The organism is Streptomyces sp. NBRC 110035 (genome assembly GCF_000829695.1).
Lineage (GTDB): Bacteria > Actinomycetota > Actinomycetes > Streptomycetales > Streptomycetaceae > Streptomyces.
On record NZ_BBNN01000027.1, the window covers coordinates 1 to 115,343 of the forward strand.

The window sequence follows — 115,343 nt, forward strand, 5'->3', positions numbered from 1 at the left end:
GACAGGACGCCTTCACCATCGACTGGGACCGCGAACGGGTGACCTGCCCGAACGGTGTCGTCAGTACGCAGTGGGCCGAGCGGCGTTCCCAGCAGAACCTGCCCGTCATCCGGGTCCGCTTCAGCCCGGCCGACTGCCGTCCCTGCCCTCACCTGCGTGACTGCGTCAACTCACCCTCGCCACGACGCCGCGAGCTCAACCTCCGGCAGAGCCGCGACGGACACGAAACCGTCCGCACGGCCCGGGCCGAGCAGCGAACCGATGCCCGGAAGGAGAGGTACAAGACCCGTGCCGGTGTCGAGGACACCATCCCACAGGCCGTCGGACACTGCGGCCTGCGCAGACCCCGCTACCAAGGCCTCGCGAAGACCAGCCTCCAGCACCAGCTCACCGGCGCCGCGACCAACCTCGCCCGCATCGACGCCCACCTCACCGACACACCCCGAGCCCGCACCCGCACCCGCACCAGCCACTTCGCAGCACTTCGCCCCGCCGATCAAACGATCGACGGGGCGAAGCAGGCAGGCCCCGGATCAACCAACAGCATCCCCCAGGGGTGCCGGGGCTCTCCCCCTTGTACCGGTGGCCGCCTATACCGGTGACCGCGCCCCTCACGCGTACCGGTAGATCCCGCCGACGTCCTCCAGCTGGTCGGGGGTCACGTCCCACGGCGGCAGCTTCTCGTGCCGTGCCACGACCCGGCCGTGCTGTTCGTCGCCCCGGCCCGGCGGCGCGGCGGGGAGGTAGCGGGCTCCGCCGTGCCGGCGCTGCCAGCGGTACCACTGCAGGTCGACGAAGGCGTGGTGCAGCCAGAAGGCGGGGTCGTTGACGGAGGCTGCACCGAGCATGGCACCGCCGACCCAGCGGTGCACCCGGTTGTGGTTGCGCCAGGAGGCACTGCCCCGGCCGGCGCTCCAGCCCTCCAGCCCGTTGCGGAATCCCCGCGTGACGGTCGAGTCCCAGGGCCGCACGTCGTAGACGGGGTCCTTCAGCGCCTGCTCCAGGTCGTTCGCGGTGGGCAGGGCGATCGGGTCGCGCCGGCGGCCGAGGTCCCGGGTCAGGAACTCCCCTTCGGTCACGCCCACCCGGATGGGCCAGTTGCCCTCCCCGTACGCGAACGGCCCTGTCATCACCTGCTGGTCCGAGCGGCGCCCGTTGCCGCCGAGGAGGTCCGCCGTCCACGGTGCGGACGTGGTCGCGCGGTCACGGGTCCAGTCCCAGTACGGAAGGGTCACCACCGGGTCCACCCGGCGCAGGGCGTCCTCCAGGTCGAGCAGGAATTGGCGGTGCCAGGGCAGGAACGAGGGCGCCATGTGCGCGGTGCGCAGTCCGCGCTCCCCGTCGGAGGAGTAGTACGCGAGGTGCATCCGCACGAACTCGTCGTACTCGCCCCGTCGCTTGACCTCCAGCAGCGCCTTGACGAACCGTCGCCGCTCGGCCGCCGTGAGCGTGCCGGCGTCCTTACGCACGTACACCATGGCGGCCCTCCCCGTGCGCGTGTCCCCCGGCCGTCGGTGCCGACGCCGCATCACGCAGCCGCTCACCGGGGCCGAGCGCGTCGACGGCGGCGCGGGCGGCCCCGAGCGGCGTCCGGTACGAGCAGTAGTGGTCGACCGAGCTCAGCCAGCCGTTGCCGGCGCGGCGCATCAGATGCAGGGGGCGGCCGTCGACCGTGACGTGCCACCGGCCGTCCTCGGCCGCGGTGCGCCCCGGCACCCACACACCCCGGATGCGGCGGCCGCGGTAGGTCCGCTCGAAGGCGGGGCGGGACGGCGCGTTCGCCGTCGCGGGTCCGGGGCGCGGGAACCGGAAGGCGGCCAGCACCGGAGCCAGGACGCCGGCGAGGGCACCGGCCCGCAGGCCGCGCGCCACCTCCCGCCGGGTTCTGCCCGCCGGTGCGGGCGGCACCGGGCCCGGTGCCGCGTCCTCGGCACCCACGGGTGCCCCGCCGGTGGCAACGACCATGATCCACTCCTTGTCCGTACGGTTGTCCGCTGCTCTAACCGCCGGACCCGCCGCGTGGTCACCGACGTGCGCCCCCTCGCCGCGCCGCGAGGGGGCGCACATACGGAAGTCGGCCCCCGGTCCGTACCGGGGGCCGACTTCGTGCGGCGTGCCTCAGGCGTGCAGCCCCAGATCACCGTGCACCGGCTTGACCTCGTTCACCACGGCCGCCGCCTCCTCCGCGGTGCCGAACACCGAGCTGCTCCGGCTCTCGGTGCCGCTCGACTCCTCGTGCAGCGGCATCAGCTCGAAGGGGACCGCGGTGCGCGTGTTCAGGCCGGTGTCGAGGCCGGTGGACGCCAGGTCGATCTCCTGCGCATGCGCGGGCGCGGCCATGCCGGCGGCGATCAGGGACCCGGCGATGACGGCAGCAGCCTTCAGGGACTTCATCATGTTCCTTTCTTCGGCAACGCGCGTCGCCGGAGGGGGCTTTGTGTCGTCGTGCCTAACGATCCCCGACCGGCGCGGAAACCGGGCGGCCACGGATTGACGAGTCGTCATATGAGATCAAGCGGCAGGCGGTGTCACCGGCGCCGGCGGAACGGTGGGCGCGGGCACCTGGGTTCCTGGCCCGCACGAGTGGCGGGGCGGGCCTTCGGTGCCACGCTCTCACCCGTGTGGCCCCGCCCTGTCCGACGAGGGGGCGGACGGGAACTGCCCGGGTACCGCCCGGTGAAGGACAGGCTTCACGATTCCAACACACTTGTCGTCGTTGGTTGAGTTTCGTCAAATTTGTCCGGCTGGTGGCTAGAGTTGCGCCGACGCACCCCCAGAGGCGGACGCATCGCACTCGCCGTGCTGCCTGCTCACCCCGGCGGTCCTGCTCGTCGTCGCCGTCCTCGGGCACGGCTCCGGCACCGGCGGTGCCGCCGACCGCGGACGTCGTCTTCACCCATCCGGTCACCGCCATCCGTTCCGAAAGGCTCCGACGGTCATGCGCCATTCCCTGAGCCAGTTGCTTCGCCCTGCCACGGTGGGTGTCCTCGCACTTGTCGCGATGTGGGCACCCTGCGCCTCCCCCGCCGCCTCACCGGCCGCGGCGCCCGCGCCGGAGGCGAGCAGTCTCCCCTTCGGCCAGCGGTATCACGCGCTCCAGCACGGCGGCATCGTGCGCGCGGCCAACTCCTCCGCCACCTGCCGCACGAACCGGCCGCCCGCGTGCGCGGGCGCGCAGGCGGGCGCCCAGGCGGTGAACGGCGACTTCGACATGTTCTACGTCGACGTCGACCGCGACCCGAACACCTACAACTCCTCCCGCGCGGAGGTCCGCCTGCCCTCCGGCTCCCGGGTGACCTACGCACGCCTGTACTGGGGCGGCAACCTCCGCGTGGGCGAACAGAAACCGGCACAGGACAACGAGCGGGTGCTGATCGCCGAACCCGGCGGGGAGTACAAGGAGCTCCTCGCGGACACCGTCGTCGGACACGACGTGGCGGACGGCGCGGACGCCTTCCAGGCCTCGGCGGACGTGACCGGGCTGGTGCGCGACAGCGGGCCGGGTCCGTACACCGTGGCACAGGTCAACGTGGCCGCCGGACGGTCGGCGGCCGGCGCCTGGGGCGGCTGGACCCTGGTGGTGGCGTACGAGAACCCGGCGGAGCCGCTGCGGCACCTCTCGCTCTGGGACGGCTTCGCGCCGCTGAAGTCCCGCACGGGTCCCGAGGTCCGGCTCGGCGGTCTGGACCTCCCCGGGGGCACGGAGGGCCTGGTGGGGCTGGTGGCGTACAACGGCGACCGCGGCACCACCGGCGACTCGCTCACCGTGACCAGCGGCTCGCCCGCCTCCACCGTGGCGCTCTCCGACTCCGCCAACCCGGCCGGGGACGTCCTGAACTCCACCATCAGCGGGCCCGCCGGGGCTGCCCCGGCGCGGGTGCCGGCGTATTCCAACACCCTCGGCTACGACTCCGACGTGTTCACCCTCGGGAGTGACCTGCTGCGCGCCGGCGACCAAGTGGGCTTCCGGCTCTCGTCCCGGGCGGACGCGGCCTGGGCCGGCGTCCTGTTCACCGCCGTCGACGCCCGGCGATGAACACGCCACCCCCCGTCCCGGACGTCGTCGCACGCGGGGAATCCGTGGGCGACGCCCTGTCCCCCTCCGGCCGCCGGCCACGGGTGCTGCACCTCACCCAGCCGGTGGACGGCGGGGTCGCACGCGTGCTGGCCGACCTGGTCCGTACGCAGGTGGCGGACGGCCTGGACGTCACCGCGGTCTGCCCCGACGGCCCACTCGCCCTCCACCTGCGGGCGCTCGGCGCGCAGGTACGGAACTGGCGGGCGACGCGGTCGCCCGGCCCGTCGCTCGTGCGGGAGGTGGCGCACCTCGCGCGGCTGATCGACGAGGTGCGCCCCGATCTGGTGCACGCGCACAGCGCGAAGGCCGGCCTCGCCGGGCGGCTCGCGGTGCGGGGACGGATTCCGACGGTCTTCCAGCCGCACGCCTGGTCGTTCGAGGCGGTGGGCGGGGTCACCGCGGCGCTCGCGCTCACGTGGGAGCGGTGGGGGGCACGCTGGGCCGCACGGGTGGTGTGCGTGAGCGAGGCGGAACGGACGACCGGCGTGCACGCCGGGATCACCGGACGGTGGACCGTCGTCCCCAACGGCATCGATCCCGAGCGCTTCTGCCCGTCCGGCACCGGCGCCGTGCGGGCCGGGCTCGCCCGGCTCGCCGCCCTCCACCCCGCGACGCCGCTCGTGGTCTGTGTGGGGCGACTCTGCCGGCAGAAGGGGCAGGACGTCCTGCTGGGGGCGTGGGACTCCGTCGTGCGGCGGGTGCCCGCCGCACGGCTCGTCCTGGTCGGAGACGGGCCGGACCACGACCGGCTGCGCGCACGGGCCCCGGAGTCCGTGCTGTTCGCGGGGGCCGTCCCCGACACCTCGCCCTGGTACCAGGCCGCCGATCTCGTCGTCCTGCCGTCCCGCTGGGAGGGCATGGCCCTCGCCCCACTGGAGGCGATGGCCTGCGGGCGTCCCGTGGTGGTCACGGACGTCGACGGCGCCCGCGAGAGCCTGCCGCCGTCCTTCGCCCCCCGTTGTCTGGTACCGCCGGAGAACCCGGAGGCACTGGCCGGGGCCCTGTCCGGACTGCTGCTCGACCCGCCACTGCGTGAGTCGCTCGGTGTCCTGGGCCGTCGGCACGTGCTGTCCGTCCACGACGTACGGCACACCGCCGCGCAGGTCGCCGACGTCTACCGCGACCTGCTCGGCACCTGGCCCTCCAGCAGGAGGGCAACAGGTCCGTCCCGGGCCGTCGAGCGCGGCCGGGCCCGCGGCGCCGAGCCCACCGAGTACAGGGAGTCCATCCGCTCGTGACCGCCGAACACACCGTGACCTCCCCCGGCGTACCTCCGCGGGAGCACGGCTCCCCGCCCGTTTCCGTCATGCCGCCGCGCGGCACCGCCGGCGGGCTGCGGTTGCCCGTCCCGCGGCCTGTGGCGCGGCCGGACTCGCCCGTTCCGCTGCTCCTCGCGGACGCCGCGGCCGCCCTGTCGGGCACGCTGGCGCTGTCCGGCGCCCAGTGGCACTCCCCGCTCCTCGTCCTCCTGATCACCGCGTCGCTGCTGCTGCGGCCTCGTGGCAGCCGGTGGCCGGGGCCGGGGCTGCTGGACGAACTGCCCGCCGTCTGCGGCCGGGGCGCGGTGGCCTGGCTGGCATCCGCGGCGCTCTGGGCGGCGTACCGGCCGGAACAGGCGGTGTCCGCCGGTACCGTGCTGACGGGTCTCGTCCTGCAGTCGGCGGCCTGCTGCGCGCTGCGCGCGGCCGTGCACGGGCGGCGGCGCGCGGTGCTGCGGCGCCACCCGCACGCGGCCCTCGTCGTCGGCCCGGCAGCGACCGCGCAGCACGTGGCCGCCGCTTTGCTGCGGCACCCGCGGTGCGGCGTGCGGCCGGTGGGGGTGGTCGCCGAGCAGCCGGACGGCACCGAGGGCCTGCCGGTGCTGCGCACCGGTGAGGAGGTCGAGCGGGCGGTCATCCAGAACGGGGTGCGGGCCGTGCTGGCCGTCCACCCCTCGGTACGCGCCGGGCAGGGCCCGCTGCTGCGTGCGCTGGCCGACTCGGGCTGCGTGGTCCGGGAGATCGACGCCGACTCCCCCGCGTACCCGGCACAGGAACGGCTGGCCGGGTTCCCGTGCCGTCGCCTGGACCTGTCACCGGCGCGCCGCGGCAGTGCGGGCAAGCGCGTGCTCGACATCCTCGTGTCGGGGACGCTGCTGCTGCTGACCGGTCCGCTGCTGGTGGTGTGCGCGCTGACGCTGCGACTCAGCGACGGGCCGGGCGTGGTGTTCCGGCAGGAACGCATCGGCAGGAACGGCGAGCCGTTCACGCTGCTGAAGTTCCGTACGCACCGGCCGGTCGACGAACACGAGTCGGCGACCCGGTGGAGCGTGGCCGACGAGAACGAGATGCGCCGGTTCTGCCGCATGCTGCGGCGCACCTCGCTCGACGAACTGCTCCAGCTGTGGAACGTGCTCCGCGGCGACATGAGCCTGGTCGGGCCGCGCCCCGAACGCCCTTACTTCGTCTCTCAGTTCAGCCAGACCTATCCGGGTTACGCGGCCCGCCACCGGATGCGGACCGGTATCACCGGCCTGGCCCAGGTCCACGGGCTGCGCGGCGACACCTCGATCGAGGACCGCTGCCGGTTCGACAACGCCTACATCGACGACTGGTCCCTGTGGCAGGACATCTGCATCCTGCTGCGCACCGCGGTCACGCTGGTCCGTCCGACGGGGAGCTGACCGACGTGAGTTCCGCCCCCGCAGCGCTCCCGCGCCGGGCCGCCGGGCCGGCGCCGGTGCTGCCCCTGGTGGCCCTGCCCGCCCTGCTGGCCCTGCCCCTGACCTACGACGGAGCGGGGCCCGCGGACGTGGTCTCCGCCCTGGTGGTGGTGTACTGCGTGATCCTCCTGCTGCGTGAACGGCGGCGCCCGCTGCCGCCCGCCGCGGCCGTGGTGCTGGGCCTGCCGGTCGTGGGGCTCGCGCTCGCCGCGATGGGGGCGTCCTCGCCGGAGGCCGGGTTCACCGGCCTGGGCCGCTATCTGCAGGTCTTCGTGCTCGTTCCGGCGGCCGTGCTGGTCCTGGTCCGTGACCGCACCGGCTTCCGGGTGCTGGCCTGGTCGTTCGTGGGTCTCGCGCTGTGGCAGGGGGCCGTCGGCGTGCACCAGTACGTCACCGGGACCGGCGCCTCCTACCAGGGCGAGGGCGTGCGGGCGGTCGGCACCTTCGGTGCCCACGACGTGATGGGCATGGCGACGGCGGTCTCCCTGGGCCTGGTGTGCGCGGTCGGGATCGCGCTGGGCCGGGCGGCCGTGTGGCAGCGGGTGACGGCCACCGGATGCGCGGTGGCCCTGCTGCTGCCGCTCGCCCTCTCCTTCAGCCGGGGTGCCTGGATCGCGACCGCCCTGACGTGCGCCGTACAGCTGGTCCTGGCCGGACCGCGGCGCGCACCGAAGGTGGCCCTGGCCGTGGCCGCCGCGGGCGTGGTCCTGACCGGCGGGTTCGGCATCGGCACGGACCGGTTGCAGGAGCGGATCGACAGCATCGCGCGGGTCGGCGACGCCCCCGACCAGTCCGTCGTGGACCGGTACGCCCTGTGGGCGGCCGCCGGCGGCATGTGGCGCGAGCAGCCGCTGACGGGCGTGGGCCTCAAGGGCTTCCCCGAGTACCGCGACGGGCACGCCGGCCTGGCGCTGTCCTCGGGCAGTGACATCGGGGGCGCGGGGACGGAGTACCGGAAGCAGGCGCTGCTCTCGCCGCACAGCATGTACCTGCTGGTGCTGAGCGAGCAGGGCCTGATCGGGCTGGTCGCACTCGCCGGCGGCTGGCTGGTCCTGCTGGTGTGCGGGCTGCGGAGACTGCTGCGCGTCCGCAGCCGCCTGCCGGGACCCGGCCGTGGTCCGGGACTCGACTGCGGGCTCGTCGCCTGCGGACTGCTGCTCTGGCTGCTGACCGACTTCGTGTACGGCGACATCGGCGGCCCCTCCACGATGCTGATCGCCCTGGGCCTCGGACTCGCGGCGTGGTGGGCACTGGCCGCCGGCGAGCGGGAGGACGTCGTACCGCCGGGCGCGGTGGCGGAGCGTGTCGAGGGGGCCGCGGCGCGATGACGGTGGTGCCCTCGCAGAGCCCCGTCCCCGGCCCGGACACGGATGCCGACACCGACACCGACGGGGCGGTGGCCGTGCCCGCGGCGCGGGCCGCCACGCCCGCCGGGCACGGCACCGGGCCGGGCTCGGCCCCGGCTTCCCGGAAGTTCCTGGCCCGGGCCGCGCTCGTCACGGCGGCGCTGTCGATCGCCGGCTCCCTGCTCGGCCTGGTGCGCGACCAGTCGCTGGCGCGGCTGTTCGGTGCCGGCAGCGACACGGACGCCTTCCTGGTCGCGTGGACCGTGCCGGAGATCGCCGCCACGCTGCTGATCGAGGACGGGCTGGCGATCGCGCTGATCCCGGCGTTCAGCATGGCGCTGGCCCGGCGCGCCCGGGGTGAACCGGGCGATCCGGTGCGCGCCCTGATCGCCGCCACGCTGCCCCGGCTGTGCCTGGCCTTCGCCGCGACGGCCGCCCTGGTCGCCGCCGCGGCCCCGTTCCTGGTCCAGGTCCTCGCGCCGGGCCTGCCCGACCCCCGGCTGGCCGTCGACTGCACCCGGCTCACCGCGATCAGCCTGCTGGCCTTCGGGATCGCCGGCTACTGCAGCGCCGCCCTGCGCGCGCACCGCCGCTTCGTCGCGCCCGGGGCCATCTACGTCGCCTACAACACCGGCATCATCGCCGCGATGTTCCTGCTCGGCCGCACGTGGGGCGTGCGCGCCGCGGCGGCCGGGGTCGCGGTGGGCGGCTGTCTGATGGTGCTGGTGCAACTGCCTCCGCTGTGCAGGCAGCTGGTGTCCCGCGCGCCGGCCGCCGTCGGGGGGGCGGCGGGCGACGCGCGGGAGCGGCCGGTACGGCTCGTCCTGATCGCCGCCGTCCTCCTCTTCGCGCTGTGCCGCCAGTCGCAGGTCCTCGTCGAACGCTTCCTCGCCTCCTCCCTGCCCTCCGGGGCCATCTCGCACCTGAACTACGCGCAGAAGGTCGCCCAGATCCCGATGACACTGTCGCTGATGGTGTGCACCGTCACCTTCCCCGTGGTGGCGCGGGCGCTGGCGGACGGGGACACCGAACGCGCCCGCGACCGTGTGGAACGGGACCTGGTGCTGTCCTCCTGTGTGGTGCTGACGGGCATGGCCGCGGTGATCGCCTGCGCCCCGCAGATGATCGAACTGCTCTTCCAGCGCGGCGCGTTCACCGCGGACGACACCGTGGCGACCTCGGACGTCATGCGTGTGTACGCCCTCGGGCTGCTGGGGCAGACCCTGGTGGGGACGCTGGTCCGCTCGTACTTCTCGGCGGGCCGGCCCAGCTGGTATCCCCTTGCGGTGATGGGCGCGGGCATCGCCGCCACGTCGGTGATCGGCGCCGTCGCCGTGCGTCCCTGGGGGGTCGCGGGGATCGCCGCCGCCAACGCGTTCGGCATCACCGTCACGGCAGCCCTGCTGCTGACCGGTCTGCGAACGTCCCGCCGCGACAGCCCCCGCGGTGTCCGCCTGCGGGTCCGGCCGGTCCTGGCCGAGCTGAGCAGGCCCGTGCTCGTCGCGGTCGTCGCCACCGGCGCCGGGGCGTTCGCCGCGAGCCGGTTCGCGTCCCCGGCGGCGGGGCTCGCGGCCGGCGTTCTGAGCGTGACCGGCGTCTTCGCCGTGCTCTGTCCGGCCCTGGGCGTCCAGGGCTCCGCATCCGCCGTGCGCTCCGTACGCACCGTCACACGAAGGCTCACCCATGGCCGCTCCCGTTGATTCCGTCGGTCCCGTGAACTCGGTCGACTCGGTCGATTCCGTCGATTCCTTCGACTCCGGCGGGCGTCCCGCCGCGCCGCCGGGCCCTGTCCCGTGGGTGGCGATGTACCACTCGGTGGGCGACTGCTCGGACGATCCGTACCGCATCACGGTCACGCCCGAGCGGCTCGAGGGGCAGCTGGCCTGGCTGCGCCGTCGGGGTCTGCGGGGCGTGTCCGTGGCCGACCTGCTCGCCGCCCGCGCCCGGGGCGCGGGGCGGCGCCTGGTCGGACTGACCTTCGACGACGGGTACGCCGACTTCGTCACCGACGCCCTGCCGCTGCTGCGCCGCTGGGACTGCGGTGCCACGCTCTTCGTCCTGCCCGGGCGGCTCGGCGGCGACAACGCCTGGGACCCGCTCGGCCCCCGCAAGCCGCTGCTGACCGCGGACGGCATCCGGTGCGCGGCGGCCGAGGGAGTGGAGATCGGCTCGCACGGGCTGACCCACGTCGATCTCACCCGGGCGGACGACCTCGCCCTCACGGCCGAGGTGGCGGAAAGCCGCGAGCGGCTGGCGGAGCTGACCGGCGCCCGGGCCGACGGCTTCTGCTACCCGTACGGCGCGGTCGACGTCCGCGCCGTACGGGCCGTGCGGGAGGCGGGCTACGCCTACGCCTGCGCCATCGACCCCGGCCCGCTGACCGGCCCGCACGCCCTGCCGCGCGTGCACATCGGCCAGAACGACACGGCCTGGCGCCTGCGTCTGAAGTACCGGCTGCACCGGCTGCGCCGGCGCCCGGTGGAGGGCCTGTGACATGAGGGCTCTGCACATCATCACCGGCCTCGGCGTCGGCGGGGCCGAGCAGCAGTTGCGCCTGCTGCTGCGTCACCTGCCCGTCGACTGCGACGTCGTGACGCTCACCAACCCCGGTGCGGTCGCCGAGGGCCTCGCCGCCGACGGTGTCCGCGTCACGCATCTCGGCATGGGCGGCAACCGTGACGTGACCGCGCTCCCGCGGCTGGTCCGGCTGATCCGCTCGGGCGGCTACGACCTGGTGCACACGCATCTGTACCGGGCCTGCGTCTACGGCCGGCTCGCCGCGCGCGTCGCCGGGGTCCGCGCGGTCGTCGCCACCGAACACTCCCTGGGCGAGTCCCAGATGGAGGGCCGCAGGCTGACGGCGGGGGTGCGCGCACTGTACGTCTCCAGCGAGCGGCTCGGCTCGGCGACGGTCGCCGTGTCCCCGGCGGTGGCCGACCGTCTGAAGCGCTGGGGCGTGCCCGCTCCCCGTATCGAGGTCGTCCCGAACGGCATCGACCTGGACCGCTTCCGCTTCGAGGCAGAGCGGCGCGCGCGCACCCGCCGCCGTCTCGGCCTGCCGGAGGGTGCCTTCGTCGTGGGCGGCGTCGGCCGGCTCACTGCCGGGAAGCGGTTCGACGTCCTCGTCCGCGCGCTCGCCCGGCTCCCGGAGGACCACTGGCTGCTGCTGGTGGGCGGCGGCCCCGAGGAGCACACCCTGCGCCGCACGGCCCGTGCGGCCGGCGTGGCCGACCGGGTCCTGTTCACCGGCGAACGCCCCTACGTCGCGGACGGCTCCCCGGGCCCCGACCTGCCGTCGCTCACCTCGGCGATGGACGTGCTGGCGTCCCCGTCGCTGGAGGAGGCCTTCGGCCTGGCGGTCGTGGAGGCGCTGGCGTCGGGCCTGCCCGTGGTCTATGCCTCCTGTCCGGCGATCGAGGATTTGCCGCCGCCCGCGGCCGGTGCCCGGCGTGTGCGGGGCGGCCCCGAGGCGTACGCGCGGGCGATCGCCGGGGTCCGGGCGGCGGGCCCGCTGCCGCGCACCGCCCCACAGGTCGCGCACCGCTACAGCATCACCGGCAGCGCGGACCGGCTCATGGACGTGTACGCGGCGGCTGTCGCCCGTTCGTCGTCCCCCTCCTCTTCCTCCTCCTCTCTGGGAGCAAGCTCCTCATGACCGATACTCCGACCCTCCGGCTCCGTCTGTTCCTGGCCCGTGCCAGGAGGCTGCCGGCCTGGTCCGTGATCGTGGCCGGCACCCTCGCCGGCTGCCTGTCCGGCGGCGCTTACGGCCTGTTCACCTCCACGACGTACACGGCCACCAGCTACGTCGTCGCCGTGCCGACCGCGCAGTCCACCCCGGAATCCGCCCGCGGGTTCGCGCAGGCGTACGGACGGGTGGCCACGCAACTGGCGGTGCTCGGGGACGCGCAGGTGTGGGCGGGCGTGCCGGTGCGGACCCTGCAGGACAGCGTGCGCACGGCGACCTCGCCGGACGCGCCGATGGTCGCCGTCTCGGCCACCTCCTCACGCCCCGACCTCGCCGTCGACATGGCCAACGCGGTCTCCCGCGCGCTGACCCGGCACGCGGACGCCGCCAGGAGCAGCACCCAGGTCCGGCTGGTGCAGTTCTCGCGTGCGGTGAAGCCGAGCAGGCCGACGTCCGCCTCGCCGGCGTTGACCGCTCTGGTGGGGGCGAGCGCGGGCGGTCTGCTGGGCGGGCTCGCCCTGCTGGCCCGGCCGCGGCGGACCGGCGGGGACGACGCCCCCGCCCCCGCCGCCTCGGTGCCCGGCCCCGCCCCGGCCGCCGATGCGCGCGGACAGCGGTGACGGCGGTGGGCCCGGCCGGGCCGGCGACGGCGGGGGCGGGGGCGTTCAGCGGCGCGTCGGCGGGTGCGCGGTCACCAGTCGAAGCGGAGGCAGAACTTCCCGCCGAGCCAGAACTCCACCCTGCTGCCCAGATCCAGCGGCGAGCAGTCCTCCTCGGGCGGCGGTGCGGCGGGGACGGGCGGCGGGGGTGGGACCGGCGGCACGGGAGCGAGCACCGGGGGCACCGCGGTGCCGCGGCCGAAGAGGAGGGACCGGTAGACGTGGGACGAGGCCGGGTTCCTGTCGCACCGCCACACACCGTGCGGACAGTAGTCGGACAGCGTGTTGTACAGCGGCTTGTGCTTGTCCATCCAGGCGAGCATGCGCCGCATGTACTCGGGATTGTCGCCGTTGCGGAAAAGCCCCCATTCGGCATAGGAGATGGGTTTGCCGTGGGCTTTCGCGAAATCCACGTGCGCCTGCAGTCCGTAGGGCTCCTCGACCTGTTCGTCGAAAGGCATTCCGGCCGGCTGGTCGTAGGAGTCCATGCCAATGATGTCGACCGTGTCGTCCCCCGGGTAGCACTGCGTCCAGGGAACGTCGTCCCGGCCGCGGCTCGGCGTGAAGTCGAACCTGAACTCCTGGCCCGGCACCGCGCGCATGGTGGTGACGATCCTGTTCCAGTACGTCTTCCAGGACTCCGGGTCCGGCCCGCAGCGGTGGGTGTACGTGATGCCGTTCATCTCCCAGCCGAGCACGAGGACCGTGTCCGGCACCTTCAGCCGGACCAGCCGTTCGGCCAGCGCGCGGAAGTGGTGGTCGAACTCCCCGGCCGCGCCCCGGCGCAACAGCTCCCGCACCTCGTGGTCCGGGACACCCGCCTCGTTGCGCTCCTGCAGGGGCACGTTGAGGACGAGCATCCGGTCGGCCTTCTCGTTGCGCCAGCGCGCCCACGACTCGAGGAAGCGGATGTCGCCCTCGATGTCGCTCCAGTCGTTGCCGGGCAGGTAGGTGTGGCCGACACGGATTTCGGCGCCGCCCAGCCAGCGGCTGAACTCCCGGATCCGGGCCACGCCCCGCTCGTCGGAGCCGAGGAAGGCGCCGAAGGGCGGGCCCTGTGCGCCCGGCACCTGGACGGCCGGGGGCATGACGACCGGGCCCGACGGGGCGGGGAGCGACGGCGCCGGGATCAACGGCGTGGGGACCGACGGCGTGGGGACGGGCCGCTGTGCGGGGTCCGGGAAAGCGGCCGCGGCCGCCGTCGGCCCCGGCGCCGGAACGCGGGCATCGCCGGCGCTCGCCGCCCCTGCCGCGGGACCGGACACCAGGGCGGCCGACACCGCTGCCGCCACCACGCCCACGACCAACCCGCGGACCCGGACACGTTCGTGCTGTGGGGCCATGCCTGCTCCTGTCTTCGCTCTCGTCTCCGGCCTTCCGGCCTCGGCCTTCTGTCCGTCCGTCCTTCCGACTTCCTTTCTCCGGAATCCTTATTGACGAACAGTCATCCGAAATTCAGTCACAGGAATTCCCCCGGCGCCACTGCCACTGCGGCTTTCGAGTGCCATGCTCGCCCGTGCGGGTGAGCGAATTCAAAAAGAAAGAGAGAGTTCGTGCCGCTGCTCGACACACGTGTCCCCGCCGTGCTTCTGCGGGTCGACCGGAATCCCTTCCACCACGGAACGCTCGGGGCCGTGCGCTCGCTGGGCAGGGCGGGAGTGGAGGTGCACGTCGTCGCCGACGAGTCCCGGAGCCCCGTGCGCAGCTCGCGCTACGTCCGCCGGCTGCATCCCCCGCCGCCGCCCGGAGCGTCCCCGGGCGACGTCCTCGCCGTGCTGCGCCGCGTCGCCGACCACATCGCGCGTCCCGCGGTCCTGGTCCCGATGGACGACGCGAGCGCGATCGCCGCGGGACGCCTGCGGGACGCCCTCACCCCCTCCTACCTCCTGCCGGACATGCCGGGCACGCTGCCCGAACGCGTCGCCGACAAGGCGGAGCTGGCGGCCGTGTGCGCGTCGGCGGGCCTTCCGCATCCCACGACGCTCGTCCCCGACAGCCCCCAGCGGGCCGCCGACGACGCGACGCGGCTCGGGCTGCCGGTGGTGGCGAAGTGGAGCCGGCCCTGGCTGCTGCCGGCCGGCGGCGGGCTGCGCAGCACGCTGCTGGTGCGCTCCGCGCAGCAGGCCCGGGAACTGTACCTGCGTACCCGGGAGGCGGGCAGCCCGCTCCTGCTGCAGGCGTATCTGCCGCCGGGCCCGGACCGGGACTGGTTCTTCCACGGCTACGTCGACCGGTCGGGTGCCGTGCACGCCGGCGGACCGGGCGTCAAGCGGCTGGCCTGGCCGCGTGGCGCGGGACTGACCGCGGTGGGCAGCTGGGCCCCCAACCCGCACCTGCGTGCCCTGACCGAGCGGCTCACCGGCGAGCTGGGCTACCGCGGCGTCTTCGACCTCGACTTCCGCCGCTGCCACGCGACGGGCCGTTACCACCTGCTCGACTTCAACCCGCGCCCCGGCGCCCAGTTCCGGCTCTTCGAGGACGGGGCAGGACTGGACGTCGTACGCGCCCTGCACCTGGACCTGACGGGCCGTCCGCTGCCGGACGGGGACCCGGTGGCCGGGAGGGCGTTCGTGGTGGAGAACTACGCGCCGCTCGCGGTGCTGCGTGCGGCGCCGGGCGGACGCGAACTGGCCTGGTACGCCGCGGACGACCGCGGTCCCGGACGGGCGATGTGGTCCCTGTGGGCCCGCCATGTGTCCGGCCGGCTGCGGGAGCGGCTGGGATCCGGCGCGGCGGCGCAGGCCCCGGCGGCCCCCGGGATTCCCCGGGCGGCCTCCCCCTCCCCGACCGACAACGAGAAAGCGAGCAGTTGATGATGTACGACCTTGTGGTGGTCGGCGCCGGCCCGTACGGTCTGTCGATCGCGTCCCACGCGGCCGCCGCCGGGCTGCGCCTGCGCGTGTTCGGCCGGCCCATGGCGTCCTGGCGGGACCACATGCCCGGGGGCATGTTCCTGAAGTCGGAGCCCTGGGCGTCCAACCTCTCCGATCCGGGCGGGTGCTGGGGCCTGGCCGCGTACTGCGAGGAGCAGGGGCTGACGGCCCGTCACGCCGAGCCGATTCCGGTGGCGGAGTTCGCTTCGTACGGTCTGTGGTTCGCGCGTCACGCCGTGCCGGACGTGGACGAGCGCATGGTGACCCGGGTGTCGTCGGGTCCCCACGGCTTCACGGTGGTGACCGCGGACGGGGAGGCCCTGCAGGCACGGACGGTGGCGCTGGCGGTCGGGGTGATGCCGTTCATCGAGGTCCCGTCCGCCCTGCGCGAACTGCACCCGTCGCTGGTGACGCACAGCAGCCACCACAGCGGCCTCGACCAGTTCCGCGGCAAGGACGTCACGGTGATCGGCGGTGGCCAGGCGGCGCTGGAGACGGCGGCGCTGCTCGCCGAACAGGGCACCCGCGTACGGGTGCTGGCGCGGGCGGAGCGGCTGGTGTGGAACGATGTTCCGCAGCCCTGGGAGCGCCCCTGGTGGCAGTCTGCCCGCTCCCCGCACAGCGGTCTCGGCCCCGGCTGGCGGAACTGGTTCTACTCGGAGCGTCCCGGCCTCTTCCGGCGGCTGCCGCAGCCGACCCGGGCCCGCATCGCGGCGACGGCGCTGGGGCCGGCGGGCGCGTGGTGGGTGCGGGAGCGGGTGGAGCGCGCGGTGGAGCTGCTGCCGGGCCACCGGGTCACCGCGGCCTGCGCGGTGCCGGGCGGTGTACGGCTGGACACGATGAACCGCGAGGGCACCGCGGGTGCCCTGGAGACCGAGCACGTGATCGCGGCCACGGGGTTCCGGGCGCAGCGCGACCGGCTCGGCATGCTCTCCGCCGAACTGCGCGGGGCGCTGGCGGTCCTGCCCGACGGCTCCCCGGCCACCGGGCGCGGCTTCGAGTCGTCCCACCCCGGCCTGTTCCTCGCGGGCCTGGTGACCGCCTCCGGGTTCGGGCCGGCCATGCGCTTCGTCCACGGCGCGACGTTCACGGCGCCCACCCTCGTCCAGGGCGTACGCCGTCGGCTCAGGGCGACTCCGCTGCGCGGGGCGACGCTCCCCGTCCCCGGAGGCAGCAGCAGGACCGAGTCCCCGGCGCCGGTGAGCGGCTGACGGAGCAGCCCCCGGGACCGGTCCGGGCCACCTCGAACGGTGGCCCGGACCGGTCCCGGGGGCATGCGGCCGGGCGGGTCGTCGGAGCCGGCCGGGGTGGGGTCCGGCTCCTGGAACCGCTAGCGGCGGGCGGCGCGCCCGCGGCGGTACAGCAGTGCCCCGCCCACGAGCAGGCTCGCACCGGCGGCCGAGGCGGCCAGCACGCTGTCGCTGCCGGTCTCGGCCAGGTGGGGCGGCTCCTCGCCGGGGGCCGGGGGCGGCGTGTGGGTCTCGTGCGCGGGCGGGGTGTGCGTACGGTCGGGCGGGGACAGCGGTGTCTCGGGCTCGTCGCCGGGCTCGTCCGGCGTGTGGCCGTTGCCGCAGTCGTTGCCGTAGGCGGAGTTGAGCAGCCCGATCACGTTGACGGAGTTGCCGCACGCGTTCACCGGCGCGTGGACGGGGAGCTGGATGAGGTTCCCGGACAGCACGCCGGGTGAGCCCTCGGCGACTCCCTCCGCGTACGCGCCGCCGTCGGAGCGGTCCTGCGAGGTGCCGGAGGCCCGGTGGTCGGACCTGTCGTCCTGGTGCGAACCGTTGACGCACGTGTTGTCGGAGGCCTCGTTGAGCGCCCCGACCACGTTGACGGAGTTGCCGCACGCGTTCACCGGGGCGTGGACGGGTGCCTGGACGTTGTTCCCGGACGCCACGCCGGGAGAGTCCTTGGCGACTCCCTCCGCGTACGCGCCACCGCCGCCGTCGGAGCGGTCCTGCGAGGTGCCGGAGGCCCGGTGGTCGGACCTGTCGTCCTGGTGCGAACCGTTGACGCACGTGTTGCCGGAGGCCGCGTTGAGCGCGGAGGCCGCACCGATGGTGTTGCCGCACGCGTTCACCGGCACCTCGATGGGTGCCTGGACGTTGTTCCCCGACAGCACGCCGGGAGAGTTCGTGGCGGCTCCCTCCGCGTGGGTGTCGGCGAGGGCGGGGGCGCCGTACAGCGAGAGAATGCCCGTGGCGGCGGCCGCCGCGAACGCTCCCCTGCTCAGGGTCTGTCGCAATGTCGTGGTCTTCCTGCTTGAAGAGGTGGAAAGCCGGCCCGGGCACGGAGATCGACGTCCGAAGCCGGCCTTGGCGGAGCCGGGAGGCCGGCGCGTCGGACGCCACAGCGTGCTATGCGTCGGGAAGAACACCCGGAGGCCCGACGGCGGCGGACCCGGCGTCGACAGCGGCTCCCGTGTCCGGCCCTCGACCCGCAGGCGGGAGTGCCTGCGGGACAAGCCCGTGCAACCGCGGACGGAGCAGCACAGCGCGTTCCTTTCTCGTGGCGTCGCGTGCCCTACTGCTTCATCAACCCGACGCACGCGAAACAGTTGCGCAGGTTCACCCGGTTGGCCCCTTAGGCGGACCGGTCCGCCCTTCGCCCGCCCCTCGGGCGTACAGCTTTTCGATCTCCTGTGCGTACGCCGCCTGCGCCGCCCGGCGTTTGACCTTGAGGGACGGGGTCAGCAGCCCGTTCTCCTCGGTGAACTCGCCCTCGACGAGGGTGAAGGCGCGGATCGATTCGGCGCGGGAGACGGCCTCGTTGGCGTGGCCGACGGCCCTCTGGACGTCGGCGCGCATCCGCGGGTCCTCGATCACCTCGGACAGGGGGTGCCGGCGGGCACGCCGCGTACTGCCAGCCAGTGCCCGACCGCTTCCGGGGCGAGGGTGACGAGTGCGGCGACGTAGGGGCGGTTGTCGCCGACGACCAGGCACTGACCGACAGGCGGGCGGCTGCGCAGGCGGTCCTCCAGGACTGCCGGGGAGACGTTCTTTCCGCCGGAGGTCACGAGGACGTCCTTCTTGCGGCCGGTGATGGTGAGATAGCCGTCCTCGTCGAGGGAGCCGAGGTCGCCGGTGGCGAACCAGCCGTCGTCGAGCACCTCGGCGGTGGCGGCCGGGTCGTTCCGGTAGGCCCCGAAGACGATGCCGCCCCGGACGAGGACCTCGCCGTCGTCGGCGATGCGGACGGCGGTGCCGGGGACCGGCAGGCCGACCGTGCCGGGGCGGGGGCCGAGCGGCGGGACGAGGGTGGCGGCGGCCGTGGTCTCGGTCAGGCCGTAGCCCTCGTAGACGAGGATGCCGGCCGCGTAGAAGAAGAGGTTGAGGTCGCGTTCCAGCGGGGAGCCGCCGCTGATGGCGTAGCGCACCCGGCCGCCGAGTTCCTTGCGCACGCGCCGGTAGACCAGCAGGTCGTACAGCGCCCAGGCGGCGTACAGGCCGGGGCCGGGGCCCTTGCCGCGGCCCAGGAAGCGGTCGAGGTGGGCCGCGCCGAAGCGGACGGCGGTGCGGTGTGCGCGTTCGAAGGAGGCGCCGCGGCCGAGTTCCTCGGCGGTGGCGCGGCCGGTGCCGTGGATCTTCTCGAAGAGGCAGGGGACGCCGACGAGGAAGGTCGGGCGGAACTGCTTGAGGGCGGGCCGCAGTTCGGCGGGGCTGATGCTCGGCCAGTGGCCGGTCTCGATGCGGCCGATCAGGCAGGCGATCTGCAGGGTGCGGCCGAGGATGTGGGCGAGCGGCAGGAAGAGCAGGGTCGAGGCGGTCTGGTCGGTGACCTCCTTGAACACGGGGTGGAGGAGTTCGACGGTGTTGGCGGCCTCGGCGAGCAGTTTGGCGTGGGTGAGGACGCAGCCCTTGGGGCGGCCGGTGGTGCCGGAGGTGTAGCAGATCGTCGCGGTGGTGCCGGGGGTGAGCGCGGTGCGGCGTTCGGTGATCTCCGCGCCGGGGACGTCCCGGCCGAGGGCGGTGAGGCGGGCGAGGGCGTCCGCGTCGAGTTCCCAGGTGCGCGGCGGTTCGGGCAGGGCGGCGGTGGCGGTGTTCTGCCCGGTCTCCGTGACGACGAACCGGGTGCCGGAGTCGCGGACGATCCATTCGACCTGGTCCGCGGAGGAGGTGGGGTAGACCGGGACGCTCTGGCCGCCGGCGGACCAGATCGCGAAGTCCAGGACCGCCCATTCGTAGCGGGTGCGGGACATCACCGCGACCCGGTCGCCGGGTACGAGGCCGGCCGCGACGAGGCCCTTGGCCACGGCGGTGACCTCCTGCGCGAAGGACGCCGCCGTGACGGCGTGCCAGGTGTCGTGCCGCTCGCGGCGCAGGACGACGTCGTCGGGGGCCTCGGCCGCGTTGGTGAAGGGGATGTCGGCGGTGCTGCCGGTGGCCGGCGGCGGGGCGAGGACCTCCGTACGGACCTCGCGCACGACGCCGTGCTCGTCCCGGGTGGTCCCGGCCCTGGTGCGGGCGGTCAGGTCGGTACGTCGTTTCGCCCGTTTCAGGTCCTTGCGTACACCCATGACGGCTCCCGGTCGCGGCTGATGCGGTCGTACTGGTGCCGCCCCGCTCACTTACTTCGAAGTAAACTTACTGGTGCGTAAGAACAAGTCAACGGGGTGGGCCCGCCCGGGCGGGCCGGGCGGGCCCTGCGGAGGTGTGGCCCCGTCAGTAGAGGCGGTCGGCGGTACGGATCGCCTCGGCCAGGTCGCGGAGGTCCTCGTCCTCGGTGCGGTCGGCCAGGCCGGCCGCGTGGCCGGCGAGTTCGTCCAGGCGCGGGGCGCCGGGCAGGGCTCGGTGGCGGCGGCCGTCCGTGCGCAGGGCGTCGGCGAAGTAGGCGGCGGTGGCGGTGACCGTGAGGCCGCGGGCGCCGGTCCAGACGGAGTCGCCGAGGTCGCCGGCCTCCAGGTCGCCGCTCTCCTCGTGCGGGGCGCGGGAGTCGGGGCCGAGCCAGCGGACGGTGGCCGTGGCGAGGTGGCCGTCGGAGGCGCCGGGCCGGATGCGGACCGCGTACAGGGCGGTGACGGTGTGGCCGGGGCCGACCTCGCCGCCGTCCACGTCGTCGTCGCGGAAGTCCTCGTCGGCGACCCGGCGGTTGTCGTAGCCGACGAGGCGGAACTCGGCGACCGTCCCGGGGTCGAAGGCGACCTGGGCCTTCGCGTCGCGGGCGGTCAGTTCGACGGTGCGCGGCAGCTGTTCGCTGAAGACCTCGCGGGCCTCCTCCGCGTCGGACACGTACACCGTGTGGCCGTCGCCCTTGCCGGCGAGGCGTTCCATGAGGGCGTCGCCGTAGTCGCTGCCGACGCCGACGAGGGTGATGCCGTGTTCGCGGCGGGACTCCCCAATGCGTTCGAGGATCGTGTCGGCGTCGGTGTCACCGGTGTTGGCGAGCGCGTCGGAGATCAGGACGACCCGGTTGGTGGCGCCCCTGCGCAGCCCTTCGACGGCGGTCTCGTAGCCGGTCTCGACGCCCGCACCGAGGTTGGTGGACAGGGCGGGCTCCAGGCGGTCGACGGCGTCGTGGATCTCGCCCCGGTTGCCGTCGAGGCGGGTCATCGGCAGGACGGTCTCGGCCTCGTCGCTGAAGGTGACGAGCGCGACCGAGTCCTCGTCGCGCAGCCGGTCCGTCATGGTGGCGAGGGATCCCCGGGCAAGGTCCAGGCGGCCCGGTTCGCCCATGGAGCCGGAGACGTCGACGACGAAGGTGAGGGCGGCGGGCGGGCGGTCCTCGCCCGGCCCGGCGGACCGGGTGGCGAGGCCGACGCGGACCAGGGACCAGTCGTCCTCGTCGGTGCGGGCGCCGTCGACGGTGACCGTGAAGCCGTCGCCGTCCGGGCGTTCGTAGTCCTGCCGGAAGCTGTTGACGAACTCCTCGGGCCGGACCGTCGACAGGTCGGGCAGCCTGCCCTCGGAGAGGGTGCGCCGGGCGTAGCCGTACGAGGCGGTGTCGACGTCGAGGGCGAAGGTGGACAGGTGGTCGGGGACGGGCGCGATGTCCCGGCGCCCGTCCTGCTCCCCCTCGCGCTGCCGGTCGGTGCCGCGGGTGCCGTCGGGCCCGGGGGAGGCATCGGCGGCCGCGTCACCGCCCCGGCCGCCGATGCCTCCCCCGGGCCCGCCTCCGCCCTCGTACGAGGAGTCGGACACCTTGCCGCCGTCCCCGTTCCCACCGCCGCACGCGGTGAGCAGCAGGCCGCTCGCCGCCGTGAGCGCGACCAGCGCGGCACGGAGGCGGCGGGTTCCCCGGGGGGTCCGGTGGCGGGTCCGGGCCTCGTCCTGTCGTGTCGCCCCTGTCCCGTTCGGTGTCCGGACCGTCGTGTGCTTCATCGTGCGTTCCCCCTCGTGCCGTTGGCGTCGACTTCTCGACTGTGACGCCGGGGCCGGGCGGAACGTGCACCACGGGGCGTTGCGGATGGGTCTCGGCGGGCACGGAACGCGCCCGCCGAGACCGGTGGGTGATCCTCCGCCGCCCTGGGCCCGACCTAGGAGACCACGTCCTTGCGGGCGAAGCCGCGGAAGGCCAGCGCGAACAGGACGAGCGCGTACGTCACCGAGACCGCGGTGCCCTGGATCATGCCGGACCACTGCGGGGTCGGCTGGACGGCGTCGGCCCAGGCGTACTGCCAGTGCGCGGGCAGGAAGTGGCGCCAGTCGCCGAGGGCGGTCACCTGGTCCAGGACGTTGCCGACGATGGTCAGGCCGACCGCGCCGCCGACCGCGCCCAGCGGGGCGTCGGTGCGCGTCGACAGCCAGAACGCGAGCCCGGCGGTGACCAGCTGGGACACGAAGACGTACGCCACGACCACCACGAGCCGCTGGGCCGCCGTGGCGGGGTCCAGCGAGCCGCCGGTGGGGATCTGCAGCGGGCCCCAGCCGTAGGCGGCCGTGCCGACGAGCAGTGCGACCACCGGCAGCAGCACCATCGCGGCGAGGCTGAGCCCGAGGCCGACGACGAGCTTGGACCACAGCAGCCGCATCCGCGGCACCGGGGCGGCGAGCAGATAACGCAGCGAGGACCAGCCGGCCTCCGAGGCGACCGTGTCCCCGCAGAACAGGGCGACGGGGACGACCAGCAGGAAGCCCGCGGAGACGAACAGGTTCACGGCGGCGAAGTTGGCGCCGGACGCGGTGGCCGTGTCCATCAGGGTCACCCGGCCCTCGCGGCCCTCCGGCTCGCCGCCGACGGCGAAGGCGACGGCCAGCACGAACGGCAGGGCGGCGAGGATCGCGCCCATGACGATCGTGCGGCGGCGCTTGAGCTGCCGGACGAGTTCGACGCGCAGCGGCAGCGTGCGGCCCGCGCGGTAGCCGTCGGCGACCTCCACCGGTTCCACCGGGCCGCCGGCCGGCTGCCCGGTTCCGGCGGGCCCGGTCCGTTCGTCGAGCGCGCTCATGCGGAACCTCCGATCATCGTGAGGAAGGCGTCTTCGAGGCGGCGGTTCGGTCCGACCGACGCCACCGGCACTTCCAGCCGCACCAGTTCGGCGACCAGACGCGGGGCGGTGCCGTCGGCGTCGAGGCGGACCAGCAGCCCGTCGTCGGTGAGGACCGCCGAGGCGACGCCCGGCAGGGCGGCCACCTTCCCGGCGAGCGGCTCGTCCACGGGGGACCCGGTGCCGACGAGCAGGGTGTCGCCGGAGCCGATGATCTCCTGCACCGGCCCGGCCTGGACCAGCCGGCCGCGGTCCATGACGACGAGGTGGGTACAGGACTGCTCGACCTCGGAGAGCAGGTGGCTGGAGACGATCACGGTGCGGCCTGCGGCCGCGTACCGGATCATCACCTCGCGCATCTCGCGGATCTGGGGCGGGTCGAGGCCGTTGGTCGGTTCGTCGAGGATGAGCAGGTCCGGCAGGCCGAGCATGGCCTGCGCGATGGCGAGTCGCTGGCGCATGCCCTGGGAGTAGGTGCGCACGGCGCGGGCGAGGGCGTCGCCGAGGCCCGCGATCTCCAGGGCCTCCTCGATGTGGGAGTCCTCCGCCGGGCGGCCGGTGGCCTGCCAGTACAGCTCCAGGTTCTCCCGGCCGGACAGGTGCGGGAGGAAGCCCGCGCCCTCGACGAAGGCGCCGACCCGGGAGAGCACCGGCGCGCCGGGCCGGATGGCGTGACCGAAGACGCGGATCTCGCCGCCGTCGGGCTTGATCAGCCCCATCAGCATGCGCAGGGTGGTGGTCTTGCCCGCGCCGTTCGGCCCGAGCAGGCCGAGGACCTGGCCCCTCTCCACCCGGAACGACAGGTCCCGTACGGCGTACCGGTCGGCGGAGCGGGCGTAGCGCTTGCCGAGGCCGGTGATCTGCAGCGGTACGCCGGCGAGTCCGGGATCGGGGGGCGTGGCCGCCGTACGGCGGCGGCCGCTCAGCACCAGGGCGAGGGCGACGACGGCCGAGGCGAGCGGGAGCCACCACACCCAGGAGGGCAGCGGGGCCGCCGCGGTGTCCACCTGGGGCGCGGTGGGCACGGTGAGGTCGCTCTTCAGGGAGACGGTGTACGTGGCCGGGGCGGCCGGGGAGGCGTAGCCCAGGTCGGTGGAGGCGAGGACCAGCCGCAGGCGGTGGCCCTGCTGGACCTCGTGGTCGACGGCCGGGAACGTGACGGTGACGTCCTTGCCCGCCTTGGCGTCCTCCACCCGGACCGGTGCGACCAGCTGGGAGGGCAGCACCTGCTGCCGGCCGTCCGGGCCGACGTCGTACACCTTGCCGAAGAGGACGGCGTCGTCGCTGGTCGACTTCACGTGCACGGTGGCGGTCGGCGAGCCGGTGATCCGCAGGTCGCCGGTGAGCGGGGCGGACTCGAAGCGGGCGTACTGGCCGGGGAAGTCCAGGGAGACACCGACGCCGAGGGACGACAGCTGGGAGAGGCCGCCGGCGCCGCCGAGGCCGGGCAGGGCGGAGACGGCGGGCGGACTGGCGCCGGCCGGGTTGACGAGGCTCTGCTCGCGTCCGGTGAGCGGGAAGGCCTTCCCGCCGCCGGTCAGGCCCGGGTAGCGGTCCGCGCTCGCGCCGCTCAGTACGGCCTGCCCGTCGGTGGAGTCGATGCCCCCGGTGCGGCTGACGCGGAAGGCGGGGCCGGTGTCGGTGCCCTCGTCGCCCTTCAGGTAGCGGTCGAACCAGGCCCGGGTCCGGGCGCGGAGGCGCTCCCCCTCCGGGTCGCCGCCGTCGTGCCCGCCGGCGATCCAGTCGACGTCGACCGGGGCGCCGTTCGCGCGGATCGCCTGCGCGGCGGCGTCGGCGTGGCCGAGCGGGAACAGGGAGTCGGACTGGCCCTGCATCAGCAGGGTCGGCACGTCGATGCGGTCGGCGACGGCGGACGGGGACCGCTCCTTCAGGAGCTCGACGGCCCGGGCGTCCGGGATGCCGGACTCGGCGACCCGCTCGTACATCCGGCACAGCTCGGGCTCGAACTTCTCGCATCCGCCGCCGGAGTTGACGAAGATGCCCGCCCACAGCCTCTTGAACACGCCGTCCGGGAACAGCGCTTCGGAGAGGTCGAAGTAGGTGATCGCGGGGGCGATGGCGTCCACCCGGTCGTCGTGCCCGGCGGTGAGCAGCGCGACGGCGCCGCCGTAGGAGCCGCCGGCCATGCCGAGGCGCGGGTCGCCGTCCCCGTCCAGCTCGACCTCGGGCCGCTCGGCGAGCCAGTCGATGAGCCGGGAGACGTCGGCGACCTCGCCGTCCGGGTCGTTCAGCCCGATCTTCCCGGTGGACTCGCCGAAGCTGCGCGCGGACCAGGTGAGCACCGCGTACCCCTCGCGCGCGAGCTCCTCGGCCTGCTGCCGCACGTCGTTCTTGCTGCCGCCGAAGCCGTGCCCGAGCAGGACGGCGGGACGGCGGCCGGCCGGGCCGGCGGTGAAGTACGAGGTGTCGATGCGCACCTCGTCGGCCACCGTCATGACGCGGTCGGCCCGGTCCACCGGGGGCACGTCGTCGGAGGCGACGGCGGTCCAGGTGCCGGCCCCGGCGAGCACGACGACGGCGGCCACGGCGGCGACGGTCCGTCGCGGACGCCATGACCTGGGCCATCGCGGTCCGGGCAGTCGAAGATCCATGCGTCAACGGTACGGGGTCGACCTGTGGGCCCGATGCCGACCGCAGACCGACCTCGCCACCTCCTCCAGGCGTACGCACCCGCTGTCCCGTACCGCGTCCGTGGTACGCGCCCACGCCGCGAACACCCCGGGAGCGCCCATATCGGTGGCGGACGGGAAACCTCCGGCGCGGGGCCGTAGCGGGCGGGGAGTCGTCGCCGCACTTCGCTCCTGCCAAAGCGAAGCGGCCGCCCGCGCCGGAGGTGATCGGTGCCGGGGCCGTCAGGGCGCCCCGGGGTACGGAGGCCGGCGGCGGCGTTCGTGGCTCGTCGTGGTCGTCCCCGCACGGCTCTCCCACGGTTTCTAGTCGTGGAGGCGAAGCCCTGTCAATGCTTTGTCCGGACATTCGGATGAGATCTTGACCGTACGTCCCCGGAACGGGCCCGCACGCACCCGGCGCCCGCGCACCCGGCACGGACGGGTGATGCCGACGGAGTCCGGTCGCGGGGCGGGTCAACCCGCCCCGCCGGGGGACCGGCACGCACCTTTGCATCACGTGTGTCACAAACATCCCGCTCGTGTCGCGCATGTCCCGCGTACGCGGTTTTTCCGTCACGCCCGGCGCACAACGGGGCTCCGCACCCGTAGGGCGTCGTTCACCGGGCAGAACGCCTGGTGATCGCCAGCGCAGCACCCGGCTCCCCCTGACGGCCGATCCCTGGCCGCCTCCGTGGTGCGCGCGGGGAGGTACGACGCATGACCGACCGACGTCTGTGGTCCTACAAGGACATCGCGGCGCACATCAAGGTGCAGCCGGACACCGTCCGCTCCTACCGCAAGCACGGCCTGCTGCCCCCGCCCGACCACGTGGAGAGCGGCAAGCCGTACTGGTACGCGGACACGGTGCGCCGCTGGGTGGCCTCCCGGCCGGGCAACCGGCCCCGCCGCTGAGCCCCGTCCCACCACCCGCGACCACGGCTGTGCCCCACCACGCAGGTGGGGCACAGCCGTTCAGTCGTTCAGTCGTTCCGGTCGCCCGGTGTGGTCATACGGTCGTGCGGGTCGGCTCGGTTTCGGACCGGGACCCGGGCTCGGACCCGGGCTCGGACCCGGCCCTTCCGGTCCCGGTCCCGCCGGCTCCCGGCGCGGACTCGCCCTCGCTGAGCCCGAACCGCTCGTGGAACCGGCGCAGCGGCCCCGGCGCCCACCAGGTCGCCCGGCCGGCGAGCCGCATGACCGAGGGGACCAGGAGGCTGCGGATGATCATCGCGTCCATCAGCACGGCCAGCGCGATGCCCAGGCCGAGCATCTTGGTGTTGGTCACCCGCGAGGTGCCGATCGCGACCATGACCACCGCCAGGATGACGGCCGCCGCGGTGATCAGCCCTCCCGTGCGCTGCAGACCGTGCCGGACGGCCTGCTCGTGGTCGCCGGTGAGGTCGTGCTCCTCCTTGATCCGGGAGAGCAGGAACACGCCGTAGTCCATGGAGAGGCCGAAGGCCACGCAGAACATGATGACCGGGAGGGTCGTCTCGATGGAGCCGGGGCTGGTGAAGCCGAGCAGGCCGGAGAGGTGGCCGTCCTGGAAGACCCAGACCATGGCGCCGAACATGGCGGTCAGACTCAGCGCGTTGAGCAGCACCGCCTGGACGGGTATCAGCACGCTGCCGGTGAGCAGGAACACCAGGAACAGGGTGACGACGACGATGAAGAGGGCCGCCATCGGCAGACGCTCGGCTATGGCGTCCTTGGAGTCGACGAGCACGGCCGCCGCACCCGTCACGCTGGTGTCGAACGGGGCGTCCACCGCACGCAGATCGCCCACCAGGCGCTGGGCGGGGTCGTCGACGGCCTCGCCCTTGGGCAGCACCGTGAAGTACGCGGCGTCGCCCTTCACCAGCGGCCCCTCGACCCGTACCACCTCGGGAAGTCCGGCGACGCCCTCCTTGTAGGCCGCGTACTGGGCCTCGGTGGCGCGGCCCTCGGCGAGCACTTCGAGGCCGCCGCCGGGGCTGCCCGGGAAGCCCTCGCGGATGTGGTCCTGGACCACGCGGGACTGGGCGGTGGACGGCAGCTGGCGGTCGTCGGCGGTGCCGAACTTCACGCCCAGGAAGGGCAGTCCGAGCAGGACCAGTACGGCCGTGGTGCCCAGGGCGAAGAACGGCGCCCGGCGCATCACCAGCGTCGCCATGCGCCCCCAGGCGGCGCCTTCCTCGCCGGGCGCCTTCGCGGGCCGCTTGCGGCGCAGCAGGCGGCGCAGGTCCAGGGCGTCGACGCGGTGGCCGAGGACCATCAGCGCGGCGGGGAGCAGAATAAGTGCCGCCGTCGCGGCCAGCAGCACCACGGCGATGCCGGCGTAGGCGAAGGACTGCAGGAAGTACTGCGGGAAGAGCAGCATCGCCGCCAGGGACACCGCGACCGTGAGGGCGGAGAAGAGCACCGTGCGCCCGGCCGTGCGCAGGGTGGTGCCGATGGCGGTGAGGGGTTCGGCGCCGGCGGACAGCTCCTCGCGGAAGCGGCGGACGATGAAGAGCGCGTAGTCGATGGCCAGGCCGAGGCCGAGCGCGGTGGTGAGGTTCATCGCGAACACCGACACCTCGGTGAACTCGGTGAGCCCGCGCAGGATCGCGTTGGCGCCGAGGATCGCGACGATGCCGATGCCGAGCGGCAGCAGGGCCGCGACGGCGCTGCCGAACACCATCACCAGCAGCACGAGCGTCACCGGCAGGGCGATCAGCTCGGCCCGCAGCAGGTCCTCCTGGATGATCGTCTGCATCTCGTGCCGCACGGCGACCGGGCCGCCGACGCCGACCTCCACCACGCCCTGTTCGCCACGGAACAGGGGGGCTATGCGGTCCAGGGTCTCGCCCATGGTCGTCTCGTCACCCGTGACGCGGGCGGCGATCAGCGCCTCGCGCCCGTCCTCGGCGCGCAGGGCGGGTGAGCGGGTCTGCCAGTAGGAGCCGACGCCGGTGATCCCCTCCTCGCCGGCCAGGCGCTCGGTGAGCCGCGCGGCCTCGGCGGCGACGGCCGGGTCGTCGACCGAGGCCTCGCCCGCGTCGACGAGCAGCAGGAGGTTGGGCCGGGAGTCGGGGAACTCCCGCTCGATGGCCTGGGTCGCGTAGGTGGACTCCGCGGCCGGGTCCTCCCAGCCGCCACTGCTCATGCGGTCGGCGACGCCGCTGCCGGCCAGCACGGCCAGCACGGTGAGCACCAGCGCCGCCAGCAGGGCGAGCCGCGGCCGGGCGGTCACGAACCGGGTCCAGCCTCCGACGCGTGGTGGCTCGTTGACTTCGGTCATCCTGCGGTGTCCCCCTTTTACCGTGGAACCGTGCGCCGGCCCTGCCCCGGCGACTGCTCCGTGCGTCCCGCTCGTGCACCTTGCTGGTCCGGGGCCTCGCAGTCCGCGAAGACGTGGATGCGCGGGCAGGCGGCATGGCTGTGCCGTTGCCATAAACTGGCAAACACGAGAGGTCGCTCGTGTTTCACCAGAATGCGAGCACCCGCTCGCGTTTGTCAATCGCTGTGGAAAGCGCGCACGGAAACACCTGCGGAAGTCTTCGCGCGGCGAGGAAACGGGGGGACACGTGCCAGAGAGGACCGACATGGAGCAGGCAGCCGACGAGCGGCCCCGCCGCAGGCAGGCCCGCGGCGAGCGGCGCATCGCCCAGTTGCTCGAGGCGGCCGCCTCCGTCTTCTGCACCACCGGGTACACGGCGGCCAGCACCAACGCCATCGCCCGCGAGGCCGGCGTCTCCCCCGGCACCCTGTACCAGTTCTTCCCGAACAAGGAAGCGATCGCGGTCGAGCTGAGCGACCGGCTGATGCACGAGATGCGGGAGACCTACGGGACGGCTCTGCGACCGATCGCCCCCGAGACCCCCCTGGAGGAGGCCGTCGCGGCGGCCGTCGACCGCTTCGTCGACTTCAACTGCCGCCACCCGGTCTTCTTCACCCTGATGCACGGCCCCGACGTCCCCGGCGCCATGGCGCAGGAGCACGACGCCCTGCACGCCGCCCTGGTCGACCGGGTCGAGGCGCTGCTCACCCCGTTCCTGCCCGACGCCCGCACCGGGGAGATCACCCGTACGTCCCGGATGTGCGTGGCCCTCTACAAGGGCGGCCTGGAGCTGATCCTCGCCCACGAGGGCGCCGAACGTGAGGCCTATGTCCAGGAACTGAAGGACGTCCTGTTCCGCTACCTCGACCCGCTGGTCGTGGATTAATACCCCCTAGGGGTATAGTCTGAAACGTGGAGGCCCCGGCCCCGCGGGCCCCCTCGACCCCATACGCCTCGACGAGGAGCAACGACATGACCGCCCAGACCGACACCCAGGGCTCCGTCACCGCCGTCTACAAGGTGAGCGGCATGAGCTGCGGCCACTGCGAAGGCGCCGTCTCCGGCGAGATCTCCGGGATCCCCGGGGTCGACTCGGTGAAGGCCGTCGCCGCCACCGGCGAGGTCACCGTCGTCTCCGACACCCCGCTCGACGAGGAGGCCGTCCGCGCCGCCGTCGACGAGGCCGGCTTCGAGCTCGTCGGCCCCGCCTGACGCCGGCGCACCCCCCGCCTCCGCCTCCGCCTCCGCCTCCGCCGCTGCCGCTGCCGCTGCCGCTGCCGCTGCCGCCCACAGCCTGCGGCCACGCTCGTTTCATTGAGGTCTCAACCGACCTCAACCCCTGGAGTCCGGTACGACATTTCACATAAGCTCTTCACAAGGCTCGCGCATCATCCTTACGCTTGGGGCGCGTCGGTAATTCAGGCACCTTGTGCACCTACCGGACACATGCAAGAGACGCAGATCACAGTGACGTGAACGTAACCATCGAAGGGGTCCGAAGGTCTAAGTTGGCGATGTCGGGAAGCGTCTTGGGGGGCGCGACCTGGCATCCGGGAATGTCTTGGGGGACTTTCCCGGAGCTGCGTTGCCGGGGCACGTACATCGGAGAGCTTTGAGCGGCCCTCCCGACGGTGCGCGTCCCGGCAGACCGCACGAGTGCCGTGGGCTCCGCTCACCGTGCTCACCAGACAGCGATTCAGGCGCTGATCTTCACAGACGCCCGGCCGGATCCCGTGGGGGGAATCCGCACCGGGACATGGGAAGGCGCCCTGACGTCGGCCCGTGGGGGGACCGGCGCAGGGCGCCTTCTGCTTTCCGACGGAACACGCGTCGGCACACCGGCCCGACCGTCCCCGCCCCGACCCGGCCGGCCGAGGACGGATGGCACGTCGTCCCTCGAGGTGAGGTGGACGTGTGCCATCCGTCCTTGTGCCCGTGTCGCGGCTCGCGCGTTCGGTCAGCGCTCCTCGACCGGGATGAAGTCGCGCTCCACCACGCCCGTGTAGATCTGGCGCGGGCGGCCGATGCGGGAGCCCGGCTCCTTGATCATCTCGTGCCACTGGGCGATCCAGCCCGGCAGGCGGCCGAGGGCGAACAGGACCGTGAACATCTCGGTCGGGAAGCCCATGGCCCGGTAGATCAGACCGGTGTAGAAGTCCACGTTCGGGTAGAGGCTGCGCGAGACGAAGTAGTCGTCGGAGAGCGCGTGCTCCTCCAGCTTGAGCGCGATGTCCAGCAGCTCGTCGGACTTGCCGAGGGCGGACAGCACGTCGTGCGCGGCGGCCTTGATGATCTTGGCGCGCGGGTCGAAGTTCTTGTAGACCCGGTGGCCGAAGCCCATCAGACGGACGCCGTCCTCCTTGTTCTTCACCTTGCGGATGAAGGAGTCGACGTCGCCGCCGTCGGCCTGGATGCCCTCGAGCATCTCCAGCACCGACTGGTTGGCGCCACCGTGCAGCGGGCCCCACAGGGCGGAGATGCCGGCGGAGATCGAGGCGAACATGTTCGCCTGCGAGGAGCCCACCAGGCGCACCGTGGAGGTCGAACAGTTCTGCTCGTGGTCCGCGTGCAGGATGAGCAACTTGTCCAGGGCGGAGACCACGACCGGGTCGAGCTCGTAGTCCTGGGCCGGGACCGAGAAGGTCATGCGCAGGAAGTTCTCGACGTAGCCGAGGTCGTTGCGCGGGTAGACGAACGGGTGACCGATCGACTTCTTGTAGGCGTAGGCCGCGATCGTCGGAAGCTTGGCGAGCAGCCGGATCGTGGAGAGGTTGCGCTGACGCTCGTCGAACGGGTTGTGGCTGTCCTGGTAGAACGTCGACAGCGCCGAGACCACCGACGACAGCATGGCCATCGGATGGGCGTCGCGCGGGAAGCCCCGGTAGAAGTTCTTGACGTCCTCGTGCAGCAGGGTGTGCTGCGTGATCTCGTTCTGGAACGCGGTGAGCTCGTCGACGGTCGGCAGCTCGCCGTTGATCAGCAGGTAGGCGACCTCCAGGAAGGAGGAGCGCTCGGCCAGCTGCTCGATGGGGTACCCGCGGTAACGGAGGATGCCTCCCTCGCCGTCCAGGTACGTGATCGCGGATTTGTATGCGGCGGTGTTGCCGTAGCCGCTGTCCAGCGTCACCAGGCCGGTCTGGGCTCGGAGCTTCCCGATGTCGAAGCCCTTGTCACCGACCGTACTGTCGATCACCGGGTAGGTGTACTCGCCGTCGCCGTACCGCAGTACTACAGAGTTGTCGCTCACGTCTTCCCTCACCGACGTAGTGCCTCATCTTCGAGGTGCCCTGACTGTCTCTACCATCCCCCACTTGGCTCAGGAGAGTGCACTCGGGGTCGACCATCGGGCCTATTGGCGGCACTGAGTGCCGCCAACTTGCCCATCCTGCCTCTTGCGTTCCGCTTCCGGAAGGCCTCTGTGACGTTCCTGACTCATTTGATCGATCATTTTTCTTCCGGGGTGGGGCGACGGGCGGCAACAACGACGGTTCAGGCGCCCGCGAGCCGGAAGTCGAGCGCCGTACAGCGCCTGCCGGCCGAGACCGTGCGTACCGCCTGTCCGATCGCCCTGCGGGAGCCGACGAGGACGACCAGCCGCTTGGCGCGGGTCACCGCCGTGTAGAGCAGGTTGCGCTGCAGCATCATCCAGGCTCCCGTGGTCACCGGGATGACGACGGCCGGGTACTCGCTGCCCTGGGAGCGGTGGATGGTCACCGCGTAGGCGTGGGCCAGCTCGTCCAGTTCGTCGAACTCGTACGGCACCTCCTCGTCCTCGTCCGTCAGCACCGTCAGCCGCTGGTCGACCGGGTCGAGTGAGGTGACCACGCCGACGGTGCCGTTGAAGACCCCGTTCGCGCCCTTCTCGTAATTGTTGCGGATCTGGGTGACCTTGTCCCCGACGCGGAAGACCCGGCCGCCGAACCGCTTCTCGGGCAGGTCGGGGCGGCCCGGGGTGACGGCCTGCTGGAGCAGGCCGTTCAGCGTGCCCGCGCCGGCCGGGCCGCGATGCATGGGGGCCAGGACCTGGACGTCCCGGCGCGGGTCGAGCCCGAACTTCGCCGGGATGCGCCGGGCCGCCACGTCCACGGTGAGCCGGCCCGCCTCCTCCGTGTCGTCCTCGACGAAGAGGAAGAAGTCCTTCATGCCGTCGGTGAGCGGGTGCTGTCCGGCGTTGATCCGGTGCGCGTTGGTCACCACGCCCGACTGCTGGGCCTGACGGAAGACGCGGGTGAGGCGGACGGCGGGGACGGGGCTGCCGTCGGCCAGCAGGTCCCGGAGCACTTCGCCCGCGCCGACGCTGGGGAGCTGGTCGACGTCGCCCACGAAGAGGAGGTGGGCGCCGGGGGCCACGGCCTTGACCAGCTTGTTGGCCAGGAGCAGGTCCAGCATGGACGCCTCGTCGACCACCACCAGGTCGGCGTCCAGCGGACGGTCCCGGTCGTAGGCCGCGTCACCGCCGGGCTTGAGCTCCAGCAGGCGGTGGACGGTGGAGGCCTCGGCGCCGGTCAGCTCGGCCAGGCGCTTGGCGGCGCGGCCGGTCGGGGCCGCGAGCACCACCTTGGCCTTCCTGGCGCGGGCCAGCTCCACGATCGAGCGGACGGTGAAGGACTTGCCGCAGCCGGGGCCGCCGGTGAGGACCGCGACCTTCTCGGTGAGCGCCAGCTTCACGGCGGCCTCCTGCTCGGGGGCGAGGTCGGCCCCGGTACGCCCCTTCAGCCAGGTCAGCGCCTTGTCCCAGGCCACGTCCCGGAAGCCCGGCATCCGGTCCTCCCCGGTGCGCAGGAGGCGCAGCAGCTGGGCGGAGAGGGCCAGTTCGGCACGGTGGAAGGGGACGAGATAGACGGCGGTGACCGGGTCGCCGCCCTCCGGATCGGGGACCTTCTCCCGTACGACTCCGGGGTCCTCGCCCTCCTCCGGCTCGGCGGCCAGCTCGGCGAGGCACTCGATGACGAGCCCGGTGTCCACCTGGAGCAGCTTCACCGCGTCGGCGATCAGCTTCTCCTCGGGCAGATAGCAGTGGCCCTGGTCGGTGGCCTGCGAGAGGGCGTACTGCAGGCCCGCCTTGACCCTGTCGGGGCTGTCGTGCGGGATGCCGACGGACTGGGCGATCTTGTCGGCGGTGAGGAAGCCGATGCCCCAGACGTCGGACGCCAGCCGGTACGGCTGGTTTTTCACCACGGAGATCGAGGCGTCCCCGTACTTCTTGTAGATGCGCACGGCGATGGAGGTGGACACCTCGACGGTCTGGAGGAAGAGCATGACCTCCTTGATCGCCTTCTGTTCCTCCCAGGCGTCGGCGATCTTCCTGGTCCGCTTGGGCCCGAGGCCGGGGACCTCGATGAGCCGCTTGGGCTCCTCCTCGATGACGGTCAGGGTGTCCAGGCCGAAGTGCTGCGTGATGCGGTCGGCGAAGACCGGCCCGATGCCCTTGACCAGCCCGGAACCGAGGTAGCGCCGGATGCCCTGGACGGTGGCCGGGAGCAGTGTCGTGTAGTTCTCGACGTGGAACTGCTTCCCGTACTGCGGGTGCGACCCCCAGCGGCCCTCCATCCGCAGTGACTCCCCGACCTGCGCACCGAGCAGCGCCCCGACGACCGTGAGCAGGTCGCCGGCGCCTCTGCCGGTGTCGACGCGGGCGACCGTGTAGCCGTTCTCCTCGTTGGAGTACGTGATGCGCTCCAGCACGCCTTCGAGCGTGGCGAGACGCCGATCCCCGGGGGCCGCTGCGGACTGGTTGGACATGGTCCGACGGTACCGGTGGGGTGTGACAGGGCGCCGGGGCGTTCGGTTTCAGCGCCGGGAAGTCGGTCCGGGTCGTCGGCTTCGACCGCACGCCGGACGGGCTCAAGACGGTCGAGGAGGGCACGCTGTAAGCGTCCGTCGCGCAGCAGCCGCGCGAACTGGGCAGGATCGCGGTGGACAACGCGCTGCGCGCCGCCGAGGGCAGGAAGATCGACGAGACGGTGACGGTTCCGGTGAAGGTGGTCACGAAGGAGAACGTGGCCGGGTTCAGCGGCCGACGCCGACGAGGGATCAGAACCGGGGGCGGTCGGTTGTCACGACCGGCCGCCCCCGGCGACCGTACGACTGCGCGACCGCGCGACCGCGCGGCGACTGTATGACTGTGCGGCTGTGCGGCTGTGCGGCTGTGCGGCTGTGCGGCTGTGCGGCTGTGCGGCTGTGCGGCTGTGCGGCTGTGCGGCTGTGCGGCTGTGCGGCTGTGCGGCGACTGTATGACGACATGACGACCACGTGGGGAGCCCTTCCATGTACGACTACGACCTGCTGGTCGTGGGGTCGGCCAACGCCGACCTGGTGATCGGCGTCGAACGCCGGCCGGACGCCGGGGAGACGGTGCTCGGCTCCGACCTGGTCGTCCACCCGGGCGGCAAGGGCGCCAACCAGGCGGTCGCCGCCGCCCGGCTCGGCGCCCGGACGGCCCTGCTGGCCCGGGTCGGCGACGACGCCCACGGGCGGCTCCTGCTGGACTCGCAGCGGGAGGCCGGGGTCGACACGGTCGGCGTGGTGGCGGGCGGGGCGCCCACCGGCGTCGCGCTGATCACGGTGGACCCGTCCGGGGACAACAGCATCGTCGTCTCGCCGGGCGCCAACGGCCGGCTGACGCCTGACGACGTACGCGCCGCCGGGAGCCTCTTCCACGCCGCCAAGGTGGTCTCCACCCAGTTGGAGATCCCGCTGGGGACGGTGGTGGAGGTGGCGCGTTCGCTGGCGCCGGACAGCAGGCTGGTACTGAACCCGTCACCGCCGCGGCCCCTGCCGGGCGAGGTGCTGGCGGCCTGCGACCCGCTGATCGTCAACGAGCACGAGGCGAAGGTGATCCTCGGCGAGGCGGCCCGTGCCGGTGAGGAGCCCGAGGACTGGGCGCGGCTGCTGCTCGCGAAGGGCCCCCGCTCGGTGGTGGTGACGCTGGGCGGCGAGGGCGCGCTGGTGGCCTCGTCCGACGGGGTCTCCCGCATCCCCTCCGTGAAGGTCCGGGCCGTGGACACCACGGGTGCGGGCGACTCCTTCACCGCCGCGCTGGCCTGGCGGCTGGGCCTGGGCGAGTCCCTGGCCCAGGCGGCGGCCTACGCGGCCCGGGTGGGGGCGGTGACGGTCACCCGGGAGGGCGCGCAGGCGTCCTTCCCGACGGCCGAGGAGGTCGCGGCGCTGTGAGGAAGGGCGGAATCCTGAACCGGCACCTGTGCGGCGCGCTGGCCGGACTGGGCCACACGGACCGGGTGCTGGTGTGCGACGCGGGCATGTCGGTCCCGGACGGGCCGCGCGTGGTGGACCTGGCGTTCCGGGCCGGGGCGCCGTCCTTCGCGGAGGTCCTGGAGGGGCTGCTGGCCGAGCTGGTGATCGAGGGCGCGACGGCCGCCACCGAGATCCGCCGGGCCAACCCCGAGGCCGCGGACCTGCTGGCGGGCCACTTCCCCGCCCTGGACCTGGTCCCACACGAACGCCTCAAGGAACTGACCGCCGGCGCCCGGCTCGTCGTCCGCACCGGCGAGGCACGGCCGTACGCGAACGTGCTGCTGCGGTGCGGGGTGTTCTTCTGAGGGACGGCCCGCAAGGATCCGTCGGCACTTCCGTGACGCTCGCGCCCTGTCATCGCCCTCGATGGTGATGACGGGCGTCGCCTCTGGATCGGTCATCCGGTGATGGAGAGGAAGAGGGTGTCCTGGGTGTACCAGTCGATGTTCTGCGTCGCGTACTCCCGTTCGTTGTGCTCGGTCTCGAGCTTCTCGACGAGTTCTTGGACGTCGTACCGGAATCCCTCTTCCATGCGGTCCAGTACGGCACGGTAGGCGTCGGCGGCGGCCTTGGCCTTGGCCTTGGCCTTGGCCTTGGCCTTGGCCAACGGAAGTATGCCGATGTGCGGGCCGTCCACGGGGTGGGGGATGGGGAAGGGGATCTCCTTCGGTGGCCCCGAGAACAGGTGCTCGTGCAGCAGCAGATCAGCGCTCACGCCCAGGCGGCGCAGTTCTTCGTCGACGAGGCCGAAGAAGGTGGACGGCTTGGAGTACACGCCCTGCTCGAAGGGATCGGACGCGTTGCAGTCGATGATGTGCTGGAGAGCACGGTGGTAGGCGCCGGCCGCGTACTCCGCGTTCGAACTCGCGTGACCGGCCAGGAGGTGTTCGAGGGCGTCAGGGACCGACAGACCCCAGTCGATGCCCTGGCGGTCGAGTTCCAGCCGGCTTCTCCGCGCCCTGTCGCGCACCCCGCCGAGGATGCGCTGCCGGTCGGACGTGAGGTTTCCGGCGGCTCCGGGGAAGCCCAGGACATCGGCCTTGTCGGCTGTGCTGTACGAGATGATCCGGTTCATGATCCATGCTGCCAGCCGCCACTGACATCCGACTCGGCGGGCAGAGCCGTTCTCAGGAATCCTCCTCGACGCGGAGAAACTTCGAGGGGCCCGGCACATGGCCGGGCCCCCTCGTTCCCTCCCCCGTCAGAACATCTCGGATCCTCCCGGGTCTCCCCGCAGAAGTCCCGACAGCAAGTACGACCCGCGAGGTGCGGGGAAGGTTGTACGGTCCTCGCGAAAAACTTTCCCGGCCCTCGGCCGGGGCGAGCGCGGGCCACCGGCTCGTCCAGACCGCGCTGGCCGGAACCGGCGAGGAGGGAGCCTCGTGACCAAGAACGTCATCACCCTCACCCGACGATGCCGGACGCCTGGGCCCTGCTGGCCGGCCTGTACGCGGCCGGGCCCGAGGCAGGCGCGACGCTCCCCGCGCACGAGGACACCGTGCTGGGCGAGGCGCTCGAGACGGCCTGGCGCGCGCTCACCGGCTCGGCCCCGGCCGGCTGGGGCACCGCGGAACCCGTCAACCTGCCCTGGTCGCCGCACCGGCTGACCGATCTGGCCCGTGACCGGGCCCTCGAGCCCACCCACCTGCTCGTGACGGGGCACCCCGGCCGGCCCGCGCTGGCGTGGATCCGGGTGACGCGCACGACCGCCGGGATCGAGCAGGACGTGACACTCACCCTCGGGTACGGGCAGGGCGAGGAACCGCCCCTGGAGGCGATCGGGCCCCTCGCCGAGACCCTCGTCGTGGAACACGGCCTGACGACGATGCTCGCCTCGGTGCGACGCGCCTCCCGCGACCTCACGACGGCGCCCGTGCTCCATGCCCCTCCCGTACCGGTCGCCTTCACCCTGGGCGCGCGCGACGTGCGGGCATCGGCCTCCCCCATGCCCGCCGCCCGCCCGTCGAGGTACGGCCCGTCGCCCTGGGGCCCGCCTCCGAGCCGGCCCTGCACTACCCGCTGGGGGACGGGTCGGAGGCCCTGCGACCCCTCGACGGTTCCGCCCGATTCACACCCCTCCATCACTCTTTACATCCCTCACTTCCCGGAAGTGCGCCTATCCGAGGGGTTGGCTGCCTTGTCCGAGGCGGCGGAGCGTTCGCATAGTTGCTGCCAGAGGTTTCAAAGGCAGATTTCCGGCCTGCCGAGCGTCCTTGCCCAACCTTCCACGAATGACAGCGACATCAGATCTTTCCACTGGGGGAAACCGATGGCTCTCCAGGAGTCCGGCCGCAGTCTGCGCGGTATCGCCGCAGCGGCCGATGCTGTCACGCTGAGGGCTTCGGCACGTGGTGCGGAAGCGTGTTCCGTCTGCGCGGACGTGATCCAGAACCTCGTCCCCGGCCCTCTGCGGTAGGTCCGGTTCCAGCACAGGCCGGTGGCTTCGGCCCGTGCGAGGGGCGGCCGGTCGCTTCCCGGGCACCGGCCCGCTCCGTCGGGCACGACGCCGTCGACCGCCCGCCTCCATGGTCGGGCCGGAGTGTGCGCCGGCGTGCCGGCGGTGTCCCGAAGGCGCATCCCGTACCCGGTGCCTTTGTGAGCCGCGGCCCGCAGAGGCGTTTCGGCGAAGGCCGCGACATCGCGGCCGCGCTCCCCCACCCCCCTCTCGGCCTTCCCCTCCCGGTCCGCCGATGCCCTGGCGTTCCCTCGACCTGACCTGCTGATCAGCGGCGTCAGGGCGCGGTCGCCCACGTGCGGCGCCGACCGCTCCGTGCCCGGTGGCCGCACGGCCGTCCCACCGGACCGGTTCCGATCATCCCCTCTCCCCCTCCATCGTCGAGCGGAGAACACTCGTGAAGAGCAGTACCTCAGCCATAGCCCTCGTCGGGGCCGGCCCCCGCGGACTCTCGGTCCTCGAACGCCTGATCGCCCAGGAGCGGAAGTCCCCGTCCACGAGCCACATCACGGTCCACGTCGTCGACCCGTACCCACCGGGACCCGGCCGCGTGTGGCGCACCGACCAGTCCCGAGAACTACTGATGAACACGGTGACCTCCCAGGTCACCGTGTTCGCCGACTCCAGCGTGAACCTGGTGGGACCGGTCGAGGACGGGCCCAGCCTCTATGAATGGGCCCGGGACGTGGCGGCCGGCGCGATCCCCGTTCCCGGAGACGGGGGCGAGGACGCCCTCGGGGAGGCCCGCCGCCTCGGCCCGGACACCTACCCCAGCCGCGCCTTCCACGGGCACTATCTGGGCTGGGTGTTCCGGACGCTGGTCGCGGAGGCGCCGGCGCACCTGGAGGTCCGGGTCCACCAGGAGCTCGCGGTCGCGCTGGACTACGAGTCCGGCGGGCACGACGGACGCCAGAGACTGCTGCTGGCCGACGGCACCCGGTTGTCCGGCCTGGACGCGGTGGTGCTGGCCCAGGGCCATGTACCGGTTCGGGCCACTGCCGAGGAGCGGCGGTTCGGCGCTTTCGCGGCCGAGCACGGCCTGGTGTACCTCGGTCCCGCCAACCCGGCCGACACGGATCACTCCGGGATCGGCCCGGGTGAGAGCGTCGTGCTGCGCGGCCTCGGTCTCAACTTCTTCGACCACATGGCCCTGCTGACCGTCGGGAGGGGCGGCTCGTTCGAGCGGGTGGACGAGCGGCTGGTCTACCACCCCTCCGGGCAGGAGCCACGCGTCCTCGCCGGATCCCGGCGCGGCGTTCCGTACCACGCCCGCGGCGAGAACGAGAAGGGCGCCTACGGCCGGTACCAGCCGAGGCTGCTGACGGCGGAGAAGGCGGACGAGCTGCGTGCGCTGGCCGACGAGGGGGAGTGGATCCGGTTCGGCACCCACCTGTGGCCCCTGATCACCGCGGAGGTGGAGCGCGTGTACTACGCCGCCCTGCTGGCCGACCGGATCGAAGCGGCCGAACTGGCGGCCTTCACCGACCGCTTCCTGCACACCGGCGACTCGGCGGAGGACAAGGTCCGTCTGCTCGACGCGGTGGGGGTCTCCCCCGCCGAGCGCTGGGACTGGGACCGCATCACCGAGCCGTACGGGGACCAGGAGTTCGCCACGGCGGAGGACTTCCGCACCTGGCTGCTGGCCTACCTGCGCCAGGACGTCGTCGAGGCCAGGGCGGGCAACGTCAGCGGTCCGCTCAAGGCGGCCCTCGACGTGCTACGCGACCTGCGCAACGAAATCCGCCTGGCGGTCGACCACAGTGGGCTGGAGGCGAACTCCCACAGGGACGAGCTGGAGCACTGGTACACCCCGCTCAACGCCTTCCTGTCGATCGGCCCGCCCGTCTCCAGGATCGAGGAGCTCCTCGCCCTCGTCGAGGCCGGAACGGTCGAGATCGTCGGCCCCGGCATGACCGTCGAAGCGGTCACGGACGGCAGGGCCGCTTTCGAAGTGCGTTCCCGTCGGATACCGGACCTTCGGCGTCGGGCCGGCGCACTGGTCGAGGCCCGGCTGCCCGAACCGGACCTGCGCCGTACCGACGACCGGCTGATGCGCCACCTGCTGACGACCGGCCAGTACGCGCCCTACCGGATCCCCGGTGAATGCGGCAGGGAGTACGAGACCGGCGCCGTCGCGGTCTCCGGCCGGCCGCACCACCCGCTCGACGCCGAGGGCCGCCCCCATCTGCGCCGGTTCGTGCACGGTGTGCCGACCGAATCGGTGCACTGGGTCACCGCGGCCGGCATCCGGCCGGGCGTCGGCTCGGTCACCGTCGAGGACTCCGACACGATCGCCGCCGCCGTACTGACCCTGCTGGCCGACGACGCTCACACGGGTACCAGGGAGGCAGGGGTATGAACGGCTGCGACGCCGACACGGGACTGCTCTCCCCGGTGCGGGCCGGCACACCGGTGGAGGCGGCCACCGGGGACCGGGCGTGGCTCCAGGCGATGCTCGACGCCGAAGCGGCCCTGGCCAGGGCCCAGGCCAGGCTGGGGACGCTGCCCGCGACGGCCGCCACGGCGATCAGCTCCGCCGCGCGCGCCGAACGGCTGGACGCCCGGGCACTGGCTCTGGCCTCCCGGGAGACCGCCAACCCGGTGGTCGGCCTGGTCCAGGCGTTGACCGCCGTCGTCGCCGCCGACGACCCGGCCGCCGCCGAGTACGTCCACCGCGGGTCCACCAGCCAGGACATCCTCGACACCGGGACCATGCTGGTGGTCGCCCGGGTTCTGCCGGTCCTCCTCGCCGACCTGCACCGTACGGCCGACGCCCTGGCCGGCCTCGCCCTGGAGCACCGCGACACTCCGATGGCCGGCCGCACCCTCACCCTGCACGCCGTGCCCACGACCTTCGGTCTCAAGGCGGCGGGCTGGCGCCAGCTGGTGCTGGAGTCCGCCGAACGGCTGCGGCGGATCCTGGCCCACGGACTGCCGGTGGCGCTCGGCGGCGCCGCCGGCACGCTGGCCGGATACCTGGAGTACGCGAAGGTCGACGGCGGCGTCCCCGACCATGGGCTCGGTGACTACCTCGACCGGCTCACCGCGGCCTACGCGGAGGAGACCGGGCTGGCCCGGCCCGTCCTTCCGTGGCACGCGCTGCGTACCCCGATCGCCGACCTGGCCGCCGCGCTGTCCCACACCGCGGCGGCCCTCGGGAAACTCGCCGTGGATGTCCAGGTCCTGGCCCGCACCGAGGTCGGGGAGGCCTCCGAACCCGCCCCGGCCGGCCGTGGGGTCTCGTCCGCCATGCCGCACAAGCGCAATCCCGTGCTGGCGACGCTGATCCGCTCTGCCGCGCTGCAGGTGCCGGTGCTGGCGGCCGGCCTGACCCAGTGCCTGACCACCGAGGACGAGCGGTCCGGGGGTGCATGGCACGCCGAGTGGCTGTTGCTGCGCGAGTGCCTCCGGTTGGCGGGTGGCGCCGCCCACACCGCGGTGGAGCTGGCCGAGGGCCTGACCGTCCGACCGGAACGGATGCGCGCCAACCTTGACCTGACCGGCAGTCAGATCTTCACGGAGCGGATTGCCGCCGTCCTCGCTCCCCGGATCGGCAGGACGACCGCCCGCCAGTGCCTCACCCGGGCTTCCGTCCTGGCCGATCGCGAGGGCCGCCCGCTGGCCGAGATCCTCACCGGGCTGCCCGAGCTGAAGGGTGTGTTCGCCGACGGTGAACTTGTCGGCCTGCTGGACCCCAACGGCTGCACCGGGGCCGCGGGGCTGCTCGTCGACCGTGCCCTCGCCCGGCGGCCGGACGGCGCCGACAGTACAGGTACAGGACCGGCAGCACAGGGCTGACCGCCCCGACGGCCCCGCACCGCCCCACCGAGAAAGGCACGAACCCTGTGACCGAACGTCAGCACGGCCCTCGTCTGCGGCCGAACCTGGATGCCCTTTCCGCCCACCGCCCCGGAAAGCCGGACCACGCCGTCCCCTTCGTCCTGTCCGCCAATGAGAACCCCTACCCGCCGCTGCCCGGCGTCCTGGAGACCGTGGTGGCCGCGGCGGGCGGCCTCAACCGCTACCCCGACATGGCCGTCGGTGCGCTCACCACCGAACTCGCGCAGCACTTCGGCGTTCCCGCCGAGCACATCGCCACCGGCCCCGGCTCGGTCGGTGTCGCCCAGTCCCTGGTGCTCTCCACGGCCGGCGAGGGCGACGAGGTCCTGTTCGCCTGGCGCTCGTTCGAGGCGTACCCCGTCATTACCCGGATCTCCGGCGCCACCCCCGTCTTCGTCCCGCTCACCGCCGACGGGTCCCACGACCTCGACGCGATGCTCGCCGCGATCACCGACCGCACCCGGCTGATCTTCGTCTGCAGCCCCAACAACCCGACCGGTGCCGCCCTGCGCCGCGACGAGCTGGCCCGCTTCCTGGACGCCGTCCCCACGCGCGTCCTGATCGTCCTGGACGAGGCGTACCGCGAGTTCGTCCGCGACACGGACGTGCCCGACGGCATCGCGCTGTACCGCGATCGCCCCAACGTCTGTGTACTGCGCACCTTCTCCAAGGCATACGGCCTGGCCGGCCTGCGGGTCGGCTTCGCGATCGCGCCCGAGCCGGTGGCCGCGGCACTGCGCAAGACGGCGGTGCCGTTCGGTGTCAGCCAGCTCGCGCAGGACGCCGCAATCGCCTCGCTGCGCGCCGAGGACGCGCTGCTGGAGCGGGTGGAGACGCTGGTCGGCGAGCGCGCCCGGGTCACCGCCGCGCTGCGCGCCCAGGACTGGACGGTCGCCGACTCCGAGGCCAACTTCGTCTGGCTGCGGCTCGACGGGCACACCCTTGACTTCGCCGCCGCCTGCGCCGAGGCCGGCGTAGTGGTCCGCCCGTTCGCGGGCGAGGGCGTACGCGTCTCGATCGGTGAGGCGCGGGGCAACGACCTCTTCCTGGCGACCGCCGAGGCGTTCCGCAAGGGGATCTGAGCACGGCCACGGGCAGGGGGCGGGCAGCGTGGCCGCCCCCTGCCCGTGAAGGCAACGCCCCGGTGGGAAACGCCCTGCGCGGGCCGGGACGCCCCGGCGGCGCGGGGCGTCCCGGCTCGCGCTTCAGTAGTTCGGCAGCTTGTGGAGCAGTTCGCGCCGCTCCATCACCTCCGGGCGGTAGACGCGCTCGTTCCACTCGGACGGGTCGACGGGCTCCAGGGCGATCGACACGGCGTCCTCGGTACAGCCGAGGTTCTCCGTCAGCGCCGCGGTGATCGCGGCGACCAGGCGGGCCGACTGCTCCTCCCCGACCGGGGTGGGGAAGTGCTTGATGTTGACGTGCGGCATGAGGGTCTCCCTGTGCAGGTGTGAGGCGGTCCCTATGTGGCTGACACGGGCCTGTTGTTCGCGGCCGGTCAGCCCGTGGTGCCGAGGCCGGGGGCGACCAGGCGGGCCAGTTCGTCCACTCCGGGCTCGCGCAGGATGCCGTAGTGGTCGGCGGAGAGTTCATGGATCTGCGGCTCGGCTGCCGACCAGCCGGTGCTGCCGTCGAGGAACGAGGGGCCGTCGCCGGCCGCCTTCACGACGGTCACCGGTGCCTTGATCCGCCGGGACCGCAGCTCGGCGGAGGTGTGGGTGAACTCGTAGGTCTGCCGGACCACGGCGGTGATCCGGCAGACCAGCTCCCGGTCCAGGCCGTCGAGGTGCTCGACCATGTGGGAGACGAAGCTCTCTTCGTCCGTGGTGGCCCGCAGGCACGCCTCCAGGGCGGGCCCGGTGACAGCCCCCGCGAAGACCGAGTACAGGATGGTCAGATAGGCCGGGTCGGTGTACGAGGCGCGGCCTCCGCCCACCGTGCGGGGCTTCGGCGAGCCAGGGGCGATCAGCAGCAGCCGGTCGACCCGGCGGCCGTCCCGCTCCAGCAGGTGGGCGGCCTCGAAGGCCACCCGCGCGCCGAAGGAGTAGCCGAACAGCGTGTACGGGCCGTCCGGCTGGGCCTCGGTGACGGCCCGCACGTCCCGCGCCGCCATCTCCGTGATGGTGGCGTACGGCTGCTCCCCGGTGTTGACACCGTGGGCCTGGATGCCGAGGAACGGACGGTCGGTGTCGAGCCGACGGGCCAGTGTCCGCAGGTTCATCGGGTAGCCGCCGAGGCCCGGCCAGCAGTAGACCGGCCGGCCGGAGCGGGCGGCGCCCAGCGGCACCAGTCGGGAGGAGGAGGTGCCCCGCTGCCCGTCGACCCGCCGGGCCAGTTCCTCGATGGTCGGGGACTCGAACAGCACCTGCAACGGCAGCGCGCAGCCGAACCGCCGGTTGATCCGGTGCACCAGCCCGACCGCGATCAGCGAGTTGCCGCCGCACTCGAAGAAGTCGTCCCCCACGGAGGCGGCCCGCTGCCCCGTCCCGGCCTGCCACAGGTCGCGGACGATCCGCTCGGTGGTGGTCCGCGGCGCGACGAAAGGCCGCTCCGAGGCCGCGAGTTCCGTCTCCGGCGACGCCTCCAGCGCCCGGAGGTCGACCTTCCCGTTGGCGGTCAGCGGAAGCCGGTCCATGACCACCAGACGGTTGGGCACCATGTAGTCGGGCAGGAGCTCCACCAGGTCGGCCCTGATCATCTCGGTCGGTCCCCGCATGTGCACGCTGTCCTCGCGCATGCCCTGGTGGGCGAGCTGCTCGGCGCTGACCCGGCCGCCGACGAAGAAGTACGAGGGGCCCGTGGGCCGCCCACCGGCCCGCAGCACGGCTTCCATCCGCTTGGCGGCGGGCAGGTCGTGGCCGGTCCTGGAGCTGTACCCGGAGGACATGAACCCGAAGCCGGCGCCGTTCATCTGCAGTTGCTGGAGTCTGCGTCCCAGGTCCAGGTAGGAGCGCGGGTTCTCCGGGCCCGGACTGACCACCGTGATGCCGAACGCGGCGCGCTCGTACACCTGCTGGTTGATGGCGATCACGTGGCGCTTGAGCACCAGTTCGTCCGCGATCCGCTCCAGTGCGCCGCCGGTGTACCGGTACTGGCCGGCCGTCATGCCGGGTACCCGGCCGGGGTGGACCTGCAGGTACACGTCCACCGGGACGTCCGGGCGGTCGGCGTGGAACGGGACCAGGTCGAAGGCCCCCAGGTAGTGGTCCTCCTCGGCGCAGTGCAGGCGGTGCATCGCCTCGGGCGTGTACGGGGCCGCGGCGACGTCCAGACCGTACGCGGGGAGCACCTCCTCCAGCAGGCCGACCATGTGTCCGGCCTCGATCTCCAGGACCTCCTGGACGTTGTTGCGGTACACCGGCTCGATCGCCCGCCGCCGGCCCGCGAAGTGGAAGCGGATCCCGGGCCCGCTCCCCCGCCCGTCCCCGGCCTCGATCAGGTACAGCCGGTGCTCCACCGGGTGGTAGTACCAGTGGCCGGGTGCCAGACCGGCGCAGCCGTCCGGGCCGGCGATCTCCAGGTACAGCTGGGTGGCGTACAGCGAGCCGGGCGAGGCGTAGCCGTACTTGGGCAGCAATCGCTCGTCACTGGTGTACTGGCCGAAATAGCGTAGAACGGAGCCGAGTTCAGCCACCTTCAGATGTTCGGGCCGTCGCGGGGCGGCGCCGGCGGTACGGGCGGCCAGCAGGGCGAGCAGATCCTCGGGGCGGGTGTCGTCGCCCTCGTAGAAGCGGTAGGTCTTGCGGGCGAACACCCGGCGGCGCTGCTCGGCGGTGGGGGTGCGGCCGGGCAGGTCGACGCAGCGGCGGCCGGCCAGGTCGGTGGTGTCACGACAGCCGCCGCCGGAGAGCTGGGCGCGCACCTGCAACCGGCCGGCCTTGGAGACGTGGTGCCGGTCGTGGTCGCCCTGGTCCATCAGGACGGCCTCGCGCGGGCTGAGTTCGATGCAGGCCACCAGATTCTGATGTCCGGTCGCGGGGTCGTCCTTGACCAGCACGGCGGCGTTCCTGACCCAGTCGTGGGCCTCGACGGCGAGCCGGATCTCGTCCGGTTCGACCCGGTAGCCGCGCAGCTTCACCTGCCGGTCCACGCGGCCGCCGAACCGGTAGTCGCCGTGCTTCCGGTGGACCAGGTCGCCGGTGCGGTACAGCACGGCGTGCGCGGGGTCGGTGGAGAACGGGTTGTCCAGAAAGCGTTCGGCGGTCAGGTCGGGGCGGTGCAGGTAGCCGCGGGCGACCTGCACGCCGCTGATGTACAGTTCGCCGGCCGCACCGGGGGGGACCGGCTCCATCCGCTCGTCCAGCACGTGGAAGGCCAGACCGTCCACGGGGGTGCCGATCGGGATGCCGGACGGGCCGTCGGCGACCGACGACGGATCCACGGTGCGGGCGGAGGCGTTGATGGCGCACTCGGTGGGCCCGTAGAGGTTGACCAGTTCGCACTTGTGCAGGGTCTCCACGAAGCGCTGCGCGAGCCGCCGGGACAGTGTCTCCCCACCGCAGAAGACCTGGGTCAGCGAGTCGCACTCGGGCAGCCGGTCGGTGTCCAGCAGCGCCTGGAGCAGGGTCGGCACACACTGCAGGGCGCTCACGTCGTGCCGGACGACGGTGTCGACCAGGGCTTCGGGGTCGCGGTACGCGCCAGGCCCGGCGAGCACGATCCGGCTGCCGAGGCACGGTGCCAGGACCTCCCACTGAGCGGCGTCGAAGCTCATCGGTGTCTTCTGCAGCACGGTGGTGGACGGGCCCAGCCCGTAGGTCCGGCCCAGCCAGCGCATCTGGTGCGCGATGCTGCAGTGCTCGACCATCACGCCCTTGGGCCGGCCGGTGCTGCCCGAGGTGTAGATGACGTAGGCGAGGGCGCCCGGCGCCGGGGAACCGGCCGGGCCGTCCCCGGCGGCGCGGGGGCCGGTGGCCGCGTCGGCCGGGGTGAGGATGACGGTGCCGGGTGGCGCGAGGGCGGCGAGCCGGTCCCGGAGCGGCTCCTCGGTGAGCAGCACCGGGGCTCGGGAGTCCTCGGCCATCGCGCGGATCCGCTCGTCCGGGTAGTCGGGCGACAGGGGGAGGTAGGCGGCGCCGGCGAACAGGACACCCCAGACGGCGACCGGCAGGGCGGTGGAGGGTCCGAGGAAGATGCCGACGCGGTCGTCCCGGCGCAGTCCCAGGTCTTCCAGTGCGGTCGCCAGCTGCGTGGCCCGCCCGACGAGTTCCGCGAAAGTGAGGGTCTCGTTCCGGTACTCCACCGCTATGTCGTCGGGGCGAATCCGGGCCTGCGCCGAAATCAGGTCGACGAGGCTCGGCGCTCCGCCCGTTCCTCGCTCCGGAACCTCCGGCACGCCCTCGGTCAGGATTTCCACAGAACCCCCCGTTCAAATGAATCCTCATGCGCAGAGCAAATCGAACTATGAGTTCCTCTCGAGCTTTTTGGCAAGCAGCCGCGAGACGGGTGTCCGATCGCCCACCCAGACATGTCGGCACACATTTCCGCAAACAGTGCGCGAAGCAGCCGGGGGCACTGGCCGTCGACAGCGATTCCCGGCCTGTCCGACGTACGGATTCACCCCGCCGCACCCTCCCGGCCACCCGAAGCAAGGGCGATTTGTGTTTTTTTTGCGGGTATGAACCCTGGAATTTCACGCACTGCGTCAATCCGAACCATGGCGACCGTGGCATCGGCGAAGGGCGGACGGCAGAGTCATGGCCGTCAGCGGGGCGCCAGCTGAGGTCTTTTCCGGCGCTTCCAGAAGAGGCTCCAAACAAGGGGGAAGCCCGTGCTGGATAATCCGGCGGACGATGGAATCGAAACCCTCCGGGCGAAGCTCGACAGCATTGACCTGCGTTTCCTCGAGGAACTGCGCGCCCGCATCGAGACCTGTGTGGAAATCGCGCACTACAAGCGCGAGAGCGATGTCCGGATGATGCAGCCGCACCGGATCAAGCTCGTCCAGGAGCGCGCCGCCCGGTTCGGCGAGGAGCACGGGATCAGCCAGGACTTCCTGCGCCGCCTCTACGACCTGATCATCGAGGAGACCTGCCGGGTGGAGGACGTGGTCATCGGGGTCGCACCGTGAGAACCCTGCTGATCGACAACTACGACTCCTTCACCTACAACCTGTACCAGCTGCTCGGCGAGACCAACGGCCGCCCGCCGGTGGTGGTGAAGAACGGCACCGCCTTCTCCGACCTGCGTTTCGAGGACTTCGACGCGGTCGTGGTCTCCCCCGGGCCGGGCCGCCCCGACCGGGAGCGGGACTTCGGCATCAGCCGGCGCGCGATCCTGGAGAGCGGCCTGCCGGTGCTCGGCGTCTGCCTCGGCCACCAGGGCATCTGCCACCTGTTCGGCGGCGAGGTCGTCCACGCGCCGGAGCCGATGCACGGACGGGTCTGCCCGGTGCTCCACAGCGGCACGGACATCTTCGCCGGCCTGCCCAGCCCCTACGACGTGGTCCGCTACCACTCGCTCGCGGCCGGCCGGCTCCCCGACGAACTGGAAGCCCTCGCCTGGACCGAGGACGGTGTGCTGATGGGCGTGCGTCACCGGACGCGGCCGATCTGGGGTGTCCAGTTCCACCCGGAATCCATCAGCAGCCAGTACGGCCGCGAGCTGCTCGCCAACTTCCGCGACCTGGCGATGGCGCATCACGCCGTGCAGCGGTGCGAGCCCCGCTACACGGTGCACGTGCGCAGGCTGGACGTCGAACCGGAGGCCGAGTCGGCCTACCGCGAGCTGTTCACCGACCACGACACCGCGTTCTGGCTGGACAGCAGCAGTGTCATCGACGGGCTGTCCCGGTTCAGCTTCCTCGGCGACGGCTCCGGCCCGCTGGCCGAGTACGTGACCTACCGGGTCCAGGACGGCACCGTCCGGATCACCCGACCCGGCCGCTCCGACGACGGCGACGAACTCGTCCAGCAGGGCTTCTTCGACTACCTGGACGGCCAGCTGCGGGTCCGCGCGGTCCCCCGGCCCGAGGGGCTGCCGTTCGACTTCAATCTCGGCTACGTCGGTTACCTCGGCTACGAGTTGAAGGCCGAGGCGGGCGCCCGGGCGGCACACAAGGCGGAGACCCCGGACGCCGCCGTGCTGTTCGCCGACCGGATGCTCGTGCTCGACCACGCCGAGGGCGCCGCCTACCTGCTGGCCCTGTCCGAGGGCGAGGAGCACACCGCGGCCGTCGCCTGGCTCGACCGCACCGAGGCCGCCGTGTCGGCGCTGCCCAGGGCCGGTGGCGGGCCGCGCGGCGAGGCGGCCGGCTTCCTCGGCGTGGGCATGACCGACCCGCAGGCCGAACCGATCGTCGGGCTGCGGCACGACAATCAGGCCTACCTGGACCGGATCGCCGAGAGCCTGGAGGAGATCCGCAACGGCGAGACCTACGAGGTGTGCCTGACCAACGCGGTCACGCTCAAGGCCACGATCGATCCGCTGCGCACCTACGCGCACCTGCGGAAGATCTCGCCCGTACCGTACGGCGCGCTGCTCGACTTCCCCGGGGTGGCGGTACTGAGCGCCTCGCCGGAAAGGTTCCTGACCATCGGTACCGACCGGGTCGCCGAGTCCAAACCGATCAAGGGCACGCGCCCGCGCGGGGCCACCCCGGCCGAGGACGCGGCGCTGCGCGAGGACCTGCTCTCCCAGGAGAAGGACCGCGCCGAGAACCTGATGATCGTTGATCTGATCCGCAACGACCTGAACGTGGTCTGCGAGGTCGGCTCGGTGCACGTGCCGGCCCTGTTCCACGTCGAGACCTACGCGCCGGTGCACCAACTGGTCTCCACCATCCGCGGCACCCTGCGGCCCGGGGAATCGGCGGTGTCCTGCGTGCGGGCGGCGTTCCCGGGCGGGTCGATGACGGGTGCCCCCAAGCTGCGCACGATGGAGATCATCGACCGGCTGGAGGACGGCGCCCGCGGCGTCTACTCCGGCTCGATCGGCTGGTTCGCGCTGAGCGGCGCGGCCGACCTGAGCATCGTGATCCGCACCCTGGTGGCGACCGAGGACCGGCTGGGCTTCGGCGTCGGCGGGGCGGTCATCGCCCTGTCGGACCCGGAGGAGGAGTACACGGAGACGGCCGTGAAGTCGCGTGCCATGGTCTCCGCCGTCCTCGCCACCGCGCTGGAGTCCGCCGGGGGCCACCCGTGATCCGGCGCTGTGTGGTGGTCGGCGGCGCCGGCGCGGTGGGCCGGCTGTTCGCCGAACGGCTGCTGGCCGGTGGCGCCCGGGTGGCGGTGGTCGACACCGTCGAACCGGGCACGGAACCCCCGGACACCCACTACGTGCGCGGGGACGTCACCGCCCTCGGCCCGCGGTTGGAGGCCGACCTCGGCCACGCCGACCTGGTGGTGCTCGCGGTGCCGGACTCCGTCGCGCTGGCGGCCGTCCCCGGTCTGGCGGGGGTGCTGCGGCCGGACGCGCTGCTGGTGGACACCCTGTCGGTCAAGCAGCCGATCACCGCGGCCGTCCGGGCCCATGCCCCGGCCGTGCAGGCGGTCGGCCTGAATCCGATGTTCGCCCCGGCCCTCGGCTTCGAGAGCCGCCCGGTGGCCGCCGTCGTGGTCAACGACGGGCCTCGGGTCGGCCACCTGCTGGAGCTGGTCGGCAGCTGGGGCGCCCGGGTGGTGCCGATGGACGCGGCCGAGCACGACCGGCTGGCCGCCGTGTCGCAGGCACTCACCCACGCCACCGTACTCGGCTTCGGGCTGGCCCTGACCCGGCTCGGCCCCGACCTGGGGAGGATCCGCGAGATCGCCCCGCCTCCGCACAACGCGCTGCTCGCCCTACTGGCCCGGATCAGCTCGGGCGCGCCCGCCGTGTACTGGGACGTCCAGGCCGCCCACCCGCAGGCCGCGGCGGTACGCAAGGAACTCGCCGAGGGAGTGCGCAGGCTCGCCGACCTGGTGGAGCACGGCTCCGAATCGGAGTTCGCCACCGTCCTCGGACAACTCCAGGACCAACTGGGCGAGCACCTCCCCCACTACCGCGACCTGTGCGCGCGGATGTTCACGTCACTCTGACAAGGAAGATGCATCCCATGGCAACGTTCGCCGCGACCGTCCTGACCCCGAAGCAGCGTGAGCAGCTGGCCGCCGACTCCACGGTGGGCGGTGGCAACCTCCTGCGGTCGGCCATCGCCGCCAACCCGCACCCCGAGCTGCCGTTCGTCCACTCCTACCGGGCGATCACCACCACCTCGGGCGAGCAGACCCACGACCTCAGCCTGAACGACATCGACGCACTGGCGCAGAGCTGGTCGGTGTACTACCTGACGCAGGGAGTGCGCCGGGGCGACCGGGTCGCGGTCTGGTTCGAGGACTCCTTCGCGTACTCGGTGCACTACTACGCGATCGCGCAGATCGGCGCCGTCGCCGTGCTGATCAACAGCAACGCCACCGGGTCGATCGCCCAGTCGCTGCTGGAGCAGACCGCCCCCGTGGGTCTGTACGCGGACCGGGAGCGGCTCGCGATGCTCGACACCGCACAGCTGCCGAGCATCGCCTGGACCGGCACCGCCGAGGAACTGCCCGCGCCGCCGGCCGCGCGGCTCGCCGAGAGCGACCGCTGGAACCATCACGCGGACGACCCGGTGGTAATCCTGCACTCCTCCGGCACCACCGGCCGCCCCAAGCCGACCATCCACACCCACAGCACCATCGTGGCCGGCCCCAAGTTCCGCCTGGTGGACCACACCGAGACGCCAGGCGCGCTGATGATGACCGCGCTGCCGCAGTCCCACCTGGGGTGTGTCGCCTACACCACGTACGCGGTGCTCGGCGGCACGCCGGTCGTGGCTCTGAGCGACCGCAAGGGCGCCGAGCTGGCCGCCGCGGTGGAGGAGTACCGGCCGACCTCGGTGATGTCCTTCGCGCATGGCTACGCCGAGCTGGCATCCGCCGACCTGAAGCCGGGTCAGCTCGACTCCGTGCAGGTGTGGGTGTCGATCGGTGACGCGGTGCATCGCGCGCACATCGACAAGGTGCTGTCGAACCGCAGCGCCGACCTGCCTCCGTCGGCGTTCTTCGACCGCCTGGGCACCACCGAGCTCGGCTGGGGCTGCCTGCTCCAGGTGCACACGCTGGACAACAAGCCGCACAACCGGTGCGCCGGCAAGCCGGTCGGCGTCGCCGAGGTGGCGGTCCTGCGCCACGACGGCTCGATCGCCGACACCGGCGAGGTCGGCCACCTGGCCGCCCGGGGCCCGGCGGTGACGCCCGGATACTGGGGCGACTCGGCCACCACGTACTCCTTCAAGCTGGCCGGCTACTGGATGCCCGGCGACATGGCGTACCGTGACGAGAACGGCGACTTCTACCTGGTGGACCGAGCGGCGGACGCCATCCACACCGCCCACGGGACCGGTTACTCGGTCTTCATGGAGGAGGTCGTGCTGCTCCAGGTGCCCGACGTCGAGGACGTCGCGGTGGTGGCCGGCCGGGACGGCGGCACCGTCGTGCCGGTCGCCGTGGTCACCGCCGCCGAGTCAGCGGAGCCGGCGAAGCTGCTGCTCCTCGCCAACGAGGCGCTGCGCGCCGCCGGCCACCCGGAACTGGGCTTCCTGGAGATCGCCGCTTCCGAGGCGGACTTCCCGGTGGGAGTTACCGGAAAGGTGCTGAAGCGTCAGCTCCGTGAGAAGTACGCTGTCTTGTCCGAGTACCGTCATTCAGCGCAGGGCAAGTCCTTCGCCGCAGCCCCCACCGGAGACGCCGCGTGACCAGCAGCACCACCCAGACCACGAAAGTCGACTTCTACTTCGACCCCGCCTGCCCCTTCGCCTGGATCACCTCCCGGTGGATGCTGGAGGTCGAGCGTCAGCGCGACGTCGAACTGCGTTTCCACGTGATGAGCCTCTACTTCCACAACGAGGGCAACGAACTCCCGGACTGGTACCGCACGCTCGTCGACAAGTCGATCGGCCCGGTCCGTGTGGCCGCGGCGGCTGCCGCGCAGCACGGCCCGGAGGTGCTGCGGGACCTGTACACCGCGTACGGAACCCGGATCCACGAGAAGAAGATGACAGACCTCGACGAGGTCGTCGCCGAATCCCTCGCCGAGCTGGACCTGCCCGCCGAGCTGGCCGCCGCGGCCCACGACCCCGCGCACGACGAGGCCGTGCGGGTCAGCCACGACGCCGGCAAGGACCCCGAGGCGGGCGGTTACGTCGGCACGCCGACGATCCACGTGGACGGCACGGTCTGGTTCGGTCCGGTGCTCCGCGCGATCCCGCGCGGCGAGAAGGCGGCCGAGCTCTTCGACAGCTTCCGGGTGCTCGCCGGCCACCCCGACCTGTTCGAGCTGAAGCGCACCCGCACCGGCGGCCTCGACTACAGCTGACCCGCTCCCGCGCGAACCCCTCGTGCGAACCGTTCCTGTCCGGGGAGCGGTTCGCGCCCATGCGAATGGACGGAAACAGACTGATGGACACTCAGACGGCTCCCGGGGAGCGGCCGGACGCCTTTGTACTCACCGGATCGTTCCTGGTGGTCTGCCGGGCGCCGCTCTACCTGGCGGAACTGGCCCGCCGCGGCCTGAAGATCCTGCTGATCACCCCCTCCTCCTGGCGCGAGGACGCACTGGGCGCCGCCAAGGACCCCGACCACCCGGCGTACGTGATCGACGAGGTCGCCTTCGTCGACGGCGACGTGGGCCGCGAGAACTCGTACCTGCCCGGAGTCGTCTCGGCCGCCCGGCGCTGGCGCGACGCCTACCGCATCGTCGGCGCCTACGCGGTCGGCGAGACCCAGGTCGAACCGACCGGTCTGCTCGCCGACGCGCTGGGGCTGCGCACTCCGGGCCTGCGGGCCACCCGGGCGTGCCGCAGCAAGTACCTGCAGCGCTGGTACCTCCCGGAGTTCAGCCCGGTGTCGCTGACCGTGCCGCCCGACGGCCGCGGGGCCTTCGACCCGGCCTCCGTCCGTTACCCGGCGGTGGTCAAACCCACCGGCCGGCACTCGAGCTCGGGCGTGGAGACGGTGACCGGTCCAAACGCCCTGCCGACGCTGCTGCGCTCGTACCCCGAGCACGAGACCGTCCTCGTCGAGGAGAAGGTCGAGGGCCAGGAGTACTCCGTGGAGAGCCTGGTGCAGGACGGCCGGACCGTCTTCTCCTCAGCCACCCGCAAGGCCACCACCGACTCCCACGCCCACACCTTCGTCGAGCTCTCGCACACCGTGCCCAGCGACCAGCCGGAGGCCGACCCGGTGCTGCTGGACGCCAACCGGCGGATGCTGGAGACACTCGGCTTCCAGGACGGCGTCGCCCACTCCGAGTGGCGGATCGGCGCCGACGGCCGGGCGTACCTGATGGAGGTCGCCGCCCGCACCCCCGGCGACGGGCTGTGCATCCTGTACGAGCTCGCCACCGGTGCGCCGCTGGAGCCGGAGATCGTGCGGATCGCGCTCGGCGAGCAGGCCTCGTACCCGAAGCCGACCCGGGCCGCCCGGCAGGTCTACCTGGAGCACGTGCCCGGCGTGCTGGCCGACGTCCGGGTGCGGGGCTTCGACGTGGAGCCGGTGTGGGTCGGAGAGGGCGGCCTGTGGCCCGCCGTCGGACCGGCCTCGCCCGCCGACCCCCCGACCCTGCGCGCGGTCCTGGTGCACCACGACCGCGGGACCGGGCTCGGCCCGCTGCGCAGCTCCGAGGACCGGGCCGTCTCCTTCTTCATCGACGCGCCCACCGTCGCCGAGCTGGACCTGCTGGAGAGCCGGGTACGGCGCGCCGTCACCGTCCACACCGTCCCGGCGGTCCCGGACACCGTGACCCACGTCCTGGTCGGCTACAGCCCCGTCATGCTGGCCAAGCTGGACGAACAGCTGCCGGCCGACTCGGTGCTGGTCCTGGAGGAGCCGGCCGTCATCGAGGCCCGCGGCATCACCGCGCTCGCCGAACGGCACCCTTGTGTCGCGGCCCTGTTCCCGGCGCCCAGCCAGGACGAGGCCGACCCTCACCGCGTGGTCGGGGCCGTGCCCCGCCCGGTGGGCGTCCGTGCCGTGGTCCCCGTGGTGGAGTACGGCGTGGTGGTCGCCGCCGCGCTCGCCGAGGCCTGGGGCCTGCCCGGTGCGGGCCTGGAGGCGGCCCGCGTGCTGCGCGACAAGGGCCTGCTGCGCGCCGCCGTGGCCGGCAGCGGCATCGCCCAGCCCGACTGGGCCGTGGTCGAACACGCCGGGCAGGTCGCCGACTTCCGCGCCGCGCACGGCGGGCAGTGCGTGCTCAAGCCGGCCGGCCGCCAGGCCAGCCTGGGCGTGCGGCTGCTCGGCCCCGCGGACGACGTCGCCGAGGCCTGGGCCCGGACCACCGCCGCCGACGAGCCGGCGCTGCGGGCCCAGTACGAGGACACCTCCCGGTTCCTGGTGGAGCAGCGGCTGTCCGGGCCCGAGGTGAGCGTCGAGGCCGTGGTCCACGAAGGCGAGGTCGGCTTCACCAACATCACCGCCAAGCTGGTGCAGGACAACGGCCACCCGGTGGAGACCGGTCACACCGTGCCCGCCGACCTGCCGCCCTCCCTCGCGGACGCGCTGCGCGAGGCGGTGGTCCGTCTGGCGGGCGCGGTCGGCTTCCGCTCCGGGGTGCTGCACTGCGAGTGGATCCTGGTCGACGGCACCCCGTACCTGGTCGAATGCGCCGGCCGACTGCCGGGCGGCGGCATCACCGTGCTGATCGACCTCGCCTACGACACCGACATCCTGCGCAACCTGTTGCAGGTGCTCACCGGCGCCGGGCCGGTCGGCCCCCTGCCCCGTCGGCGCGCCGCCGCCGTACGGTTCCTGATCGCCCGTCCGGGCCTGGTGGAGTCCGTGACCGGCGCCGCCGAGGCGAAGGCCGCACCGGGCGTCGCCGAGCTGCATCTCTCGGTCGCCCCCGGCGCCACCGTCCACAGCGCCACCAGTTCCTGGGAGCGGGCCGGACTGGTCATCACCACCGGCGCGGACGTCGCCGAGGCGGGCCGCCGGGCCGAGCACGCTCTGTCCCTGGTCGGCGTACGAACCGTTGGAGGCACGCGATGAGGCTGCCCTCTCCGAGGGAATACGTACCGGCCACTCCGGCCGGGCGTTCCTTCGCCGTCACCTCGCTGATCAACGCCATCGGCACCGGCCTGTACCTGGCCGGCTCCGCGGTCTTCTTCGTCCGCTCGGTCGGCCTGACGAGCGCGCAGGTGGGCCTCGGCCTGGCGTTGTCGGGGGCGGTCGGCTTCCTCACCACGGTGCCCATCGGAGCACTCGCCGACCGGCTCGGCGCCAAGCCGACCCTGGTGGCGCTCCAGTTGTGGCGGGCCGGCGGGTTCGTCGCGCTGGCCTTCGCCCAGGGCATGGTGAGCTTCACGGTGATCTCCTGCTGCCTGGCGGCGGCGGAGGCCGCCACACAGCCGATGACCCAGGCGGTCGCCTCGGCCACCACCGAGGGCACCGACCGCACCCGTACGATGGCGATCATCCGCACCGTACGCAACGTCGGCTTCTCGCTGGGCGCCCTGCTGGCCGCACCGCTGTTGGCCGCCGACCATGTCTGGACGTACCGGGGTATCGTGCTCGGCACCGCCGCGGCGTTCGTGGTGTCCGCCGCGATGCTGTCCCGGGTGCGCGCCGCCACCGCGGCCACCGTCCAGAAGAAGGTGAACCCCCTCGCCGCGCTGCGCGACTTCCGCGACTGGCGGTACCTGCTGCTGACCGCCCTCAACGGGGTGCTCAACCTGCACACCACCATCCTGTCGGTCGGCATCTCGCTGTGGACGATCCAGGCCACCGACGTGCCGGCCGGGTTCCTGCCGGTGCTGATCCTGATCAACACCGTGATGTCGATCGTGCTCCAGGTGCCGGTCTCCCGGCTGGTGGACCGCGAGGGCGGGGCCGAGCGGGCGCTGCGCAGGGGCGGGTTCGCGCTGACGGCGTGCTGCCTGGCGCTCGCCCTGACCACGGCCCCGTCCTCGGTGCTGGTGGCCGGCGCGGTGCTGCTGGCGGCCTGCGTGCTGCTCACCTTCGGCGAGATGTGGCAGGCCGTCGGCGGCTGGGAGCTGAGCTACGATTTCGCGCCCGAGGACCGCAAGGGCGTCTATCTGTCGGTGTTCAGCCTCGGCAACGCCGGCCAACGGATCGTGGGTCCGGCGCTGATCGCGTCCGTGGTGATCGCGGCCGGCCCGGCCGGCTGGATCGCCCTGGCGGTGCTCTTCGCCGCCGCCGGGCTGCTGGTCGCCCCTGTCACCCGCATGCTGCGGACGGTCGCGCCGCATCCCGTGGAGAAGGAGGTGGCGTCGTGAGCGCCCCCAAGGACCTGTTGGTGGTCGGCGTCGGCACGATGGGCCGGCCCTACCTGGAGGCGGCGGCCCGGCTCGGCCTGCGGGTACGTGCCGTGGAGGCGGCGGCCGGCTGGGACGGCCGGCCGGTCGACCTCGCCGAGCGCTTCTACCGGGTCGAGGGCCATGAGGAGGAGGACTGGACGGCGGTGGTCGCCCGGGCCGTCGCCGACCGCGTACCGGACGGTGTGGTCTCCTTCGCCGAACCGCACGTGCTGGCCGGCGCGCTGGCGCAGGAGCGGCTCGGTCTGCCCGGGCCGTCGCTGCACGCCGCGGTGGTCTCCCGCAACAAGGCGCTGCAGCGCGCCGTCTTCGCTTCCCGCGGCGTCCGGCAGCCCGAGCACCTGCTGGTGCCGGACGTGACCGAGGCCCGGACCTGGATGCTGGAGCGGCTGCCCGTGGTGGTCAAGCCGCTCACCGGGGCCGGCAGCGAGGGCGTCGAACTGGTCCGCACCGCCGAGGAGGCGGCCGAGGTCCGCACCCGCCGCTCGGGCGAGGGCAAGGTGCTGGTCGAGGAGGCCATCGAGGGGCCGGAGTTCAGCTGGGAGGCGCTGGTCCGCGACGGCGAGGTGCTGTTCGAGAACGTCACGGCCAAGGAGACCACCCCGCCGCCGTACTTCGTCGAGCTCACCCACCGCTGCGCCCATCACTTCGAGGACGACGAACTGGGCTCTCAGGTACACACGTTGACCCGGGGCGTGCTGAGCGCCGTCGGCATGCGGACCGGGCTGGCGCACCTGGAGTTCAAGGTCGACCGGCGCGGCCCGGCGCTGATGGAGATCGCGGTGCGCACCCCGGGCGACTACCTGCCCGACGCGGTCGGCCTCGCCTACGGCTTCGACCTGTACGAGGCCGTGATCCGGCTGGCGCTCGGGCTGCCCGTCGACGAGCTGGTCCACACCTCTCCGGTCTCCTGGCCGGCCACCCACTTCCCGGCCGCGGCTCCCGGGACGATCACCGCGATCACGGGGGTCGAGGAGACCACGGCCCACCCGTCGGTGGTCCGGGTCCGGCTGCGCAAGCGGCCCGGCGACACCGTAATGCCTCTGACGTCCTCCTCCCGGCGGATGGGGCACGTGCTCGTCGACGCGCCCTCCCCGACCGAGCGTGAGGACGCGCTGAAGCACGTGCGAGAAACCCTGAACATCATCACCGAGCAGCGCTGAGCCCCGAGGTATCCGATGACCAACCCACTGGCCGTGGGGGTGACCGCCTCGTTCGAGGACCTGGTCGGCAACACCCCTCTGTTACGCCTTCGCATGGACGGCGTCCCGCAGGACGTGACCATTCTGGCCAAGCTGGAGGCTGCGAACCCGCTGTCCAGCGTCAAGGACCGCCCCGCCCGGCACATGTTCCGGGCCGCGGAGGCCTCCGGTGAGCTGGTGCCCGGAGCCACCGTCATCGAGTCCACCTCCGGCAACACCGGCATCGCGCTGGCCGCCCTGGCCGCCGCCCGCCGCCACCCCTGTCTGATCGTGCTTCCTGAGAACGCCTCCGGGGAAAGGATCCTGACGCTGCGGATGCTCGGCGCCGAGGTCGAGTTCACCGACCCGGCGCTGGGCTTCGCCGGCTGCGTCGAGCGCGCCGAGAAGCTGCACGCCGAGATCCCCGGCTCCTGGTACGCCCGGCAGCACGAGAACCCGGCCAACGTCCGGGCCCACTACGAGACCACCGGGCCGGAGATCTGGCGCGACACCGGCGGGCGGGTGGATGTCCTGGTCTGCGGGGTCGGTACCGGCGGCACCCTCACCGGGATCGCCCACTGCCTGCGCGAGCGCAACCCCGCGCTGCGCGTCGTCGCGGTCGAGCCGGAGGGCTCCCCGCTGCTGTCCGGCGGCGCCCCCGGCCCTCACCGCATACCCGGCCTGAACGGCGGCTTCACCAGCCCTGTCACCGACGTCGACTGCATCGACGAGGTGATCGTGGTCTCCGACGCGGACGCCGCCGCCACCACGCGGGCGCTGGCCGTCGGCAGCGGCCTGCTGGTGGGCGTCTCCTCCGGCGCCGCCGCGCACGCCTGCCGCGAACTGACGCGCCGCCACGATCTGTCCGGGGCGACCGTCGTCACCGTTTTCCCCGACAGCGGAGAGCGCTACCTGAGCTGGTGGCCGTCGGAGGAAGGGCCGTGAAGTTCAGCGAACTCCACCGCAACCTCAAGCTGCGGATCGGCGTCGGCTTCTTCCAGCGGTTCTTCGACATCATGCTGGTCCCGCTGATGGTCATCCACTTCTCGCACCTGTACGGTGCGGCCACCGCCGGCCTGATGACCCTGGTCGTCGCGGTGGCGACGGTGGGATGCACCCTGGTCGGCGGGCACCTGTCCGACGTGTACGGCCGCCGCAGGGTCCTGATGGCCGGCGAGATCGGCGTCTTCCTCTCGTACATCGGCCTCGCCCTGGTCAACTCGCCGATGCTGCAATCCGGTCCGGCGACCTACGTGCTGTATCTGGGCGCCGCCTGCATGGCGGGCATCGCGCTGCCCGCCAACGAGGCGATGATCGTGGACGTCTCCACCCCGGAGAGCCGCACCGCCGTCTACACGATCAACTACTGGGTGATCAACGTCGCCTTCATGCTCGGCTCGCTGGTCGGCGGCTTCTTCTACGGCGGGTACTTCTTCCAGCTGCTGACCGCGGCCGCGATCGCCACCGGGGGGATCTTCCTGGCGACCTTCCTGGCGCTGTCCGAGACCGCGCCGCCCGAGGCAGCGCAGAATCCCCGCGGGGTGCGACCGGCCCTGCGCGGCTACCTGGCGGTGGCCCGCGACCGGGTGTTCCTGCGGCTCGTCCTGGCGGCCCTGCTGGTCTGGTCCGTGGAGGTCCAGATCTCCTCCTACCTCGCGGTCCGGCTCGGCTCCGACTTCCCCGAGCAGCAGCTGCTGTCGCTGGGCTCCTGGCAGGTGACCGTCGACGGCGTCAACGTGCTGGGCATCCTGCGGGCCACCAACACCCTGCTCGTCGTGGTCTGCGGCCTGTGGATGGGCAAGCTGCTCGGACGCCTCGACGAGCGGCTGCGCCTGGTGACCGGAGTGGTGGTCTTCACCGCCGGCTACATGGCCTGGGCGATCGGCGACGACGTCTGGCTGATGATCGCGGCGGCCGTCGTGGTCACGCTGGGGGAGCTGATGAACCAGCCCGTCAACCAGACCCTGCTGGCCTCCCTGGTGCCCGCCGAATCCCGCACCAAGTACATGGCTGCCTACGGACTGCACGTGCGGCTCGGCTACATGGTCGGCTCGCTGTCGGTGATCCTCGGTTCGGTCGTCGACTCCTGGGTGATGGCCCTGCTGTACGCGGCCTTCGGAGCGGCCGCGATCCTGCTGTACCGGAACCTGTTCAAGATCCAGGACGCCCGCGCCACCACCGAGGAGCCGAAGGCCGAGGCCGGCGCATGACCCCCGTACCCGCCGTGAAAGGGATGGCCCGCCGTGGCTGAGCACACAGCGCCCGCGAACAACCGGTTGCTGATGGTGCAGCCGTACACCCAGTTCGTCGAGAAGGCGGTCGGCCTCGGCTTCGAGGTCTGGTCGATCTGGGACCCGACGCTCCAGCCGGCCTCCTACCTGCAGGGGGTCGAGAAGGTCTCCAAGGAGATGCTGTGGGTGGACTTCTCCGACGAGGCAGCGCTGCGCCGCCTGGTCCGGGAGAGCGCCCTCGCCCACGACGTCGGCTGTCTCCTGCACCTGGGCGAGGAGGCGACCATGGTGGCCGTCGCCGAGGAGGCCCAGACCCTCGGGCTGGCCCTCAACCCGCCGGAGGCGCTCCGTCGGCTCAACGACAAGGCGGTGCTGCGCGAGCTGCTCGCCGAGCACGGCCTGTCCCCCGTGCGCACCGCTGTCGCCGACACTCCCGACGAGGTGGCCTCTGTCCTGGCCGGCTTCGAGCTGCCTGTGGTGGTGAAGCCGACCCGTCTGCAGGGCAGCGCCGCGGTGCGCCTGGTGACCGGCCCCGACGGCCTCGACGCCTGGCGGCAGGAGCTGACCGGACACGCGTACCGGGGTCCGGTGCTGGTCGAGGAGTACCTGCGGGGACCTGAGTTCAGTGTCGAGACGCTCACCCACGAGGGCCGTCACCTGGTGGTCGGCATCACCGCGAAACGCAAGACGCCCGCCCCGGCGTTCGTGGAGACCGGTCACGTCTTCCCCGCCCCGCTGGCGGACGCCGACGCCGGGGCGATCGGCGAGCTGGTCACCGCGCTGCTGGACGCCGCCGGGTACCGGTTCGGCCCGGCGCACACCGAGGTCATCCTCACCGCCGACGGCCCGCGCGTGGTGGAGTCGCAGGCCCGGCTCGGCGGCGACCGGATCCCCGCGCTCATCCGGCTCGCCACCGGCTTCGACATCGAGGGCGCGATCCTCGATCTGCTGGTCGGCGGCGTTGCCGCGCCCGCACCGGCCGGGCGGACGGCCGCGATCTCGTTCTTCTCCTTCCCGCCGGGCAGGATCACCCGGCTGGAGGGCCTGGCGGAGATCGATGCGCTCCCCCACGTGCACGGCGTCCGGTTCCCGTTCGCCGAGGGCGATGTGCTGCCGCTGACCCGGCACTCCGGCTCGCGGCACGGCCACGTGATCGTGGCGGGCGGCACCGCCGAGGAGGCCGAACGGCTGGCCGCCGGGACGAAGGCGCTGCTGCGGGTGGAGACCGGATCCGCCGTCCTGAACGCCGTGCACGCGGCGCCCGCCGCGCCGATGCGGCCCGAGCGCACCCTGCTCCTGATCGGGCACCTCACCGAACCGGTGCGGACCGCCAAGGAGCTGGGGTTGAACGTGATCCTGATCCAGCACAAGGAGAAGTTCCAGCCGGAGCAGGCCGAGCTGGCCGATGTCACCCTGATCGCGGACTACACCGACTGGTCGGTGCTGGAGCCGCTCGCCCGGGCCGCCCACACCATCTGGAACTTCTCCGCGGCGCTGTCGCTCACCGAGCCCGGCCTCGAGCCCGCCGGCCGGGTGAACGACCTGTTCGGCCTCGGCGGTACCGGCTTCGAACCGGCCCGGCTGCTCCGCGACAAGCTCGCCATGCGCCGTCACCTCGCCTCGGTCGGCGCCCCCACGGTGGCCGCCGAGCCGCTCACCGACCGGGACAGCCTGGCCGCGTTCGGCGCCGCCCACGACTACCCGTTCGTGGTCAAGCCGGTGGACCTGACCGCCGGCTTCGCCCTGTTCAGGGTCACTGGTCCGCAGGACGTGGACGGGGTGTGGGAGCGGATCGGCGCGGCCCGCCGCACCGGCATGGACCGCGGCTCCACCATGTACGCGGTGGCCGGGTTCCTGATGGAGCAGTACATCGACGGACCCGAGTTCAGCGTCGAGGGCTTCAGCTTCCACGGGCGCCACACCGTGGTCGCGATCACCGAGAAGCTGACCGACGGCGGGCACTTCGTGGAGCTCGGGCACGCCCAGCCGGCCCGGCTGGACCCGGCGGACGAGGAGCGCATCGTCGCAGCCGTCGCCGAGTTCCTCGACGCGATCGGCATCACCGACGGGCCCAGCCACACCGAGCTGCGGCTCGGTTCGCGCGGCCCGCTGATCATCGAGGGCCACAACCGGCTCGGCGGCGACCACATCCCGGATCTGGTCCAGGCCGCCTACGGCGTCGATCTGACCCGCTATGCGCTCGCCTGGCCGTTCGGCCTGGTGGAGCCGATGACGGAACGTCCGAAGCCGGTCTCGGCGGGCTGTGTGCGCGGCATCGTCGGCCGACCCGGTCGGGTCACCGCGATCACCGGCGAGGACGAGTTGCGCGCCCACCCGTCGGTGCTCGCCCTCGATCTGGCTGCCCGGCCCGGCACGGTGGTCCGACCGATACAGGACAACTGGGACCGGCTCGGCCTGCTGGCCGTCACCGCTCCCGACACCGACGCGGCGGTCGCGCTCTGCGAGGAGCTGCTCGACACCGTGCTGACGGTGTCGATCGAGGACGACGTCCGATGACCCTGGTCGTCCTGGACCCGGACGGCCGGTATGCGGCCGACTGCCCCGGCTGGCTCGCCGGCGCCGGCCGGAGGCTGCATCTGGTCACCGGCCGGGCCGGCGTCCACCCGGGCTTCGCGCGGGTCACGGTGGTGGAGCGGTACGACCGCAGCACCACGGCCGAGCTGGCCGTACTGGATGCCGCCACCCGCACACCGGTACGAGCGGTGATCGCGCTCGCACCGGTGGACCAGGTGCGGGCGGCCGGCCTGCGCGAGCGGCTCGGCCTGCCCGGCCAGTCCCGGGAGGCCGCGCTGGCTCTCGCCGACTCGGTGGCGGCGCACGCGCTGCTGACCCGGGCCGGCATCGCCGCGTTCCCCCGGGCCGAGGTGCGGCGGGTCGCCGACCTGTACTGGTGGGCGCACCGGTGGGGCTACCCCCTGGTGATCCGGCCGCGCCGGGGCGCGCGTCGGCCGGTGATCGCCCGGCTGGCCGACGAGGCCGCACTGCGTGCCGCGGTGGCGAGCGGGCTGCTGCCCGCCGACCCGGCGGTGGTACCGAGCCTGACCGTCGAACCGACCGTCACCGGTGGGGTACGGCGCGACGCGGACCTGCCGCTCGCCGGCGTGCTGCCCGCCGACCCGGGTCACCCGTACGCGGTGGAGACCGTCCGCGGCCCGGACGGGGGCCGACTGGTGCACGCGGTGCGCTACGCCCCGGAGACCCGCCCGGCCCGCGAACTGGTGCGGGCCCAGGCCGGGACCGGCCCGCAGTCCTCGGAGGTGGTCTGAGATGACCGTGCTGGTCCTGCACCACCGGGGTTCGCTGACGGGCACCCCGTACGACGAATGGCTGGCGGACCACAAGGGCGATCTGCTGCTGATCGCCTCCCGCGAGCATCTGGCGCTGGTGTCGGAGGAGTTGCCGCCCGAGGGCGGCGCCTACCGGCGGACCGCCGCCGTCGACTGCTACGAGACCGGGGGTGATCTGGAGGCGCTCGCCCTGGCGTGGGCGCGCGAGCACGGGGTCACGCACATCGTCGCCTGCCAGGAGCGCGACCTGGAGCGGGCCGCCGAGCTGCGCGACGTACTCGGTCTGCCCGGGCAGCGGCTGGACACCGTGCTCCCCTATCGTGACAAGGCGCTGATGAAGCGCCTGGTCGCGGCCGCGGGTCTGGCGGTGGCCCCGTACCTGGCGGTGGAGAGCGCCACCGAGCTGATCGGCTTCGCCGAGCGGCACGGCTTCCCGCTGGTGCTCAAGCCGATGGACAGCGCCGGTTCGGTCGGACTGCGCATCCTGGAGTCCCGCGAGGAGTTGGACGCACACCTGGCCGACGGCCTCGACCTGTACGGGCCGCACCTGCCGAACCTGCTGGCCGAGGCGTTCGTGCCGGGCCGGATGTGCCACGTGGACGGGTTGGTCGTGGACGGCCGGATGGTGTTCGCCTGGCCCTCGCAGTATCAGTACGCGCTGGCCTCGTACCGCACCGACACCGGTGGCAGGCTGGACCTGACCCTGGACGCGGACGATCCGCTGACCCACCGGCTGCTGGAGTTCACCGAGCAGACCTTGGCGGCGCTCGGCGGGCCGGAGGACTTCGCCTTCCACGCGGAGGTCTTCCACACCCCCGGGGACGAGCTGGTGTTGTGCGAGATCGCCTGCCGCACCGGCGGCGCCGCGATCCGCGACATCGTCCGCCTCATGTTCGGGGTGGATCCGAGCGAGGCCTGGGTACGGGCGCAGCTGGGTCTGCCGCTGCCCGCGTGGCTCGGCGCGGAAAAGCGCACACCGCTGCGGATGGTGGGGCAGCTGGTGCTGATGAAGCGTCCCGGCCGGGTGGTACGGACTCCGGAGGGTCCGCCGGACTTCCCCTGGGTCGAGAAGTACCAGATGTTCGTCGCACCGGGACAGACCCTGCGGGAGGCCGCGTTCTCCGCCGACTTCCTGCTGACCGCGTTGGTCTCAGGGACGGACCGGGTCGAGTGCGAGGCCCGGTTGCGGGTCCTGGAGGACTGGTTCCTGGGCGAGCTGGTACTGGAGCCGGTCGACGGGGCTGCCTGAGCCGCCGCCCGGTCGCCCGGGGTGCGGCCCGGCCGGCACTGGATGCCGGCCGGGCCACGTGCGTCCTCCTGCCGGGTCAGGAGGGGCTGCGGCCGTTCTCCCGGGTGATCCCGGCACCTTCTTGAAGGCCCATCAGGTAGCCGAGTTGGAGCCGGTGCTCGGCACCGTGCTCCTCCTTGAGCCGGGCAACATGGGCCTGCAGGGAGCGAAGGCTGAGGCCGAGCCTTCGGGCGATCTCCTTGTCGGACCTGCCCTCGATGAGCAGTTTCTGAATCGATCCGCGGATCGCCGGAATGACCTCGGGCGCCGCGTCCGCCGCCCGTACCGGCAAGAAGGGATACGATTCGGCCCGGTCCCAGGCGCGCTCGAAGATGTCGGAGAGAAAGTGCACCACAGTCGGGTGGGTGATCAGCACTGCCGAGGTGCGCGCCGCATTCGCGGGAATCAACACAGTCCGCCGGTCGATGATGATCATCCGGTCGAAGAACTCCGCCAGAGTACGCACCTGAGCACCGTACGAGGTGACCGCCCGGACATACTCCTTCGTGGGTTCGTCGAATCGCGTGCTGTGCTGATAGAGCGTTCGCATCGAGACGCCGCCCGCGATCCGGTCCCGCACCGCGCCCAGGGCCTCGCCCAGCACCGCACTCGGGCGCGGCCCGTCGGGCTGGGCGGTGAGTATCTCGGACGTGACCCCGTCGATCAGGTCCTGGATCGCTTCGTTGATCTCGGGCAGCCCGTCGATGACCTCGAAGCCGACGCCCCGGGCGGGAGCGGCCTCGGATGCCTGGACGGCCGCGGCCGAGGCACTGCCGACCCTGTTGGAGACCATCCGGGAGAGGTCTCCCAGGGCTTCGCCGACCCTGACCAGCGCCTCACGGCAGGACGGGTCGTCGGGTGGCAGGGTGATTGCCAGAGTGTCGCCCTCGACGGCCGGCGGCGCAACTAAATTCACAATGTCCCTTTTGTTGGAGTAAAACCTCATTTACATCCCTCGCTTTACCGAAGTGCACCTATCCGAAGTATCGGCGACCTTGTCCGTCCAGTCGAGCGGATCGCATACTCGCTCGCGAGGGGCACCGAGGGCAGTCGGCCCGTGTTAATCACCCTTAAACAACCCACACGCCGTATCGACTGCCGCAAAAAGTGTCACCACTGAATCGCGGTGAATCCACCAGGGGGAAATTCAATGATGCTCAGTGAAATGCGTCGCGCCGCATGCAGACCTTCCGCTCCGACCGGACCCGAGCAGGCCGGCGTCGGGGACTCCGCCTCCGAGGACGTGGGCTGGAACGCCGTCCCCGGTCCTCACCGGATGGCCTGATCCACTTCCGAGCCGCCCCCGGACCCGCCCTCGTCCGCTCCGCGCGGCCGGCCCTCGCCCTCACCACAGCTTCCCGAACTGAACGAAGAGTTCGGCACCGAGGCATCCTTCGGCTCCGGAACTCCGTCGGCCGCCCGGAGCCGGACGGACCCGCCGAGGCAGCGCGAGAGCCACTGCCCGCTCCCTCGGCGGACGGAGGGACGGTACCCCATGAACCCGAACCACACCGCTGCCGCGACCGGCCCGTTCGCGGCGCAGCAACCCGACTGGCCCGACCCCGACGCACTACGCTCGGTCGCGGGCGAACTGGCCACCCTCCCCGCGCTGGTCGCGGCCGAGGAGTGCGACCGGCTGCGCGAGCGGCTGGCCGCGGTGGCCCGCGGCGAGGCGCTGCTGCTCCAGGGCGGCGACTGCGCCGAAAGCCTCGCCGAAGTCGGCCCGGACACCACCACGGCCAAGTACCGCACTCTGACCCTGATGGCCGCGGTCATCTCCGAGGCCGCCGAACTCCCGGTGGTCCGGCTGGGCCGCATCGCCGGCCAGTTCGCCAAACCGCGGTCGAACCCGACCGAGCTGCACGAGGGCATCGAACTCCCCTCCTACCGGGGGGACATGGTCAACTCGCCGGCCTTCACCGCCGCGGCCCGCACCCCGGACCCGAACCGGTTGCGGCGCGTCTACGACGCCTCCGCGGAGACCCTCGGTCACCTGAGCGAACTCACCGCCGCCGACGGCGGCGAGTTCTGGACCAGCCACGAGGCCCTGGTACTGGAATACGAGCGCGCACTCTGCCGCACCACCGCGGCGGGCCGCTACGCCTCCTCCGGCCACCTGCTGTGGATCGGCGAGCGCACCCGTCAGCCGGATTGCGCACACGTCGACTTCGCCGCCCGGGTGCGCAATCCGATCGCCGTCAAGCTCGGCCCGTCCAGCACCCCGGACGACACGCTGCGCCTGATCGACCGGCTCGACCCGGACCGCGAACCCGGCCGGCTGACCTTCATCAGCCGGATGGGCGCCGGTACGGTGCGCGACACGCTGCCGGACCTGGTGGCGAAGGTGGCGGCATCCGGTGCCGAGGTGGCCTGGATCTGCGATCCGGTGCACGGCAACACCGTGTCCTCGCCGACGGGCCACAAGACCCGCAGACTGGACGACGTGCTGAACGAGATCAAGGGCTTCCTCGAGGTCCACCGATCCCTGGGCACCCATCCCGGCGGTTTCCACCTGGAACTGACGGGAGATCATGTCACCGAATGCGTGGGCGGGACCTACGAGGTCCGCTTCGAGGATCTGCCGAACCGTTACGAGACCGTCTGCGACCCCAGGCTGAACCTCGGCCAGTCACTGGACGTCGCTTTCGAACTCGCGGCCATGTACACCGCTTCCCCGGTCGCGGACCGCGGGACCACCTGGGCGGCGGCGTGACCCACGCCACTCCGCCCCCGTCGACGACGAAGAGGAGACCTGCTGATGGCGGCCACCCGTGCTGGGGAGTTCCTGGCACTTCACGACCGGACCGATCCCGGCGACCCGCTGGTCATCCCCAATGTCTGGGACGCGGTCAGCGCGCGGGCGTTCGCAGAGGCCGGCTTCCCCGCGCTGGCGACCTCCAGCGCGGCGGTCGCCGCCGTACTCGGCCATGATGACGGCGAGGACACCCCGGCAGACGAGATGTTCGCCGCGATCAAGCGGATCGTCCGCTCCGTCGACGTGCCGGTGACGGCGGACATCGAGGGCGGCTACGGCCTCGCCCCGGGCGAGATCGTCGAGCGGCTGCTCGACGCGGGGGCGATCGGCTGCAACCTGGAGGACTCCGCGGGCCGGCAGCTCAAGGACGCCGAGCAGCAAGCGGAATGGCTCTCCGAGGTCAGCGTGGCCGCCGGTGAGCGGCTGGTGCTGAACGCCCGGATCGACACCTTCCTGTACGGCGACCGTTCGGTGGAGTCCGCGGTCAAGCGCGCCTGCCTGTACATCGGCGCCGGCGCGGACGTGGTCTACCCGATCCTGGCCCCCGAGGAACTGCTCCCCGGCCTGGCCAACGACGTCAGCAAGCCGCTGAACGCCCTGCACCGCCCCGGCAACGCCTCCCCCAGCCGGCTCGGCTGTCTCGGCGCGGCCCGGGTCACCTTCGGTGACGGCCTGCACCAGCAGGCCGTCACCGACGTCACCGACCTGGCCCGGAGGACCGGGCGGGCGTACGGCGCCCAGTAGGGCCCCGTACGCCCGCGGCGGGCGGTGACCGGCCCCGAGGACCTGGCGGCCGCTACCTGGTGGCCATCAGCAGGTATTCGTGCGACCGATTGGTCAGCATCGGGTCGTCACCGCCCGCCGGCCGGTCGTACAGGTGGATGCGCTCGTCACCCAGGGTGAGGTGGCGTCCCAGCACCCGCGCCGCGTCCCAGGCCAGTGGAACGAACCGGTCGGCGATCCGCCGGTTCTGGACCGCGATCACGGCCCGGGCACCGGGCCGCATGGTCTGCGCGATCGCGCCGAACGCCTCGTCCAGCGCGTTGAGGTAGTCGTCGTAGTCGCGCAGCGCATAGAACTGCGCGCCGTCGGTGGCGCCGGTGTCCAGGTTGGTGCCGAAGTACGGCAGATCGCACAGCACCAGGTCGACCGAGCCTGCCTCCAGCGGAGGCTTCCGGGCATCGCCGCAGATCATCTCCTGTCCCGGACAGGTCGCCAGCCGCTTGCGTGCGTCCTCGGCACGCTCCTCGTTCACCTCGATGCCGAACCCGCGCCGTCCTTCCGCCGAGGCGGCCACCAGCGTCGTCCCCCACCCCGCGAACGGGTCGAAGACCAGTTCCCCGGGTGCGCTGAGCTCCCGGATCAACGGCCGCAACTGGCTGACCAGACCGGCCTGTCCCGCCGCCTCGGGAAGCGCGTACTCCGGGTCCTCACCCCCGAGCACGAGCCAACTGGTAACCCCCACCGGACATCACTCATCCTCTCGCTTCCCCGGCTGTGGTCAGGTCACCGCACGGCGCCGGGAGCGCCATGCTACTCAGCGGGAACACCCGTGCGGGTGATCTTCTGAACTGAAGTCCCCCTCGATCAGGAGGAGTTGACACGGGGACATACGGGTCCCGGAGAAAGCGGTCCAGGTGGTGAGCGAGGAGCGCAGGCCGAGCAGGCGGTGCACGGCCGGATTCGAGAAGGACGCCGTCGGGCTCGTCCGTCGTCCTGGCCGACCGGCCCGTCGCTGCAGCTCTGGCGGTACCTCCGCGGGCCGGTGTGCCGAGGGCGGGGACGGAGACGGAGGCCTGACTTCGTCGTCCGTGTCGGCGGCGCCTCGGGCGGGACCCGGGTCACGGGGCACAGGACCCGAGGCGCCGCCCACCTCCCCCCTCCCACCTCCCATCTCCCATGGCTCACGGCTCACGGCTCACGGCCGGACGTTCTCCGTGAACCTCCGTGCCGTCTCCGCCAGGACCTCGCGGCCGTCGCGGGCCCACAGCGCGTCGTTGAACAGCTCGACCTCGATGGGACCGGTGTAGCCGGCCGCCTCCACGTACCCCTGCCACTCCTGCATGTCGATACTCCCGTCGCCGATCTGGCCGCGGCCGTTGAGGACGCCCTCGGGCAGCGGGGTGGTCCAGTCGGCGAGCTGGAAGGTGTGGATGCGGTCCTGGACGCCGGCGCGGGCGATCTGCGCGGGCGCCGTGTCGTCCCACCAGACGTGGTACGTGTCGACGGTGACGCCGACCTGCCGGGCCGGGAACCGTTCGGCGAGGTCCAGGGCCTGGGCGAGGGTGGAGACCACGCAGCGGTCCGAGGCGTACATGGGGTGCAGCGGCTCGATGGCCAGACGCACCCCGTGCTCCTCGGCGTACGGGCCCAGCTCCGCCAGGGCGTCCGCGATGCGTTCGCGGGCGCCGCGCAGGTCCCTGGAGCCGGCCGGGAGGCCGCCGGAGACCAGGACCAGGGTGTCGGTGCCCAGGGTGGCCGCCTCGTCGACGGCGCGGCGGTTGTCGGCCAGGGCCGTGGCCCGCTCGGCGGGATCGATCGCGGTGAGGAAACCGCCCCGGCACAGGGTCGTCACCGTCAGGCCGGCGTCGCGGACCAGTTTCGCCGCCGCCTCCACGCCGTAGGCCCGGACGGGTTCGCGCCACAGGCCGACGCCGGGGACGCCCAGGTCGCGGCAGCCGTCGACGAGTTCCGGCAGGGACAGCTGCCTGACCGTCATCTGGTTGATGCTGAAACGCGCGAGAGCGTCGGCGGAGCCGGTCACGAGGTCACTCCGTACAGGTGCAGCAGGGTCCGCATGCGGTCCTCGGCGAGCTTCGGGTCGGGGAACAGGCCGAGGCCGTCGGCGAGTTCGTAGGCGCGGGCGAGGTGCGGCAGCGAGCGGGCCGACTGCAGGCCGCCGACCATGGCGAAGTGGTCCTGGTGGCCGGCCAGCCAGGCCAGGAACACCACGCCCGTCTTGTAGAAGCGGGTGGGTGCCTGGAAGAGGTGCCGGCTCAGCTCCACCGTCGGGTCGAGCAGTCCGCGGAAGCCCGCCGTGTCCCCGGTGTCCAGGGCGCGGACGGCCTGGGCCGCCAGCGGGCCGAGCGGGTCGAAGATGCCGAGCAGGGCGTGGCTGAAGCCCTGCTCGTCGCCCGCGATCAGCTCGGGGTAGTGGAAGTCGTCGCCGGTGTAGCAGCGCACGCCCTGCGGCAGGCGGCGGCGCAGGTCGACCTCGCGCTGCGCGTCGAGCAGCGAGACCTTGATGCCGTCGACCTTGTCGGGGTGGGCGGCGATGACCTCCAGGAAGGTCCCGGTGGCCGCGTCCAGGTCGGACGAGCCCCAGTAGCCCTCGAGCGCCGGGTCGAACATCGGGCCGAGCCAGTGCAGGATCACCGGTTCGGCGGACTGGCGCAGCAGGTACCCGTACATCTCGAGGTAGTCCTCGGGGGAGCGGGCCGCGGCGGCCAGGGCGCGGGACGCCATCAGGATGGCCTGCGCGCCCGACTCCTCGACGAGCAGGAGCTGTTCCTCGTAGGCCGCCCGCACCTCCTCGAGCGTGCCCGCGGCGAGCTGGTCGGTGCCGACGCCGCAGGCGATGCGGCCGCCGACGGCCTTCGCCTCGGCGGCGGACCGGCGGATCAGCTCGGCCGCGCCCGCCCAGTCCAGGCCCATGCCGCGCTGGGCGGTGTCCATGGCCTCGGCGACGCCCAGGCCGTGCGACCACAGGTGGTGGCGGAAGGCGAGGGTGGCGTCCCAGTCGACGGCGGCGGGCGAGTCGGGGGTCGTGTCGGCGTACGGGTCGGCGACGACGTGGGCCGCGGAGAAGACCGTACGGGAGGTGAAGGGGGCTCCGGCGGTGACCGCGAGGGGCTCGGTGCGGGGCTCGTAGGTCCGCAGCAGGCCCTGTGCGTCGGGCAGTTCGATGCTCACAGGGCGATCTCCGGTACGTCGAGGCGGCGGCCCTCGGCCGACGACCTCAGGCCCAGCTCGGCGAGCTGGACGCCGCGGGCTCCGGCCAGCAGGTCCCAGTGGTAGGGGGCGTCGGCGTAGACGTGCCTGAGGAACAGCTCCCACTGGGCCTTGAAGCCGTTGTCGAACTCGCCGTTGTCCGGGACCTCCTGCCACTGGTCGCGGAAGACCTCGGTGGCGGGGATGTCCGGGTTCCAGACGGGCTTGGGGGTGGCGGAGCGGTGCTGGACGCGGCAGGTGCGCAACCCGGCCACGGCGGAGCCCTCGGTGCCGTCGACCTGGAACTCGACGAGTTCGTCGCGGTGGACGCGGACCGCCCAGGAGGAGTTGATCTGGGCGACGGCGCCGCCCTCGAGTTCGAAGACGCCGTAGGCGGCGTCGTCGGCGGTGGCGTCGTAGGGCTTGCCGTTCTCGTCCCAGCGCTGCGGGACGTGGGTGGCGGTCAGGGCCTGGACGGAGCGCACCCGGCCGAACAACTCGTGCAGCACGTACTCCCAGTGCGGGAACATGTCGACGACGATGCCGCCGCCGTCCTCGGCGCGGTAGTTCCAGGACGGGCGCTGCGCGTCCTGCCAGTCGCCCTCGAACACCCAGTAGCCGAACTCGCCGCGCACCGACAGGATCCGGCCGAAGAAGCCGCCGTCGATGAGTCGCTTCAGCTTGAGCAGGCCCGGCAGGAACAGCTTGTCCTGCACCACGCCGTGCTTGATCCCGGCGGCGTTCGCCAGCCGGGCCAGTTCCAGGGCGCCGTCGAGGCCGGTGGCGGTCGGCTTCTCGGTGTAGAGGTGCTTGCCGGCCGCGATCGCCTTGGTGAGGGCCTCCTCGCGGGCGGAGGTGACCTGGGCGTCGAAGTAGATGTCGATGCTCTCGTCGGCGAGCACCGCGTCCAGGTCGGTGGAGACGTGCTCCAGGCCGTGCCGCTCGGCCAGCGCGCGCAGCGCGTGCTCCCGGCGGCCGACCAGGACCGGCTCCGGCCACAGCACGGTGCCGTCACCGAGGTCGAGGCCGCCCTGCTCGCGCAGGGCCAGGATGGAGCGGACGAGGTGTTGCCGGTACCCCATCCGCCCCGTCACACCGTTCATGGCGATACGCACCGTCTTGCGTGTCACGTCGATCCCTTCGTACGCGGTCCCCGCGCGCCGCGCACGCCCCACCCGGCACGCGTCGGCCGGCGCGTGCCGGGCGACGCGTGACGGGTACTGGTGAACGTCACAGCAAGCGCTTTCTATGCCTCTAGAAGCTAGCCTCTGGACGGCGGTCCGGACAAGACCACGGCGAACCGGACTTGTTCGAGGGGGCGAACAAGTGGGCGCGGGGCCATAGGGTCTGGTCGGGGGCGGGACATCGGGTTCCGTGCCCGGACATGCCCGGACGCGCCCGGACACCGCGGCCGGCGCCGATACGACGAGATGCGCGACCGGAGGACGAGAGATGACGGTGACCCTGGCGGACGTGGCGGCCCGCGCGCAGGTCTCCCCCGCGACGGTGTCGCGCGTGCTGAACGGGAACTACCCCGTGGCGGCTTCCACCCGCGAGCGGGTGCTGAAGGCCGTGGACGAACTCGACTACGTGCTCAACGGCCCCGCGAGCGCCCTGGCCGCCGCCACCTCCGACCTGGTGGGCATCCTGGTGAACGACATCGCCGACCCCTTCTTCGGGATCATGGCGAGCGCGATCCAGGGCGAGATCGGAGGGCCGGGCGGACGGGCCGGCGGGGAGAGACTCGCGGTCGTGTGCAACACGGGCGGCTCCCCGGAACGCGAACTGACGTATCTGACGCTGCTCCAGCGGCAGCAGGCCGCGGCGGTGGTGCTGACCGGCGGCGCCATCGAGGACGCCCCGCACCGGGCGGCGATGGACGCGAAGCTGCGCAAGCTGGCGAAGGCCGGGACCCGGGTGGTGCTGTGCGGCCGGCCGCCGGCGCCGGACACCGGGGCGATCGCGCTGACCTTCGACAACCGCGGCGGCGGCCGGGAACTCACCGAGCATCTGATCGGGCTCGGCCACCGCCGCCTCGGCTACGTCGCGGGCCCGCAGGAGCGCACCACCACCCGCCACCGCCTCGAAGGGCACCGGGCCGCGCTCGCCGCGCACGGCATCGAGGAGGACCCCCGCTGGACCGTCCACGGCCGCTACGACCGCCGCTCCGGCTACGAGGCCGCCCTCGAACTCCTGCGCAGGGACCCCGAGCTGACGGCGGTGGTCGCCGCGAACGACTCCGTCGCGCTGGGCGCGTGCGCGGCACTGCGGGGCTCCGGACGGAAGATCCCCGACGACGTGTCGGTCGCCGGTTTCGACGACCTCCCGTTCAGCATCGACGCGGTGCCCGCCCTGACGACGGTGCGGCTGCCGCTCACCGAGGCGGGGGCCCGGGCCGGCCGCATCGCGATGGGCCGCGAGGAGCCGCCGCCCGGGGGGATCGCCTCCGTGCGGGGCGAGTTGATGGTGCGGGGGTCCTCGGGGGCACCCCGGGCGTGAGGGGTCCTTCCCGTGGGCCCGCCCGGGCCGCGCGGCCCGGGCGGGCCCACGGGAAGGACCCCTGAAGACCGCGGGCCGGTGTCCGCGCCGGTACCTGTCCCGCGCGGCCGAAGTGCGCGGTCGCCGGCGGCGATGAGTTCCGCCGCTACCGTCGGTCTGTACTTCCGTCATCGCCTCGGCGGACAGGCGGACAGGCGGACAACAGGAGCGGCAGCCATGCGGATCGTGATCACCGAGTTCATCAGCCTCGACGGTGTCGTGCAGGCCCCCGGCGGACCCCGGGAGGACACCGACGGCGGTTTCGCCCACGGCGGCTGGTCGCACGCCTACTTCGACCCGGAGGTCGTCGGCGGCGCCTTCGACGCGGCGCTGGAGAAGGCCGACGGGCTCCTGTACGGGCGCCGCACCTGGCAGACCATGGCCGAGGCGTGGCCCCGGCAGGCCGGGGACCCCTTCGCCGACCGGATCAACGGCCTGCCGAAGTACGTCGTCTCCGGCACCCTCGGCGAGTCCGACCTGACCTGGAACAACAGCCGGCTCGTTCCCGCCGGGGAGGCCGTCGCCCGCATCCGGGAGCTGCGCGCGGCCGAGGGCGGCGACCTCGTGGTGATGGGCAGCCCCACGCTCGCCCGCACCCTGCTGGGCGAGGACCTGGTGGACGAGCTCCGGCTCCTCGTCATGCCGGTGGTCCTGGGCGGCGGCAAGTCGGTCTTCCCCGTGGACGGCGCGAAGCGCCCGTTCGAGCTGGTCTCGGCGACCGCCGCGAAGTCCGGTGCCCAGGTGTGCGTCTACCGCCGCGCGACGGAGGCGCACACCGGGGCCTGAGGCCCCGGACGGGGCGCCGCCGCCCGCGCGACCGGACCGACGCCCCGCCCCCGCCCCCGCCCCGAACCCTCGCGCGGCACCGGAGTGGCGCGGAGCGGCGAGGGGGGAGTGACCGCGCGGGTCCCGGGTAGGGTCCGTTTTCATGAAGCTGGCGTTCTCCACCCTCGGTGTCCCCGGCCTTCCGATGGCCGACGTACTGCGTCTCGCGACCGCGCACGGCTATCACGGCGTCGAGCTGCGCGCGCACCCCGAGGAACCGGTCCATCCCGGTCTCTCCCCCGCCGAACGGGCGGATGTCGCCGCCGAGTTCAAGGCGGCCGGCATCGAGGTCCTGAGCGTCGCGGGCTACACCAGGGTCGCCGCGCCGGGCGACGACGAGGCCGTCGTCGCGGAGCTCCAGGCCCTCCTCGGTCTCGCCCGCGACCTCGGCGCCCCCTACATCCGGGTCTTCCCGGGCGGCTCCTCCGAGCAGACCCCGAAGGAGGCCGACGCGACGGCCGCCCGGCGGCTGGGCACGGCTGCCGAGTACGCGGCCGACCTCGGCGTGCGCATCCTGCTGGAGACCCACGACTCGCACCGCACCGGCGCCGACGCGATGCGGATCCTCGGCCTCGTGGGCCACCGCCAGGTGGGCGCCCTCTGGGACGTGATGCACACCTGGCTGGGCGGCGAGCAGCCCGCGGAGAGCCACGCGGCCCTCTCCCCCCACCTCGGCTACGTCCAGGTCAAGGACATCGCCTCCGCCGAGGACACCACCCCGCTCCCCCTCGGTGAGGGCATCCTCCCGCTGGCCGAATGCGTGGAGATCCTCTCCCGCCACGGCTGGGACGGCTGGCTCTGCTGGGAGTACGAGAAGCGCTGGTACGAGAAGGCCGCCCCGCTCCCCGGCCTCCTCGGCCCCGGCCGGGCCCACCTCTCCCGCCTCCTCAACGACTCGGCGTAACCGGATCCCGTCGCCCGGCCATCCGGCGTCCGGCCGGCCCGGCGGGGCCCCGGGCCGCCGGGCGCGTCCACCTCGCGGCCGGACCGGTGCACCCCTCACCCCCTCGCCGATCCCATCCACCCCACCCGCGGGCCCTCTCCCGGCCCACCCGCCGGCCCCGCCCCTCAACGACCCGGCGCGACCGGCTCCCGCCCACCCGCCGGCCCGTCCCCGCCGGCCTCCGGACCCGTCCCCCCTCAACCGCACACCCGGTCACCTCACAGCCGGACCGGTCCGCCCCGCCGCAAAACCCGCACGCCCCACCCCCGGCCCCCCTCTCCCCGCCCACCCGCCGGCCCCGCACCCCGACCCGCCGGCACGGCCCCCCGGCCGCCGGGCCCGTCCGCCTCTCCGCCGGGCCCGTCCGGCCCGGCCGCGGGCTCTCCCGTCCGGCCCACCCGCCGCTCCCGTCCCCCGAACGACGCGAGGGCCACACCACCCACCAGCAGGGCCGCCGCCCACCACCGCAGCGGGCTCACCGGCTCGCCCAGGAACAGGGCCGCCGACGACATCCCGAAGACCGGTACCAGCAGGGAGAACGGCGCCACCGTCGACGCGGGGTGACGGCGCAGCAGCCATCCCCAGGCCCCGAAGCCGAACACGGTGGCGCCCCAGGCCACGAACAGCAGGGCGCCCGCCCCCGGCAGGTCCAGCACGCCCAGCGCCTCCAGGTCCCGCGAGGGGCCCTCCAGGAGCAGCGAGAGCGCCAGCAGCGGCAGGACCGGCACCGTGCTCACCCAGATCATGAAGTTCAGGGCGTCGTCGGGCGCCGCCCTGCGGGTCAGCACGTTCGACACGCCCCAGCAGGCCGCGGCGGCGATGATCAGGGCGAACGCTCCCAGAGGACCCGAGGTGCCCTCGTCGACGGCGGCGACGCCGATTCCGGCCAGGGCCACCGCCATGCCCACCAGCCGGATGCGCGCGGGCCGTTCGCCGAGGAGCAGGAACGCGAACAGGGCCGTGAAGACCGCCTGGATCTGGAGCACCAGGGAGGTCAGCCCGGCCGGCATGCCCGCGTCCATGCCGACGAACACCAGCCCGAACTTGGCCACCCCGAGGGCGAGGCCCACCCCCACGATCCACTTCCACGCCACCCTGGGGCGTCCCACCAGGAAGACCGCGGGGACCGCCGCCGTGAGGAAGCGCAGCGCGGAGAACAGCAGCGGCGGGAAGCGGTCGAGGCCGATCTCGATGACGACGAAGTTCACGCCCCAGACAGCGGCGACGAGAACGGCGAGCAGGGCGTGGGAAGGTCGCATACGTCGAGGATCACCGCCCGCGACCCTTCAGCACCAGCGAAGATTCCTGCATGGTGGGTTGAAGCACCGCTTACCGATCGGGGAGCCGTCATGCTCGACCTCCAGCGCCTGCGCGCCCTGCACGCCGTGTCCGTGCACGGGACCGTCGGAGCCGCCGCCGCGGCGCTCGGCTACACCTCCTCCGCCGTCTCCCAGCAGATCGCCAAGCTGGAGCGGGAGACCAGGACCGTGCTGCTGGAGCGGGAGGGCCGGGGCGTGCGGCTGACCGACGCGGCGCACCACCTCGTCGCCACCGCGCAGGAGCTGCTGGCGATCGTGGAGCGCGCCGAGACCGAGCTGGAGGAGCGGCGCGGGGTGCCGTCCGGGCGGCTGACGATCGCCGCGTTCGCGTCGGCGGCCCGCGGGCTGATGCCGCCCGTACTGGCCGACCTGGCCGGGCGGCACCCCGCGCTCGACACCCGGCTGACCGAGGTCGACCCGCACCTGTCCGTGGACCTGGTCGCCAAGGGTGCGGTCGATCTCGTCGTCGCGCACGACTGGGACATCGCGCCGCTGCCCGCCCCGGCGGGCGTGGAGCAGGCGGTCGTCGGGGACGACCTGTGCGACCTGCTGGTGCCGCGCGGGCATCCGTTCGCGGAGCGCGGCACGGCGGTACGGCGCGAGGAGCTGGGCGGCGAGCGGTGGATCTGCCAGCCGCCGGGGCGGGTCTGCCACGCGTGGCTGGTGCGCACCCTGCGTACCGCCGGGCACGAGCCGGACATCGTGCACCAGGCGGACGAGAACCCGACCCTGGTCGCCCTGGTGGCGGCCGGGCTCGGCATCGCGCTGATCCCCCGGCTCGGGCGCGGCCCGCTGCCCGACGGGGTGGTGGAGGTCCCGCTCGACCCGATGCCCGTGCGGCACGTGTACGCGCTGTGGCGGGCCGGCGCGGCCCGCCGTCCGGCGATCGCGGAGACCGTCCGCACCCTGCGCGTCCACTGGCCCGCCGTCTCGGCGCACCGGCCGCCCGCGCACCGGGCGTCCCGGACACCCCTGGCGTCCCGGGCCCCGGCGTCCGCCCCGGACTGAGACGTCCGTCCGCGCCCGGGAGCCCCCGCCCGCCCCCTTCCGCGCCCTCCCTCGCCCTACGCGGGCTGCCGGAGGAGTCCGCGCGGCGCGGTGCCGGCCCCTCGCCCCTGGCTGCGACGCCGGCCCACCCCCCTCCGCCGTACCGCGGCCGGCGGCCCCGCCCGCACCTTCCGGCCGACCACGCCCGCCGACCGCGCCCACCCCCGCACACCCTTGACTGGCAGAAACTTCCCGGATATTGGTGACCCTTCGGCAGTTTCCTTCAGCGGATCCCCCACGGATCACCTCCCAAAGGAGCGCACGTGCCCGACAGCAGCACGGGAAGCACAGGAAACACGGAGGGCACGGAGGGCACGGAGGGGAGCGCTGCCGCGTGTCCGTCCAGACGGGCCGTCCTCGCCGCGACGACGGCGGTCACCACCGCCCTCGCCGCCGGGACCGCCGCGCACGCGGCCGGCGCCTCCAAAGCCCCCGCGGGCCCCGCGGGCCCGGACGACCGCAGGCTCCGCGCCCTCCTCTCCCGGATGACCCTGGAGGAGAAGGTCGGCCAGCTGTTCGTGATGCGGGTCTACGGCCACTCCGCCACCGAACCCGACCAGGCCGACATCGACGCCAACCTCGAGGAGATCGGCGTGCGCACGGCCGCCGAACTGCTGGAGAAGTACCGGGTCGGCGGCATCATCTACTTCACCTGGGCGCACAACACCCGCGATCCGCACCAGATCGCGAGCCTCTCCAACGGCATCCAGAAGGCGTCCCTCGGTCTGCCGCGCGGTCTGCCGGTGCTCATCTCCACCGACCAGGAGCACGGCGTCGTGGCCCGCGTCGGCGCGCCGGCGACCCTGTTCCCCGGCGCGATGGCCGTCGGGGCGGGCGGCTCCCGCTCCGACGCGCGCACCCTCGGCCGGATCGCGGGGCGTGAGCTGCGCGCCCTGGGCATCCGTCAGGACTACGCCCCGGTGGCCGACGTGAACGTCAACCCGGCCAACCCGGTCATCGGCGTACGGTCCTTCGGGGCCGAGCCCCGGGCGGTGGCGCGGCTGGTGGCCGCCGAGGCCGCCGGGTTCCGGCAGTCGGGGGTCACGGCGACCGCCAAGCACTTCCCCGGGCACGGCGACACCGCCGTCGACAGCCACACCGGCCTCCCGGTGATCACCCACAGCCGTGAGCAGTGGGAGCGGTTGGACGCGCCGCCGTTCCGGGCGGCGATCGCCGCGGGCATCGACTCGATCATGACGGCCCATCTGATGGTCCCGGCGCTCGACGCCTCCGAGGACCCGGCGACCCTCTCGCGCCCGATCCTCACCGGCATCCTCCGCGAGGAGCTGGGCTACGACGGGGTCGTGGTCACCGACTCCCTCGGCATGGAGGGGGTGCGGACGAAGTACGGCGACGACCGGGTGCCGGTGCTGGCCCTGAAGGCGGGTGTGGACCAGCTGCTCAACCCGCCGTCCCTGGACGTGGCGTGGAACGCCGTCCTGAGGGCCGTCCGGGACGGCGAACTGACCGAGGCCCGGCTCGACGAATCGATCCTGCGCGTGCTGCGCCTGAAGGCGGGACTGGGCCTGTTCGAGGACCCGTACGCCTCCCCGGGCGGTGTGGACCGCACGGTCGGCACCCGGGCGCACCGGGCGGCGGCCGACCGGATCGCCGAACGGAGCACCACCCTGCTGGTCAACGAGGGCCGTGTGCTGCCCCTGTCGCGGCGCAGGCAGCCGAGGCTGCTGGTCGTCGGCGCCGACCCGGCCTCCCCGTCCGGTACGACGGGACCGCCGACCGGTGTGCTGGCGGGCGCGCTGGGCGAGCTGGGGTTCACCGCCACCGCCCTGTCCACCGGTACCGCGCCGTCCGCGGCGACGATCGACCGGGCCGTGGCCGCCGCCGGGGAGGCGGACGCCGTGGTCGTCGGGACGTACGACGTGACGGCGGCGAGCAGCCAGCGGACGCTGGTCGAGCGGCTCCTGGCGACCGGCAGGCCGGTGGTCGCGGTGGCGATCCGCAACCCGTACGACGTGGCCCATCTGCCCGCCGTGCCGGCGTACCTGGCGACGTACTCGTGGACCGACGTGGAACTGCGGGCCGCGGCCCGGGTGATCGCGGGCCGGGTGGAGCCGCGCGGGACGCTGCCGGTGCCGGTGCAGCGGGCGGACGACCCGGCGGCGGTGCTCTACCCGGTCGGGCACGGGCTGACGTACTGACCACGGCGACCGGCCACGGCACCCGGGTTCCGCCCTCCCCGGGTGGCCCCCTGACGTAGCGCCCGTACGTCACACACCCGACACGCCCTCACCGACGTGCGCACAACATGCCGTATGTCCGGTGTGGCCCGCTGTGGCGGGTCACACTGGACGGAGGTGTCCGGGGGAGGGTGACGCACGTGAGAAGTTCCCTGGGTGCGGTGTGCGCGCTCTCCGTGCTGGCCGCGGCCCTGTCGGCCGGCTGCCAGAGCGCGCCGGGCGGCGCCGGGGAGGACGGCCGCCCGGACGGACGGCGGACGGCGACGGTGTCACCGGCGCCGACCCGGCCCTTCGGGTACGGGGCGGTGTTCCTCGGGATCGACGAGTGCAGTTCGTTCGGCCGGACCAGTTTCACCGAGGTGCCGTGCACGAGCGAGCGGGCGGCGGCCCGGGTCGTCGCCCGCCACGACGGAACCGTCCGGGACGGGCCGCGCTGCCCCGCCACCACGGACTTCGTCCTGCACATCGGCGAGCAGCGCCCCGTGTCCGACGAGGACGGCGACGGGGCGGTGCCGCGCGGCTACGCCTGCATGCGCAACCTCCAGCCCCCTCACCCGGGTGATCCCGGCGGCGGGGGCGGGCCGCGCACCATCGTCGGCGACTGCGTCCACGGCCTGGACGGCGGGCAGGTCCGCGAGACGGCCTGCGACGGTACGGGGGAACACGCGCCGGAGTACGAGGTGACGAAGGCCGTGGACGCCAGGCACGCGTGCCCGGCGTCCACGACCCTCTACGTGCGGCTCGGCGGCGGTTCACCGGTGGGCTGCGCCCGCCCGGTGTGAGCCGTCGCCGCCCACGCCCTAGCGGTGCAGCGCGGGTTCCCGCTCGATGTCCCGCACGTCCAGCCTGCGGTCGAACTTCGCCAGCGGCTTCGCCCCGGCCGGGTCTTTCTTGACCGCGTCCGGCGCGACGCCCGCCCAGTCGAGGATGCGGGCCGTGGCGAGCGCCCTCTCCTCGTCGACCAGACCGGCCACGTCGGCACCGTGGTTCATGCCGGGGGCGGTCATGACGTACGAGTCGCGCGCGCCCCTGCCGATCCGGAAGGGTTCGGCGCCCCACGGGTCGTTCTCGCCGTAGACGAAGAGCATCCGCCGGGCGTTGTGCCGCACCCAGGTGTCGACGTCCCGCATGGCCCGGCGGTCGAACGTCATCGGGATCGAGCGGGGCACGAAGTGGCGCGGCGGCTGGTAGCCGTAGCGGACGTACTTCTTCTCGATGTGCGGGAAGCGGATCGTCGGCGCGCCGAGCTGCGTACCGGCCTGGTAGTAGTACGGCGTGTACGGGGACAGGCCCTGGTCCGTGTAGAACGAGAAGCCGGAGATCGTGTCGACCGAGGTCCAGATCTCGTCGTCGGTGGCGTTCTCGGCGTCCGCCGGGATCTGCGCGCAGTCCGCCACGCTGCCGTACTGCCAGAAGCCCCACACGTAGTCGAGGACGACCGCCTCGTACGCCCTGTCCAGGCTGCCGACGGTGTCGAAGGTGTAGCCGTTCCCGGCGGCGAGGGCCTCGTACTTCCGGCTCAGCGCCTCGCGGCGCACCAGTGCCTCGCGCTGCACGCCGTTCAGGCGGGTGCGGCACTCCTCGGTGCCGACCTCCCGGAAGAAGCGGTCGTAGGCGGAGTCCTCGTGGTTGACCACGTCGTTGGGGGCGACGTAGGCGACGACGCCGTCCATGTCCCGCGGGTAGAAGCGCTCGTAATACGTGGCGGTCATGCCGCCCTTGGAGCCGCCGGTGGAGATCCACTTCTTCGGGTAGATCCCCTCCAGCGCCCGGTGGATGCGGTGCTGGTCGCTGGCGGCCTGCCAGATGTCCAGCGTGGACCAGTCGGCCGGGTCCGGGCGGGAGGGGGTGAAGAAGCGGTACTCCATGGAGACCTGGTTGCCGTCCACGATCTGGGTCGGCTCGCTGCGGCGGGGCGTCGTCGAGACGTTGTAGCCGCCGGTGAAGAAGACGGTCGGCCGCGCCACGTCCTTGTGCAGCACGGTGATCCGCTGCTGGAAGGTGCCCCGGGAGGGCCTGCGGTGGTCGACCGGCTGGGTGTACTCGAGGACGAAGAAGCGGTACCCGGTGTACGGCTTCTCCTCGAGAAGGCTCATGCCCGGGACGGAGAGCAGTCTCTCCTTGATGTCGGTGCCGGCGGTGACGTCGGTCTCGGCGGCGGTGGCCGCACTCGCCGCGCTCACCGTGCCGATCAGCATCGTGAGCGTCAGCAGCCATCTGAGCGCCTTGCGCATGCACACTCCCCTGTCGAACAGATGTGGCCGGAAGCTAACCGACCAACTCGCCCGAGCACCAGGGGACATGGGGATAACCCTCTGCGCAGAAGAGGGCAAAGGCCTTACGCCGGACAGAAATCGCGGCTCGGGTCCGGGCGCGCGCTCAGCACAGGATCCAGCCGGAGCTGACCGATCCGCCGGCCACCCTGCCTTCCACCCAGATGCAGCGGCGTCCGGCGTGCACGGTGACCGGGCCGGCGTGCCGCTTGTAGCGGCCCTCGTCGACCACCGGACGGCCGCCGCGCGCCCGGATGCTCACCGACATCTTCCGCTTGGTGCCGGGCTTCCGGGCGAGGGTCACGGCGCAGAGGTAGCCGCCGCGCTTGTGGACGACGACCGAGCCGGTGGAGAACGGCAGGGTGCGCATCTTGCGTCCGGGGCAGTGCGCCGCGGCCTGTGCGTCGGCCGGCGCGGCGACCACCAGCAGCCCCGCCGCGGTCAGCACCGCCAGGCAGAGCGCGAGCCGCCGGTGTATCGCTCCACTTCCCACTGTCGTTCCTCCCCGTACCGCACCGCATGTGCCGCGACCGACGACGTACGGGTGTACGGACGCACGGCGTACCACGGATGGTTGCCCGCCCGCCTCCCCTGCCCCGCGCCCGCCCCCCGCGGGCTCACCGTCCCGCGCCGACCGGCTCCTCCGGTTCGGCCTGCCCGACGAAGGTCCGCCACAGCGCGGCGTACTTCCCGTCGCGGGCCAGCAGCTCGTCGTGCGTGCCGTCCTCGGCGACCCGGCCGTGGTCCATGACGACGACCCGGTCGGCGCGGGCCGCGGTGGTCAGCCGGTGCGCGACCACCAGCGTGGTGCGCCGTCCCGCCAGCCGGTCCGTCGCCCGGTTCACCTGGGCCTCGGTGGCCAGGTCGAGCGCGGCCGTGGCCTCGTCGAGCAGCAGGACGTCCGGGTCGACGAGTTCGGCGCGGGCCAGCGCGATCAGCTGGCGCTGGCCGGCGGAGAGGTTGCGGCCGCGCTCGGCGACCTCGTGCAGGTAGCCGTCCTCCAGCGTGGCGATCATCTCGTGCGCCCCGACCGCGCGGGCCGCCGCCTCGACCTCGGCGTCGGTGGCGTCGGGGCGGCCGTAGGCGATGGCGTCGCGGATCGTGCCCGGGAAGAGGTAGGCCTCCTGCGGGACCACGCCGAGCCGGTGCCGGTACGCGGTGATGTCGAGGTCCCTGAGGTCGGTGCCGTCGACGGTGACCCTGCCCCCGGTCGGGTCGTAGAACCGGGCCACCAGCTTGACCAGGGTGGACTTCCCCGCCCCGGTCTCGCCGACGAACGCCACGGTCTGCCCGGCGGGGATGTCCAGGTCGATGCCGCCGAGCGCCTCCTCCTCGTCCCCGTAGGCGAAGCGCACGTCCTCGAAGACGACCCGGCCGCGCAGCGAGGGCACGCCGAGGGGCTTCGCGGCGTCCCGGGTGGACGTCGGCTCCCGCAGCAGTTCCTGGATGCGGCCCAGGGAGACGGACGCCTGCTGGTAGCCGTCGAAGACCTGGGAGAGCTGCTGCACCGGGGCGAAGAACAGGTCGATGTAGAGCAGGTACGCGACCAGCGCGCCCGTCGTCAGCGTCCCGTCGTCGACCCTGATCCCGCCCACGACGAGGACCGCCACCGCTGCCGACGACGCCAGGAACTGCACGAACGGGAAGTACACCGAGATCAGCCACTGGCCCCGGATACGGGCGGCCCGGTAGCCGTCGCTGCGCTCGGCGAAGCGACGGTTGCCCTCCCGCTCGCGCCCGAAGGCCTGCACGATCCGCAGCCCGGACACCGACTCCTGGAGGTCGGCGTTGACCACCGACACCCGCTCCCGGGCCAGCTCGTACGCCTTCACGCTGGCCCGGCGGAAGAAGTACGTGGCGATGACCAGCGGGGGCAGCGTGGCGAAGACGACCAGGGCGAGCTGGACGTCGATCACGAGCAGGGCGGCCATGATGCCGAAGAAGGTGACCACCGAGACGAAGGCGGTGACCAGGCCCGTCTGCAGGAACGTCGACAGCGCGTCGACGTCGGTGGTCATCCGGGTCATGATCCGGCCGGTCAGCTCGCGCTCGTAGTAGTCGAGGCCGAGCCGCTGGAGCTGGGCGAAGATCTTCAGCCGCAGTGAGTACAGCACGCGTTCGCCGGTGCGTCCGGTCATCCGGATCTCGCCGGTCTGCGCCGCCCACTGGACGACCACCGCGAGCAGGCCGAGCAGGGCCGCCGCCCAGACCGCGCCGAGGGCGGCCCGGGTGACGCCGTCGTCGATGCCGTTCCGGATCAGCACCGGCAGCAGCAGGCCCGCGCCGGCGTCCACCGCGACGAGGCCGAGGCTGACGAGCAGGGGCGTGCGGAAGCCGCGCAGGAGGCGGCGCAGGCCGTAGGACTCCTCCGGCTGCACGGCCCGGCGCTCGTCGACGTCGGGGAGGTCGTCGGCCGGGGGCAGCGCCGCGACCTGGGCGAGCAGTTCCGGGGTGGCCGGGCTGCCGGCCAGGGCGGTGTCCTTGGGCTCGCGGTCGCCGGTCCACAGGTGGGGGGTGACCCCGCGTTCGGCGTCGAACTCGGCGTCCAGCTCCGCGCGGACCGTGGTGCCGGCGGTGTCGTCCTCGCGGAGGACGACGGCCGGGTGGTGGCCCGGGGAGACGCCGCCCAGCTCGTCGGGGTCGGTGAGCAGCCGGCGGTAGAGGGCGGAGCGCCGCTGCAGCTCGTCGTGGGTGCCTATGTCGGCGAGCCGGCCGCCGTCGAGGACGGCGATGCGGTCGGCGAGGTTCAGGGTGGAGCGGCGGTGCGCGATCAGCAGGGTGGTGCGGCCGCGCATGACCTCGGCCAGCGCCTCGTGGATCTCGTGCTCGACGCGGGCGTCCACGGCGGAGGTGGCGTCGTCGAGCACCAGCAGGCGCGGGTCGGTGAGGAGGGCGCGGGCGAGCGCGACGCGCTGGCGCTGGCCGCCGGAGAGGGTCAGTCCGTGCTCGCCGACGGTGGTGTCGTAGCCGTCGGGCAGCTCCGTGATGAACCGGTCGGCCTGGGCGGCGCGGGCGGCGGCCACGATCTGTTCCCCGGTCGCGTCCGGGCGGCCGTACGCGATGTTGGCCCGCACGGTGTCGGAGAAGAGGAAGGAGTCCTCCGGGACCAGCCCGATCGCGGCCCGCAGCGACTCGGCGGTCAGTTCGCGCACGTCGTGCCCGCCGACGAGGACGGCGCCGCCGGTGACGTCGTAGAAGCGCGGCAGGAGCAGGGAGACGGTGGACTTCCCGGAGCCGGAGGCGCCGACGACGGCGAGGGTCTCGCCGGGCCGGATCTCGAAGGACAGACCGTTCAGGACGGGGCGGGCGGGGTCGTAGCCGAAGGAGACGTCGTCGAACTCGACGGTCGCGGGGGCGTCGGCGGGGAGCTCCTTGGTGCCGTCGGCGAGGGCCGGCTCGGTGTCGATCAGTTCCAGGACGCGCTCGGTGGCGGCCCGCGCCTGCTGCCCGACGGTCAGCACGACGGCGAGCATCCTGACCGGGCCGACCAGCTGGGCGAGGTAGGTGGAGAAGGCGACGAACGTGCCCAGTGTGATGTGGCCGCGCACGGCGAGCCAGCCGCCGAGCGCGAGCATCGCCACCTGGCCGAGGGCGGGGACGGCCTGGAGGGCCGGGGTGTACCGGGAGTTCAGCTTGACGGTGCGCAGTCGGCCCGCGAACAGCCGGCGACCGACCTCGCGGAGCTTGCCCGTCTCCTGCTCCTCCTGCCCGAAGCCCTTCACCACGCGGACGCCGCTGACCGCGCCGTCGACCACGCCGGCGACGGCGGCCGCCTGGGCCTGCGCGTACCAGGTGGACGGGTGCAGCCGGGTGCGGCTGCGCCTGGCGATCCACCACAGGGCGGGGGCGACGGCGACGGCGACGGCCGTGAGCGGCAGCGACAGCGACGCCATGATCCCGAGCGAGATCAGGAACAGCAGGATGTTGCCGATGGTCATCGGCAGCATGAAGAGCAGGCCCTGGATCAGCTGGAGGTCGCTGGTGGCCCGCCCGACGACCTGCCCGGTGGACAACTCGTCCTGACGGCGGCCGTCGAGTCGGGTGATCGTCCCGTACATGTCGGTCCGCAGGTCGTGCTGGACGTGCAGGGCGAGCCGCCCGCCGTAGTAGCGGCGGACGTACGTGAGGACGTAGACGACGACCGCGGCACCGATCAGCGCGCCCGCCCAGGGGGCCATGGCGCGGGTGTGGTCGCCGATCACGTCGTCGATGATCACCTTGGTGAACAGCGGGACCAGCGCCATCACGGCCATGCCGCCGAGGGACGAGCCCAGGGCCAGCACGACGTCCCCCGGATGACGCCACGCGTACGTGCCCAGTCGTCGTGCCCATCCCTGCTGCGGTGCCACGCGGGTGCCCTCCGGTCGTCCTGATCGGACCGTCCTGATCTGCCGGAAGACACCAACGCCCACCGAGCCGGATTTCATCCCTCCGCCCCCTTCGGGACGGCCGCCCCCGGCGGGGTGACGGGCGGGGCGGACCGCCGGCCCCGGCGCACCCGGGCGTCCCGGGCCCGTGGCCACGGAGCGGGGCGCTCCTCCAGAAGGACGTCACGCAATCGACACGTCATGTACATTCCCATGACCTCATGTCCATGTCACGATGCGAGCACCCTGACTCAACCCGCGTAGATCGGACGCCCCCACATGCTCGCGATACGCATGCGCACCCGGCGCCACAAGGCGCCGGCGTTCGCCACGGCCGCCGCGCTCACCGCCCTGGCCGTCCCCGCCCTCACCGCGACCCCCGCCACGGCCACGCCCACGGCCCCCGCCACCGCCACCGCCACGACCTACGATTCGACGTACTACAAGAACGCGGTCGGCAAGACGGGGACCGCTCTGAAGTCCTCGCTGCACACGATCATCAGCAACCAGACGAAGCTGTCCTACTCGGGCGTCTGGAACGCGCTGAAGGCCACCGACCAGGACCCCCGCAACAGCAACAACGTGGTCCTGCTGTACTCGGGCCTCTCCCGCAGCAAGTCCCTCAACGGCGGCGACACCGGCGACTGGAACCGCGAGCACGTGTGGGCCCAGTCCCACGGCGGCTTCGGCACCTCCACCGGCCCCGGCACCGACATCCACCACCTGCGCCCGACGGACGTCCGGGTCAACAGCATCCGCGGCAACAAGGACTTCGACAACGGCGGCAGCGCCGTCTCGGGCGGCGGCGGCAGCCTCACCGACTCCGACTCCTTCGAGCCCCGCGACGCCGTCAAGGGCGACGTGGCCCGCATGATCTTCTACATGGCGGTCCGCTACGAGGGCGGCGACGGCTGGGCCGACCTGGAGGTCAACGGCAACGTCAACAACGGCAGCGCCCCCTACATGGGCAGGCTCTCCGTACTGAAGGCCTGGAACGAGCAGGACCCGCCGGACGCCTTCGAGGAGCGCCGCAACCAGGTCATCTACGACTCCTACCAGCACAACCGCAACCCGTTCATCGACCACCCGGAGTGGGTCGAGGCGATCTGGTAGGGCCCCGCGACGCCCGTGGTGCCCGGCGACGGTCCCCGAGCACCACGGCACCACCCCGGCAGCCCCGCCCGCCCGGACGAAGCCCTACCCGTCGGCCTCGCACCGTCCGACCTCGAGGAAGTACCGCAGGGCGTCCGGGGTGCGTTCGTCCGGAGCCGCTTCCGCCGCTGCGCGCAGTGGCTCTGCTCAGGGCAACAGCAAGGGACTACGAACATCATGGCTGACCGAGCGATACCGAACGCAGGGGCGCTGAAGGGCCGGCGGAAGTCCTCTCGCAGCAACTACCAGGACGGCAGCTGCCTGGAGGTCCTGGACAACTGCCCCACGGGCGTCCCCGTCCGCGACTCCAAGGCCCCCGAGGGGCCCGCACTGGTCTTCCCCTCGGCCGGGTGGGCGTCGTTCGTTGCAGGGGTCAAGAACGGACACCTTTTCATCTGACTACTCACCGCGCCGATTCGTCCGGCCCGCCTTGTGGCGCGGGCCGGACGTCCCCCACTCAGGCCGCCGCGACAGGTACCGCAACCTGCCCAGACAGCAAGTCGTCCACAAGCCCTTGCTTGAGTTGACGCAGCTTCGCAAGCTCGGCGAGGCCGAGAGGGGTCAGTACGTGTCGATGTGCAGCGCCTTCTGATCCAGCGCGTCGCGGACGTACTTGTAGTTGTCGTGGTCGAAGAGGCACCAGACCTGAGGCAGGTACTCAGCCTCCAGCTTGGCCCGCTTCGCCTTGCGGTCCTCTTCGCGCTTCAGCCTGATCGCCTGCTCGACGAGGTCGAGCGGCTTGCGCCCGCTGTCCGCCCTGCGGTTGGCGATGTGTATCTCCACCGGCACCTCGTCGGCGAGTGGGACGCCCTGGTCCTTGAGGATGTCGAGATACGAGGGCTCGGTCACCTTGCCCTCGGTGAAAACGAAGACCTGACGCCTGCGCTGCCCGCCCCGTCGAGCCGGACGCTCCCACGAGTCCCTGCCCTTCTGCGCCCGCCCCATCAGTCGCGCCCCGCCCTGTCCGCTCGCTCGCCCGTCCCGTCGTACGCGCCGGCCTCACGCGCCACCAGCAGCCTCCGCGCGATCTGCCCCTCCAGGAGAGCCGGAACCCCGCCGAAGACCCCGGCGAGATAGGACTGCGTGAGGTCCTCGTCCTCGCCCGGCTCCGCATCGGTGAGCGGGTACAGCCCGGTCGCCCCGTCCTTGTCTTTCTCCGTCAGCCACACCTGCGCCGGGGCGAGGAGCCGCTCGAGGCGATCCGGTGGCGGACGGTCCCCCGATACGGACGGCGACGGGCACCGGCCGTCCGCTCCGCGCAGGTGCGTCGCGGAGCGGGTGAGCCCGTCCCGGCCCGCCCGGCATCCGCCCGGAACGTCTCAGGCCTTCGGCTGGGTGAAGCGGATGCGGTTGCCGAAGGGGTCGCGCAGGCCGCAGTCGATTCCGTACGGGCGCTCGGTGGGTTCCTCGGTGAACTCCACGCCCTTCTCCAGCAGCCTCTCGTAGGTCTTGCGGCAGTCGTCCGTGGTGAGGACGAGCCAACCGCCCATGGCGCCCTTGGTCACCAGCTCGCGTACCTGCTCCGCCGTCTCCTCCGACATCGCCGGAGCGCCCGGCTTCTCCAGGAGGATCTGCCGCTCGGGGTGGCCGGGGACGCTGACGGTCAGCCAGCGCATGAAGCCCATGTCGATGTCCGCGGCGACCTCCAGACCGAGCGTGCCGGCGTAGAAGTCGAGGGCCTGGTCCTGGTCGAGGACGTATATCTGTGACTGCGTGATGGCGTTGAACATGACGCTCACGCTATCGAGTCGGCCGGACGGAAACTTATCCGGAACTGCTCGGTTGCCGGCCGCCGGACACCTGCCGGAAGGTCAGGTACTCGGTCGGGTCCACGCCATCGTGAAGCACGTCGGCACGCCCACGGCCCTCGCCTCCTTGCGGTACGTGCGTGGTGACCGGCCGACGATGTCGCGGAACGTACGGCTGAAGGTTCCCGGGCTGCCGAAGCCGACCTCGAAGCCGATGTCCGTCACGCTGCGGCCGGTCTCCCGCAGCAGGAACATCGCCCGTTCCACCCGGCGGCGCTGGAGGTAGCGGTGCGGTGTCTCACCGAACGTGGCCCGGAAGGTCCGCGTGAAGTGCGCCGGTGACACGTGCGCGATGCGCGCCAGGGCGGGGACGTCCATCGGCTGCGCGTAGTCACGGTCCATCGCGTCCCGCGCACGGAGCATGCGGCGGTTGGTCTCTTCGGCGGCGCGGCTCACGCTGCCATCCCATCACGGTCCACCCGCCGCCCACCACGCGCGGACCGGCTCTACTCGATCGGCTTCTCGCCCCGGGGCGGCCGGGCGCGGGCCACGAAGGGCCGGGAGAGGACGGTGACGGCGACGGAGAGGGCGGCCAGGGCGGTGATCGTGGTGCCGGGGGTGAGGTACAGGGCGACGGCGCCGGCGAGTGCGGCTCCGATGCCCTGCCAGGTCATCCGGCCGGCGGACTCGACGCCCTGGACCTGGCCGCGGACCGGGTCCGGGGTCAGCGCGAGCAGCTGCTCCTGGAGCGGCAGGGTGGCGGCGAACCCGGCGCCGGCCACGAACGCCGCGACCGCCGCCGCCCACGGGGGCGGGCCGGCGGCGAACAGCAGGTAGGGCACGGCGAGCAGCAGCCGCAGGGCGAAGGCGCAGCGGCGTCGCCGGCCGGCGGTGAGCAGTCGCCCGACCGCCAGGTCCCCGAGCAGCATGCCGGCCGAGCCGGCGGCCAGGAGGACGCCGGCGTGCTCGGGGTCGTAGGAGATGAACAGGGCCTCGCAGCCGACGATCAGACCGTTGGGGACCCACAGGTTCAGCAGCAGCGCGCGCCTGCCGGGGTGGGAGAGGAGTTCGACGTCGGCCGCCCAGGTCCGGCGCAGTCCGGGACGACGGGCCGGATCGGCCGTACGGGCCGTGCGGGCCGAGTGCTCCCGGACGGTGGTCGCCACGGTGACGAGCCCGAGTGCGGTCAGGGCGGCGGCGACGGCGAAGACCTCGTGCGGGCTCAGGTGGCGGAGCAGGACCGCGCCGGCGGCGAAGCCGAGGACGGCCGTGCCGCCCGAGGTGATGTTCATCAGCGACCGCGCCACCGCGTACGTGGAGGCGGGGACGACTTCGGCGAGCAGCCCCAACCGCGTTCCGGTGCCGAGGGACTGGAAGAACCCCAGCACCAGGAGCAGGCCGAACCGGGCGGCCAGGGGCAGCCCCGGGACCGCCTGCGCGGCGACGCCCGCCAGGGAGAGGCACTGGAGCGTGACGAGGGTCCGGCGCGGGCGGTGCCCGTCCGCGACCGACATCAGGGTCAGCGCGCCGAGCACCGTGGCGAACGTGGCGCCGTACATGCTCACGGCGGTCAGGAACGGGGACCCGGTCCTGTCGTCGACCAGCGTGCCGAGCGCGAAGCCCGACAGGGTGCTCGCGGCGACCGTCAGCGTGAAACTGACGTGCAGGCCGGCGAACTCACGGTTGCGGAGCAGGGCGCGGTAGCCGGCGGGAGGAGCCCCGGTGGGGGCGGGAGCGCGTGCGGAAGGGGGCGCGGAGGCGTCGTCGGAGGGCATGAAAAAAGCCTCCGTATGCGCCCGCTGGGCGCCGGAGGCCAACTCGCACAGTCTAGCAGGGAGTTCGGCCGGCAGGCGCCCGGTCCAGGTGGGTGGGTGCGAACATCCGCAGGACCGTGGGGAGGACGACCACCGACGGGCCCGGCGTGTTCAGGGCCCGGGACAGGTCGTGCTCCAGGGTGCCGGGGGTGGTCTGCACGCCCGGGACGCCGAAGGACTGTGCCAGGGCCACGAAGTCCGGGCGGGTCAGGTCGGTCGCCGTGGCCTCGCCGTAGGCGTCGGTCATGTACGCGCGCAGGATGCCGTAGCCGCCGTCGTCGACGATCAGCCAGGTGACGTCGAGGTCGTACTGGCGGGCGGTGGCCAGTTCGGCGACGGAGTACAGGGCGCCGCCGTCCCCGGAGACCGCGAGGACCGGGCGGGTGGGGTCGGCGACCGCCGCGCCGAGGGCGGCCGGGAGGCCGTAGCCGAGGCCGCCGGCGCCCTGGGCGGAGTGCAGGTGGTTGGGTCCCTTGGCGTCGAAGGCGGACCAGGCCCAGTAGGCCAGGATCGTCATGTCCCAGAAGGAGGGCGAGTCTGCGGGCAGGGCGCGGCGGACCGACGCCAGCACCTCCTGTTCCAGGGTCAGTCCCTGGGAGGCGATGCGTTCGGCGACCTTCGACACCAGTGTGCGCACGCGCTCCGGCGCCGCCTCGTCCTCGCGCGGCTCCACCGTCTCCAGCAGGGCCTGGAGGGCGAGGCGGGCGTCCGCGTGGATACCGAGCGCGGGGTGGTTGGACTCCAGCTTGCCGAGGTCGGCCTCGATCTGGACGATCCGGCCGCGCGGCGTGAACGTGTGGTGGTTCGAGGAGAGTTCGCCCAGTCCCGAGCCCACGACCAGGAGCACGTCGGCGTCCTGGAGGAAGTCCGTCGTGTGGCGGTCCTCCAGCCAGGACTGCAACGACAGAGGGTGCGTCCAGGGGAAGGCGCCCTTGCCGCCGGGGGTGGTGACGACCGGCGCCCGGAGGCGTTCGGCGAGCTTGCGGAGCTTGCCCGAGGCGTCGGAGCGGATCACTCCCCCGCCCGCGATGATCGCGGGGCGTTCCGCGTGCGTCAGCCAGTGGGCGGCCACCGCCGTCAGCTCGGGGCGCGGGGGCAGTTCGTCGGGGGTGGCGTCCATGGCCGTCACGACCGGGAGGGACGTCGGGGCCGCCAGCACGTCCTGCGGGATCTCCACCCACACGGGGCCGTGCGGCACCGTCAGCGCCGACTTCCAGGCCCCGGTGACCGCCGACGGGATCTGGGACGCGGTGCGCGCGGTGTGGACGGACTTGACCACGCCCCGGAACGAGGCGGCCTGGTCGGGCAGTTCGTGCAGGTAGCCGTGGCGGCCGCCGCCCAGTCCGGCGGTCGGCACCTGGCTGCCGATCGCCAGTACGGGGGCGGAGGCGGCGGCGGCCTCCTGGAGCGCGGGCAGCGCGGTCAGCGCGCCCGGTCCGGTCGACAGCAGCAGCGGGGCCGCCTCGCCGGTGAGGCGGCCGTACGCGTCCGCCGCGAAGGCGGCGTTGTTCTCCACCCGCAGGCCGACGTACCGGAGGTCCGAGCGGCGCAGGGCGTCGAAGACGCCGAGCGCGTGCCGGCCGGGCAGGCCGAAGACGGTCGTCGCGCCGAGGCCGGCCAGGGTCTCCACGACCAGGTCGCCGCCGGTGCGGCCGCCGGGAGGGTTCAGCGCGGCCTCCGTCTGTGCGGCGGTCGGGCGGAGCACCAGGTCGTGGTCGTGGGTCACTTGCTCTCGTTCTCCTCGCGGGCCCCGGCGATCTGGCGGGCCATGATCGTGGTCAGCTCGTACGCCGTGTGGGAGGCGGCGACCGAGGTGATCTCCGCGTGATCGTACGCGGGGGCCACCTCGACGAGGTCGGCCGAGACCAGGCGGCAGGAGGACAGCCCGCGCAGGATCTCGAGCAGCTCGCGGGAGGTCAGGCCGCCGGCCTCGGGGGTTCCGGTGCCGGGGGCGTGCGCCGGGTCCAGGCAGTCGATGTCGATGGAGATGTACAGCGGGCGGTCGCCGATGCGCTGCCGCAGCTGGTCGGCGACCTCGTCGGCGCCCCGGCGGTAGACGTCCGCCGAGGTGACGATGCCGAAGCCCATCTTCTCGTCGTCGGTGAGGTCCTGCCGGCCGTAGAGCGGGCCGCGGATGCCGACGTGGGAGAGGGCCTCGGTGTCGAGGACGCCCTCCTCCACGGCCCGGCGGAACGGGGTGCCGTGCGTGTACTCGGCGCCGAAGTAGGTGTCCCAGGTGTCCAGGTGGGCGTCGAAGTGGAGCAGGGCGACCGGGCCGTGCCTCTTCGCGACCGAGCGCAGCAGCGGCAGCGCGATGGTGTGGTCGCCGCCGAGGGTCATCAGGCGGGCTCCGGTGCCGAGCAGGTCGTCGGCGGCGGCCTCGACGGTCTCGACGGCCTCGTTGATGTCGAACGGGTTGACGGCGATGTCGCCGCCGTCCGCGACCTGGGCGAGGGCGAAGGGGGAGGCGTCCTGCGCGGGGTTGTAGGGGCGCAGCAGCCGGGACGCCTCCCGGATGGCGTTGCCGCCGAACCGGGCGCCCGGCCGGTAGGAGACGCCCGAGTCGAACGGCACGCCCACCACGGCGATGTCGGTGCGGCCGACCTCGTCGAGCCGGGGCAGCCGGGCGAAGGTCGCGGGGCCCGCGTACCGGGGGACGCGGGACGAGTCGACGGGCCCGCGGGGCGTCTCGTTGCTGCTCATGGGTACGGCCTTCTTTCCTGCGCTTCGTCGCGTGGACACTGCCTGCTCGCATGACTCCACTGACGCCGGGGCCCTGGCCCGGCGTCACTGTCAGCGACGTTAGGCGGCCGGAAAGCGGGCTGCAAAGTATACGTTTCATCCACTTCGGACGGCGGACATGGAGGAAACGTCCACCCCGCCGGCCCCCGGGGCCGTCCCTGCGGGAACACGGCCACGGTGAGTACGCGTACGGAGGCCGTCCGAGTACGTGACGCACGTCCCAGGGGGTAGTACGCCGGGTACGCCCGGCCCCGGCTGCTCCACAATGGGAGGCATGCCGATATCCGGGACGCCCAGCCGCGCCGAACTCCTCGTCCACCTCGCTGCCACCCGTATCGCGGGCGACGTCGCCACCCCGCGCGAGAACAACCTCTCCCACTACCGCAAGCTGGCGAACGGCGACCGCCACTACTGGCTCGGCCTGGAGCTCGGCGACCGCTGGAGCGACGAGCAGGACGTGCTCGCGGTGATGGCGGAGCGGGTCGGCGTCAGCGACGACGCCGAGCACCGGTACGGCCAGGACACCATCGATCCCGAGCTGACCGTGGCCGGCCTGGAGCGGATGGCGGGGCGGCTGCGCAAGGCGGCGGACGGGCGGCAGCGGGTGCTGCTGGCCACCGGTCACCCCGGCGGGCTGCTCGACGTGCACCGGGCCACGGCCGCCGCGCTGCGCGCCGCCGGCTGCGAGATCGTGGTGATCCCGGACGGGCTGGCCACGGACGAGGGCTATGTGATGCAGTTCGCGGACGTGGCGGTGCTGGAGCACGGTGCCACGCTGTGGCACACGCACTCCGGCGAGCCGATGAAGGCCATTCTCACCGCCCTGGAGCGCGAGGGCCGCCCGCTGCCGGACCTGGTGGTCGCCGACCACGGCTGGGCGGGCTGCGCGGGGCAGCACGGAGTCGACTCCGTCGGCTACGCGGACTGCAACGACCCGGCGCTGTTCCTGGCCGAGGCGGAGGGCACCGTCCAGGTGACGGTGCCCCTCGACGACCACGTGGTCAGCCCCCGCCACTACGACCCGATGACGGCGTACCTGCTGGCGGAGGCGGGGCTGGAGCAGGGCGCCCGCTAGGGCGCCGGTGCAGGCTCCTCGCGGGGGACGCGGACCAGGCCCTCCTGGATGACCGAGACCGCGAGGCGTCCGTCCTGGGTGTAGATGCGGGCCTGGCCGAGGCCCCGGCCGCCGTGCGCGGACGGGGACTGCTGGTCGTACAGCAGCCATTCGTCCGCGCGGAACGGGCGGTGGAACCACATCGCGTGGTCGAGGGAGGCCCCGACCACGTCCCCCACCGCCCAGCCGCCGCGGCCGTGGGCGAGCAGGACCGAGTCCAGCAGCGTCATGTCGGAGACGTAGGTGGCGAGGACGACGTGCAGCAGGGGTTCGTCGACCTCACCGCCCAGCTTGCCGTTGGTGCGGAACCACACCTGGGAGTGGGGGGCGCGGGGCTCGCCGAAGCGGCCGTAGGGCGGCTCGTCGACGTAGCGCAGGTCCACGGCCCCGCGGGCCTCCAGGAAGCGCTCGACGACGTCGGGGGCGAGATGCCCGTAGTCGCGCAGCCGTGCCTCGGAGGTGGGGAGGGTGGCCGGGTCGGGCGCGGACGGCATCGGCTCCTGGTGTTCCAGGCCTTCCTCGTGCGTCTGGAAGGACGCCGAGAGGTGGAAGACCGGCTTGCCGTGCTGGACCGCGACGACGCGGCGGGTGGTGAAGGAGCGGCCGTCGCGGATCCGGTCGACGGTGTAGACGATCGGCGCGCCGGCGTCGCCGGGGCGCAGGAAGTACGCGTGCAGGGAGTGGGCGGGCCGGTCCGCGGGGACGGTCCGCCCGGCGGCGACCAGCGCCTGCGCGGCGACCTGCCCGCCGAAGACGCGGGGGACGACGGCGAAGCGGGACTGGCCGCGGAAGATGTTCTCCTCGATCTGCTCGAGGTCGAGCAGATCGAGGAGTTCCCGTAGTGCCTGGCTCATGGGGTCAGTTGTACCGGTACGTGTAGAGGCCAGGGATGTCGGTGGCCTTACAGGCCCATGTCCTTGGCGATGATCGTCTTCATGATCTCGCTGGTGCCGCCGTAGATGCGGTTGACGCGGTTGTCCGCGTACAGGCGGGCTATCGGGTACTCGTTCATGTAGCCGTAACCGCCGTGCAGCTGGAGGCAGCGGTCGATGACGCGGTGCGCGACCTCGGTGCAGAACAGCTTGGCGGAGGCGGCCTCGGCGGGGGTGAGCTCGCCCGCGTCGAGGGCCTCGGTGGCGCGGTCGGCGACGGCCTCGGCGGCGTCCACCTCGGCCTGGCAGGCGGCCAGCTCGAACTTGGTGTTCTGGAAGTGGGCGACCGGCTTGCCGAAGACGGTGCGCTCCTGCACGTACTGCTGGGCGAACCGGACGGCGGCCTTGGCCTGCGCGTAGGCGCCGAAGGCGATGCCCCAGCGCTCGGAGGCCAGATTGTGGCCGAGGTAGGAGAAGCCCTTGTTCTCCTCGCCGAGGAGGTCCTCGACGGGGACCTTGACGTCGACGAACGCCAGCTCGGCGGTGTCGGAGGTCCTCAGGCCGAGCTTGTCGAGCTTGCGGCCGACGGAGTAGCCCTCGGACCTGGTGTCGACGGCGAACAGGGAGATGCCGTGGCGGCGGTCCTCCGCGGTCGGCGCGGCGGTGCGGGCGCAGACGATCACCTTGTCGGCGTGGACGCCGCCGGTGATGAAGGTCTTGGCCCCGTTGAGGACGTAGTGCGTGCCGTCCGCGCTCGGCTTGGCGGTGGTCTTCATGCCCGCGAGGTCGGAGCCGGTGCCCGGCTCGGTCATCGCGATGGCCCACATCTCCTCGCCGGTGGCGAACTTTGGCAGGTAGCGCTTCTTCTGCTCGTCGGTGGCGAGCATCTTGATGTAGGGCAGGGCGAGCAGCACGTGCACGCCGGAGCCGCCGAACTGCACGCCCGCGCGGGCGGTCTCCTCGTAGAGGACCGCCTCGAACTTGTGGCTGTCCAGGCCCGCGCCGCCGAACTCCTCGGGCACGTTGATCCCGAAGATGCCCAGCTCGCCGAGCTTGTGGTAGAAGTCACGGGGCGCCTGGCCCGCCGCGAACCACTCGTCGTAGACCGGGACGACCTCGGCCTCGATGAAGTCGCGGATGGTCTCCCGGAAAGCCTCGTGGTCCTCGTTGAAAACCGTACGGCGCACGCCTCCACCTTTCCTTGCGCCTGAACCGGCGCCGCTCTCGCGTACGTGGTTGCCCGCCGTGGGGGCTCCTCAACGGATGGTTGCGGCCCCATGCGGCTAAGCGCTTGCTCAGGGTCTCAACCGTACCGGTGGGTAGCCAAAGCCGTCCAGACCGCCGGCCGCGTAACGCTCGTCACGTGCGCCGGCGTCAGGCCGTGCCCGCCGCGGCGAAGGCGCCGCGGGCCATCCGGTGCAGGAGGGCCGCCGTCGTGGCGCGGCCGGGCAGGGAACCGGGCCGGGCGAAGTGCGGGGTGGAGTTGAGCAGCCCGAACACGGAGTGCACGGCCGAGCGCGCGGCGGCTTCGGCCAGCTCCGGGTAGAGCGCGCGCACCACCTCGACCCACAGCTCGACGTACTGCCGCTGCAGCTGCCGCACCAGCTTGCGGTCGGTGTCCCGGAGGCGGTCCAGCTCACGGTCGTGCAGGGTGATGAGGGGCCGGTCGTCGAGCGCGAAGTCGATGTGGCCCTCGATCAACGAGTCCAGGACCCCCTCGGGAGCCGCCCCGTCGACCTCCTTCAGCCGCCGTTTCGCACCGCTGAGCAGCTGCCCGCTGATGCCCACGAGCAGCTCCGAGAGCATCGCGTCCTTGCCCGCGAAGTGCCGGTACAGGCCGGGCCCGCTGATGCCGACCGCGGCGCCTATCTCGTCGACCCCGACTCCGTGGAAGCCGCGCTCGGCGAACAGCCGCGCGGCCTCCCTGAGGATCTGCTCGCGGCGGGTCGGGGCATCGGTTCTGGTGGCCATGGGAACGATTCTAGACAGCAGGGTTAGCGGTCGTTAACCTGAGCGGGACCGTTAACGCTCATTAACCAGTGAGGGGACCGGCAGATGGACGAGGCACCGGAGCTTCACAGCGCGGCCGATCCCGCGTCGGAGTCCTTTCGGGCCAACGAGGAGGCGCACCGCGCGCTCGTCGAGGAGCTGCGCGCCAAGCTGGCGTCGGCCGCGCTCGGCGGCGGTGAGCGGGCGCGGGCCCGGCACACCGCGCGGGGGAAGCTGCTGCCGCGCGAGCGGGTGGACACCCTCCTCGACCCCGGTTCGCCGTTCCTGGAACTGGCCCCGCTGGCGGCCGACGGGATGTACGAGGGCCAGGCCCCGGCGGCCGGGGTGATCGCCGGGATCGGGCGGGTGGCGGGGCGCGCGTGCGTGGTCGTCGCCAACGACGCGACCGTCAAGGGCGGCACGTACTACCCGATGACGGTGAAGAAGCACCTGCGCGCGCAGGAGGTGGCCCTGGACAACCGGCTGCCCTGCGTCTACCTGGTGGACTCCGGCGGCGCCTTCCTGCCGATGCAGGACGAGGTCTTCCCGGACCGGGACCACTTCGGGCGGATCTTCTACAACCAGGCCCGGATGTCCGGTGCCGGCATCCCGCAGATCGCGGCGGTGCTGGGCTCGTGCACGGCGGGCGGGGCGTACGTCCCGGCGATGAGCGACGAGGCGGTGATCGTCCGCGGCCAGGGCACGATCTTCCTCGGCGGCCCGCCCCTGGTGAAGGCGGCCACCGGCGAGGTGGTCACGGCGGAGGAGCTGGGCGGCGGCGAGGTCCACGCGCGGGTGTCGGGCGTCACCGACCATCTCGCCCAGGACGACGCGCACGCGCTCAGGATCGTGCGGAACATCGTCGCGACGCTGCCCGCGCGCGGTCCGCTGCCCTGGCGGGTCGAGCAGTCCGTCGAGCCCAAGGTCGACCCCGGGTCGCTGTACGGCGCGGTCCCGGTCGGCTCCCGTACGCCGTACGACGTGCGGGAGGTCGTCGCGCGCGTGGTCGACGGTTCGCGGTTCGCCGAGTTCAAGGCGGAGTTCGGACAGACCCTGGTGACCGGCTTCGCCCGGATCCACGGCCATCCGGTGGGGATCGTCGCCAACAACGGCATCCTGTTCTCCGAGTCGGCCCAGAAGGGCGCCCACTTCGTCGAGCTGTGCGACCAGCGCGGCATTCCGCTGGTGTTCCTGCAGAACATCTCCGGCTTCATGGTCGGCAAGGACTACGAGGCCGACGGCATCGCCAAGCACGGCGCCAAGATGGTGACGGCGGTGGCGTGCACGCGGGTGCCGAAGCTGACGGTGGTGGTCGGCGGTTCCTACGGCGCGGGCAACTACTCGATGTGCGGCAGGGCGTACTCGCCCCGCTTCCTGTGGATGTGGCCGGGCGCCAAGATCTCGGTCATGGGCGGCGAGCAGGCCGCCTCGGTGCTGGCGACGGTCAAGCGGGACCAGCTCCGGGCGCGCGGCGAGGAGTGGCCGGCCGAGGACGAGGACGCGTTCAAGGCGCCGGTCCGCGCCCAGTACGAGCGGCAGGGGAACGCCTACTACGCGACGGCCCGCCTGTGGGACGACGGGGTGATCGACCCGCTGGAGACCCGGCAGGTCCTGGGCCTGGCCCTGACCGCGTGCGCCAACGCGCCACTGGGCGAACCCCAGTTCGGCGTCTTCCGGATGTGAGGGACGGACGGCTGTGACAGATCGAGCGATGTTCGAGACGGTTCTGGTGGCCAACCGGGGCGAGATCGCCGTCCGGGTCATCCGCACCCTGCGGTCGATGGGCGTGCGCCCGGTGGCCGTCTTCTCCGATGCGGACGCCGACGCCCGGCACGTCCGCGAGGCGGACACGGCGGTACGGATCGGGCCCGCGCCGGCCGCGGAGAGCTACCTGTCGGTGGAGCGGCTGCTGGAGGCCGCCGCCCGTACCGGCGCCCGGGCGGTGCACCCCGGGTACGGCTTCCTCGCCGAGAACGCGGGGTTCGCGCGGGCGTGCGAGGAGGCGGGGCTGGTGTTCGTCGGTCCGCCGGCCGACGCGATCGCGCTGATGGGTGACAAGATCCGCGCGAAGGAGACGGTGGAGGCGGCCGGGGTCCCGGTCGTCCCCGGCTCCAGCGGCAGCGGCCTGACGGACCGGCAGCTCGCCGACGCCGCACGCGCGATCGGCGTGCCGGTGCTGCTGAAGCCGTCGGCGGGCGGCGGCGGCAAGGGCATGCGCCTGGTGCGGGACGCGGCGGCGCTGCCCGACGAGATCGCCGCCGCGCGGCGCGAGGCCCGCGCCTCCTTCGGCGACGACACGCTCCTGGTCGAGCGGTGGATCGACCGCCCCCGGCACATCGAGATCCAGGTGCTGGCCGACGGCCACGGGAACGTGGTGCACCTGGGCGAGCGCGAGTGCTCCCTGCAGCGCCGGCACCAGAAGATCATCGAGGAGGCACCCAGCGTCCTGCTCGACGAGGAGACCCGGGCCGCGATGGGCGAGGCGGCGGTCCGGGCGGCCCGCTCCTGCGGCTACCGGGGCGCGGGCACGGTGGAGTTCATCGTGCCGGGCGACGACCCCGCCTCGTACTGCTTCATGGAGATGAACACCCGTCTCCAGGTGGAGCACCCGGTCACCGAGCTGATCACGGGACTCGACCTGGTGGAGTGGCAGCTGCGGGTGGCGGCGGGCGAGCGGCTCGGCTTCACGCAGGACGGCGTCCGGCTCACCGGCCACGCCGTCGAGGCCCGGATCTGCGCCGAGGACCCGGCGCGCGGTTTCCTCCCCTCGGGCGGCACGGTGCTCAGGCTGCGCGAGCCGCAGGGCGGGGGGTCCCCCCTGCGCGAAGGGCCTGGGGGAGGCGTCCGCACCGACTCCGGGCTGAGCGAGGGCACGGAGGTCGGCAGCCTGTACGACCCGATGCTGTCCAAGGTGGTCGCGTACGGTCCCGACCGCGCGAGTGCGCTGCGCAGACTCCGGGCGGCACTCGCAGAGACGGTGACGCTGGGCGTGCAGACCAACGTCGGGTTCCTGCGGCGGCTGCTCGCGCACCCGGCGGTGGTGAGCGGCGACCTGGACACGGGGCTGGTGGAGCGGGAGGCACAGGGCCTGGTCCCCGCCGGCGTACCGGAGGAGGTGTACGAGGCCGCGGCGGCCGTACGCCTGGACGCGCTGCGGCCGCGTACCGGGGGCTGGACGGACCCGTTCTCGGTGCCGGACGGCTGGCGTCTGGGGGGTACGCCGAAGCCGGTCGCGTTCCACCTGCGCGTGCCGGGAGGCGAACCCGTGACGCACAGCGCCCGCGGCACCCACACCGTCACCGACGACCGGGTGTCGGTGACGGTGGACGGCGTCCGCCACACCTTCCACCGCGCCGCCGACTGGCTGGGCCGGGACGGCGACGCCTGGCAGGTGCGCGACCACGACCCGGTCGCCGCCTCCCTGACCGGCGCGGGCCGGGCGGGCGCCGACTCGCTGACCGCGCCGATGCCCGGCACGGTGACGGTGGTGAAGGTCGCCGTCGGCGACGAGGTGGGCGCGGGCCAGAGCCTGCTGGTGGTGGAGGCGATGAAGATGGAGCACGTCGTCTCCGCCCCGCACGCCGGCACGGTCACCGAACTGGACGTGGCCCCGGGTACGACGGTCGCCATGGACCAGGTGCTGGCGGTCGTCGCCCCCGCGGCCGCGGAGGAGGAGGCGCCGTGAACCCCGTGGAACCGGGCCTGCCCATGACCGTACCGGCGAAGGGCCTGCCGGCGCGGGTGCGGATCCACGAGGTCGGCGCGCGCGACGGTCTGCAGAACGAGAAGGCGACCGTCCCGACGGCCGTCAAGGCGGAGTTCGTCCGCCGTCTGGCCGGCACGGGCCTGACCACGATCGAGGCGACGAGCTTCGTCCACCCCGGGTGGGTGCCCCAGCTGGCGGACGCGGAGGACCTGTACCCGGCGGTGGCCGGCCTGCCGGTGGCGCTTCCGGTCCTGGTCCCCAACGAACGGGGCCTGGAGCGCGCGCTGGCGCTCGGCGCCCGGCGGGTGGCGGTGTTCGCCAGCGCCACGGAGTCCTTCGCCAGGGCCAACCTCAACCGCACGGTGGACGAGGCGCTGGCGATGTTCGAGCCGGTGGTGGCCCGGGCCAAGCGCGAGGACGTCCACGTCCGCGGCTACCTGTCGATGTGCTTCGGCGACCCGTGGGAGGGAGCGGTCCCGGTCCCCCGGGTGGTGGAGGTGTGCCGGGCCCTGCTGGACATGGGCTGCGACGAACTCAGCCTGGGCGACACCATCGGGGTGGCGACCCCGGGCCATGTGACCGCCCTGCTCACCGCGCTCGCCGACGCGGGCGTGCCCGTGAGCGCGCTGGGCGTGCACTTCCACGACACCTACGGCCAGGCCCTGTCCAACACGCTGGCCGCGCTCCAGCGGGGCGTCACCACGATCGACGCCTCCGCCGGCGGGCTGGGCGGCTGCCCGTACGCGAAGTCCGCCACCGGCAACCTCGCCACCGAAGACCTCGTGTGGATGCTGCGCGGACTCGGCATCGACACCGGGGTCGACCTCGGCCGTCTCGTCGCCACGAGCGTCTGGATGGCCGCCCACCTGGGCCGACCCAGCCCGTCCCGCACCGTCCGCGCCCTCTCCCACCAGGAGCAGTGAACGACCATGGACCACAGGCTCTCCCCCGAACTGGAAGAACTCCGCCGCACGGTCGAGGAGTTCGCGCACGACGTCGTGGCGCCGAAGATAGGTGACTTCTACGAGCGGCACGAGTTCCCGTACGAGATCGTCCGCGAGATGGGCCGCATGGGCCTGTTCGGCCTGCCGTTCCCGGAGGAGTACGGCGGAATGGGCGGCGACTACTTCGCGCTGGGGGTGGCGCTGGAGGAACTGGCCCGGGTGGACTCGTCGGTGGCGATCACCCTGGAGGCCGGTGTCTCGCTGGGTGCGATGCCGCTGCACCTCTTCGGCACCGAGGAGCAGAAGCGCGAGTGGCTGCCCCGTCTGTGCTCCGGCGAGATCCTGGGCGCGTTCGGCCTGACGGAGCCGGACGGCGGCAGTGACGCGGGCGCGACCCGCACCACGGCCCGCCTGGACGAGACGACGGACGAATGGGTGATCAACGGCACGAAGTGCTTCATCACCAACTCGGGCACGGACATCACGGGCCTGGTCACGGTGACGGCGGTCACCGGCCGGAAGCCGGACGGCAGGCCGCTGATCTCGGCGGTCGTCGTCCCGTCGGGCACCCCGGGCCTCACGGTGGCGGCCCCGTACTCGAAGGTCGGCTGGAACGCCTCGGACACGCGGGAGCTGTCCTTCCAGGACGTCCGCGTCCCGGCGGCGAACCTGCTGGGCGAACAGGGCCGGGGCTACGCCCAGTTCCTGCGCATCCTCGACGAGGGACGGATCGCCATCGCCGCGCTGGGCACGGGCCTGGCGCAGGGCTGTGTGGACGAGTCGGTGAAGTACGCCGGTCAGAGGCACGCGTTCGGCCGTCCGATCGGCGCCAACCAGGCCATCCAGTTCACGATCGCGGACATGGAGATGAAGGCCCACACCTCCCGCCTGGCCTGGCGCGACGCGGCGAGCCGCCTGGTGGCCGGCGAGCCCTTCAAGAAGGAGGCGGCGCTGGCCAAGCTGTACTCGTCCACGGTCGCGGTGGACAACGCCCGTGACGCCACCCAGATCCACGGCGGCTACGGCTTCATGAACGAGTACCCGGTGGCCCGCATGTGGCGCGACTCCAAGATCCTGGAGATCGGCGAGGGCACGAGCGAGGTACAGCGGATGCTGATCGCCCGGGAGCTGGGGCTGCCGGTGCTGTGACCGGGCAGGTCCGCCGGGACGGGCAGGCCGCGCCGGCGAGTGGGCGCCCTCCCCGGCGGACACCCCTCCCGCTCCGGATGTGGGCACGTGCCGTGCGCTCGGCGGCCAGGACGCCCCGGTGGCAGCCGTCGTGGGCGGCCTCTCAGGTCACCCTAAAGGCCGCCCCCGTCACCGCACTTGATCAAAAAGTACCCAAAACACCCCCCGACACCCGCCGACACCCGCCGCCCGCATGGCGTGAATGCGCCAGATCCCCGCAGGCCGAAACGCGTCAGCGCCGCAGCGCCTCGACCGGCTGCACGCGTGACGCCCTGACTGCGGGACAGAGGCCGGCCAGCAGGCCGGTGGCCAGACCGGCCACCGGGGCTGCTGCCACCGTCGCCGGATGAATCACGGGTGTCCACTCCCGGACCACAGCCACGGCCACCACGGTCGCCGTGCCGGCGGTGGTGCCCAGCAGGCCGCCCAGTGCCCCGAGCGCCCCCGACTCGGCGAGGAACTGGCCGGCGACATGCCGTCCGCGCGCACCCAGTGCCCTGCGCAGACCGATCTCACCGGTCCGTTCGAGCACGGCCACCAGGGTGGTGTTGGCGATCCCGACCGCGCCGATGACCAGACAGACCGATGCCAGCAGCAGAAACAACTGGTCGAGGTCGGAACCGACGGACGAACGCAGTTGCTCGGGGTCCGGCGGAGCGATCGCGCGGAAGTACTCAACATGGTCGGGCCGCAGAGCCAGACCGGCTTCCGCCGCGACCTGCTGGGCCGCCCCGATCCGGGTGGAGATGAGCATCCTGGGCTCCGCAGCGTTCTCCGCCCCCCAGACGCGTTCCGCCGTGCTTCTCGGCACGACCACGGAGGGCAGCAGGTCGGCCTTGCGTTCCACGTCACCGACGATACCCACCACCGAGAACGCCTCCCCACCGACGAAGACCGCAGGCGCGTTCTCCAGCGTGGTGATGCCGAGTCGGCGAGCCACCCCCTCCCCGACCACGGCCACCGGCGCGGCCGTCCGCTCGGCGAACTCGTCGTGGACAAGCCCCTGTTCCAGGCTCGGCACCGCCGCCGCGAGAGCGCCTGGGGAGGCGGCCACCACCTTGGTGCGCGAGGTTGGACCCGACAGCGTCCGCCTGTGGCGAGGCGCTCACCACGACGTCGTCGGGCAGCCGGACGGTGAAGTACACACCCGCGTGGTCGACGCCGTTCAGCCTCCCGATCCGTGCGTCGGCGTCCTGGGGGAACGCCATGTCGACGAACTCGTTGTGCTGCCGGGCATTGTCCTCGACCGTCACCTCGGTGGCGCTCAATTCGGTGAACCGGTTGTCGATCTGCGACGACGCGGTGGCCGTCAGCCCGAGCACGGCCACGAAACTGCCCACGCCCAGAACAGTGCCGAAGGCGGTCAGCAAGGCCCTCGCGGGCCGCTGCAGGATGCCCGCGAGGGCCTCGGCACACAGGTCGCGCAGGTGCAGACATGACGTGGTCGGACGAGCTGCTCAAGGACATCCAGACGTACTTCCAGAAGATCGGCATTCCGGAGGAGGGCCCCCCGGACTCGTGGCCGTGGCCGGGGGAGACCAAGTACACGACCAGTTACTGCGTGGAGTTCATGCTGAACTGGGACGACCTTTTCACGTCCCTGGCTCGAGTACTGAGAATGCGGAAGACGCTGATCCAGGTTTCCGCGATATGGGAGCTGCGCCACTTCAACGTCACCAGCATTGCCGGCCTGGCCGTCCCCGCGGTCAATGACCAGTTCTCCGACGCCTGCGTGTACGACTACCACAACGACGGCGCGCTGCCGGACTGGGCAACGCAGTTCGCCGACATGATCACCCCGTTCCGGGACTGCTCCACAGGTGTGGGGCAGGTGTTCGGCGTGCGGGCGATCACCGCCCGCAACCACGCGGTCGATCTGGGCCTGCTCAACGAGTCGAAGCGGGACGCGTCGGTCGACGCCGACGTCTGGGCCACCTGGGAGAAGCTGCACTACAACCAGTCGTTCAACATCTCGACGGTGCCGTACATGCACATCCTGCACGCCCACGAGCACGGTCTGGCGCGCCCGGGCCTGGCGACCGGCGAGGCGGACACGGAGAAGCTGCTGCAGTACTACCAGGGCGACACCGCCGAAGCGGCGGAGCAGGCGAAGCTGCGCATGGGCATGTACCGCATCATCGAGGACAAATACCAGAGCGTGTTCCGCGCGTACGCGTGACACGGACGAGTGGAGTGACGACGATGCACGAACAGGCCGGCGGGAGACCGGCAGGACGTCCGTACACACGGTTCCTCGTCCCGGCGGGCGTCAACCTGCTGTTCGGCATCCCCGCCATGATCCCGCTCCATTCGGCCTGGCTGCTGCTCACCAGGTACCGGTCGTGTGCGCTGGACACCGCCGGGTTCGGTCTCACCCACTGCGGTGACGTCACCGTCATCGAGGGCGCCAGCTGGGCAAGGGCCGGTCTGCTGGTGGTCGGCGGGCTCGGGCTGCTGCTGGTCGTCCTTGTGGACGTGCTGTTCCCCGCCGCCACGGGGCGTCCATGGCGGCGCTGGCTCGCCGCCTCACTCGTCATTCCCCTTCCCTACCTGCTCGCCGTGATCACATTCGCGGTCCTCGACTGAAGGAACCGATCAGCCATGACGCAGAAGAGCGTCCCCCGGCGTGCAGTGCTCAAGCGGGTCGCCGGGGCAGGCGCGGGCACCGCTCTGCTATCGGCCTCCGGTGGCCTGCCGGTTCCCGCCCACGCCGCGGAGGCGGGGGACGGCGCCGGACGGCCGGCCGAGGTGTCCGGCGCGCATCCGGTGTCCCGCAACGGCTGGGCGCTGGCCGACGAGGTCGACGTCGGGCAGGGCGTGTGGTCGCGGCCGGTGTCCGGCACCGGCTTCGCCCTCGACACCCGACTCGGTGCCGTGGAGACGGTGCTCGTGCACATCGTGCGGCGCCGGCACTACGAGATCGAGACGCTGCGCGAGGGCGAGGTGGCCGGATGGCGCCCCATCGGGGAACTCGACGCCGACGGCCCCGAGTCGAACCAGGCCTCCGGCACCGCTGTCGCCATCCGGCCCGACGCCTACGTGAAGGGTGTCGCGGGCGGACTGACCAGGACGCAGCGCAAGACGGTCGACAGCATCCTGGAGGACTGCGGCAGCGTCATACGCTGGGGCGGCCGCGACCGAACGCCGTACGAAGCCCTGTTCTACATCGACGTCCCCCCGAGCAAGGAGGAGAGGCGTCCCGCCGGTCATCCCGTGGAAAAGCTGGCCGACACACTGCGCAGATGGAACCGGACCCCCGGTGTGGGAGCGGGGTCCGCCGCGTAACAGCCGTGCGGAGGCGAGGGCCGACCCGGAACCCCTTGGCCAACATTTCAGGTTAGGCTAACCTAATCACGCTTCCGGCCACCCTCGCCGGCGCGCCTCCAGGGCTTCTTACGCACGAAAGCGGACCCACTCATGTCGAACGCCAGAACCGCCCGCTTGCCTCGTCGCGGCATCCTCGCCGCCGGTGGCGCCCTCGGACTCGGTGCCGTGCTCGCGGCCTGCGGGGGCGGCGACGCGAAAAGCGGCGGCTCGGACTCGACCGGGGCCGCCGAGCCGGAGTCCGGTCCCTGGTCCTTCAAGGACGACCGCGGCACCACCGTGGAACTCGACAAGGTCCCCACGAACATCGCCGCGTTCACCGGCGTGGCCGCCGCCCTGTACGACTACGGCATCGAGGTCGAGGGCGTCTTCGGCCCGACCAGGACGACGGCCGGCAAGGCCGACGTCCAGGCCGGGGACATGGACGTCAGCAAGCTGACGATCTTCGGCAACAAGTTCGACAGCTTCAACGTCGAGCAGTACGCGGCCTTCCGGCCCGAGGTGCTCATCAGCACGACGTTCGACGACGCCGGCTCCCTCTGGTACGTCCCCGAAGCCTCCAAGGAGAAGATCGCCAAGCTCGCCCCGAGCGTGGCCGTCTCCGTCTACGACCGCCAGATGCCCGAGCCACTGCAGCGGATGGCCGAACTGGCCGAGTCGCTGGGCGCCGATATGAAGGCCGCGAAGGTCGTCGAGGCGAAGAAGGACTTCGAGGCCGCCGCCGAGCGGCTGCGCAAGGCGGCCAAGGCCCGTCCGGAGATCAAGGTGCTGGCCGGCTCCGCCGCGCCGGACGTCTTCTACGTCTCCGGTTCGAACTACTCCATCGACCTGGAGTACTTCAAGGCCCTCGGCGTGAACATCGTGGAGCCCCCGGAGGAGGCCAAGAAGGCGACCGGCGGCTGGTTCGAAACCCTGAGCTGGGAAAACGTCGACACGTACCCGGCCGACGTCATCATCATGGACGACCGCGCCTCGACCATCCAGCCCGCCGACATCACCGAGGGCACCTGGAAGAAGCTCCCCGCGGTCAAGGCCGGCCAGGTCATCTCCCGCTCCCCCGAGCCGATCCTGTCCTACGACAAGTGCACCCCGCTGCTCGACAACCTCGCCGAGGCCATCGAGAAGGCCAAGAAGGTCAGCTGACCCCTTCCGTCCCCTCCGCCACCGGAGCCGTACGTGACCCCTGCCGCAGCCGCCCCGCTCCGCCCCTCCTTCCTCCAGGTCGCCGGAACGGGGCGGCTCGGTCCGTCCCCGGTCCGGGTCGCCTCCACCGGGGCCGGGGCAGGAGGAGCCGGACGCGGCGACAGGGCCGGTGTGAACTCCCCGCCGGCGCCGGCGCGGTGACGCGGTCGCCCGCCCCGCGGGAGCCGCGCACGGACGCCGGGCGGCACCACCGGGGCCGGCACCGGCTTCGTGCCGCCCGGCGTCGGCCCGGGGGCCGGTGCCGCGACCCGACGGCGGAACAGCCGCACGGAGAGCGTCGGCGGCATGTCCGGCCGGCCCCCGTCCCACACCTCGTGACGCAGTGATGACGGTCACGGCGGTCACAGGAATGAAACGCAGACAGTTAGGTTAGGCTCACCTAAGAAAAAGGGCCGCACCGCGGCGCGCCCGCTCCCTCCCCGCACCGGACCGTCCCCACCGGAGGCCCCCACATGCGCTCGCACCTGCTCAACGACACCACCGCGGAGCACTATCGCCGCTCCGTGACCGAAGGAGTCGAGCGGGTGGCAGCCAAACTCGCCACCACAGAACGTCCGTTCACCGGCGTCACGGTCGACGCCCTCGCACCCGCCGTCGAGCGGATCGATCTCGACCGGCCGCTGCACGACACCACCGCGGCACTGGACGAACTGGAGGACGTCTACCTCCGGGACGCGATCTACTTCCACCACCCCCGCTACCTCGCCCACCTCAACTGCCCGGTCGTCATCCCGGCCGTGCTCGGCGAGGCCGTGCTCTCCGCCGTCAACTCCTCCCTGGACACCTGGGACCAGTCGGCCGGCGGCACTCTCATCGAGCGGAAACTGATCGACTGGACCGCCGCCCGGATCGGCCTCGGCGCCGCCGCCGACGGGGTGTTCACCTCCGGCGGCACCCAGTCCAACCTCCAGGCCCTGCTGCTGGCCCGCGAGGAGGCGAAGACCCGTGACCTCGGGAAACTGCGCGTCTTCAGCTCCGAGGTCAGCCACTTCAGCGTGCAGAAGTCCGCGAAGCTGCTCGGCCTCGGACCGGACGCCGTGGTGTCGATCCCCGTCGACCACGACAAGCGGATGCAGACCGTGGCCCTCGCCCGCGAACTGGCGCGCTGCGCCGAGGACGGGCAGGTCCCCATGGCCGTCGTCGCCACCGCCGGCAGCACCGACTTCGGCTCCATCGACCCGCTGCCCGAGATCGCCGGACTGTGCGCGCAGTACGGCGTCTGGATGCACGTGGACGCGGCGTACGGCTGCGGGCTGCTCGCCTCGCTGAAGCACCGGGACCGCATCGACGGCATCGAGCACGCGGACTCGGTCACCGTCGACTACCACAAGTCCTTCTTCCAGCCGGTGAGTTCGTCCGCCGTGCTGGTGCGTGACGGGGCCACGCTGCGGCACGCCACCTACCACGCGGAGTACCTCAACCCGCGCCGCATGGTGACCGAGCGCATCCCCAACCAGGTCGACAAGTCCCTGCAGACCACCCGCCGTTTCGACGCGCTGAAGCTGTGGATGACGCTGCGTGTGATGGGTGCCGACGGCATCGGCCGGCTCTTCGACGAGGTCTGCGACCTGGCCCAGGACGGCTGGCGGCTGCTCGCCGCCGACCCGCGCTTCGACGTGGTCGTCGAGCCGTCGCTGTCCACGCTCGTCTTCCGGTACGTACCGGCCGCCGTCACCGACCCCTCGAGCATCGACCGGGCCAACCTCTACGCCCGCAAGGCCCTGTTCGCCTCCGGTGACGCGGTCGTCGCGGGCACCAAGGTCGCGGGGCGCCACTACCTGAAATTCACCCTGCTGAACCCCGAGACCACGACGGCCGACATCACCGCCGTCCTCGACCTGATCGCCGGCCACGCCGAGCAGTACCTGGGAGAGTCCCTTGACCGCGTCGCATCCTGAAGCCCCGGACACCGCCTACGACTTCGTGGGAATCGGTCTCGGCCCCTTCAACCTCGGCCTCGCCTGCCTCACCGAACCCATCAGCGAACTCAGCGGCGTCTTCCTGGAGTCCAAGCCGGACTTCGAGTGGCACGCCGGGATGTTCCTCGACGGCGCCCACCTCCAGACGCCGTTCATGTCGGACCTGGTCACCCTCGCCGACCCGACGTCCCCGTACTCCTTCCTCAACTACCTGAAGGAGAAGGGCCGACTGTACCCGTTCTACATCCGCGAGAACTTCTACCCGCTGCGCGTCGAGTACGACGACTACTGCCGCTGGGCCGCCTCGCAGCTGAGCAGTATCCGCTTCTCCACCACCGTCACCGAGGTGACGTACGACGAGGCGGCCGGGCTGTACGCCGTACGGACTTCGGCGGGCGACACCTACCGTGCCCGGCGGCTGGTGCTCGGCACCGGAACCGTGCCGTTCGTGCCCGAGGTGTGCCGGGACCTGGACGGCGGCCTGTTCCACACCTCGCAGTACATGCACCGCAAGGCGGAGCTGCAGGAGAAGGAGTCGATCACGATCGTCGGCAGCGGGCAGAGCGCCGCCGAGATCTACTACGAACTCCTCTCCGAGATCGACGCCCACGGCTACCGGCTCAACTGGGTCACGCGCTCCCCGCGGTTCTTCCCGCTGGAGTACACCAAGCTGACCCTGGAGATGACGTCCCCGGACTACATCGACTACTTCCGCGCGCTGCCCGAGGAGACCCGCTACCGGCTGGAGAAGCAGCAGAAGGGTCTGTTCAAGGGCATCAACTCGGAGCTGATCGACGCGATCTTCGACCTGCTGTACCAGAAGAACGTCAGCGGCGGCGGCCGGCCCGTCCCCACCCGGCTGCTCACCAACTCCACGCTGACCGCCGCGCGTCACGAGAACGGCGGGTACACGCTCGGCTTCCACCAGGACGAGCAGGACAAGGACTACGAGATCCGCACCGAGGGCCTGGTGCTGGCCACCGGCTACCACTACGAACCGCCGGCCTTCCTCGACCCGGTCCGCGCACGCCTCCGCTTCGACGCCCACGGCCGGTTCGACGTGACCCGCGACTACGCCGTCGACGTCACCGGCCGGGGCGTCTTCCTGCAGAACGCGGGCGTCCACACGCACAGCGTCACCAGCCCCGACCTGGGCATGGGCCCCTACCGCAACAGTTGCATCATCCGGGAGCTGCTCGGCACCGAGTACTACCCCGTCGAGAAGTCCGTCGCCTTCCAGGAGTTCACGGCATGAGCATCACCGAGACCGGCCTGCGGACCGCGCTGGGCACCTTCGGGGTCCGCCCGCTGGACCCGCCGAAGGACGCCGGGCTGCTGCACGCGTGGGTCACCCACCCCAAGGCGGCCTTCTGGATGATGCAGGACGCGAGACCGGAGGACGTCGAGCGCGAGTACCTGCGGATCGCGGCCGACGAGCACCACCACGCCCTGCTGGGCCTGCACGACGGCGTCCCCGCCTTCCTGATGGAGACGTACGACCCCGCGCACCGTGAGCTGACCGGGCTGTACGAGCCGGAGCCCGGCGACGTCGGCATGCACTTCCTGGTCGCGCCGGCCGGCACCCCGCTGCACGGCTTCACCCGGGCCGTGATCACCGCCGTCCTCGCGCACATCTTCGACGACCCGGCGGCCCTGCGGGTCGTCGTCGAACCGGACGTGTCCAACAAGGCGGTCCAGGCCCTGAACGAGGCCGTCGGCTTCGTTCCCGTACGCGAGATCGACAAGCCGGAGAAGAAGGCGTTGCTGAGCTTCTGCACCCGTCAACAGTTCGCCGCGGCCACGGGGGTGAGCGTATGAGCCCCGCCGGCACGAGCCGCAACGGCACGAGCCTCGCCGGCGCCGTGGACCATCTGACCCCCGAGCGCTGGGAGACGGCCAACCGCCTGCTGATCCGCAAGGCGCTCGCGGAGTTCTCCCACGAGCGGCTGCTCACCCCGGAGCCCGCGGGCCCGGACACGGGAACGGACGCGTACGTCGTCCGCAGTGACGACGGGCTGACCGAGTACCGCTTCACCGCCGTCCGCCGCGCCCTGGACCACTGGCAGGTCGCCTCCGGCTCGATCACCCGGCACCGCGGCGGAACCGAACTCCCGCTCGCCGCGCTGGACTTCTTCGTCGAACTGCAGAAGTCGCTGGGGCTGAGCGACGAGGTCCTGCCGGTGTACCTGGAGGAGATCTCCTCCACCCTCTCCGGCACCTGCTACAAGCTCGCCAAGCCCGCCGTCACCTCGGCCGAGCTGGTGGACGCCGGTTTCCAGGCCGTCGAGACCGGCATGACCGAGGGCCATCCCTGCTTCGTCGCCAACAACGGGCGGCTCGGCTTCGGCATCCACGAGTACCGGGCCTACGCGCCGGAGACGGCGAACCCGGTGCGGCTGGTGTGGCTGGCCGCGCACCGCTCACGGGCGGCGTTCACCGCCGGCGTCGGCGTCGAGTACGAGTCGTTCCTGCGGCAGGAGCTGGGCGGGGACACCGTCGGGCGCTTCCACCGCACGCTCACGGAGCAGGGGCTCGACCCGGCCGACTACCTCCTCATTCCCGTCCACCCCTGGCAGTGGTGGAACAAGCTCACCGTCACCTTCGCCGCCGAGGTCGCCCGCCGCCACCTGGTGTGCCTGGGCGAGGGCGACGACGAGTACCTGGCCCAGCAGTCCATCCGCACCTTCTTCAACCGGTCGAACCCTCAAAAGCACTATGTGAAGACGGCCCTGTCCGTCCTCAACATGGGCTTCATGCGCGGACTTTCGGCCGCGTACATGGAGGCCACACCGGCGATCAACGACTGGCTGGCCCAGCTGATCGAGAACGACCCGGTGCTGCGGTCGACCGGGCTGACGATCATCCGGGAGCGGGCGGCGGTCGGCTACCGGCACCTGGAGTACGAGAAGGCCACCGACCGCTACTCGCCGTACCGCAAGATGCTGGCCGCGCTGTGGCGGGAGAGCCCGGTGCCGTCGCTGCGCCGGGGCGAGTCCCTCGCCACGATGGCCTCCCTGCTCCACGTGGACCACGAGGGGGCGTCCTTCGCGGGCGCGCTGATCGAGCGGTCCGGGCTCACCCCCGTCCAGTGGCTGCGGCACTACCTGCGCGCCTACTACACGCCGTTGCTGCACAGCTTCTACGCCTACGACCTGGTGTACATGCCGCACGGCGAGAACGTGATCCTCGTGCTCGAGGACGGGGTGGTGCGGCGCGCGGTCTACAAGGACATCGCCGAGGAGATCGCGGTGATGGACCCGGACGCGGTACTGCCGCCGGAGGTCTCCCGCATCCGCGTGGAGGTGCCGGAGGACAGGAAGCTGCTGTCGATCCTCACGGACGTCTTCGACTGCTTCTTCCGTTTCCTGGCCGCCGACCTCGCCACCGAGGGCGTCCTCACCGAGGACGACTTCTGGCGGACGGTCGCGGAGATCACCCGCGAGTACCAGGCGTCGGTGCCCGAACTCGGCGACAGGTTCGCCCAGTACGACATGTTCGCCCCCGAGTTCGCGCTGTCCTGCCTCAACCGGCTCCAACTGCGCGACAACAGGCAGATGGTGGACCTCACGGACCCGTCCGGCGCGCTCCAGCTGGTCGGCACCCTGAAGAACCCCCTCGCCGGCTTCTGACCCACGGACGGGCGGGCATCCCCACGTACGGTCCTGCGGGATGCCCGTCGCCGGCCCGCCCCGCTCGTCATGTACAGACCACCCGTCCGCGGATCCGGTGGAACAATCACCCCATGGCGGAAATCATCCAGAAGGACGGAACCTGGGTCCACGACGGGAACACCCTGCGGCTGACGCCCGGCCGGGACAAGAACGTCGGGCTGCTCCGCCGGACCCTGGGCGAACTGACGGTCCCCCTGCAGGCGTTGGCGGGCATCTCCTTCGA

At 72.5% G+C, this 115,343-nt stretch carries 88 protein-coding genes and 5 pseudogenes (1 of these 93 running past the window's edge); 58 read left to right on the forward strand and 35 right to left on the reverse strand.

All coding sequences use genetic code 11. The features are described from left to right. Positions 1-533, forward strand: a pseudogene (locus TU30_RS17040) (transposase); the annotation flags it as partial. Between the two features lie 78 nt (positions 534-611). On the opposite strand, the gene TU30_RS17045 reads toward TU30_RS17040, so the two are convergent. The 3 genes from TU30_RS17045 to TU30_RS17055 form a co-directional block, all read right to left on the reverse strand. Next, positions 612-1,478 (reverse strand): tyrosinase family protein, encoded by an 867-nt coding sequence (locus TU30_RS17045; protein WP_042170834.1) that lies wholly within the window; start codon positions 1,476-1,478, stop codon positions 612-614. After that, positions 1,462-1,965: a tyrosinase family oxidase copper chaperone gene (locus tag TU30_RS17050; RefSeq protein WP_042170837.1), complete on the reverse strand. Its 504-nt coding sequence runs from the start codon at positions 1,963-1,965 to the stop codon at positions 1,462-1,464. Before TU30_RS17050 ends, TU30_RS17045 begins: the two co-directional genes overlap by 17 nt. Positions 1,966-2,118: 153 nt before the next feature. Beyond that, positions 2,119-2,397, reverse strand: coding sequence for a hypothetical protein (locus TU30_RS17055; RefSeq protein ID WP_234307888.1), 279 nt, complete (start codon positions 2,395-2,397; stop codon positions 2,119-2,121). 541 nt (positions 2,398-2,938) lie between these two features. Between TU30_RS17055 and TU30_RS17060 the strand changes: the two genes are divergently transcribed. The 8 genes from TU30_RS17060 to TU30_RS17095 all read left to right on the forward strand — a co-directional run bounded on the left by TU30_RS17060 (position 2,939) and on the right by TU30_RS17095 (position 12,433). Further along, the gene (locus TU30_RS17060; protein WP_042170841.1) at positions 2,939-4,036 is read left to right on the forward strand and encodes a hypothetical protein; all 1,098 of its coding nucleotides are present in this window, start codon (positions 2,939-2,941) and stop codon (positions 4,034-4,036) included. Next, positions 4,033-5,316: a glycosyltransferase gene (locus TU30_RS17065; protein ID WP_042170843.1), complete on the forward strand. Its 1,284-nt coding sequence runs from the start codon at positions 4,033-4,035 to the stop codon at positions 5,314-5,316. Before TU30_RS17060 ends, TU30_RS17065 begins: the two co-directional genes overlap by 4 nt. After that, positions 5,313-6,740, forward strand: a complete 1,428-nt coding sequence (locus tag TU30_RS17070; protein ID WP_042170846.1) for an exopolysaccharide biosynthesis polyprenyl glycosylphosphotransferase — start codon at positions 5,313-5,315, stop codon at positions 6,738-6,740. Before TU30_RS17065 ends, TU30_RS17070 begins: the two co-directional genes overlap by 4 nt. A 5-nt stretch (positions 6,741-6,745) precedes the next feature. Then, positions 6,746-8,107: an O-antigen ligase gene (locus tag TU30_RS17075; protein WP_042170849.1), complete on the forward strand. Its 1,362-nt coding sequence runs from the start codon at positions 6,746-6,748 to the stop codon at positions 8,105-8,107. Beyond that, positions 8,104-9,825, forward strand: coding sequence for a murein biosynthesis integral membrane protein MurJ (gene murJ, locus TU30_RS17080; RefSeq protein ID WP_042170850.1), 1,722 nt, complete (start codon positions 8,104-8,106; stop codon positions 9,823-9,825). The genes TU30_RS17075 and murJ overlap by 4 nt, the downstream gene beginning before the upstream one ends. A 103-nt stretch (positions 9,826-9,928) precedes the next feature. Further along, positions 9,929-10,618, forward strand: a complete 690-nt coding sequence (locus tag TU30_RS17085) for a polysaccharide deacetylase family protein (protein ID WP_042171366.1) — start codon at positions 9,929-9,931, stop codon at positions 10,616-10,618. Between the two features lies 1 nt (position 10,619). Continuing rightward, positions 10,620-11,780 carry a glycosyltransferase gene (locus TU30_RS17090; RefSeq protein ID WP_042170852.1) on the forward strand — a complete coding sequence of 387 codons (1,161 nt, stop codon included), beginning with the start codon at positions 10,620-10,622 and terminating at the stop codon, positions 11,778-11,780. Further along, entirely contained in the window at positions 11,777-12,433 is a 657-nt protein-coding gene (locus tag TU30_RS17095) for a hypothetical protein (RefSeq protein WP_042170855.1), read from the forward strand. Before TU30_RS17090 ends, TU30_RS17095 begins: the two co-directional genes overlap by 4 nt. A 71-nt stretch (positions 12,434-12,504) precedes the next feature. Here the strand turns inward: TU30_RS17095 and TU30_RS17100 are convergent, their stop codons facing one another. After that, positions 12,505-13,815 carry a glycoside hydrolase family 26 protein gene (locus TU30_RS17100; RefSeq protein WP_042170856.1) on the reverse strand — a complete coding sequence of 437 codons (1,311 nt, stop codon included), beginning with the start codon at positions 13,813-13,815 and terminating at the stop codon, positions 12,505-12,507. Between the two features lie 210 nt (positions 13,816-14,025). Here TU30_RS17100 and TU30_RS17105 point away from each other — a divergent pair, with 210 nt between their 5' ends. Further along, complete coding sequence (locus tag TU30_RS17105; RefSeq protein ID WP_042170859.1) at positions 14,026-15,285, forward strand: hypothetical protein; 1,260 nt, start codon at positions 14,026-14,028, stop codon at positions 15,283-15,285. Positions 15,286-15,287: 2 nt separating this feature from the next. Beyond that, positions 15,288-16,556, forward strand: coding sequence for an NAD(P)-binding domain-containing protein (locus TU30_RS17110; RefSeq protein ID WP_042171367.1), 1,269 nt, complete (start codon positions 15,288-15,290; stop codon positions 16,554-16,556). Positions 16,557-16,675: 119 nt separating this feature from the next. On the opposite strand, the gene TU30_RS38125 is transcribed toward TU30_RS17110, so the two are convergent. The 5 genes and pseudogenes from TU30_RS38125 to TU30_RS17135 form a co-directional block, all read right to left on the reverse strand. Next, entirely contained in the window at positions 16,676-17,590 is a 915-nt protein-coding gene (locus TU30_RS38125) for a chaplin (protein ID WP_042170860.1), read from the reverse strand. A 322-nt stretch (positions 17,591-17,912) separates the two neighbouring features. After that, positions 17,913-19,861 (reverse strand): annotated as a pseudogene (locus TU30_RS17120) (long-chain fatty acid--CoA ligase). Between the two features lie 145 nt (positions 19,862-20,006). Further along, a complete protein-coding gene (locus TU30_RS17125; RefSeq protein WP_078878325.1) occupies positions 20,007-21,662 on the reverse strand; it encodes a von Willebrand factor type A domain-containing protein in 1,656 nt (551 codons plus the stop codon). A 155-nt stretch (positions 21,663-21,817) separates the two neighbouring features. Beyond that, a complete protein-coding gene (locus TU30_RS17130; RefSeq protein WP_107068486.1) occupies positions 21,818-22,729 on the reverse strand; it encodes an ABC transporter permease in 912 nt (303 codons plus the stop codon). Continuing rightward, the gene (locus tag TU30_RS17135; protein WP_042170862.1) at positions 22,726-25,380 is read right to left on the reverse strand and encodes an alpha/beta fold hydrolase; all 2,655 of its coding nucleotides are present in this window, start codon (positions 25,378-25,380) and stop codon (positions 22,726-22,728) included. Before TU30_RS17135 ends, TU30_RS17130 begins: the two co-directional genes overlap by 4 nt. A gap of 735 nt (positions 25,381-26,115) precedes the next feature. Between TU30_RS17135 and TU30_RS17140 the strand changes: the two genes are divergently transcribed. Continuing rightward, positions 26,116-26,310, forward strand: coding sequence for an AlpA family transcriptional regulator (locus TU30_RS17140; RefSeq protein ID WP_042170865.1), 195 nt, complete (start codon positions 26,116-26,118; stop codon positions 26,308-26,310). Between the two features lie 94 nt (positions 26,311-26,404). Here TU30_RS17140 and TU30_RS17145 read toward each other — a convergent pair whose 3' ends face one another. Continuing rightward, positions 26,405-28,660 (reverse strand): MMPL family transporter, encoded by a 2,256-nt coding sequence (locus TU30_RS17145; protein WP_078878326.1) that lies wholly within the window; start codon positions 28,658-28,660, stop codon positions 26,405-26,407. A 304-nt stretch (positions 28,661-28,964) separates the two neighbouring features. Between TU30_RS17145 and TU30_RS17150 the strand changes: the two genes are divergently transcribed. Both TU30_RS17150 and TU30_RS17155 read left to right on the forward strand, forming a co-directional pair. Next, the gene (locus TU30_RS17150; protein ID WP_042170868.1) at positions 28,965-29,585 is read left to right on the forward strand and encodes a TetR/AcrR family transcriptional regulator; all 621 of its coding nucleotides are present in this window, start codon (positions 28,965-28,967) and stop codon (positions 29,583-29,585) included. Between the two features lie 86 nt (positions 29,586-29,671). Continuing rightward, a complete protein-coding gene (locus TU30_RS17155; RefSeq protein WP_042170871.1) occupies positions 29,672-29,911 on the forward strand; it encodes a heavy-metal-associated domain-containing protein in 240 nt (79 codons plus the stop codon). A 745-nt stretch (positions 29,912-30,656) separates the two neighbouring features. Here TU30_RS17155 and TU30_RS17160 read toward each other — a convergent pair. Next, positions 30,657-31,946, reverse strand: a complete 1,290-nt coding sequence (locus tag TU30_RS17160; RefSeq protein ID WP_042170873.1) for a citrate synthase — start codon at positions 31,944-31,946, stop codon at positions 30,657-30,659. Positions 31,947-32,188: 242 nt separating this feature from the next. Then, positions 32,189-34,441, reverse strand: a complete 2,253-nt coding sequence (locus tag TU30_RS17165; RefSeq protein WP_042170876.1) for an ATP-dependent RecD-like DNA helicase — start codon at positions 34,439-34,441, stop codon at positions 32,189-32,191. 38 nt (positions 34,442-34,479) lie between these two features. Between TU30_RS17165 and TU30_RS34180 the strand changes: the two are divergent. The 3 genes and pseudogenes from TU30_RS34180 to rbsD form a co-directional block, all read left to right on the forward strand. Then, positions 34,480-34,713 (forward strand): annotated as a pseudogene (locus TU30_RS34180) (substrate-binding domain-containing protein); the annotation flags it as partial. Between the two features lie 253 nt (positions 34,714-34,966). Continuing rightward, entirely contained in the window at positions 34,967-35,872 is a 906-nt protein-coding gene (locus tag TU30_RS17170) for a ribokinase (RefSeq protein WP_042170879.1), read from the forward strand. Continuing rightward, positions 35,869-36,258 carry a D-ribose pyranase gene (rbsD, locus tag TU30_RS17175; RefSeq protein ID WP_042170886.1) on the forward strand — a complete coding sequence of 130 codons (390 nt, stop codon included), beginning with the start codon at positions 35,869-35,871 and terminating at the stop codon, positions 36,256-36,258. The genes TU30_RS17170 and rbsD overlap by 4 nt, the downstream gene beginning before the upstream one ends. A gap of 92 nt (positions 36,259-36,350) precedes the next feature. On the opposite strand, the gene TU30_RS17180 is transcribed toward rbsD, so the two are convergent. Further along, the gene (locus tag TU30_RS17180; RefSeq protein WP_042170889.1) at positions 36,351-37,028 is read right to left on the reverse strand and encodes a hypothetical protein; all 678 of its coding nucleotides are present in this window, start codon (positions 37,026-37,028) and stop codon (positions 36,351-36,353) included. A gap of 339 nt (positions 37,029-37,367) precedes the next feature. Here TU30_RS17180 and TU30_RS17185 point away from each other — a divergent pair. The 4 genes and pseudogenes from TU30_RS17185 (at position 37,368) to hisC (ending at position 43,330) form a co-directional block, all read left to right on the forward strand. After that, a pseudogene (locus TU30_RS17185) lies at positions 37,368-38,119 on the forward strand (DUF6177 family protein). A gap of 686 nt (positions 38,120-38,805) precedes the next feature. Next, positions 38,806-40,767, forward strand: a complete 1,962-nt coding sequence (locus TU30_RS17190) for an FAD/NAD(P)-binding domain-containing protein (RefSeq protein ID WP_042170891.1) — start codon at positions 38,806-38,808, stop codon at positions 40,765-40,767. Further along, positions 40,764-42,206, forward strand: a complete 1,443-nt coding sequence (gene pcaB, locus TU30_RS17195) for a 3-carboxy-cis,cis-muconate cycloisomerase (RefSeq protein ID WP_042170894.1) — start codon at positions 40,764-40,766, stop codon at positions 42,204-42,206. Before TU30_RS17190 ends, pcaB begins: the two co-directional genes overlap by 4 nt. Positions 42,207-42,253: 47 nt before the next feature. Next, positions 42,254-43,330 carry a histidinol-phosphate transaminase gene (gene hisC / locus TU30_RS17200; protein WP_042170897.1) on the forward strand — a complete coding sequence of 359 codons (1,077 nt, stop codon included), beginning with the start codon at positions 42,254-42,256 and terminating at the stop codon, positions 43,328-43,330. A gap of 123 nt (positions 43,331-43,453) precedes the next feature. Here the strand turns inward: hisC and TU30_RS17205 are convergent, their stop codons facing one another. Then, positions 43,454-43,678 (reverse strand): tautomerase family protein, encoded by a 225-nt coding sequence (locus TU30_RS17205; protein ID WP_042170899.1) that lies wholly within the window; start codon positions 43,676-43,678, stop codon positions 43,454-43,456. A 68-nt stretch (positions 43,679-43,746) separates the two neighbouring features. After that, on the reverse strand, positions 43,747-47,604 hold the full coding sequence (locus TU30_RS38035; RefSeq protein ID WP_267889346.1) for an amino acid adenylation domain-containing protein: 3,858 nt from the start codon (positions 47,602-47,604) through the stop codon (positions 43,747-43,749). 414 nt (positions 47,605-48,018) lie between these two features. On the opposite strand from TU30_RS38035, the gene TU30_RS17215 reads away from it, so the two are divergent. From TU30_RS17215 to TU30_RS17285, 13 genes are all read left to right on the forward strand, one after another. Beyond that, a complete protein-coding gene (locus TU30_RS17215) occupies positions 48,019-48,318 on the forward strand; it encodes a chorismate mutase family protein (protein ID WP_234307889.1) in 300 nt (99 codons plus the stop codon). After that, complete coding sequence (gene pabB / locus TU30_RS17220) at positions 48,315-50,390, forward strand: aminodeoxychorismate synthase component I (RefSeq protein ID WP_042170900.1); 2,076 nt, start codon at positions 48,315-48,317, stop codon at positions 50,388-50,390. Before TU30_RS17215 ends, pabB begins: the two co-directional genes overlap by 4 nt. Beyond that, positions 50,387-51,262, forward strand: coding sequence for a prephenate dehydrogenase/arogenate dehydrogenase family protein (locus tag TU30_RS17225; RefSeq protein ID WP_042170902.1), 876 nt, complete (start codon positions 50,387-50,389; stop codon positions 51,260-51,262). Before pabB ends, TU30_RS17225 begins: the two co-directional genes overlap by 4 nt. 17 nt (positions 51,263-51,279) lie before the next feature. Then, positions 51,280-52,956: a class I adenylate-forming enzyme family protein gene (locus tag TU30_RS17230; RefSeq protein WP_042170904.1), complete on the forward strand. Its 1,677-nt coding sequence runs from the start codon at positions 51,280-51,282 to the stop codon at positions 52,954-52,956. Beyond that, positions 52,953-53,576, forward strand: coding sequence for a DsbA family protein (locus TU30_RS17235; RefSeq protein ID WP_042170907.1), 624 nt, complete (start codon positions 52,953-52,955; stop codon positions 53,574-53,576). Before TU30_RS17230 ends, TU30_RS17235 begins: the two co-directional genes overlap by 4 nt. Positions 53,577-53,659: 83 nt before the next feature. Beyond that, positions 53,660-56,245, forward strand: coding sequence for an ATP-grasp domain-containing protein (locus tag TU30_RS37320; protein WP_078878329.1), 2,586 nt, complete (start codon positions 53,660-53,662; stop codon positions 56,243-56,245). Further along, complete coding sequence (locus tag TU30_RS17250) at positions 56,242-57,492, forward strand: MFS transporter (protein WP_042170909.1); 1,251 nt, start codon at positions 56,242-56,244, stop codon at positions 57,490-57,492. Before TU30_RS37320 ends, TU30_RS17250 begins: the two co-directional genes overlap by 4 nt. Next, a complete protein-coding gene (locus tag TU30_RS17255) occupies positions 57,489-58,694 on the forward strand; it encodes an ATP-grasp domain-containing protein (protein ID WP_042170911.1) in 1,206 nt (401 codons plus the stop codon). The genes TU30_RS17250 and TU30_RS17255 overlap by 4 nt, the downstream gene beginning before the upstream one ends. Before the next feature lie 15 nt (positions 58,695-58,709). Continuing rightward, positions 58,710-59,657 (forward strand): PLP-dependent cysteine synthase family protein, encoded by a 948-nt coding sequence (locus TU30_RS17260; RefSeq protein WP_042170914.1) that lies wholly within the window; start codon positions 58,710-58,712, stop codon positions 59,655-59,657. Further along, on the forward strand, positions 59,654-60,922 hold the full coding sequence (locus tag TU30_RS17265) for an MFS transporter (RefSeq protein WP_042170916.1): 1,269 nt from the start codon (positions 59,654-59,656) through the stop codon (positions 60,920-60,922). Before TU30_RS17260 ends, TU30_RS17265 begins: the two co-directional genes overlap by 4 nt. Positions 60,923-60,955: 33 nt before the next feature. Next, the gene (locus tag TU30_RS37325) at positions 60,956-63,460 is read left to right on the forward strand and encodes an ATP-grasp domain-containing protein (protein ID WP_234307890.1); all 2,505 of its coding nucleotides are present in this window, start codon (positions 60,956-60,958) and stop codon (positions 63,458-63,460) included. Continuing rightward, positions 63,457-64,230: a hypothetical protein gene (locus TU30_RS17280; protein WP_042170918.1), complete on the forward strand. Its 774-nt coding sequence runs from the start codon at positions 63,457-63,459 to the stop codon at positions 64,228-64,230. Before TU30_RS37325 ends, TU30_RS17280 begins: the two co-directional genes overlap by 4 nt. 1 nt (position 64,231) lies before the next feature. Next, positions 64,232-65,500, forward strand: coding sequence for an acetyl-CoA carboxylase biotin carboxylase subunit family protein (locus TU30_RS17285; protein WP_042170920.1), 1,269 nt, complete (start codon positions 64,232-64,234; stop codon positions 65,498-65,500). A gap of 76 nt (positions 65,501-65,576) precedes the next feature. On the opposite strand, the gene TU30_RS17290 is transcribed toward TU30_RS17285, so the two are convergent. Further along, the gene (locus TU30_RS17290) at positions 65,577-66,485 is read right to left on the reverse strand and encodes a hypothetical protein (RefSeq protein WP_141713718.1); all 909 of its coding nucleotides are present in this window, start codon (positions 66,483-66,485) and stop codon (positions 65,577-65,579) included. A gap of 549 nt (positions 66,486-67,034) precedes the next feature. Here TU30_RS17290 and TU30_RS17295 point away from each other — a divergent pair. Next, positions 67,035-68,252: a 3-deoxy-7-phosphoheptulonate synthase class II gene (locus TU30_RS17295; protein WP_042170922.1), complete on the forward strand. Its 1,218-nt coding sequence runs from the start codon at positions 67,035-67,037 to the stop codon at positions 68,250-68,252. A 45-nt stretch (positions 68,253-68,297) separates the two neighbouring features. After that, on the forward strand, positions 68,298-69,038 hold the full coding sequence (locus TU30_RS17300; RefSeq protein ID WP_042170924.1) for an isocitrate lyase/phosphoenolpyruvate mutase family protein: 741 nt from the start codon (positions 68,298-68,300) through the stop codon (positions 69,036-69,038). Positions 69,039-69,090: 52 nt separating this feature from the next. On the opposite strand, the gene TU30_RS17305 is transcribed toward TU30_RS17300, so the two are convergent. From TU30_RS17305 to TU30_RS17320, 4 genes are all read right to left on the reverse strand, one after another. After that, positions 69,091-69,759 carry a TRM11 family methyltransferase gene (locus TU30_RS17305; protein ID WP_078878330.1) on the reverse strand — a complete coding sequence of 223 codons (669 nt, stop codon included), beginning with the start codon at positions 69,757-69,759 and terminating at the stop codon, positions 69,091-69,093. A 453-nt stretch (positions 69,760-70,212) separates the two neighbouring features. Continuing rightward, positions 70,213-71,013: a sugar phosphate isomerase/epimerase gene (locus TU30_RS17310; RefSeq protein ID WP_042171391.1), complete on the reverse strand. Its 801-nt coding sequence runs from the start codon at positions 71,011-71,013 to the stop codon at positions 70,213-70,215. 41 nt (positions 71,014-71,054) lie between these two features. Continuing rightward, on the reverse strand, positions 71,055-72,206 hold the full coding sequence (locus tag TU30_RS17315) for a dihydrodipicolinate synthase family protein (RefSeq protein WP_042170925.1): 1,152 nt from the start codon (positions 72,204-72,206) through the stop codon (positions 71,055-71,057). Continuing rightward, positions 72,203-73,354: a Gfo/Idh/MocA family protein gene (locus TU30_RS17320; RefSeq protein WP_042170928.1), complete on the reverse strand. Its 1,152-nt coding sequence runs from the start codon at positions 73,352-73,354 to the stop codon at positions 72,203-72,205. The genes TU30_RS17315 and TU30_RS17320 overlap by 4 nt, the downstream gene beginning before the upstream one ends. Before the next feature lie 322 nt (positions 73,355-73,676). On the opposite strand from TU30_RS17320, the gene TU30_RS17325 reads away from it, so the two are divergent. The 3 genes from TU30_RS17325 to TU30_RS17335 all read left to right on the forward strand — a co-directional run bounded on the left by TU30_RS17325 (position 73,677) and on the right by TU30_RS17335 (position 76,491). Continuing rightward, the gene (locus TU30_RS17325; protein ID WP_042170930.1) at positions 73,677-74,723 is read left to right on the forward strand and encodes a LacI family DNA-binding transcriptional regulator; all 1,047 of its coding nucleotides are present in this window, start codon (positions 73,677-73,679) and stop codon (positions 74,721-74,723) included. 216 nt (positions 74,724-74,939) lie between these two features. Then, a complete protein-coding gene (locus tag TU30_RS17330) occupies positions 74,940-75,548 on the forward strand; it encodes a dihydrofolate reductase family protein (protein WP_042170932.1) in 609 nt (202 codons plus the stop codon). 142 nt (positions 75,549-75,690) lie between these two features. Beyond that, positions 75,691-76,491 (forward strand): sugar phosphate isomerase/epimerase, encoded by an 801-nt coding sequence (locus TU30_RS17335; RefSeq protein WP_042170933.1) that lies wholly within the window; start codon positions 75,691-75,693, stop codon positions 76,489-76,491. Between the two features lie 257 nt (positions 76,492-76,748). Here the strand turns inward: TU30_RS17335 and TU30_RS17340 are convergent, their stop codons facing one another. After that, a complete protein-coding gene (locus TU30_RS17340; RefSeq protein WP_078878331.1) occupies positions 76,749-77,789 on the reverse strand; it encodes an EamA family transporter in 1,041 nt (346 codons plus the stop codon). A 90-nt stretch (positions 77,790-77,879) separates the two neighbouring features. Here TU30_RS17340 and TU30_RS17345 point away from each other — a divergent pair, with 90 nt between their 5' ends. From TU30_RS17345 to TU30_RS17355, 3 genes are all read left to right on the forward strand, one after another. Further along, positions 77,880-78,857, forward strand: a complete 978-nt coding sequence (locus tag TU30_RS17345; RefSeq protein WP_042170936.1) for a LysR family transcriptional regulator — start codon at positions 77,880-77,882, stop codon at positions 78,855-78,857. Positions 78,858-79,159: 302 nt separating this feature from the next. Further along, entirely contained in the window at positions 79,160-81,055 is a 1,896-nt protein-coding gene (locus TU30_RS17350; protein ID WP_042170938.1) for a glycoside hydrolase family 3 protein, read from the forward strand. 179 nt (positions 81,056-81,234) lie between these two features. After that, a complete protein-coding gene (locus tag TU30_RS17355) occupies positions 81,235-81,876 on the forward strand; it encodes a hypothetical protein (protein WP_042171394.1) in 642 nt (213 codons plus the stop codon). Between the two features lie 18 nt (positions 81,877-81,894). On the opposite strand, the gene TU30_RS17360 is transcribed toward TU30_RS17355, so the two are convergent. The 3 genes from TU30_RS17360 to TU30_RS17370 form a co-directional block, all read right to left on the reverse strand. After that, positions 81,895-83,328, reverse strand: a complete 1,434-nt coding sequence (locus TU30_RS17360) for a S28 family serine protease (RefSeq protein WP_042170943.1) — start codon at positions 83,326-83,328, stop codon at positions 81,895-81,897. Positions 83,329-83,473: 145 nt separating this feature from the next. Beyond that, on the reverse strand, positions 83,474-83,860 hold the full coding sequence (locus tag TU30_RS17365) for a hypothetical protein (protein WP_042170946.1): 387 nt from the start codon (positions 83,858-83,860) through the stop codon (positions 83,474-83,476). 124 nt (positions 83,861-83,984) lie between these two features. Next, positions 83,985-87,716, reverse strand: a complete 3,732-nt coding sequence (locus tag TU30_RS17370) for an ABC transporter ATP-binding protein (protein ID WP_042170950.1) — start codon at positions 87,714-87,716, stop codon at positions 83,985-83,987. A gap of 297 nt (positions 87,717-88,013) precedes the next feature. Here TU30_RS17370 and TU30_RS17375 point away from each other — a divergent pair, with 297 nt between their 5' ends. Then, on the forward strand, positions 88,014-88,847 hold the full coding sequence (locus TU30_RS17375) for an endonuclease I family protein (protein WP_042170953.1): 834 nt from the start codon (positions 88,014-88,016) through the stop codon (positions 88,845-88,847). 216 nt (positions 88,848-89,063) lie between these two features. Next, a complete protein-coding gene (locus TU30_RS17380; RefSeq protein ID WP_042170956.1) occupies positions 89,064-89,285 on the forward strand; it encodes a DUF397 domain-containing protein in 222 nt (73 codons plus the stop codon). Positions 89,286-89,447: 162 nt separating this feature from the next. On the opposite strand, the gene TU30_RS17385 is transcribed toward TU30_RS17380, so the two are convergent. The 7 genes from TU30_RS17385 to speB form a co-directional block, all read right to left on the reverse strand. Then, positions 89,448-89,831, reverse strand: coding sequence for an RloB family protein (locus TU30_RS17385; RefSeq protein WP_234307891.1), 384 nt, complete (start codon positions 89,829-89,831; stop codon positions 89,448-89,450). Beyond that, positions 89,831-90,055 (reverse strand): hypothetical protein, encoded by a 225-nt coding sequence (locus TU30_RS17390; RefSeq protein ID WP_042170959.1) that lies wholly within the window; start codon positions 90,053-90,055, stop codon positions 89,831-89,833. The genes TU30_RS17385 and TU30_RS17390 overlap by 1 nt, the downstream gene beginning before the upstream one ends. Before the next feature lie 150 nt (positions 90,056-90,205). Then, positions 90,206-90,616 carry a VOC family protein gene (locus TU30_RS17395; RefSeq protein WP_042170961.1) on the reverse strand — a complete coding sequence of 137 codons (411 nt, stop codon included), beginning with the start codon at positions 90,614-90,616 and terminating at the stop codon, positions 90,206-90,208. A gap of 81 nt (positions 90,617-90,697) precedes the next feature. Then, on the reverse strand, positions 90,698-91,090 hold the full coding sequence (locus TU30_RS17400; RefSeq protein ID WP_176726134.1) for a helix-turn-helix domain-containing protein: 393 nt from the start codon (positions 91,088-91,090) through the stop codon (positions 90,698-90,700). A 50-nt stretch (positions 91,091-91,140) separates the two neighbouring features. After that, positions 91,141-92,409 (reverse strand): MFS transporter, encoded by a 1,269-nt coding sequence (locus tag TU30_RS17405; protein ID WP_042170962.1) that lies wholly within the window; start codon positions 92,407-92,409, stop codon positions 91,141-91,143. A gap of 52 nt (positions 92,410-92,461) precedes the next feature. Further along, entirely contained in the window at positions 92,462-94,174 is a 1,713-nt protein-coding gene (locus tag TU30_RS17410; RefSeq protein WP_042170964.1) for a thiamine pyrophosphate-binding protein, read from the reverse strand. Continuing rightward, positions 94,171-95,151, reverse strand: a complete 981-nt coding sequence (gene speB, locus TU30_RS17415) for an agmatinase (RefSeq protein WP_042170967.1) — start codon at positions 95,149-95,151, stop codon at positions 94,171-94,173. Before speB ends, TU30_RS17410 begins: the two co-directional genes overlap by 4 nt. Before the next feature lie 313 nt (positions 95,152-95,464). Here speB and TU30_RS17420 point away from each other — a divergent pair, with 313 nt between their 5' ends. Next, entirely contained in the window at positions 95,465-96,265 is an 801-nt protein-coding gene (locus tag TU30_RS17420) for a phosphatase (RefSeq protein ID WP_042170970.1), read from the forward strand. On the opposite strand, the gene TU30_RS17425 is transcribed toward TU30_RS17420, so the two are convergent. The 3 genes from TU30_RS17425 to TU30_RS17435 all read right to left on the reverse strand — a co-directional run bounded on the left by TU30_RS17425 (position 96,262) and on the right by TU30_RS17435 (position 99,147). Beyond that, positions 96,262-97,158 carry an acyl-CoA thioesterase II gene (locus tag TU30_RS17425; protein WP_042170973.1) on the reverse strand — a complete coding sequence of 299 codons (897 nt, stop codon included), beginning with the start codon at positions 97,156-97,158 and terminating at the stop codon, positions 96,262-96,264. The two genes, TU30_RS17420 and TU30_RS17425, sit on opposite strands and share 4 nt — an antisense overlap. 47 nt (positions 97,159-97,205) lie before the next feature. Beyond that, complete coding sequence (locus TU30_RS17430; RefSeq protein ID WP_042170976.1) at positions 97,206-98,363, reverse strand: acyl-CoA dehydrogenase family protein; 1,158 nt, start codon at positions 98,361-98,363, stop codon at positions 97,206-97,208. Between the two features lie 187 nt (positions 98,364-98,550). Continuing rightward, positions 98,551-99,147 (reverse strand): TetR/AcrR family transcriptional regulator, encoded by a 597-nt coding sequence (locus tag TU30_RS17435; protein ID WP_042170979.1) that lies wholly within the window; start codon positions 99,145-99,147, stop codon positions 98,551-98,553. Positions 99,148-99,231: 84 nt separating this feature from the next. Here TU30_RS17435 and TU30_RS17440 point away from each other — a divergent pair, with 84 nt between their 5' ends. The 4 genes from TU30_RS17440 to TU30_RS17455 are packed head-to-tail and all read left to right on the forward strand — an operon-like array spanning position 99,232 to position 104,964. Further along, complete coding sequence (locus TU30_RS17440; RefSeq protein ID WP_042170981.1) at positions 99,232-100,848, forward strand: carboxyl transferase domain-containing protein; 1,617 nt, start codon at positions 99,232-99,234, stop codon at positions 100,846-100,848. A gap of 28 nt (positions 100,849-100,876) precedes the next feature. Then, positions 100,877-102,850: a biotin carboxylase N-terminal domain-containing protein gene (locus TU30_RS17445; protein ID WP_042170983.1), complete on the forward strand. Its 1,974-nt coding sequence runs from the start codon at positions 100,877-100,879 to the stop codon at positions 102,848-102,850. Continuing rightward, positions 102,847-103,794 carry a hydroxymethylglutaryl-CoA lyase gene (locus TU30_RS17450; protein ID WP_042170985.1) on the forward strand — a complete coding sequence of 316 codons (948 nt, stop codon included), beginning with the start codon at positions 102,847-102,849 and terminating at the stop codon, positions 103,792-103,794. The genes TU30_RS17445 and TU30_RS17450 overlap by 4 nt, the downstream gene beginning before the upstream one ends. 6 nt (positions 103,795-103,800) lie before the next feature. Beyond that, the gene (locus TU30_RS17455) at positions 103,801-104,964 is read left to right on the forward strand and encodes an acyl-CoA dehydrogenase family protein (RefSeq protein WP_042170988.1); all 1,164 of its coding nucleotides are present in this window, start codon (positions 103,801-103,803) and stop codon (positions 104,962-104,964) included. Between the two features lie 271 nt (positions 104,965-105,235). Here the strand turns inward: TU30_RS17455 and TU30_RS17460 are convergent. Continuing rightward, positions 105,236-106,436 (reverse strand): annotated as a pseudogene (locus TU30_RS17460) (ABC transporter permease). Positions 106,437-106,438: 2 nt separating this feature from the next. Here TU30_RS17460 and TU30_RS17465 point away from each other — a divergent pair. From TU30_RS17465 to TU30_RS17505, 9 genes are all read left to right on the forward strand, one after another. Further along, positions 106,439-107,182, forward strand: coding sequence for a hypothetical protein (locus TU30_RS17465; RefSeq protein WP_042170991.1), 744 nt, complete (start codon positions 106,439-106,441; stop codon positions 107,180-107,182). Between the two features lie 23 nt (positions 107,183-107,205). Next, the gene (locus TU30_RS17470) at positions 107,206-107,589 is read left to right on the forward strand and encodes a hypothetical protein (protein WP_158719334.1); all 384 of its coding nucleotides are present in this window, start codon (positions 107,206-107,208) and stop codon (positions 107,587-107,589) included. 15 nt (positions 107,590-107,604) lie between these two features. Continuing rightward, positions 107,605-108,288: a hypothetical protein gene (locus TU30_RS17475; RefSeq protein WP_042170996.1), complete on the forward strand. Its 684-nt coding sequence runs from the start codon at positions 107,605-107,607 to the stop codon at positions 108,286-108,288. Between the two features lie 132 nt (positions 108,289-108,420). Next, on the forward strand, positions 108,421-109,470 hold the full coding sequence (locus TU30_RS17480; RefSeq protein WP_042170998.1) for an ABC transporter substrate-binding protein: 1,050 nt from the start codon (positions 108,421-108,423) through the stop codon (positions 109,468-109,470). 512 nt (positions 109,471-109,982) lie between these two features. Beyond that, positions 109,983-111,428, forward strand: a complete 1,446-nt coding sequence (desA, locus tag TU30_RS17485) for a lysine decarboxylase DesA (RefSeq protein WP_042171002.1) — start codon at positions 109,983-109,985, stop codon at positions 111,426-111,428. Then, positions 111,409-112,704, forward strand: coding sequence for a lysine N(6)-hydroxylase/L-ornithine N(5)-oxygenase family protein (locus TU30_RS17490; RefSeq protein ID WP_042171006.1), 1,296 nt, complete (start codon positions 111,409-111,411; stop codon positions 112,702-112,704). Before desA ends, TU30_RS17490 begins: the two co-directional genes overlap by 20 nt. Continuing rightward, complete coding sequence (locus TU30_RS17495; protein WP_042171009.1) at positions 112,701-113,267, forward strand: GNAT family N-acetyltransferase; 567 nt, start codon at positions 112,701-112,703, stop codon at positions 113,265-113,267. Before TU30_RS17490 ends, TU30_RS17495 begins: the two co-directional genes overlap by 4 nt. Beyond that, a complete protein-coding gene (locus tag TU30_RS17500; RefSeq protein WP_042171012.1) occupies positions 113,264-115,078 on the forward strand; it encodes an IucA/IucC family siderophore biosynthesis protein in 1,815 nt (604 codons plus the stop codon). The genes TU30_RS17495 and TU30_RS17500 overlap by 4 nt, the downstream gene beginning before the upstream one ends. Before the next feature lie 113 nt (positions 115,079-115,191). Continuing rightward, positions 115,192-115,343, forward strand: partial view of a DUF4429 domain-containing protein gene (locus TU30_RS17505; protein WP_042171014.1) — the 5' portion only. The gene runs 739 nt beyond the window's last position; 152 of the gene's 891 nt are visible here — the first part of the coding sequence; it begins with the start codon at positions 115,192-115,194; the stop codon falls past the right edge of the window.

What these genes read in the sequence shown, in the direction of transcription:
- TU30_RS17455 (WP_042170988.1), top strand. Translation starts at nt 103,801, where the DNA reads ATGGACCACAGGCTCTCCCCCGAACTGGAAGAACTCCGCCGCACGGTC.
- TU30_RS17165 (WP_042170876.1), bottom strand. Translation starts at nt 34,441, where the DNA reads ATGTCCAACCAGTCCGCAGCGGCCCCCGGGGATCGGCGTCTCGCCACG.
- TU30_RS17055 (WP_234307888.1), bottom strand. Translation starts at nt 2,397, where the DNA reads ATGATGAAGTCCCTGAAGGCTGCTGCCGTCATCGCCGGGTCCCTGATC.
- TU30_RS17495 (WP_042171009.1), top strand. Translation starts at nt 112,701, where the DNA reads ATGAGCATCACCGAGACCGGCCTGCGGACCGCGCTGGGCACCTTCGGG.
- TU30_RS17380 (WP_042170956.1), top strand. Translation starts at nt 89,064, where the DNA reads ATGGCTGACCGAGCGATACCGAACGCAGGGGCGCTGAAGGGCCGGCGG.
- TU30_RS17445 (WP_042170983.1), top strand. Translation starts at nt 100,877, where the DNA reads ATGTTCGAGACGGTTCTGGTGGCCAACCGGGGCGAGATCGCCGTCCGG.
- TU30_RS17375 (WP_042170953.1), top strand. Translation starts at nt 88,014, where the DNA reads ATGCTCGCGATACGCATGCGCACCCGGCGCCACAAGGCGCCGGCGTTC.
- TU30_RS17170 (WP_042170879.1), top strand. Translation starts at nt 34,967, where the DNA reads ATGTACGACTACGACCTGCTGGTCGTGGGGTCGGCCAACGCCGACCTG.
- TU30_RS17280 (WP_042170918.1), top strand. Translation starts at nt 63,457, where the DNA reads ATGACCCTGGTCGTCCTGGACCCGGACGGCCGGTATGCGGCCGACTGC.
- TU30_RS17230 (WP_042170904.1), top strand. Translation starts at nt 51,280, where the DNA reads ATGGCAACGTTCGCCGCGACCGTCCTGACCCCGAAGCAGCGTGAGCAG.
- TU30_RS17500 (WP_042171012.1), top strand. Translation starts at nt 113,264, where the DNA reads ATGAGCCCCGCCGGCACGAGCCGCAACGGCACGAGCCTCGCCGGCGCC.
- TU30_RS17060 (WP_042170841.1), top strand. Translation starts at nt 2,939, where the DNA reads ATGCGCCATTCCCTGAGCCAGTTGCTTCGCCCTGCCACGGTGGGTGTC.
- TU30_RS37320 (WP_078878329.1), top strand. Translation starts at nt 53,660, where the DNA reads ATGGACACTCAGACGGCTCCCGGGGAGCGGCCGGACGCCTTTGTACTC.
- TU30_RS17145 (WP_078878326.1), bottom strand. Translation starts at nt 28,660, where the DNA reads ATGACCGAAGTCAACGAGCCACCACGCGTCGGAGGCTGGACCCGGTTC.
- TU30_RS17325 (WP_042170930.1), top strand. Translation starts at nt 73,677, where the DNA reads ATGACGGTGACCCTGGCGGACGTGGCGGCCCGCGCGCAGGTCTCCCCC.
- TU30_RS17340 (WP_078878331.1), bottom strand. Translation starts at nt 77,789, where the DNA reads ATGCGACCTTCCCACGCCCTGCTCGCCGTTCTCGTCGCCGCTGTCTGG.
- TU30_RS17065 (WP_042170843.1), top strand. Translation starts at nt 4,033, where the DNA reads ATGAACACGCCACCCCCCGTCCCGGACGTCGTCGCACGCGGGGAATCC.
- TU30_RS17425 (WP_042170973.1), bottom strand. Translation starts at nt 97,158, where the DNA reads ATGAGCCAGGCACTACGGGAACTCCTCGATCTGCTCGACCTCGAGCAG.
- TU30_RS17465 (WP_042170991.1), top strand. Translation starts at nt 106,439, where the DNA reads ATGACGTGGTCGGACGAGCTGCTCAAGGACATCCAGACGTACTTCCAG.
- TU30_RS17155 (WP_042170871.1), top strand. Translation starts at nt 29,672, where the DNA reads ATGACCGCCCAGACCGACACCCAGGGCTCCGTCACCGCCGTCTACAAG.
- TU30_RS17480 (WP_042170998.1), top strand. Translation starts at nt 108,421, where the DNA reads ATGTCGAACGCCAGAACCGCCCGCTTGCCTCGTCGCGGCATCCTCGCC.
- TU30_RS17385 (WP_234307891.1), bottom strand. Translation starts at nt 89,831, where the DNA reads ATGGGGCGGGCGCAGAAGGGCAGGGACTCGTGGGAGCGTCCGGCTCGA.
- TU30_RS17130 (WP_107068486.1), bottom strand. Translation starts at nt 22,729, where the DNA reads ATGAGCGCGCTCGACGAACGGACCGGGCCCGCCGGAACCGGGCAGCCG.
- TU30_RS17285 (WP_042170920.1), top strand. Translation starts at nt 64,232, where the DNA reads ATGACCGTGCTGGTCCTGCACCACCGGGGTTCGCTGACGGGCACCCCG.
- TU30_RS17300 (WP_042170924.1), top strand. Translation starts at nt 68,298, where the DNA reads ATGGCGGCCACCCGTGCTGGGGAGTTCCTGGCACTTCACGACCGGACC.
- TU30_RS17100 (WP_042170856.1), bottom strand. Translation starts at nt 13,815, where the DNA reads ATGGCCCCACAGCACGAACGTGTCCGGGTCCGCGGGTTGGTCGTGGGC.
- TU30_RS17395 (WP_042170961.1), bottom strand. Translation starts at nt 90,616, where the DNA reads ATGTTCAACGCCATCACGCAGTCACAGATATACGTCCTCGACCAGGAC.
- TU30_RS17045 (WP_042170834.1), bottom strand. Translation starts at nt 1,478, where the DNA reads ATGGTGTACGTGCGTAAGGACGCCGGCACGCTCACGGCGGCCGAGCGG.
- TU30_RS17260 (WP_042170914.1), top strand. Translation starts at nt 58,710, where the DNA reads ATGACCAACCCACTGGCCGTGGGGGTGACCGCCTCGTTCGAGGACCTG.
- TU30_RS17110 (WP_042171367.1), top strand. Translation starts at nt 15,288, where the DNA reads ATGTACGACCTTGTGGTGGTCGGCGCCGGCCCGTACGGTCTGTCGATC.
- TU30_RS17420 (WP_042170970.1), top strand. Translation starts at nt 95,465, where the DNA reads ATGCCGATATCCGGGACGCCCAGCCGCGCCGAACTCCTCGTCCACCTC.
- TU30_RS17435 (WP_042170979.1), bottom strand. Translation starts at nt 99,147, where the DNA reads ATGGCCACCAGAACCGATGCCCCGACCCGCCGCGAGCAGATCCTCAGG.
- murJ (WP_042170850.1), top strand. Translation starts at nt 8,104, where the DNA reads ATGACGGTGGTGCCCTCGCAGAGCCCCGTCCCCGGCCCGGACACGGAT.
- TU30_RS17405 (WP_042170962.1), bottom strand. Translation starts at nt 92,409, where the DNA reads ATGCCCTCCGACGACGCCTCCGCGCCCCCTTCCGCACGCGCTCCCGCC.
- TU30_RS17475 (WP_042170996.1), top strand. Translation starts at nt 107,605, where the DNA reads ATGACGCAGAAGAGCGTCCCCCGGCGTGCAGTGCTCAAGCGGGTCGCC.
- TU30_RS17090 (WP_042170852.1), top strand. Translation starts at nt 10,620, where the DNA reads ATGAGGGCTCTGCACATCATCACCGGCCTCGGCGTCGGCGGGGCCGAG.
- TU30_RS17360 (WP_042170943.1), bottom strand. Translation starts at nt 83,328, where the DNA reads ATGCGCAAGGCGCTCAGATGGCTGCTGACGCTCACGATGCTGATCGGC.
- TU30_RS17150 (WP_042170868.1), top strand. Translation starts at nt 28,965, where the DNA reads ATGGAGCAGGCAGCCGACGAGCGGCCCCGCCGCAGGCAGGCCCGCGGC.
- TU30_RS17335 (WP_042170933.1), top strand. Translation starts at nt 75,691, where the DNA reads ATGAAGCTGGCGTTCTCCACCCTCGGTGTCCCCGGCCTTCCGATGGCC.
- TU30_RS17470 (WP_158719334.1), top strand. Translation starts at nt 107,206, where the DNA reads ATGCACGAACAGGCCGGCGGGAGACCGGCAGGACGTCCGTACACACGG.
- TU30_RS17345 (WP_042170936.1), top strand. Translation starts at nt 77,880, where the DNA reads ATGCTCGACCTCCAGCGCCTGCGCGCCCTGCACGCCGTGTCCGTGCAC.
- TU30_RS17205 (WP_042170899.1), bottom strand. Translation starts at nt 43,678, where the DNA reads ATGCCGCACGTCAACATCAAGCACTTCCCCACCCCGGTCGGGGAGGAG.
- TU30_RS17330 (WP_042170932.1), top strand. Translation starts at nt 74,940, where the DNA reads ATGCGGATCGTGATCACCGAGTTCATCAGCCTCGACGGTGTCGTGCAG.
- TU30_RS17290 (WP_141713718.1), bottom strand. Translation starts at nt 66,485, where the DNA reads ATGAGGTTTTACTCCAACAAAAGGGACATTGTGAATTTAGTTGCGCCG.
- TU30_RS17180 (WP_042170889.1), bottom strand. Translation starts at nt 37,028, where the DNA reads ATGAACCGGATCATCTCGTACAGCACAGCCGACAAGGCCGATGTCCTG.
- TU30_RS17140 (WP_042170865.1), top strand. Translation starts at nt 26,116, where the DNA reads ATGACCGACCGACGTCTGTGGTCCTACAAGGACATCGCGGCGCACATC.
- desA (WP_042171002.1), top strand. Translation starts at nt 109,983, where the DNA reads ATGCGCTCGCACCTGCTCAACGACACCACCGCGGAGCACTATCGCCGC.
- TU30_RS17250 (WP_042170909.1), top strand. Translation starts at nt 56,242, where the DNA reads ATGAGGCTGCCCTCTCCGAGGGAATACGTACCGGCCACTCCGGCCGGG.
- TU30_RS17440 (WP_042170981.1), top strand. Translation starts at nt 99,232, where the DNA reads ATGGACGAGGCACCGGAGCTTCACAGCGCGGCCGATCCCGCGTCGGAG.
- speB (WP_042170967.1), bottom strand. Translation starts at nt 95,151, where the DNA reads ATGAGCAGCAACGAGACGCCCCGCGGGCCCGTCGACTCGTCCCGCGTC.
- TU30_RS17295 (WP_042170922.1), top strand. Translation starts at nt 67,035, where the DNA reads ATGAACCCGAACCACACCGCTGCCGCGACCGGCCCGTTCGCGGCGCAG.
- TU30_RS17310 (WP_042171391.1), bottom strand. Translation starts at nt 71,013, where the DNA reads ATGACGGTCAGGCAGCTGTCCCTGCCGGAACTCGTCGACGGCTGCCGC.
- TU30_RS17125 (WP_078878325.1), bottom strand. Translation starts at nt 21,662, where the DNA reads ATGAAGCACACGACGGTCCGGACACCGAACGGGACAGGGGCGACACGA.
- TU30_RS17095 (WP_042170855.1), top strand. Translation starts at nt 11,777, where the DNA reads ATGACCGATACTCCGACCCTCCGGCTCCGTCTGTTCCTGGCCCGTGCC.
- pcaB (WP_042170894.1), top strand. Translation starts at nt 40,764, where the DNA reads ATGAACGGCTGCGACGCCGACACGGGACTGCTCTCCCCGGTGCGGGCC.
- TU30_RS17135 (WP_042170862.1), bottom strand. Translation starts at nt 25,380, where the DNA reads ATGGATCTTCGACTGCCCGGACCGCGATGGCCCAGGTCATGGCGTCCG.
- TU30_RS17085 (WP_042171366.1), top strand. Translation starts at nt 9,929, where the DNA reads ATGTACCACTCGGTGGGCGACTGCTCGGACGATCCGTACCGCATCACG.
- TU30_RS17050 (WP_042170837.1), bottom strand. Translation starts at nt 1,965, where the DNA reads ATGGTCGTTGCCACCGGCGGGGCACCCGTGGGTGCCGAGGACGCGGCA.